This is a genomic window from Streptomyces sp. NPDC054849, from assembly GCF_053610945.1.
Map to the genome: position 1 here is coordinate 1 of NZ_JBSGZI010000013.1, position 110,306 is coordinate 110,306.

The window sequence follows — 110,306 nt, forward strand, 5'->3', positions numbered from 1 at the left end:
CCAGATGTGGAAGCCCGGTAACGGGTGAAGCTGACTGGTACTAATAGGCCGAGGGCTTGTCCTCAGTTGCTCGCGTCCACTGTGTTAGTTCTGAAATAACGAACAGCTGTGTTCATGCCAGCGTTCAAATTTCATAGTGTTTCGGTGGTCATAGCGTTAGGGAAACGCCCGGTTACATTCCGAACCCGGAAGCTAAGCCTTTCAGCGCCGATGGTACTGCAGGGGGGACCCTGTGGGAGAGTAGGACGCCGCCGAACAATCATTGCGGGAAGCCCCGCACCAGACCTTTACCGGTCCGGTGCGGGGCTTTTCTGCGTTCACCGGCAATCTCAGTGTTTCTCTCCCTGGGGGCGGTTTCCGAAGCGGGCCAGGTAGTGCCAGACCCGCTTGAGGGCTTGTTCTTCGTACCGTCCCGTTCGGGCCGCCTCGCCGAGGATGCGGGGCGTGAGCCGGCCCGAGACGGCGATTGCAGCGCCGAGTTCTACGTACTCCTGGCCGCGGTAGTCGGGGTGCCGGAGGAGTTCGGTGACGGTGAGCTCGTAGCCGGGGTGCCATTCGGTCGGGAAGGGGAGCTTGGCCGCTGCGGCCTCTACCTCCGTGTCTCGGTGGCTGGGGTCCAGTACGAGGGCGGCGACGTCGCGTTCGAGGAGGACCGGGGCGTGGACCTGGGCCTCGATGTAGTCGTCGAGGGCGTCCTGGTCGTCGGCCTCGGCCAGGGTGGAAGTTGAGGGTCACGCTGAGGCTTGGGTCCATGGGCGGGCCGGCGGAGAGCGACGTGACGTGGCGGTGGGCTCTGACGTGCGGATTCATGGGTGAAGTCTGCCTGCTCGCTGGCTAGGATCCGATCATGAACGACTTCCAGCACGTGATACGTCCGGTCCGCGGTGACGAGTGGGAGAAGGTCAAGGCCCTGCGGATCACCGCGCTGGAGGATCCGGCGGCGCCGGTGGCCTTCCTGGAGACGGCGGAGCAGGCCAAGCTCCACTCCGATGAGTTCTGGCAGGGGCGGGCCGAGGGAGCGTCGCACGGGCGGGCGGCTCGGCAGTTCATTGCGGAGGGGCCCGATGGGACGTGGGACGGTTCGGTGACCGTGCTCGTCGAGGAGGGCGGGACCACCGACTTCTTCGACCAGGCCGTCGAGCGAACGCAGGGGCACCTGGTCGGGGTGTTCGTACGGCCAGAGCAGCGGGGGACCGGGCTGACCGAAGCCCTGTTCGCTGCCGCGCTGGAGTGGGCATGGGCGCTGGAGGAGCCGGTGCTGGAGCGCGTACGGCTCGTCGTGCACGAGGACAACGCGCGGGCCGCTGCGTTCTACCGGCGGTTCGGCTTCGCGGCGAGCGGCACGGTCCTGGCGGTGCCCGGAAATACGGACGCCAAGGAGCTGGAGTACGTCATCGCGCGACCGGCCGCCGACTAGGACCCGCCAGAGGGGAGGTCGGCTTCCGGCCAGCGGGAGCGGGCCTGTTCGCGGCTGCGGCACAGGGCGAGGAGGGGCAGGGTCTCCTCGGTGAGGAGGTCCGGGAGCTGGGGGATCGGGGCCACGGCGGCCACGTCGTCCAGGACCAGGGAAAGTGGTGGGTCGAGCCGACCGTGGGATGACCGTGCGGCCATGCGGCGGCCGTGCTCGACCACGTGAGAGGCGAGTGCGGTCAGCAAGGGCATCGCACCCGGGTGGGTGCGCGGATCCTCCAGGGGTTCACCCACCACGTAGAGGCTGCCCCCTTCGCCCAGGAACGAAGCCAGGGTGAGGGAATCCGTTCGGTTCGGGTTGCAGGCTTCGCGGATGTGGATCGAGGTCAGGCAGGAGAGGGCTCGGGCCGTCAGGCTCTGGGCGAGTTCGCGGCGTTCCGGGTGCGCGGTGAGGGCGCTTTCCAGTTCGCCGGCCGCGCCGGGGGCGGCCTGGGGGTGGGTGCGCAGGATGCGGACGGGGTCCTGGGCGCTGTTGCCCTGGGTCCAGCGGTGCAGTTGTTTGAAGGGGCGGTCGTCCAGCGCGGCCGCTTGGAGCCAGCTGCGCAGGAGCGTTTCCGCGGTGTCGGCCACCGCTGCGTCCATCCGGGCCTGGGGCCGTACGGGGGCCAGCAGGGCGATCGCGCGGGCGGCGGCGGTGTCCCGTTCGGCGCAGCCCTCGGCCGGGTTCCAGTGCATGCGGGCCGGGGTGTCGCACAGGTGGGAGGGGTCGTAGAGGAGGACGGGGCCGAGTTTGGCGCGGGCGTCCTTGGTCTCGGCCCAGAGGGTGGGGGAGGAGGTCACGATCAGCGCTGCCCCCTCCGTTTCGCCGATGCGCTGCACGGCTGCGCGGAACCGGTCGTTCGGGCCGCCGTACGCGAGACGGGGTTGCGGGGCAGCGGTCGGGGAGCCCGGCCAGGCTGCTCCGTCGCCGCGGCTCCGCCCCTGACCATGCGCCTCGAACGCGGGCGTGGCGGGGTGTGCCGCGGGGGCGTAGCCGAAGCCGTAGCGGTAGGCGTCGTCCGTCGGCTGGTCCGATTGGCGGGCCGTCGGGTGCCGAGCGGGCTGGTGGGCGGCGACGGGTTCGGGGGTCTGGGCGGGGGCCGGCACCGGTGCAGGGACGGGCGCGGGGAGGTGGGGCTGCGCGGGCGCGGGGGCGGGATGCGGCTCGGCCTGCGGTACGGGGTCCAGGGCGGCCTGCTTGGCCAGGGCGCGGCGGGACTTGGTGCGGGCGATCACGCCGATGGCGAAGACGGTGAGTACGAACAGCACCAGGAGCTGGCTGACGAACAGGCCCCAGAACAGGCCCCAGCCCGAGAGGGCCGCCGGGTCGGTGTCGGGCCAGGCGGCCGGGATGTCGTGCGGCTGCGCTATCAGGGCGCGGACGGCATCCGGGGTCCGGGTGAAGGTGACGGTGGCGGGCCAGGCGCCCTTCGCGAAGAGGGCCGCCAGGCCGGTGGCCGACCAGACGAGAACGGCGAGGCCGAGGAGGAAGGCCAGGAGGCCGACCAGAAGGCCGTCCGGGATGCCGCCGCCGCGCGCGGGGGTCTCCGTACGTCGTGCGTCGTGCATGGTCAGGCCACCGTGGTGGCGGAGCCGGGGCCGTTGCCGTGGCTGCGTTCGATGGACAAGGCGCGTTCCTCCGCCTCGAGTTCGGCGGCGAGCAGGTCGTCGGGGAGTCGGCTCGGGACGGAGGACTCGGTCATGGCGCGGTCCGTGAAGACCAGGGGGCGTTCGGCTTCGGTGATCAGGTGTTTGACCACCTGGACGTTGCCGTTGACGTCCCAGACCGCGATGCCGGGGGTGAGGGTCGGGATGATCTCGACGGCCCAGCGGGGCAGGCCGAGGACGCGGCCGGTGGCGCGGGCCTCGTCGGCCTTCTGGGCGTAGATGGTGCGGGTGGAGGCCATCTTGAGGATGGCGGCGGCTTCACGTGCGGCCGCGCCGTCGACGACGTCGGAGAGGTGGTGGACGACGGCGACGAAGGACAGGCCGAGGCGGCGGCCGAACTTCAGCAGGCGCTGGAACAGCTGTGCGACGAAGGGGCTGTTGATGATGTGCCAGGCCTCTTCGACGAGGAAGATCCGCTTCTTCCGGTCGGGCCTGATCCAGGTGTGCTCCAGCCAGACGCCGACGATGGCCATGAGGATCGGCATCGCGATGGAGTTGCGGTCGATGTGGGAGAGGTCGAAGACGATCAGCGGGGCGTCGAGGTCGATGCCGACGGTCGTGGGGCCGTCGAACATGCCGCGCAGGTCGCCGTCGACGAGGCGGTCGAGGACCAGGGCCACGTCGAGGCCCCAGGCCCGGACATCGTCTATGTCGACGTTCATGGCGAGCGCCGATTCGGCCTCGGGGTGGCGCAGCTGTTCCACGATGTCGGTCAGGACGGGCTGTCGGTCCCGGATGGCGTCGACGACGTAGGCGTGCGCGACCTTCAGGGCGAAGCCGGCGCGCTCGTCGAGGCCGTGGCCCATGGCGACTTCGATGATGGTGCGGAGCAGCGCGAGCTGCCCGGTCGTGGTGATCGACGGGTCGAGCGGGTTGAGGCGGATGCCGTCGTCGTTTGCGGCGATCGGATCCAGGCGGATGGGGGTTATTCCCAGCTGCTGGGCGATCAGGTTCCACTCGCCGACACCGTCCTCGCCTTGGGCGTCGAGGACGACGACCTGGCGGTCCTTGAAGCGGAGCTGGCGCAGGACGTAGGTCTTCTCCAGGGCGGACTTGCCGTTGCCGGATTCGCCGAGGACCAGCCAGTGGGGGGCCGGGAGCTGCTGTCCGTAGAGCTGGAAGGGGTCGTAGATGTAGCCCTTGCCGCTGTAGACCTCGCGGCCGATGATGACGCCGGAGTCGCCGAGTCCGGGGGCGGCGGTGGGCAGGTAGACGGCTTGCGCCTGCCCGGTCGAGGTGCGGACGGGCAGGCGCGTGGTTTCGACTTTGCCGAAGAGGAAGCTGGTGAAGGCGTCCGTCAGCGCGGTCATGGGATCTCGCATGGGCGGCACTTCCCTCCAGCTAACGTCGGATGCCGGTGGCGAACGGCAGGGTGTTGACGAACGCGCGGTGGTGCTCGCGGTCGCACCATTCCAGCTTCAGGTAGGACTTGCCGGCCGAGGCGCGGATCGTCCGCTTGTCGCGGGCGAGTGCCTCCGGCGAACGCGAGGACACCGTGATGTACCCGACCAGGTTGACTCCCGCCGCACCGCTCGCGAGATCTTCACCTCTTTGGTCGAGCCGGCCGTGGGCGGCGATGTCGCGGGGGTCGACGGTGCGGTTCATCTTGGCGGCGCGGGAGGCGTCCGCCTCGTCGTTGGTCTTCTCGGTGAGCATGCGCTCGATGGCCACCTCGGTGGGCTCCAGGTCCATGGTGACGGCGACGGTTCGGATGACGTCGGGGGTGTGGACGAGGAGCGGGGCGAGGAAGTTGACGCCGACGGGCGTCATCGGCCACTCCTTGACCCAGGCGGTGGCGTGGCACCAGGGCGCGCGGGTGGAGGACTCGCGGGTCTTGGCCTGGAGGAAGGTGGGCTCGACCGCGTCGAGCTCGGCCGGCCAGGCGTTGCGCTTGGTCATGGCCTGGATGTGGTCGATGGGGTGGTCCGGGTCGTACATGGAGTGCACGAGGGAGGAGAGGCGGCCCTGGCCGAGGGGCTGGCGGACGCGGATGTCGGCTTCGGCGAGGCGGGCGCAGATGTCGGTGAGCTCGCGGGCCATGACGATGGCGAGGCCGGCGTCGCGGTCGAGCTTGCGACCCTTGTGGGGGGTGGAGGCGCGGGCGATGGTGTGGGCCTCGGCAGCGAGTTCGCGCGTGTAGTGCATACAGGCGACGAGGTACGCGCGGTGCTGTTCGGAGGAGGTGGACACCATCGACTGGAGCTGGTCGTAGGACTCGCGCAGCCAGCCGGGGGCCTGGGTGTCGCCGCGCTGGGCCACGTCCTTGGCGTGCGCGTCGGGGTCGGCGGGCAGGGTGCGGGCGAGCATCTGGAGGCGGGTGACGAAGCCGTCGCCGTTGGCCACGTGCTTGAGGAGGGTGCCGAAGCGGTCGACGAGGGCCTCCTGGTCCTCGCTGTCGCGCAGGCCGACGCCGGGGCCCTCGATCTCGATGGCGGCGGTGACGGTGCGGCGGTCCGCGTGGAGGAGTACGGCGATCTCGTCGGGGCCGAAGGGCGCGGCGAGCCAGTTGATCCGGCCGATGCCGGGGGGCGGGCCGACTTCGACCTCGCGGCCGTCGGAGCCGCGGATGCCGGCTTCCATGGCGCCGGAGCGGTACGTCGTGCCGCGCCGCAGGGTCCGCTTGTAGCTGCGGCTGATCTCGAACCAGCGGTAGAAGGTGCGGCCCTTGTAGGGGACGTATACGGCGGCGAGCGCGAGCATGGGGAAGCCGGCGAGGCTGACGATGCGCAGGGTGAGGTCGGGGACGAGCAGTCCGCTCATCATGCCGAAGAACGCCCCGGCGATGATCAGGGCGATTTCGCCGGTCTCGCGGTTCTTGCCGACGATCGCGTTCGGCCGGGCCCGGCCGATGAGATACGTGCGGCGGGGCGCGACCGGGTGCAGCTGGTGGGACTGGGTCGTCAACGCCCGTCACCTCCTGTGTTCCTCGTGCTCGTGCTCTGGCGGGGCGGGGGTGCGGCGGAGGGGACAGATCCGCCGCCGGACCCGCCGCCGGAGGTGGGGCGGCTGCTGTGGGCGGCCACGCCTCCGGAGAGGGGATTGGCGGGGCGGGGCGCGCTGCCGCCGCCGTCGCCTCCGCGGTGGGCGCCGCGGCTGCTGTGCGTCTTGATGCCCTGCGAGACGAGGGAGGCCGGGGAGCTGATGACGGCGGCCGCCTGGGCGCCGTCGGTGGCCTTGCTGCGGTTGGAGCGGGCGGAGGCGATCTCGTCGCCGAAGCCGGGGACGAAGCGGTAGATCATCGCGGAGGCGAAGATCGCCAGCAGGATGATGGCGAGGCCGGTGACGACGGCGGAGAAGGCGTTCGGGCCCTTTTCGCCGGTCAGGGCTCCGGCGAGGCCGAGGACGATGACGATGACCGGCTTCACGAGGATGACGGCGATCATGATGCCGGCCCAGCGGCGGACGTGGCCCCAGAGGTTGCGGTCGACGAGCCCCGCGTAGACGACGACGCCGAGGAGGGCGCCGACGTAGAGGAGGGCGGCCCGGATGAACAGCTCCAGGTAGAGCACGCCGGCGGCGAGGACGGTGACGAGCGCGACGACGATCAGCATGATCGGGCCGCCGCCGATGTCGTCGCCCTTCTTGAGGGCTTCGGAGAAGGAGCCGAAGAAGACGTCGGTCTGGCCGCCGGTGGCGGAGGCGATGACCTCGGTGACGCCGTCGGTGGCGGAGACGACGGTGTAGAGGACGACGGGGGTGAAGGCGGAGGCGAGGACCGTGAGCCAGAGGAAGCCGATGGCTTCGGACATGGCGGTGGTCAGGGGGACGCCGCGGACGGCTCGCTTGGCGACGGCGAAGAGCCACAGGACGAGCGTGAGGATGGTGGAGGCGGCGAAGACGACGGAGTACTGCTTGAGGAAGGTCGGGTTGGTGAAGTCGACGTCCGCCGGCCCCTTGACCGCTTCGCTGAGCTTGGTGACGATCCATGCGGCGGCGTCTGCGCAGCCGCGGGCGAGGGAGGCGAGGGGGTTGAGGGCGTCGGCGGGGTCGCTGGGCGCCAGGCCGGTGCGGGGGGCTCCGCTGCCGGGTTCGCCGCGCTCGCAGTATTCCTTGGCGGGCCCGCGGATAAGGTCGCAGGGGTTGTTGCTCGGCTGAGGGGTCGGGGTGGCTCCCGGTGCTGGCGGGGGAGCGGCCACTGCCCGGCCGGCGAGAAGCACGGCAGCGGTCTGCACGGCTGCCAGGACGGCCGCGAGGGACAGGCCACGACGGTCAGCGCGCATAGGTGAGTCCCCCGAACTGTGACACCGCGGCGGCCATTTCCTCGGCCGAGGCAGCGGACTGGTCCCGGCCAACCGGAGCGGGGCCGTCCTTCTGCGTGAAGTCGGAGACACGCCAGTCGCCGTTGAGCCACCTGAGCTCGAAGGTGTTGGTGTACCAGCCCTCCGAGACCGGGTTCTTCGAACCTTCGCCCGCGAGGCCGAACAGGGCGGAGTACCAGACGGAGACACTTGCCGTGTCGGCGCTGTACTTCTCCACCTTCGTACCCACCGGGTTCGTGCGGGAGATGAACGTGAGTCCCTTGGGTGCCTTGCCGCCTGGTTCGAGACCGATGCGGGCGAGGAACTCCTGGTCCGCATAGACCTTGTCGAGATCGCTCTGGCGCGCCGCGGCCACGTCGGGCAAGTAGACGGCCTGGACGATCGCGCGCCTGCGCGTGGTGTCGAACATGCCGTCAGAGCCGAGGGCCACGGCGTAGTTGGCGGCGGCCGACTGGGCGCCCTGTTCGTCGTGGGCGAAGCCTCTGGGGATGGTGCCGTTCTTGCCGGTGACCGGGGTGGTGCCCGTGGCCGTCGTGGAGGAGGCGGCCGGGGCGTCGTCCGCCGGCTTGTCCTCGGGGGTGTCCGGGGACTGGTTCGCGAAGGCGATGGCGGCGATGAGGAGGATGACCACGCCGACCACCGTGACCAGGCTGCGGGCGGTGCGAGGGGGGCGGCGGGTGGGGCCGTACGGGTCGGTGGGGGAGTCCGGGAGGCGGGTGCGGGTCTGGCCCGTGCCGCCGACCTCGCCGTGGCCGCCGCCGTACTGGTCGTCGTTGCTCATTCCGTGTCGGCCCCCTCCGCGTCGTACAACGGTAGTGCTGGTTCCCGCGTAGGTGCGGTGTGGTGAGTCCTCATCAGGTACGGCCGCGGTGGCCCGGCTAGACGGCCATTCCGTAGACGATCGTGAAGAGGGTGCCGAGGGAGCCGATGATGAAGACGCCCGTGAGGCCGGCCACGATCAGGCCCTTGCCCTGTTCCGCGCTGAACGTGTCGCGCAGGGCGGTCGCGCCGATGCGCTGTTTGGCCGCGCCCCAGATGGCGATGCCGAGGCAGAGGAGGATCGCCACGGCCATGACCACTTCGATCATGACCTTCGCTTCGTTGCCGAGACTGCCGAAAGGCCCCCAGTTTGGGGCGATTCCGCCGATGATGGTGGTGATGTCGCCCTTTTCGGCTGCCAGGATCATGTAACTCACCGCCCCTGTATGGGTAGTTCCGAAAGCCCGCTGCCCGGCGGCAGGGGTCACGCACTATCTTCGCTGATGAAACCGCCGCCGTCGTCGACTTGACGGCTCTCTTTACCCGATCTCGCGGCCCGCGCTCCGACTCCGCGCTCTGACCTGGGCAGGGTCGGTGAGTATGCGCAAGAACATACGGTCACTCTGTGTATCACGGGGTGTGACGCCGGGCAATGATTGTCGTCTCGGCGTACGGGGGGCGGGGTGAGGGGCCGCCGTTCGGAGCAGTGGGATCGCGTGTCGTTGGGCCGGGTCGCCGACATGTGTCCGATGGGCGCTGCCCCCGGGCCCCCGCGCCACAAACGCCGACGGGGCTGGAGGGGCGGTGGGGCTGGAGGGTCAGGTCCAGTGGGTGGGGCGGGTGAGGGATGGGGGGATGTGCGTGGTGGGGTCGCCCTGGGCCGCGTTCAGTTGGGGCTGGGTGAGGAAGATGGCGTTGCGGAGGTCTGCGCCGCGGAGGTTGGCGTCGCGGAAGTCCGCGCCGATCAGGTCGGCCGTACGGAGGTCGGCGCGGGTGAGGTCGGCTGCGATCAGGTAGGCGCCGCGGAGGTTCGCGCCGCGGAGGTTCGCGCCGGAGAGGCGGGCGCCCATCAGGTCGGCGCCGCGGTGGTTCTTCTTGCGGCCCGGCACCTTGGCCCGTACGAGTTCGCTGGTCTTCAGCAGCAGGGTGTTGATGCCCTGGCGGAGGGTGTCGACGTCCAGATCCGTGAGGGCCTGAGCCTCGGCGCGCGTCCACTCCTCCGTCTTCGCGAGGACGCGCCGCAGCTCCGCGTGGACCGGGGAGGCGTCCGGGAGGGTCAGGGCCTCGCTGATGTAGAAGAGCAGCTCGTGCAGCTGCCGCACCACCGGGAAGACGTCGTACATCGTGCGGGCCGTGCCCGGGTGGGTGCGCCAGTCGCGGCCGCCGAAGGTGACCTGGGAGACCTGCTGGCCCGCGCCGAAGCAGTCGAAGACGGTGCAGCCCTGGAAGCCCTTGTCGCGCAGCCGGGTGTGGATGCCGCAGCGGAAGTCCTGCTGGAGGTTCTTGCAGGGGGTTCCGGCGGGCTTGTTCACGGCGAAGTCGTTGGACTTGGCGAAGGGGAGGGCGACGCAGCAGAGCGCGAAGCAGTTCGCGCAGTCGGCCTGCAGGACGGGCAGGGCGGGCAGGGAGGCAGAGCCGGCAGGGCCGGCCTGGGAGGCAGACCCGGCAGACCCGGCTGGGGTGGCAGGGGTGGCAGGGGTGGCTGGGGTACTCGGCACGTTGTCCATTGTCACCGGTCGGTCGGGGTGAGCCGCATGTCGAGGACCTTCGCGCTGCGGAGACCGAGGTCTCGTCGATACGGGTGGCACGCGGTCGGCAGGTGGGGGATCACCCGGCAGGTTCCGCACCGTGCGGGGGCGTTCGAGGCGGGCGGGTGGGCGGTCGGGGCTTGATCCGGAAGGGGGGCGCGGCGAGCATCGCCGTATGACAGAAGTGATCGCAGTCGCCGTCATCACCCTGCTCGCCGTGATCAGTCCGGGTGCGGACTTCGCCATGGTGGTGCGCAACAGCTATCTCTACGGGCGGCCCACCGGGCTGTTCGCCGCCGCCGGGGTCGCGGCCGGCGTCCTGGTGCACGTCTCCTACACGATGCTCGGGGTCGGTCTGCTGATCGCCTCCTCCACCACGCTCTTCACCGTGATCAAGCTGGCGGGTGCCGCCTATCTGGTGTGGATCGGGATACGGACCTTCCGGGCGCGGGCCGAGGTGACCGTGGACCTGGAGTCGAAGCCGGAGCTGACCCGGCTGGGGGCGATGCGGTCGGGGTTCCTGACCAATGTGCTCAACCCGAAGACGACGCTCTTCGTGGTGTCGACCTTTACGCAGGTGGTCGACCCGGACACGCCGCTGTGGCAGCAGGCGGGCTACGGGCTGTTCATGTCGGCGGCGCACCTGGGCTGGTTCGCGGCCGTGGCGCTGTTCTTCTCCGTCTCCCGGCTGCGCGACCGGATGCTGAAGGCGCAGAAGACGCTGAACCGGGCCATCGGGTCGGTGCTGGTGGGGCTGGGGGTGGGTCTGGGGTTCGCCCGCTGATGGTCGGCGCGGGGCTGGTGCCCCCGGTTACCTGTCGGTAGCGTGCGGGGCATGGGCGCTGGTGAGGGATTCTTCGAACGACTGGATGCCGGGCGGTTCACCGCCACCGAGTACACGCGCGGGCCGTGGGACCCGGGCTCGCAGCACGCCGGGCCGCCGGCCGCGCTGCTCGGGCGGGCCGTCGAGGAGCGGCCGGGTGCGCGCACGGACATGCGGATCGCCCGGATCACGTACGAGATCCTGCGCCCGGTCCCGATCGGCGACCTGGAGATCACCACCAGCGTGCTCCGTGCCGGGCGCAGCACCGAGGTGGTCGAGGCCGCCCTCGCCCCGGCGGGCGCCGCGCCCGTGATGCTGGCGCGGGCCCTGCGGATCCGCGTCGCCGAGGAGTCCGTGCCGGCCGTTGCCCCGGGCCCGCGGCTGCCGACGCCCGGGGAGGTGGGCGTGACGCCGTTCTTCCCGGTGCCGTGGGAGACCGGCTACCACTCGGCCATGGAGACCCGCTTCACCGAGGGCGCCTTCGTCGAGCCGGGTCCGGGCACCTGCTGGATGCGGATGAAGGTGCCGCTCGTCGCCGGGGAGGACATCAGGCCGCTGGACCGGGTGCTGATCGCCGCCGACTCGGGCAACGGCATCAGTGCGGTGATGGACTTCGGGCGCTACGTCTTCATCAACGGTGACCTGACCGTGCACCTCCACCGCCATCCGGTGGGCGAGTGGGCGTGCGTGGAGGCCCGTACGAGTGTGGACGCCGCCGGGATCGGACTCGCGGACGCGCTGCTGCACGACGAGAAGGGGCCGATCGGGCGGAGCGCGCAGAGCCTCTTCGTCGCCCCGCGGTAGCGGCGCCGGGCACGGGGGGCCACGCCGCGGACCAACCCCCTTTCCCGGGGCGGAAGATGGATGTGGCAGGCTCGGAGGGATGGAGCCGCTCAGAGAGATCGACCCGACTCACATAGGTGCCCACGCGCTGCTCACCCGGCTGGGAGCCGGCGGTATGGGGCAGGTGTACCTCGGGCGCTCCCCCGGCGGGCGCCTGGTGGCCGTCAAGGTGATCCGCGACGAGATCACCGGTCACCCGGAGGCGCTGGCGCGCTTCCGCCGGGAGGCCGAGACGGTGCGTGCGGTGCGGTCGGCGTACACGGCGAACCTGATCGACGCCTCGCTGGAGGCGGCGCCGTACTGGCTGGCGACCGAGTACGTGGCGGGCCCCACCCTCGGACATGCGGTGGGCCGGCGCGGGGCGTTTCCCGCCGAGACCTGCCGCCGGCTGTTCGCGGCGCTCGCGGAGGGCCTGGCGAGCGTGCACGCCTACGGGGTGACGCACCGGGATCTCAAGCCGCAGAACGTCATCCTGGGCGCGCAGGGTCCGCAGCTCATCGACTTCGGCATCGCGCGCGGGGTCGGCGCGACCGAGCTGACGCAGGACGGCCAGGCGCCGGGAACGCCCGGCTACACCGCGCCCGAGGTGCTGTTGGGTGCCGAGGCGGGGCCGGCCGCGGACGTCTTCGCGCTCGGGGCGACGCTCGCGTACGCGGCGACGGGACGGCCGCCGTTCGGCACGGGCGTGGCGGCGACGGTGAGCTACCGCGCGGTGCACGAGCCGATCGACGTCGCCGGGGTGGAGCCGGCGCTCGCGGCGCTGATCGAGGCCTGTGTGGCGAAGGACCCGGCGGCCCGCCCGGACCCGGCCGGGGTCATCCGGCGGTGCGGGGTGCGGGACGCGCTGGTGGACGACCCCGTGTACGTGGGCCTGGGGGCGCTGGGCGAGGCCGTTCCGGTGCACGAGATGCGCACGCAGGGGCCGGGGATGCCGTACGGCTACACCCCGACCGGGCGGGTGGCCGCGGTCCCGGCGCGGCGCAGGCGGACCGGGCTGGTCGCGGCGTGTGCGGCGCTGGCCGTGGTGGGGGGCGTGGCGGTGTGGAACCTGCCGCTGGGGGACCGAGGGGGCGAGGGCGACCGGGCCGACGGGGGCGGCCGGAGCCAGAGCCCTGCCGGGCAGACGCCCGTCGGTCAGTCCCCTGTCGGGCAGACGCCCGTGGGCCAGACCCCTGCCGGCCAGGCGTCTCCTGCTGGTGGGCCGAGTCCGAGCGGTCCCGCGGCGGCGTCCCCGGCCGGCCCGCCCACGTACATCAAGCAGACCGCGCCCAATCTGGACGACTACCACCCCGTCCACCGGACCTGCACGCGGGGCGTGGACGAAGTGGGCATTCTGGATTTCCAGGACTCGATGCCCAGGGACACCGACGACCCCACGCTGAAGTCGGGGAAGGCCGAGATCGGTTACCGGGTCAAGAACCCGCTCCCCGACGTTCCTCCGTACTACGTGGTCGTGGTCGTGAAGCCGCAGCACGAGGTGGACGAGAACGGCCGCTCGACGGGTGTGAGCGACAACCGCCAGCTCGGCTTCGTTGCCAAAGCCCGGGACCTGTACGAGGGTGACGAGTTGGAGTGGAAGACGGTCACCTACCCGGACGACTTCTCCATGCAGCTGAACGGCAAGACGGTCAAGGCGCCTCCGCTGTCGCAGGATCCAGGGGGCTGGACGGTGGTGTTCCGGCACGCCGTTTCGGATACGGAGCACAAGAGCTTCGCGTGCGGAGGCTTCGACAGCGGGCCACAAACGGGATGAATCCGACACGTAGCGGCGAATCCCGGTGAAAGAACGGTCGATGGGGGAGGGTTGACGGGTGCGCAGATTCTGGGTGATCGGCGGGATCAGCTTCGGGGCGTGTCTGTGCTTCGTCGCTCTCCTGGTGATCGGCACGTACTCCGCCGCCGCCGGAATCGCCTCCGGCGGGGGCCGGCCCGTCGGACTCGCCAAGGGCGCCGTTCCCGGCAAGTACCAGGCTCTGGTGCAGAAGTGGGGCGTGCTGTGCCCGACACTGACCCCGGCCGTCCTCGCCGCCCAGCTCTACTCGGAGAGCGGCTGGGACCCCGACATCGTCAGTCCGGCGGACGCGCGGGGCATCGCCCAGTTCATCCCCGGAACGTGGGCCACCCACGGGATCGACGGGGACGGCGACGGTGACCGGGACATCTGGGACCCGAACGACGCCATTCCCTCGGCGGCTTCGTACGACTGCGAGCTCGCGCGCTACGTGAGCAAGGTTCCCGGAGACGCCGTCACGAACATGCTGGCCGCCTACAACGCCGGTCCCGGTGCGGTGCTCAAGTACCAGGGTGTGCCTCCGTTCCGCGAGACCCAGGGGTATGTAAAGACGATCACCACTCTGGCGAAGAGCTTCGCGCGGCCCGTCGGGCGGGTGGCGCCCTCCCAACAGGCGGCCGGGGCCATCTACTTCGCGCAGAAGCAGCTCGGTACGCCGTACCTGTGGGGCGGCAACGGGACGCCCGACCAGGACGGCCGGTTCGACTGCTCCGGGCTGACCAAGGCCGCGTACGAGACGGTGGGGATCCAGCTGCCGCGCGTGGCCAACGACCAGTACAACGCCGGGCCGCACCCCGCGCGCGATGAACTCCTGCCCGGTGATCTGGTCTTCTTCTCCGACGATCTGACGAACTCTCGCGAGATCCGGCACGTCGGGCTGTACGTCGGCGGCGGATACATGATCAACGCCCCGTTCACCGGTGCCGTGATCCGCTTCGACAAGATCGACACTCCCGACTACTTCGGTGCGACGCGTGTGACCAAGGATGGCGCGGAGGCCCTTCCGGAGCGTGCGGGGCAGGCCGGGCGCCCCAGTAACTCTCCGTGAAGCCAAGGCCCTGAGCTGCGACGATGAGTCACTCTTCGATAACGTTGGAGTGATCATTCCGTGGAGAGTGGAACGTAGACGTCAGAACGGGCGTTCCATGAAGCGGGGGTTGATCAAGCGGGGGCCAAGGGGTGCACACCGGGGTGCGCCCGCAGGGGAACCACGGCAAGGGCAAGGGGCCGCATCACCATGGCTGGACTCACAACGGGTGGGCCGAACGTGGATGTCAGCCTGCTGTACGAGATCAACGGCGCCGCCCGGCAAGCCCCGTGGTGGCTGGACCGGACTGTGAGCCTGGCCGGTGAATACGGGATCCTGCTGGCCCTGGTGCTCCTGGTCCTGTGGTGCTGGCGCGGAGCCCGCCGCCAGGACGAGGCCTCGGCCGTCGAGTCCTTCGCCGCGCTGGTGTGGGCCCCGCTGGCCGCCGGGCTGGCCCTGCTCGTGAACGTGCCCCTGCGCGCATTCGTCGGGCGGGCGAGGCCGTTCCGGCAGCACGAGGGCCTGCAGGTGCTCGATCCCGGCATCGGCCCGGATATCGGGAACGGCGCGTTCTCCTTCGTCAGCGGCCACACCACACTCGCGATGGCCCTGGGCGTAGGCCTGTTCGTCGCGCACCGCCGGCTCGGTTACCTCGGGATCGGGCTGGCCCTCGCCGAGGGCTTCTGCCGCGTGTACATGGGCGTCTCGTACCCCACCGACGTGATCGGCGGGCTCGCGCTCGGCACCGCCGTGGTCCTGGTGCTCGCGCCGCTCGCGATGGCGCTGCTGACGCCGGTGGTGCGGGCGGTGGCAGCCTCCCGGCGCGTCGGCCGCCTCGTACGCTCCCGCGGCCGTGCATGGCCGCGGCCGGTAGGCCTCCCGCAGGCGCAGACCCCGCCGGCGGGACAGCGCACGCACGAGAGCGACCTCGCCGCCTGACGGTCGTACGGGCTCGGGTACGGGCCCGGGCTCGGGTACGGGCTCGAACTCGGTTACGGGGCCTGCGCGCTCAGGCCGGCGCGTACGACTCCCATACGGCGAGCAGCGCTGCCGCCAGCAGGCACAGCCCCGACGCCCCGAAGCACACGCGGACCGCAGGTGGTCGCGGCCGGGACGTCACCGGTCACCGCTGTCGGCCTCGGCGTCGGCGCCACGGCGGTACCGGGAGCGCAGCCACCATGCGGTGGCCGCGGCCGCGGCGGAGGTGAGCCCGATGGCCAGGACCACGTCGGCCGGGCTGTCCGCCGAGCCCATGGGTCTGGCCATCACCGCGGCCGCCGCAGCAGGGGCGAACGCGACGAGCAGGGCCCAGAGAAGGGCGGTGAGGCGGGCTGCGGATCCTGGCATGAGTCAAGGGCATCCGCTCCGGCGCACCCCGGCCAGCCGGGCCGTCCGAACGGGCTAGGACATGCCTGCGCCGGGGCTTTCAGGTCGTCGTGTGGCGGGCGGCGTCCTTGCGGGCCAGGTCGCGGGAGCGGCGGGCCGGGCCGCTCCAGCCGCAGGTGCAGACGGCCAGGCAGAAGGATCCGCGCTCCGTGGTGGAAGTGGTGTGGCCGGTCGGTGGCTGGGGCTGGGGCTGGGGATGCGACTGCGGCCGCGGGAGCGGGACGGAGCCGAGCGGAGGGACCAGGGTCGCGTCGATGTGCGGTTCCACGCCTCTCACGGTACCGGGCGGGCGGCGGGCGGGGAGGGCGCGCCCCCGTGACGGGAAACCCCGGACCTCGTTAAACGGAGCGGGTGGGGGCCTCGGGCAAGCAGCGGTCATGCGTTGGGGGTTGGCAGGCGATGGTGGTGCACCAGCACAGGCGGCGGCGCGGACGTGCGCGTGAGGCGGTGCTCGCCGCCGGCGTCACCCTGGCGGTCACGGCGATGAGCGGGTGCGCGGGCGGCGGCGGCAGCGACGACCGCCCCCCGGCCGACGCGGCGGCGGTGGTCCGCGGGGCCGCCGACGTCCTGGCGAAGACCGGCAGCGCCCGGGCCCGTACGGCCATGGAGATGGCCACGGGCGGGACCCGGGTCACGATCCGCGGCGAGGGCGGAGTCGACTTCAAGAACCGGATGGGGCAGCTGCTGGTGATGCTCCCCGCCGACGTGAAGGGCGAGGACGAGCACCGGCCCATCACCGAGCTGCTGGTGCCCGGCGCCCTCTATATGAAGAACCGCGGAGCGGGCGTCCCCGCCGACAAGTGGGTCCGCGTCGACACCACGACCCTCGCCGACGGAAACCTGGTCACGGGCGGTGCCACCGACCCGTTGGTCGCGGCCGAGCTGCTGCGGGGCGCGCAGGAGGTGACGTACGTAGGGGAGACCGAGGTGGCGGGTACGAAGGTGCGGCACTACCGGGGGACCACCGACATCGGGCGGGCCGCGGCGAAGGCGTCGCCGGAGGCCCGGGGGGTGCTGGAGGCGGCGGCGAAAGGGTTCAGCATGGACACGGTGCCGTTCGACGCCTACCTGGACGAGGAGGGGCGGCTGCGGAAGATCAGGCACCGCTTCACCTACGTCAACAATGGCGTGATCGATGTCTCGTCGACGACGCTGCTGTATGGATTCGGGACGCCGGTGACCGTCGTATTGCCCGCAAGCGGGGACATTTACGCCGGGAAGATCGCCGAGTAGCGGCGTGGGCGGGAAGCGGGCGGCGCGTTCGGGCCATGGCCGGGTATCCGGAAATGGTCCATCCGTGTCATGTGCCGCGTGCCGTGCCCTCCCTACCCTGGGAAGCCGAGCACCGACGACCGATTACGGCAGATTGAGGTGACACGCGTGACTCCCGCAGGCGGTACGACGGTGCAGGATCATGTGGCGCTCGCCGAGATCGAGCTGTGTGGTGAGCTGATCATCGCCGCTTCGGCGGCTGCCGAGGATCGGCTCAGCCAGGATCGGATCGACGAGGTGCTGATGGGGATCTGGTCGGGCTGACGCGCCGGTGCGCCGCCGGGCCGTGCCGGGCCGGGTGCCCGCGCCTGGAGCGTCGGCGGGGCTCAGGCCGGGGCTCCGCCCAAGACCCCGCGCCGTGCCTGACACGCCGGCGAGGCCCGGGTCGGTCAGGTGCGCAGGAGGCGGGCGATGGCCTTCGTGGCTTCTTCCACCTTGGCGTCGATCTCGGTGCCGCCCTTGACCGCGGCGTCGGCGACGCAGTGGCGCAGGTGTTCCTCCAGCAGCTGGAGCGCGAAGGACTGGAGGGCCTTCGTGCTCGCCGAGACCTGGGTGAGTATGTCGATGCAGTAGACGTCCTCGTCGACGAGCCGCTGCAGGCCGCGGATCTGGCCCTCGATCCGGCGCAGCCGCTTGAGGTGCTCGTCCTTCTGGTGGTGGTAGCCGTGGACGGCCCCGGAGCCCTCCGCCTCGATGGTCGTCATGCGTCCTCCCATGGTCCGGAACGAGGGACATATACCCCTCGTGGGTATAGGGTACCGGGCCCCGCCCGAAGGGGCAGGGGCCCGTGGTCCTCACTCTGCCTGATGGAGGACACTGGGGAACCGCCGGTTAGCCGTGGCAGGGGGATGCGCCTAGCATCAGCCTGACCGAATCCAATGCACCCCGAGGACCTCACGTGCGATTTCGTCTGACCCCCAGGGAGACGAGCTTCTACGACATGTTCGCCGCATCCGCGGACAACATCGTCACGGGCTCCAAGCTCCTGATGGAACTGCTCGGAGCGGACTCCTCCGCCCGGGCCGAGATCGCGGAGCGGATGCGGGCAGCGGAGCACGCCGGGGACGACGCGACGCACGCGATCTTCCACCAGCTGAACTCCTCCTTCATCACGCCGTTCGACCGCGAGGACATCTACAAGCTCGCCTCGTCGCTCGACGACATCATGGACTTCATGGAGGAGGCCGTCGACCTCGTCGTCCTCTACAACGTGGAGGAGCTCCCCAAGGGGGTCGAGCAGCAGATCGAGGTGCTGGCGCGCGCGGCCGAGCTGACGGCCGAGGCCATGCCGCACCTGCGGACGATGGACAACCTCACCGAGTACTGGATCGAGGTCAACCGTCTTGAGAACCAGGCCGACCAGATCCACCGCAAGCTGCTCGCCCAGCTCTTCAACGGCAAGTACGACGCCATCGAGGTGCTGAAGCTCAAGCAGATCGTCGACGTGCTCGAAGAGGCGGCCGACGCGTTCGAGCACGTCGCGAACACGGTGGAGACCATCGCGGTCAAGGAGTCCTGAACCTCGTGGACACCTTTGCTCTGGTCGTGACCATCGGTGTCGCGCTCGGCTTCACGTATACGAATGGTTTTCACGACTCCGCGAACGCGATCGCCACGTCCGTCTCCACGCGGGCGCTGACCCCGCGTGCGGCGCTGGCGATGGCCGCGGTGATGAACCTCGCCGGTGCCTTCCTGGGCAGCGGCGTGGCCAAGACCGTCAGCCAGGGCCTGATCGAGACGCCCCACGGCAAGACGGGCATGTGGATCCTCTTCGCGGCGCTGGTCGGCGCGATCGTCTGGAACCTGGTCACCTGGTACTTCGGCCTGCCCTCGTCCTCGTCGCACGCCCTCTTCGGCGGCATGGTGGGTGCGGCGCTGGCCGGGGGTACGGAAGTGATCTGGTCGGGTGTGATCGACAAGGTCGTCATCCCGATGTTCATCTCGCCGGTCGTCGGCCTGGTCGCCGGTTACCTGGTGATGGTGGTCATCCTGTGGATGTTCCGCCGGGCCAACCCGCACAAGGCGAAGCGCGGCTTCCGTATCGCACAGACCGTTTCGGCGGCCGGGATGGCCCTCGGCCACGGCCTCCAGGACGCGCAGAAGACGATGGGCATCGTCGTGCTGGCCCTGGTCATCGCCGACGTGCAGACCGCCGATGACGCGATCCCGATCTGGGTCAAGGTCGCGTGCGCCGTGATGCTGTCGCTGGGTACGTACGCGGGTGGCTGGCGCATCATGCGTACGCTCGGCCGCAAGATCATCGAGTTGGACCCGCCGCAGGGTTTCGCGGCGGAGACCACCGGTGCGTCGATCATGTTCGGCTCGGCGTTCCTCTTCCACGCGCCGATCTCCACCACCCACGTGATCACCTCGGCGATCATGGGTGTGGGCGCGACGAAGCGGGTGAACGCGGTCCGCTGGGGCGTCGCCAAGAACATCGTCCTCGGCTGGTTCATCACGATGCCGGCCGCGGCCCTGGTCGCCGCGGTGAGCTTCTGGATCGTGGACCTGGCCTTCGGCTAGCGGGATCCGGCCCCGATGCGGGGCCGTGAACCCGGCCTCGGCCGGCGGCGTGGCAGGCGTACGAAAGCGGGCCGGCTCCCCCCACCCAGGGGGAGCCGGCCCTCTTTCTTTTCTTCGCCTTGCGGTGGCACCGCCATGCAGCACCGCAGGACGTCACACATCCCGGTCTAGCCGAAGCGACCCGAGATGTAGTCCTCGGTCGCCTGCACGGACGGGTTCGAGAAGATCCGGTCCGTGTCGTCGAGCTCGATGAGCTTGCCGGGCTGGCCGACGGCCGAGAGGTTGAAGAAGGCGGTGCGGTCCGAGACGCGGGCCGCCTGCTGCATGTTGTGCGTCACGATGACGATCGTGAAGCGCTCCTTGAGCTCGCCGATCAGGTCCTCGATCGCCAGGGTGGAGATCGGGTCGAGGGCCGAGCAGGGCTCGTCCATCAGCAGGACCTGCGGCTCGACCGCGATGGCGCGGGCGATGCACAGGCGCTGCTGCTGGCCGCCGGAGAGGCCGGAGCCGGGCTTGTTCAGGCGGTCCTTGACCTCGTTCCAGAGGTTGGCGCCCTGGAGGGACTTCTCGACGATGTCGGTCAGCTCGGACTTCTTGAAGCTGCCGTTGAGCCGCAGGCCCGCCGCCACGTTGTCGAAGATCGACATGGTGGGGAAGGGGTTCGGGCGCTGGAAGACCATGCCGATCGTGCGGCGGACCGCGACGGGGTCCACCCCGGCGCCGTACAGGTTCTCGTCGTCCAGGAGCACCTTGCCCTCGACGCGGCCGCCGGGGGTGACCTCGTGCATGCGGTTCAGGGTGCGCAGGAAGGTCGACTTGCCGCAGCCGGAGGGCCCGATGAAGGCCGTCACCGAGCGGGGCTCCACGGTCATCGAGATGTCGTCGATGGCCTTGTGGCTGCCGTAGAAGGCGGACAGTCCGCTGACGTCGATTCGCTTGGCCATGAGGGTCACTTCGCTTTCATACGGTCGCGTCAGCGACCGGTCTTGGGGGCCTTCCAGCGGGCGATGCCGCGGGCCACCAGATTGAGGATCATGACGAAGGCGATCAGGACGAGCGCTGCGGCCCATGCCCGGTCGTAGGAGGCTTCACTGCCGACCTTGTACTGCTCCCAGATGTACAGGGGGAGCGAGGACTGGGCGCCTTCGAAGGGGTTGCCGTTGATCAGCTGGGAGCCGAAGACCAGCAGCATGATCGGCGCGGTCTCGCCGGCGATGCGGGCGACGGCGAGCATCAGACCGGTGGAGATGCCGCCGATGGCGGTGGGGAGCACGACCTTGAGGATCATGCGCCACTTCGGCACGCCGAGGGCCAGGGCGGCCTCGCGCAGCTCGTTCGGGACGAGCTTGAGCATCTCCTCGGTGGAGCGGACCACGACGGGCATCATCAGGATCGACAGGGCCATCGCGCCGGCGAAGCCGGAGGGGCCGAAGCCCAGCATCAGGTTCCAGGTCGTCAGGATGAACAGGCCCGCGACGATGGAGGGGATGCCGGTCATGACGTCGACGAAGAAGGTGACGGCCCTGGCCAGCGCGCCCCGGCCGTATTCGACCAGGTAGACGGCGGTGAGCAGGCCGACGGGCGCGGCGATCAGGGTGGCCAGGGCGACCTGCTCGATGGTGCCGAGCAGTGCGTGGTAGACGCCGCCGCCCGCCTCGAAGCTGGTGACGCCGTTCATGGAGTGGGTGAGGAAGTCGCCGGTGAGGACCTCCATGCCGCGGCTGATCGTGGTCCACATCAGCGAGAGCAGCGGGACGACGGCCAGGACGAAGCAGACCCACACGACGGAGGTCGCGACCCGGTCCTTGGCCTGGCGGCGGTTCTCGATCAGCGCGCTGGCGGTGTATGTGATGCCGACGAACAGCAGGGACGCGATCAGACCCCACTGGATCTTGCTGTGGAGGCCGAAGGCGAGGCCGGTGCCGGAGCCGAGGGCGATCGAGGCGACCGCGATGCCGGCCGGGGCCCAGCGGGGCAGGCCGCGCCGGGTGAGACTGGCGGGGGCGGCGGACTTGCGGGCCCGGGTGGGCCGCTGGTCCTGCAGTGCGTGGCTCATCAGGCGTTCGCCCCCGAGAAGTCCTTGCGGCGAGCGATGATCAGGCGAGCTGCACCGTTGACCAGCAGGGTGAGCAGGAAGAGGACCAGACCGGAGGCGATCAGCGCGTCCCGCCCGAACTCGTTGGCCTCGTCGAACTTCGCGGCGATGTTCTGCGCGAACGTGCCGCCGCCCGGGTCGAGGATGTGCAGCGAGATCAGGAAGCTCGGGGAGAGGACGGTGGCGACGGCCATGGTCTCGCCGAGTGCGCGGCCGAGGCCGAGCATCGAGGCGGAGATGACGCCGGAGCGGCCGAAGGGCAGCACCGACATCCGGATGACCTCCCAGCGGGTCGCGCCGAGGGCCAGGGCGGCCTCCTCGTTCATGCGCGGGACCTGGAGGAAGACCTCGCGGCTGACGCTGGTCACGATCGGCAGGATCATGATCGCGAGCAGGATGCCGACGGTGAACAGCGAACGGGCGACGCTGACCTGGGTCTTGTCGAAGACGTAGGTCCAGCCCAGGTACTCGTCGAGCCAGAGGTTCAGCCCGTTCAGGTGCGGGACGAGGAAGAGCGCTCCCCAGATGCCGTAGATGATCGACGGCACGGCGGCCAGCAGGTCGACCACGTAGGCGAGGGGCGCGGCCAGCCTGCGCGGCGCGTAGTGGGAGATGAAGAGGGCGATGCCGACGGCGATCGGAACCGCGATGACCATCGCGATGATCGAGCTGACGACGGTGCCGAAGAGCAGGACGGCGATGCCGAAGACGGGGGGGTTGGCCGACGCGTTCCAGTCGAAGGTGGTGAGGAAGTTGCCCTCGTTCTCCGACAGGGCGAGGGTCGCCCGGTAGGTGAGGAAGACGGCGATCGACGCCATGATCACCAGGAGCAGGATGCCGGAGCCCTTGGAGAGCGCCGCGAAGATCTTGTCACCGGCGCGGCCGGTGGAAGTTCCGCTCCTGGAGATGCCCGGCGGAGCCGTGTCTATCTGGGTGGGTGTGGTGGAAGCCATGGTCTTTCCGGTCTGTGTGGGGGGCAGGCCCCCTGGCGGCGGTGCACCGGATGTCCCCCTGGGTGGAGGGGGAGGTCCCCGAGGTGTCGATTGCCCGGACGGGGGCGGCCGACACCTCGGGGAGGAGGTCAGCTCAGCGAGGCGATGACTTCGCGGACCTTGGCGTTGATCTCGGCCGGGATCGGCGCGTAGCCGTTCTCGAGGAGGACCTTCTGGCCCGCGTCCGAGGCGGTGTAGTTCAGGAAGGCCTTCACGGTCGGGAGGGTCTCGGCCTTGTTGCCCTTGTCGCAGACGACCTCGTACGTCACCAGGACGATCGGGTACGCGCTCTCGGCCTTGGTGGTGTAGTCGAGCTTCAGCGCCAGGTCGGAGCCGGTACCGGAGATCTTGGCGGCGGCGATGGCCTTGGAGGCGTTCTCACCGGTGGCCTTGACCGGGGCGGTGGCGCCCGTGTTCACGTCGACGGTCTTGATGTTCTGCGAGCTGGCGTAGGAGAGCTCGAAGTAGCCGATCGAGCCGTCGACGGCCTTGACCTGGGTGGCGACACCCGCGGAGCCGGAGGCGCCGAGACCGCCCGGGGCGGCCCACTTCTTCGCGGCCTCGTGCGGCCAGGCGTCGGGCGCGGCGGCCTTGAGGTACTTGGTGAGGTTCTCGGTGGTGCCCGAGTCCTCGGAGCGGTGGAAGTGCTGGATGGCGGTGGAGGGAAGCGTGACGCCGGGGTTCAGCTTCTTGATCGCCTCGTCGTCCCACTTCTTGATCTTGTCGTTGAAGATGTTGGCGATCGTGGCGGCGTCGAGGTTCAGCTTTTCCACGCCGGCGACGTTGAAGCCGAGCGCGATCGGGCCGCCGACCATGGGCAGGTCGATGCCCTGGCCGCCGGTGCACTGCTTCTTCGACTCCTCGACCTGCTCGGGCTTCAGCGCCGAGTCCGAGCCGGCGAAACCGACGGTGCCCTGGTTGAAGGCGACGATGCCCTCACCGGAGGAGGAGGACTTGTAGTTCACCTCGACGCCGGGGCAGGCGGCCATGAAGTTCTTCACCCACAGGTCGACCGCGTTCTTCTGGGCGGACGAGCCCGAGGCCAGGAGCTTGCCCTTGGCGCCTTCGCACTTGATGTCGGCCGCGGCGGCCGCCGAGGGCTTGCCCGTCCCGTCGGTGGTCTTGGTGTTGTCGTCCGAGCCGCACGCCGTGAGGACCAGGGCGCCGGACACGACAAGCGCCCCGAGGGCGGAGGCACGAAGCATGTTCTTGCGCTGAAGCTTCACTTTCGGGTGTTCCTTCCAGAAGCCGCCGGCCGCTTTCTGTATCGGGGCGGCGTGCGAAGAGGACTACGTGGGTTGCCCGGCTGAGCTGCTCGACCTCTGAGCGACCCGCTCCGTGCACTACCGAAATTAGGCAGAACAGGTGAAGCAGCCGACCGGGGCAAGTGAACGGACGGTGAACCGTGGCGGACGACCCGGTGCGATCCCGGCAGGGCGCACACAGCGGCCATCATCCGTTACGCGGCCGTTATCACGGCGTGACCGCGGGCTCCCGGAGCCAGAGGCGCCGGAAATCGAGCCGGGCCGCCTCGACCTCGTGGCGCTGATCGGCGTGCAGGACGCCGAGCGCGTACGCCGTCGCCGGGGCGATCCGCGGCGTGCGGGCCGCCGTCGCCGAGGCGGCGGCCGCCTCGGCCGCGTCGCGGTGGCGGTCCAGGGCCTCGCCCGCGGCCGCCGGCCCGGCCACGTCCCCGCCCAGCGCCTCCCGCGCGTACCGGTGGACCCGCATCAGGCGGCGTACCTCGTGCCAGAGCCCGTCGTGGTCCGCGTTGTACGGGTGGGCGCAGTCGACCGGCGGCAGCGCCTCGACCGCCGCCGACAGACGGTTTTCGGCCACCGCCGCCAGCGGGACCAGCACCTCCTGCACCCGCCCCCGGGCCGAGACCCCGTCCAGCGGGACCTCCGAGGCCAGCACCGCCACCGCGTCCGCCACCGCGTGGAAGCGGGACGAGCCGAGCGCCTGCAGCGTCGCCGAATGGGCGCGGGTACGGGCCAGGGTCAGCTGGCGCTCCAACAGGGCGCCCGCCCGCGCCGAGCCCACCGTCAGCGCGCCCGCCGAGCCGCGCGGCGCCGGCAGCAGCTCCGGAGAGCCCGACAGCCGGTGCAGCGCGTCCATCAGCCGGGCCAGCCGGGCGGCGTACGCGTGCTCGCCGGCCAGCGTCGAGGACAGCCACACCAGCTCGGTGCGCAGCCCGTCGGCCCAGGAGGGCTCGGTCACCGCCCGGAAGGTGGCCAGGGATCCGCTGATGCGGCGCGCAGCCCCCCGCAGGCTGCGCGCCGCATCGCCTCCTGCGACGGCGTCGGCCCCGCTCGCCGCGCTTTCGTCGTGCAGGCGCAGCCCGCGGAGGAAAGCGGTGGCCTGGGCGCGCAGGTACGCGCCGAGCACGGCACCTGCGTCCGCCGTCGCCGTAATCGGGTCATGGTTTTGCTGAGCCACGCCGGCGCCTCCGGGCGTCTATGAGCGTCTCCTGTACGTGCCGCAGCGGCTGGCCTTCCGCGTCCGTGCTGTGCCGGGTCCACTCGCCGTCCGGGCCCAGGTGCCAGGAGGAGGTGGCATCGGACATGCCCGTTTCCAGCATCAGGTCCAGTGCCGCGCGGTGGGCCGGGTCGGCGACCCTGACCAGTGCCTCGATACGGCGGTCGAGGTTGCGGTGCATCATGTCGGCGCTGCCGATCCACACCTCGGGCTCGCCGCCGTTGCCGAAGGCGAAGACCCGGGAGTGCTCCAGGAAGCGGCCGAGGATCGAGCGGACCCGGATGTTCTCCGAGAGCCCGGGGACTCCGGGGCGCACCGCGCAGATGCCGCGCACCCAGATGTCGACGGGCACGCCCGCCTGGGCGGCCCGGTAGAGCGAGTCGATGAGGGCCTCGTCGACGATCGAGTTCATCTTGAGGCGCACGTACGCGGGGCGGCCGGCCTTGTGGTGGGCGGCCTCCTTGTCGATCCGAGCGATCAGTCCGTCACGCAGCGAGCGGGGCGCCACCATCAGCCGGCGGTAGGTCTCGCGGCGCGAGTAGCCGGACAGCCGGTTGAAGAGGTCGGAGAGGTCCGCGCCGACCTGGGGGTCGGCGGTGAGCAGGCCGAGGTCCTCGTAGAGCCGGGCGGTCTTGGGGTGGTAGTTGCCGGTGCCGACGTGCGAGTAGCGGCGCAGCTGGTCGCCCTCCTGGCGGACGACGAGCGACAGCTTGCAGTGGGTCTTGAGGCCGACGAGCCCGTAGACGACGTGGCAGCCGGACTCCTCCAGCTTGCGCGCCCACTTGATGTTGGCCTGCTCGTCGAAGCGGGCCTTGATCTCGACGAGGACGAGGACCTGCTTGCCGGACTCGGCGGCGTCGATCAGGGCGTCCACGATCGGGGAGTCGCCCGAGGTCCGGTAGAGCGTCTGCTTGATGGCGAGGACGTCCGGGTCGGCGGCGGCCTGCTCCAGGAAGGCCTGCACCGAGGTGGAGAAGGAGTCGTACGGGTGGTGGAGCAGGACGTCCCGCTCACGCAGGGCGGCGAAGATGTCGGGGGCCGACGCGGACTCGACCTCCGCGAGGTCCCGGTGGGTGCCGGCGATGAACCTGCGGTACTTCAGCTCGGGCCGGTCCAGCGAGGCGATGCCGAAGAGGGCGGTCAGGTCGAGGGGCCCGGGCAGCGGGTACACCTCGGAGGCGTTGACGTTCAGCTCCTGCACCAGGAGGTCCAGTACGCCGGGGTCGATGGACTCCTCGACCTCCAGCCGCACGGGCGGGCCGAAGCGGCGCCGCATGAGCTCCTTCTCCAGGGCCTGGAGGAGGTTCTCGGCGTCGTCCTCCTCCACTTCCAGGTCCTCGTTGCGGGTCACGCGGAACATGTGGTGCGCGAGCACCTCCATGCCCGGGAACAGCTCCTCCAGGTGCGCGGCGATGACGTCCTCCAGCGGGACGTAGCGCTGAGGCGAGGCCTCCAGGAAGCGGGAGAGGAGCGGCGGGACCTTGACCCGGGCGAAGTGGCGGTGGCCGCTGACCGGGTTGCGCACGACCACGGCCAGGTTGAGGGAGAGGCCGGAGATGTACGGGAACGGGTGCGCGGGGTCCACGGCCAGCGGGGTCAGCACCGGGAAGATCTGGTTGCGGAACAGCGTGAAGAGGCGGGCCTGCTCCTTCTCGGTGAGGTCCGGCCAGCGGATCAGGTGGACGCCCTCTTCGCCGAGCGCAGGGGAGATGTCCTGCTGGAAGCAGGCGGCGTGGCGGGCCATGAGCTCGCGCGAGCGCGTCCAGATCAGGTCCAGCACCTCGCGGGGCTGCAGGCCTGAGGCCGAACGGGTGGCGACACCCGTCGCGATGCGCCGCTTGAGGCCGGCCACGCGCACCATGAAGAACTCGTCGAGGTTGCTCGCGAAGATCGCCAGGAAGTTGGCGCGCTCCAGCAGCGGGGTCGTCGGGTCCTCGGCGAGCTCCAGCACGCGCTCGTTGAAGGCGAGCCAGCTGCGCTCCCGGTCGAGGAAGCGTCCCGGGGGGAGTTCCCCGCCGTCCTTGTCGTCGTAGGCGTCCAGGTCGGCGTCGATGTCGGGCTCGAGGTCGACGTGCGGGCGGTGCGCGGAGATGGAACCTATCCGGGCGTGGGCGCCGGTGACGGCGTTGCCCGGGCCGGGCGCCTTGGCGGCGGGGTCGGCCGCGCCGGTGCCGGTGCCGGTGCCCTTGCCTGTGCGGCTGCCTGCGCCGGTGGCCGCGCCGGCGGCGAGCGTGTGAGACGGGTGCTGGGCGGGGACCTCGGTGGGGCCTGCGCTGGGCTGGTGGCTCATGACTCCATTCTTCCGCGCACGCGGCAGGACAGGCGCGTCGGAAGTGTCGGCTGTCAGTCGGAGGCGGGGCTGCATTCCGGGAGAGTCGCAAGCGTGTCTGAATGCCCGGTTAATGGCGTGTGGCTTCCCGGCTCCGGCTGGTGCACGAGTCGTGGGGGCGGCGGCGGATGGCGGCTGCCGGCGGGCGGGCGGGTGCGGTTTCAGTGTGGGGTGCCGGGTGCGGCGCCGTTGCCTGGGGCGCCGCCCCCGGACCCCCGCGCCTCAAACGCCGGCGGGGCTGAAAGACCGCCTCAATCGCCGGCGGGGCTGAGGGGTCGCCTCAATCGCCGGCGGGGCTGAGGGGTCGCCTCAATCGCCGGCGGGGCTGAAGGGCCGCCTCAATCGCCGGCGGGGCTGAAGGGCCGCCTCAAACGCCGGCGGGGCTGAGGGGTCGCTCCGGCGGGCTGGATGGTGGCCGGGGCGGGTCCCCGGGGCTGGGCGGCGGGGCCCGGCCCGTCAGCTTTCCGTGCGGTACATCAGGTCGACCTCGTGGGTGGTGAAGCCGAGGCCCTGGTAGACGGAGAGGGCCGCCGGGTTGTCGGCGTCCACGTAGAGCATCGCCGTCGGCAGACCCTGGGCCGACAGGTGCCGCAGGCCGATCGCGGTGAGGGCCTTGCCGAGGCCGCCGCCCTGGGCGCCCGGGCGGACGCCGACCACGTAGACCTCGCCCAGCTGCTCCGCCGCGTGGACCTTCGTCCAGTGGAAGCCGACGATCTCCCCCTCGCGCTCCGCGAGGAAGAAGCCCTTGGCGTCGAACCACGGCTGTGCGATCCGGTCGTTGAGGTCGCGCTGGGTCAGGGACCCCTGCTCGGGGTGGTGGGCGAAGGCGGCGGCGTTCGCCGCGAGCCAGGCCTCGTCGTCGGTGCCGGGCACGAAGGTCCGTACGGTCACGCCGGGCGGGAGCACCGGTTCCGGCAGCGGGTCGCCGTCGGCCAGCGGCCGGCGCAGCTGGCGCAGCTCGCGGAACAGGGTCAGGCCGAGTACCTGCGCGAGGTGCCGGGCGGCCGACTTGCCGCCGTGGGCCCATACCCGCAGCCGCTTGCCGGAGGCGGCCAGCAGGGCCATGCCCATCGCCCGCCCGTGCCCGCGCCCCCGCAGGGCCGGGTGTACGACGAGCTCGGCGGCCGGGGCCTCCACCGGGTCGGTGTCCTCCAGTTGCCCGTATCCGGCGAGCCGGCCGCCCTCGGTCAGCAGGAAGTGCCGGATCCCCTCGCGCGGCCCGCCGCGCAGCTGGAGCCGTCCCTGCTCGGACACGGCGGTGGTGCCGTCGGTCCGCGCCGCGTCCTCGATCAGGTCGAGTACGTCGCCGGCCTGTTCCTCCGTCAGCTCGTCGAGGGTCTGAATCTGCCGTCCGGGCTCCAGGGCCGCTGCTGCGTCAGTCATGACACGAGCCTACGACCGCCACGGGCGCCGGACGGATCGCGGGCGCGGGGTCGGTCCGTCTTCTGCACGTAACCAACGCGATACCCGTTACCCCCTGGTAGAGCTACGCGCGTTGACCATAGGCTTCGGCGGACCTCCCACGCAGTATCGCTGTCCACAAAGGGGACTAAATGTCAGCGACGCCACAACGGCACCGCCGAAACCGCCGGTTGACCTTCACCGCCCTCGCCGTCACGGCCGGGGCCGGCGCGATGGTCGCTGCCGCACTGCCGGCCGGAGCCGCGAGTGGTGGCGGTGCGGCCAAGAGCCGGACCGTCGATGTGCAGATGCTGTCGTTCAACGACTTCCACGGCACCCTGGAGCCCCCGCAGGGCTCCTCCGGCACCGTGACCGAACGTCAGGCCGACGGCACCACCAAGGCCATACCCGCAGGCGGGGTCGAGTACCTCGCGACCAGCCTGCGCGAGGCCCGCAAGGGCCACGAGTACTCCGTCACCGCCGCCGCCGGCGACATGATCGGCGGCAGCCCGATGCTGTCCGGGCTCTTCCACGACGAGCCGAGCATCGAGGCGCTGAACAAGCTCGGCCTGGACGTCAGCAGCGTCGGCAACCACGAGTTCGACGAGGGCAAGGCCGAGCTGCGCCGCATGGCGTACGGCGGCTGCCACCCGGTCGAGGGCTGCTTCGAGTACGGCAAGGAGTTCAAGGGCTCCGAGTTCCAGTACCTCGCCGCGAACGTCACGGACGAGAAGACCAAGCGCCCGCTGATGTCGCCCACCTATGTGTGGAAGAAGGGCGACGTGAAGATCGGCTTCATCGGCGTCACCCTGGAGGGCACTCCGGACATCGTGACCGCCGAGGGCGTCAAGGGCCTCAAGTTCAACGACGAGATCGAGACGATCAACAAGTACGCCGCCGAGCTGAACAAGCAGGGCGTGAAGTCGATCGTCGCGCTGATCCACGAGGGCGGTCTGCCCGCCAGCGGCGCGTACAACTACGACTGCAACGTCCCGGGCGCCGGCGCCGGCATCTCGGGCGCGATCGTGGACATCGCCAAGAACGTGGACGCCAAGGTCGACGCGCTGGTCACCGGCCACACGCACCAGGCCTACGCCTGCAACATCCCCGACCCGGCGGGCAACCCGCGCACGGTGACCTCGGCCGCCTCCATCGGCCGCCTGTACACGGACACCACCCTCACGTACGACCGGCAGACCAAGGACATCGTCCGCACGCCGATCGCCTCGCCGAAGCCGGTCAACAAGGTCGTCCACCGCGACCAGCCCAAGGCCGCGGACATGACCGAGCTGATCCAGCGCTGGAACGAGCTGGCGGCCCCGGTCGCCAACCGCCCGCAGGGCTTCATCGCGGCGGACATCCCGGGCCGCGGCTCGGCGGAGCCCGAGAAGCCGCTCGGCGACCTGATCGCCGACGCGCAGCTCGAGGCGCTGTCCCCGGCGGACAAGGGCGGTGCGCAGCTGGCCATCATGAACCCGGGCGGCATCCGCTCGGACCTCGCCTACAAGGCCTCGGGCGCCGAGGGCGACGGCGTGGTGACGTACGGCGAGTCCTTCACGGTCCAGCCGTTCACCAACATGATGAACATCGTGGACCTGACCGGCACGCAGCTGATCACCGCGCTCCAGCAGCAGGTCAGCGGTCCGGTCAACGGGGCGAGCCCGAAGATCCTGCAGGTGTCGAAGGGCTTCACGTACACCCTGGACATGACGAAGGCGGGCGCGGACCGCATCGTCGTGGACTCCGTGAAGCTGAACGGCGAGGCGATCGACCCGGCCAAGACCTACCGGGTCGCGATGAACGAGTTCCTCGCGGGCGGCGGTGACGGCTTCACCGTCCTGAAGGAGCACAAGAACAAGCTGGTGGGCGCGTCCGACCTGGACTGCTTCAACGCCTACCTGACGAAGAACTCCTCGGCGGCGAACCCGATCGTGCCGCCGGCGGCGGACCGCATCACCGTCGTCAAGTAGGACGCGCAGGACCCTTGAGGGGGCGGTGGGCCGGTCGGCCCGCCGCCCCCTCGGCCTTTTCCCGGACGGGGGAGGGTCAGAGCGCCGCCAGGAACGTGCCGACGGCCTTGTGGAATCCCTCCGGGTCCGTGAACGGCACGAAGTGGTCGCCGTCGAGGGCCGCGTACGCCGTTCCCGGACGCCGGGCCGTCATCGCGTCGGCCGCGGCCTGCGTGAGGGCCCGGCTTCGGGTGCCGTGGATCAGCAGGGCCGGGCAGGTGCTCGCGAGCCAGGTGTCCCAGTGGTCGCCCTCGCACGCCCGGATGGAGTCGAGCATGTCCCGGGGGTGGTAGGGCAGCCGCCAGCCGCTGCCGTCGGCCAGGGGGCGCAGCCCGTCGGCGACGAACGGTGCGGCGGCCGGCCCGGCGGCGGCGAGGAGTCCCTCGCGGGTGGGGGCGGTGTAGGGGAGGCCGTCGAGGAAGTCGAACCAGTGCGGCCCGGCGGGGATGCGGATCTCGACGGTGGCGTCCACGCCGATGAGCGCGGAGATCCGGCCGGGGTGGGCCGCGGCCAGGTGGTAGGCGTTGAGCCCGCCGAGGGAGTACCCGAGGACCGGTACGGGGGCGTCCTGGCCGAGGTGGTCGAGGAGGGCGAGGGCGTCGGCGACGTAGCCGGCCCGGCCGTAGTCGGCGGCCCGGTCGGAGTCGCCGTGGCCGCGCTGGTCGGGGGCGATGACCCGCCATGCGTCGCCGAGTGCGGCGGCCAGGCCGGTGAAGGCCGCGGCCTCGGACATGCCGCCGTGCAGGGCCAGCAGCGGGCGGCCGGGGCCGCCGGAGTCCAGGTAGGACAGCGTGCGGTCGTCGATCTTCAGCTTGTGACGCATGGCGTGGCTCTCCCCTGTTCGGCGATGTCTCCCCCAGAAGGCTGCCAGGATTTGGGCAAGCGCGCAATACGACTGTGTAGGGCGCTTGCCCAAATGCGGCGCGGATACGATCCCGGCATGGGAAATCGCGAGGACCTGCTGGCCGGAGCGCGCCGCTGCCTGGAGGAGAAGGGGTACCTGCGCACGACCGTGCGCGACATCGCCTCGGCGGCGCAGGTGAGCATGGCCGCGATCGGCTACCACTTCGGATCGCGGGAGGTGCTGCTCAATCAGGCGCTGTTCGCCGCCCTGGACGAGTGGGCCGCGGGGTCCGGCCGGCTCGCCGGCCAGGGTGACACCGCCGAGGAGCGGTACGCCGACACGTGGGACCGCAAGATCCGGGATTTCGCCGACATGCGCTGGCTCTGGACCGCCAACGTCGAGGCGTTCGTGCACGCGCAGTCCTCGCCCGAGCTGCTCGCGATCCTGGCCGAGGGTCAGCGCCGGTCCCGCCGCATGGTCGCCGCGCAGTTGCGCGGGGTGCCGGAGGATGCGGTCACCGAGGAGGACGTACGGGCCCTCGGGTCGTTGCACATCGCTCTGCTGAGCGGGGTGATGGTGCAGTGCCTGACCGATCCGGAGAGCGCGCCGAACGGCCGGGAGATCGCCCAAGGGCTGCGCTCCATGGCGGAGTTGCTCGAAAGCTGAGCCCTGCCGCTGGGTGGTATACGTGAGGTGTCCACGCCATAATCCCGTCCCATCACCGGGTCGGCGAAGGGGTGGGCATGGGCATGGGCATCGACCGGCGGGCGTTTCTGGCCGGAGCACTGGCGGCGGGCACGGCCCTGGGGCTGGGCACCGCGGGGACGGCGTCGGGCACCGCCCTCGGCACCCGGGACTGGATGGCCGGTCTCGGCGACTCCACCGCCCTGCAGCGGATGACCATCCCCGGCACGCACGACTCCGGCGCCCGCCACGGCGGCCTCTACGTCGCCTGCCAGAACACCTCCATCGGCGAACAGCTCGACGCCGGCATCCGGTTCCTGGACGTCCGCTGCCGCGTCACCGGCGGATCGTTCGCGATCCACCACGGGTCCGTCTACCAGAACCTGATGTTCGGGGACGTCCTCGTCGCCTGCTGGAACTTCCTCGCCGCCCACCCGTCCGAGACCGTCCTGATGCGGGTCAAACAGGAGTACTCCGGGGAGAGCGACGCCACCTTCCGCGCCGTCTTCGACGACTACCTCGACCACCGCGGCTGGCGCCCGCTGTTCCGGATCGCCGACACCCTGCCCTCGCTCGGGCAGGCCCGCGGCAAGGTGGTCCTGCTCGCCGACAACGGCGGCCTGCCGGGCCTGCGCTACGGCGACGGCAACGTCTTCGACATCCAGGACGACTGGAACGCCGAGCCCTTCGCCAAGCGAGGCAAGATCGAGAACCACTTCCGCAAGGCCGTCCAGCAGCCCGGCAGGCTCTTCGTGAACTACGTCAGCACCTCCGCCTACATGCCGCCGCGCTGGAACTCCGACCGCCTGAACCCGCAGGTGCACTCGTTCGTCGACGGAGGCGAGATGGCCGGACGGACCGGGCTCGGCATCGTCCCGATGGACTTCCCGAACACCCGCTCCGGCCTGGTCGCCTCACTGATCCGGCACAACTGACGGATCGGACGGCGGCGGGGTGGGCGCCCCCGGGATGCGCAGCACCGCCTCCGTGCCCGGACCGCCGTCCGCCGCCGCCCGCAGCTCGGCGCTGCCGCCCGCCCGCGCCGCCGTACGGGCCACGATCGACAGGCCCAGCCCGCTGCCCGGCAGCGCCCGGGCCGACGGGGACCGCCAGAACCGCTCGAAGACGTGCGGCAGGTCCTCGGCCGGGATGCCCGGCCCGTGGTCCCGTACGGTCAGTTCGCCCGCCCGCAGCGTCACCTCGACTGCGCCGCCCGGCGGGCTGAACTTCACCGCGTTGTCCAGGACGTTGACCACCGCCCGCTCCAGCGCGGCCGCCTCGCCCCGTACGTACCAGGGCCGCAGGTCCGAGTCGAAGCGGAGCTCCGGACCGCGCAGCCGGGCCCGGGACAGCGCCGCCCCGGCGATCTCGTGCAGGGCGACCACCCCGAGCGGGCCGGGGGAGGCCGCGTCCGGCCGGGACAGCTCCTGCAGATCGCCGATCAGCGAGGCCAGTTCCGTCATCTGCGCCTTGACCGAGGCCAGCAGCTCCCGACGGTCGCCGGGCGGGATCGCCCGGCCGGTCTCCTCGCTGCGCGCGAGGAGCTCGATGTTGGTGCGCAGCGAGGTCAGCGGGGTGCGCAGCTCGTGCCCGGCGTCCGCGATCAGCTGGGCCTGCCGCTCCTGGGAGGAGGCGAGGGCCGCCGTCATCGAGTTGAAGGACCGCGACAGACGGGCGATCTCGTCGTCGCCCTCGTCGGGGATCCGTACGGTCAGGTCCTCGGTCCGGGCGATGTGCTCGACGGCGTCGGTCAGCTCGTCGACGGGCTGCAGCCCCGTACGGGCCACCCACAGGCCGGCCGCGCCCGCTCCGACGACCCCGATCCCGCAGACCAGGAGCAGCACCCAGGCCAGGGTGGACAGGGGCTTGTCGACGTCGGCGAGCGGCTTGGCGACGGACAGCGCGGCGGGCTGGGTGCCCACGTGGGCGGGCTGGGTGTAGACGCGGACGGGCACGCCCTCGGTGGTGGTCGTGTCGTAGAGCACGGGGCCGCGCCGGCGCTGGGCGACCTCCAGGTCGATGGCGGTGACCTTCAGGGTGTTGTTGCCGTCGACCCAGCAGTGGCCGCCGTCCGGCAGCACGATCTGCACCTGGGCGCTGAGGTTGTTGGCCGACTGGTCCGGCAGGGCCGGATCCGCGACACAGCGCAGCTTGGCGTAGACCTGGTTGGCCTGGGCGGCAGCGTCGGTGGCGCGCAGCGAACTGTCCAACTGTTCGCGGAGTTGGGTGCGCACCATCACCCACGACACCGCGGCCACGGCCGCGACGGCGAGGGCCACCGCCACCGTGACCAGCAGGGCCAGCCGGGAGCGCAGCGGCAGCGCGCGGAACCGGGCGACCGGGCTCACTCGGGCCCGCTCTCGCCGGCGCGCAGGACGTAGCCCACCCCGCGCACGGTGTGGACGAGGCGGGGCTCGCCTCCGGCCTCGGTCTTGCGGCGCAGGTACATCACGTACACGTCCAGGGAGTTGGAGCTGGGCTCGAAGTCGAAGCCCCAGACGGTCTTGAGGATCTGCTCGCGGGTCAGAACCTGGCGCGGGTGCGCGAGGAACATCTCCAGCAGCGTGAACTCGGTACGGGTCAGCTCCACCGGGCGCCCGGCCCGGGTGACCTCGCGGGTCGCGAGGTCCATGCGCAGGTCGCCGAAGGTCAGGGCGTCCTCGTGGCTCTCGCCGCCGGCCCGCGGGGCGGCGTACGAACTGCGGCGCAGCAGGGCGCGGACGCGTGCGAAGAGCTCGTCCAGCTCGAACGGCTTGACGAGGTAGTCGTCGGCGCCCGCGTCCAGGCCGGTGACGCGGTCGCCGACGGTGTCGCGGGCGGTGAGCATCAGGATCGGCGTGACGCTGCCGGCGCCGCGCAGTCGGCGGGCCGCCGTGAGCCCGTCCATCCGGGGCATCTGGATGTCCAGGACGATCAGGTCGGGGGAGTACGAGCCCGCCCGGTCGAGGGCGTCGAGCCCGTCGACGGCGGTCTGCACGGCATACCCCTCGAAGGCGAGGCTGCGGCGCAGGGCCTCCCGGACGGCCGGTTCGTCGTCGACGACGAGGATCCGCGCTTCGCCTTCGGCGGCATTCATGGATGGGTCTCCCAGGAGTGGTGTTCGGCCGTGGCATGCGGCACGTGGCGGCGCCTCCAGCCTCGCACGGCCCCAGGGGTGTCTTTCGGATCTTGCCGGGCCCGCGCTGCCCGGCACCGCACCTCGCGGCGTTGTCGGGGCTCCCGAGTACGTCCGGCCTTGCGATGCACGGCACCGGACACCGCGGGCTCGGCCGACGAGATCCGAAGGACCCGCCCTAGAGGGAAGTGCCGAAGCCGTCGGCCGTGGAGCCGCTGCCGCCGGTGGAGGAGGAACCCGTTCCGCCGGGGCCGCCCTTGCGCAGGGAGTCCAGGTCGGCCTTGATCGTGTTGACCGGGATGGCGAAGCCGAGGCCGACGCTGCCGGCCGTGGCGCTGCTGGAGGCGGGGGAGTAGATCGCGGAGGGCATGCCCACGATCTCGCCGTTCATGTTGACCAGGGCGCCGCCGGAGTTGCCGGGGTTGAGGGAGGCGTCCGTCTGGAGCGCCTTGTACGAGGTGGTGTCCGAGCCGGTGTCCCCGTTGAACTGCCGTCCGCCGAAGGAGAAGGGCCAGCCGTCGCCGTCCTGCTGCCGGCTCTGCGGGGACTGCCGCTCCGACTTCGGCACCTTCACCTCGCGGTCCAGCGCGGAGACGATGCCGCTGGTCACGGTGCCGGTGAGGCCGTCGGGCGAGCCGATGGCGACGACCTGGTCGCCGACCTTCACGTGGCCGGAGTCGCCGAGCTTGGCGGGCTTGAGGCCGGTGGCGCCCTGAAGCTTGATCAGGGCCAGGTCCTTGTCGGGGTCGGCGCCGACGAGGGTGGCCTTGTACGTCTTGCCGTCGCTCATCGTCACCTGGATCTCGGCGGCGCCGCTCACGACGTGGTTGTTGGTGACGATCTCGCCGTCGGCGGTGATGACGATGCCGGAGCCGGTGCCCTGGCCGGACGCGGTGCGGGTGTCGATGCGGACGACCGAGGGGCTGACCTGTTCGGCTACGCCGGTGACGGTGCCGGTGTACGACTGCGAGACGTTGGTGCCGTTGACACCGCCGCCGCCGACGCTCTGCCGGTCCACCAGCTGCTGGACGGCGGCCGCCGTGCCGCCACCGACCAGGGCCGCGGTGAGGGCGACGGCGGTCAGCAGCGCGAGGGGCCGCTTGGCGCGGGGGGCGGGGGCGGCGGCGTGGGCCGGGCCCTGGGGGGCGCCGGTGCGGGCGCCTCCTGCGTCGGCGGCCGGTGCCGCGGCCGGGACCGTCTCGCCGCGGATGACCGGGGACCGGTGTGCCTCGTGCCAGCCGGGGGCCGCGGGCGGGTACGAGGGCGGCGGCGGGTACGCCCCGGCCGCGGCCTCCTGCGCCGGCTGCTCACGGCCCCGCTGCCAGTCCTCGCCGAACGGCGCGTGCGGGGTGGGGCGGTCCTGTCGCGGGTACTCGCCTTCGCGGCGGAAGCTGTCGGTCATGGTGACGACTCTGGTAGCCGATCATGAGAGCTTCCTGAGCCTGGCCTGAGAAGCCCGACAGAACCTCGTAGGCCCGATGTAAGCCGTGCTGCGGAACTGCGGAACTGCGGAACTGCGGAACTGCGGAACGCGGACGGCGGGGCCGGCGTCAGCGGCAGCCGCAGGAGCGGCGGATCACCAGGGCCGACGGGAACTGCTTCAGGCGTTCACGGCGGGAGCCGGCCACGCGGAGCGAGTCGTCCAGCACGAGGTCCACCGCCGCGCGGGCCATCGCCGGACGGTCCGACGCGATGGTGGTCAGGGGCGGGTCCGTGAGGGCCGCCTCCTTGACGTCGTCGAAGCCCGCCACGGCCAGTTCCCCGGGCACGTCGATCCGGAGCTCCCGCGCCGCGCGCAGCAGACCGATCGCCTGGTCGTCCGTGGCGCAGAAGATGGCCGGCGGGCGGTCCGGGCCGGACAGCACCTCCAGGGCCACCCGGTACGCGTCGTAGCGGTTGTACGGGGCCTGGAAGAGCCGCCCCTCGGTCGAGCGGCCGGATTCCAGCATCGCCCGGCGCCAGCCCTCGACGTGGTCGGCAACCGGGTCGCCGACCTCCGGGGTGGTCTCGACGCCGCCGAGGCAGGCCACGTACTCGTGCCCGTGTTCCAGAAGGTGGCGGGTGGCGAGCTGCGCGCCGCCGATGTCGTCCGTGACGACGGCGACGTCGTCGATCGCCTCCGGGCGCTCGTGCAGCAGCACGACCCGTGCGTCCCAGGCCTCGATCTCCGAGGCCGCGCGCTCGCTCATGCCCTGGCTGACCAGGATCAGGCCCGAGACGCGCATGCCGAGGAAGGCGCGCAGGTAGTGGACCTCGCGCTCGTCCCGGTAGTCGGAGTTGCCGACCAGCACCATTTTCCCGCGCTCGGCGGCGGCCTGTTCGACCGCATGCGCCATCTCCGCGAAGAACGGCTGACGGGCGTCGGGGACGATCATGCCTATGAGGTCGGTGCGCCGCGATGCCATCGCCTGGGCGACCCGGTCCGGGCGGTAGCCCAGATCCTTGATCGCGGCGAGGACACGCTCGCGCGTGGCCGGGGCAACCGGCCGGGGTCCGTTGTTGATGACATAGCTCACGACGGCGGTAGAAGTACCCGCAAGTCGCGCCACGTCATCCCGCGTCACCTTGGCCACGCGCGGCAGTCTACGCGGGGTGACCTACCTCTGGGCAGGGCGTCCCGCGGAGTTGATGCTCACAGGCTCTTCCGCCGATCGGGTGACGGTAGCCGCGTCCTGCGCGGCGGTCTGCGCGGAGGCCTGGGCCGCCACCGCCTGGGCTTTGGCCTCCGCCGCCGCCTGGGCCTTGGCCTCCGCCGCCGCCCGCTCGACCTTCTCCGGCGTGACGAAGCGGTAGCCGACGTTGCGGACCGTACCGATCAGCGACTCGTGCTCGGGACCCAGCTTGGCGCGCAGACGCCGTACGTGGACGTCGACGGTCCGGGTGCCGCCGAAGTAGTCGTAGCCCCAGACCTCCTGCAGCAGCTGGGCGCGGGTGAAGACGCGGCCCGGGTGCTGCGCGAGGTACTTGAGCAGCTCGAACTCCTTGAAGGTGAGGTCCAGCACCCGCCCCTTGAGCTTGGCGGAGTACGTGGCCTCGTCCACCGAGAGATCGCCGTTGCGGATCTCCATCGGGGAATCGTCCGAGCCCATCTGCTGGCGGCCCGTGGCGAGCCGCAGCCGCGCCTCGACCTCGGCGGGGCCGGCGGTGTCCAGGAGGACGTCGTCGATGCCCCAGTCGGCGGTGACGGCCGCCAGGCCGCCCTCGGTGACGACGAGGATCAGCGGACAGCCGGGCCCGGTGGAGCGGAGCAGCTGGCACAGCGACCGCACCTGCGGCAGGTCGCGGCGCCCGTCCACGAGGATGACGTCGGCACCCGGGGTGTCCACGAGGGCCGGGCCCTCGGCCGGGGCCACCCGGACGTTGTGCAGCAGCAGGCCGAGCGCGGGCAGCACCTCGGTGGAAGGCTGTAGGGCGTTGGTGAGCAGAAGGAGTGAGCTCATGTCCGACCACCTGCCCGGGTCGGACGGTGGTACACGGATCGCTGGTCCATCACGTCGGTTCCTCCTCGGTCCCGTCGAGGACGTGCGCGGTACTGCTTCGTACGGCTTGCCCGGTGCCCCGGCGGTCCCCGCGCCCTGGGGTCCGCATGGATACCGCTGTTCTCGGTTCGTTCAACGCGCTGAAAGCACAAAAGGACCCGGGGGCAACGTTGCCCGGATCCTCTCGCCAAGCAGAATAGCCCACCCGTCGTTTCGCGGCCGAGCTCTTCCGTTTCCTCTTCTGTGGTTCCTGCCACGCTCGTGCCCTGCGTATGCCCCGGTTTCACCGGATCGGGGGGCGGCCGAGCGGTACGGCCCGGCCGGCCGGGCGCACACCCGGCGCGTCGGGGCACGCCGGGGCGAGCGGTGGGAGGGGCCATCATGGAGGCCGACGGTAGAGAGCCGACGATAGGAGCTGCAGTGGCAACCGGAACCATCCGCTACTGGGCGGCGGCCAAGGCCGCGGCCGAGACGGCGGAGGAGCCGTACTCGGCGCGCACACTGGCCGAGGCGCTCGACGCCGTGCGGGAACGCCATCCCGGGGAGCTGAGCCGGGTCCTGCTGCGCTGCTCCTTCCTGGTGAACGACGAGCCTGTGGGCAAGCGCCCGCACGATGCCGTCCTGCTGACCGAGGGAGGCACCGTCGAGGTGCTTCCGCCGTTCGCGGGCGGGTGAGCGGGAGCCCATGAGCACGCCCGAGGAACAGCAGCGACAGCAGCGTCAGCAGTACTACGCGCAGCAGGAGCAGCAGCAACAGCAGCAACAGCAGCAACAGCAGCAGCAGCAGCAAGACCAGCAGCACCAGCAGCAGGATCCGTACGGGACCCAGACCTGGCAGTCCGACACCTGGGACACCAGCCACCAGCCGCTGCATCCGCCGCTGGGCGCGGTGCCTGGGCAGCCGGTGGCGCCGGAGGGCTGGTTCCGCGACGAGGCCCCCGCCCCGGCCCCGGCCGGCGGTACGGGTGTGCCCTGGCCCGACGGCTCCGGCCAGGGCCCCGCCGACCCCTACGCGCCGTACTCCTATCCGGCGCCGGTCGAGGAGGCCGCGTACCGGCCGCCGGTCTCGGAGTCCGGACAGCAGGCCGTGGCCCCGGAGGGCTGGTTCCGGGACGAGTTCCAGGCCCCGGCCCCCGATGCCGCTCCCGCCCCGGCCCCCGTCCAGGACTGGTCCCAGGGCGGCCCGGGCGCGGGGATGCCCGTCTCGGCCGCCGAGACGGCCTATCCGCCGCCGTATCCGAATCCCGCGCAGCAGTCGGCTCCGGCGGAGGAGACCGCCTATCTGCCGCCGTACCCCGGTCCGGCGCAGCAGCCGGCCGTACCGGAGGGCTGGTTCCGCGACGAGGCACCGGCTCCGGCTCCGGCCGCCGCCCAGGACTGGTCCCAGCGAGGCCAGGGCGGGGCGGTCCCGTCCCCGGCCGACGAGACGGCCTACCTGCCGCCCTACCCCGGCCCCGCGGAGCAGTCGGCCCCGGCCGGCGAGACGGCCTACCTGCCGCCGGTGCCCGGCCCCGCGCGGGAGGCGGCCGGCGCCGAGCAGACCGCGTACCTCCCGCCGCAGGCGGCCGCGCCGGCCGCCGAAACGCCCGCAGCACCCGAGGCGCCGGAGGCCACCGCCTGGTCCCCGCCCACCCTCGCAGGGAACACCGTGCGCGCCGTCGACCCGGCCCAGGCCCGCGCCGAGGGCAGGTCGCCGATCATCGATCCCGGCCCGCAGCCGGCCATACTGACCGCCGCCCTCGGCCTCCTGCTCGCCGCGGCCGCCGCCCTCGGGCAGTTCGCACTGCTCGTGCCGCTGATCGCCCTCCAGGGGCTCACCGCGGCCGGCTGGTTCCGCCTCAACGGCATGTGGCCGGCTCGCCAGGGCATCGCCCTCGCCTTCGCCGGGGCGGTGGTCGCCGACGTGGCCGTGCTCGCGGTGGACCGTACGTACGGCCCCGGCGCGATCGTCGGCACCCTCGGCGCCTGGGTGCTGCTCACCCTCGTGCTCCAGCTGCGCAGCCACGCCGACCCCGACGAGCGGATGTACGGGCTGATGGCCTCGGTGGCCTCGGCCGCCCTCGCCATCGTCTGCGCCGGCTACCTGGCGGCCGATTCCGCCGCCGTCACCGTCGGTGCGGCCGCCGTCGCGGTCGCCGTCTTCGCCCGTGCGCTGCCGCTGCCCACGGCTGCCTCGGTCGGCGTTTCGCTGGCCGCGGCCGCCGGTGCGGGCGTCGCGGTCGGCGGGCTGACCTCCGTCGGAGTGGGCGGGGCGCTGCTCGGCCTGGTCGCCGGCGTGTGCGCGCTGATCGGGCTGCGCGTGGCGGCGTACGACTACCCGTCGAAGTTCGTGCACATGACGGCCGGCGTCGCGCTGCCGCTTGCGGTGGCCGCTCCCGCGGTGTACCTGATCGGCCGGGTGGTGGGCTGACCTGCGAGGGAGCCACAGGGGCTGCTGACCGCCTCCTGTGCGCTTCCGACCTCTCCTGACGGCCTCCTGACGGCCTCCTGACGGCCCGACATGGTCCACTAGAACGCACGTACCAACTAGTAGGGGGAGGGCACGTGCGTGCTCTGCGCGTCATCGTGATCATCGGAGTGGTGCTGGGCGCCCTGTTCGCCGGGGTGGACCGCTGGGCGGTCGGCTACGTCGAGAACCGGCTGGCCGACCGCATACAGGCCCGGCAGGGCCTGGCCGGCACCTCGGAGGTGGAGATCCGCGGATTCCCCTTCCTGACCCAGGCGCTCAGCCATGACCTGGACCGGGTCGACCTCAAGCTCAGGGGCGTGGAGGTCACCGCCGAGGGCCGTAAGACGCGGCTCTCGCAGCTCGACGCGAGCTTCCACCGGGTGAAGCTCGACGACGACTACAGCGGCGGCACCGCGCAGCGTGCCGAGGGCACCGGGCTCATCACGTACGCGGATCTGACCGAGGCCTCCCAGACCGGCGCGACCCTTTCCTACGGCGGGGCGCCGGGCAAGGTGAAGGTCACCGCGGCGGTGGACGTCCTCGGCAGGACCTTGACGCGCAGCGTGGTGTCGACCATCACCCTCGAGGACGCGAAGGACGGAAAGGGCGGCAAGATCGTCCGGGTGCGGGCCGACGAGGTGCCGGGTGAGGGGATCCCCGGCGTCGAGAAGCTGATCCGCAAGAAGACGGACTTCGACCGAAATCTGGGGAGCGGCCTGCCGGCCGGGCTGCACCTCTCGGCCCTGACCTCGGACGAGGCCGGTGTGCACCTCACCCTGGGCGGCTCGAACGTGGTGGTGGCCGGATCGTGAGACGGCGCGGTCCGATCCGCAGAAGGGCGGGCCTGCGGCGGGCCCCGGGAGCGGCCGCGGGGACCGCCGGGCCGGTTGGCATCCCACTATTCGGACGATCCTGTCTCGACATATGACACGCCGGTGACAGGGCGGCTGATTCGTCCCTACGATCCATGGCTATGAAGCATCAGCAGGCGGACCTCACGAAGCGACGGGCAGTTGACCTGTGTCGCGTCGCCGCCATGCTCTGTCGATCCATGTGACCTGTGAGCGCATCCGCTCCATCAGCCGGACGACGGCCCCACGGCCCTTCCCGCGTGACCGCACCCGCCTCCTGATCCCCCTGTCGCCTCCCCGCGCAGGACCTCGAGCGCACCTGCAGGCACGCAGCCATCGCGACACCAGCACCGCCCCGCCGCACACTGCCCCGGAGGAGAACACCATGAGCCGCAGCGACGTCCTCGTAGACGCCGACTGGGTCGAGGCCCACCTGAACGACGCGAACGTCGTCATCGTCGAGGTGGACGAGGACACGTCCGCGTACGACAAGAACCACATCACCAACGCCGTCCGGATCGACTGGAAGAGCGACCTCCAGGACCCGGTCCGCCGCGACTTCGTGGACCAGGAGGGCTTCGAGAAGCTCCTCTCCGCCAAGGGCATCTCCAATGACGACACCGTCGTCCTCTACGGCGGCAACAACAACTGGTTCGCGTCCTACGCCTACTGGTACTTCAAGCTCTACGGCCACCAGGACGTGAAGCTCCTCGACGGCGGCCGCAAGAAGTGGGAGCTCGACTCCCGCGACCTGGTCGACGGCAAGGACGTCCCGAACCGCCCGGCCACCGCGTACAAGGCCAAGGCCCAGGACACCTCGATCCGCGCCTTCCGCGACGACGTCGTGGCCGCGATCGGCTCCCTGAACCTGGTCGACGTCCGTTCGCCCGACGAGTTCTCGGGCAAGCTGCTCGCCCCGGCGCACCTTCCGCAGGAGCAGTCGCAGCGTCCCGGCCACGTGCCGAGCGCCCGCAACATCCCGTGGTCGAAGAACGCCAACGACGACGGCACCTTCAAGTCGGACGACGAGCTCAAGGCTCTCTACGAGACCGAGCAGGTCGACCTGGCGAAGGACACCATCGCCTACTGCCGCATCGGTGAGCGCTCCGCGCTCACGTGGTTCGTGCTGCACGAGCTCCTGGGCCAGGAGAACGTCAAGAACTACGACGGTTCCTGGACCGAGTACGGCTCGCTCGTCGGCGTGCCGATCGAGCTCGGCCCCAACAAGTAATCCCGGGCACGCGACGCCCTCGTAGACGACCTCTCCAGGACAGGACAGAGAACATGTGTGGAGCACAGATCGGCGGGCCCGACCTCGCGACGCTCAAGCCCGGTGAGACGGCGATCCAGGGCCAGGTGACCAAGGACGGCGAGCCCGTCAGCGGTTACGTGCGGCTGCTGGACTCGACCGGCGAGTTCACGGCCGAGGTCCCGACCTCGGCGACCGGCCAGTTCCGCTTCTACGCCGCCACCGGCTCCTGGACGCTGCGCGCGCTCGTCCCGGGTGGCCAGGCGGACCGTGCCGTCGTGGTCGCCGAGGCCGGCGGCGTGACGGACGTGGCGATCGCGGTCTGAGCACCGCTCTCGCCGCTCTTGCGATCGCCTGATTGATCGGCCGAAGGGCCGCACCCCCGGGGGTTGGACGCCACTGGAACGGGGTGCGGCCCTTCGTGCCGTCCGCCTTGTGTTCGCGGGGCCCCGCTCTACGCTGGAACCATGTACGCCCGGCGCCGACGTGCCTACTTCCTGCTGATGGGCGGATGCCTCGTCCTCTTCGTCTCCGCCTGGTCCTTCGTGCGCCTGCTGTCGGTGGAGGCGGCGGTGGCCATGTGCGTGGTCGCCATGGTCATCCCTCCGGTCGCCGCGATGATCGCCAACCGGCGCGGCCCGGACGACCGCTGGTGGGACGATCCCTCGGGCGATCCGAAGTCCGACGAGTGGTGGGACGAACTGGACGGAAAGCGGCGCCACGAGGACTGAGGCGGGCGCGAGATAAGAATGTAATAAGCATTCATACAACTGCTCCCCCCTGGGGCGGGTCATGGGTACGCGCGGGTAACCGACTCGCGCCTCCAGTCCTGCGGGGGGACTCCCTTGGAACATGAACAGACCATCTCTGAGCAGCGGAAAGAGGCGGAGACCACACCGGAATCGGACACTCCGGACCCGGTCTCCGAGGCGCCCGTCGCCGCCTCACCGAGCCGCCGCCGGAGCCGTACGACCCTGCTGATCGCAGGCGCGGCCGTACTCGGCGTCCTCGCCGGGACGATCACCGGTTACGCGGTCCAGTACCACCGCGAACCCACCCCGCTGCCGCCGCTGGCCCAGCAGACGCTGGTGACGCCGAAGGCGCTCGCGCCGAACGACACCACGACGAACCGGACGATCAACGCCAACCGCTGGCACAAGACCGACGACGACCTCGGCAAGCTGCTGATCGAGGCGCCGAGCGGGGCGAAGGTCGACGGGGCCGGCTACATGTCGCTCGACTCCTTCTCGACGTACTTCGAGGAACCGGACGCGGCCTTCGGCAACCTCGCGACGGACGGCGTCCGACGGCTCGCCTCGACGTCGTGGGCGCAGGGCGACCGCGTCTTCGTCGAAGTCCACCTGCTGCAGTTCAACGACCTCTCGGGCGCGGACAACTACCAGAAGGACCAGTCCGCCTACATGCCCGAGAAGAAGTACGCGGGCAACGAGGGCGTGACCATTCCGGGCCTCTCCGGGGAGCTCGGGCACGTCTGGGTGAACTCGGAGGCGATGCAGGAGCCGGGTTACCACCCGATCCGCGGAGGGCGCGCCATCGCGCGTCGCGGCGACATCGTCCTGGACATCTACTACTTCGACAACCGCGGAAAGGTCTCGGAGAAGGACATCCTCGACCTGGCCAAGCGACAGCTGGAGCGACTGTGACCGAGCCGCAGAACGAGACGACCCCGGCTACGGCTACGGCTACGGTTCCGGTTCCGGCCACGGCGCCGGATGACTTGTCGGCCTGGGCGGCTCCGGCCGAGGCCGGGCCGGAGCCGGCCGCGCAGGCCGAGCCCGCGCGCACGGTCGACCGCAGGAAGGCCGGCCTGATCGCCGCCGCAACGGCCGCGGCCCTGCTCGTGGGCGGCGGTGCATGGGCCGCCTCCGCGATCGGGGACGCCGACCGGACCGCGCCCACCCGCTACTGGTCCGCCGCGGGCGAGCTCCCCGCCGAGGCCGAGACGCCGGCTCCCGTTCCTCCGAACGACCTGTCGGGCAAGCTGCTGCCGATACCGAACGCCTTCACCCTGGGTCCCGACCTCGCCGACGACGGCAACAACTTCTTCGTCTCCGGCGAGAGCGCCGTCCAGGGCTTCAAGGACTCCCGCAAGGGTCTGTCCAGCACCGAGCGCAAGAAGCGCGACGAGGCGATGGCCGAGCTGAAGCTCAAGGGCCTCGCCGGGCGCAGCTACACCAGGTCGGACGGGGAGGTGGTGCTGGAGGTCCGCATCATGCAGGCCGACCCGCAGGCCCTCGGCAAGTTCTCCGAGGTCTCCAAGAAGATCCTCGGCCTGACCGGCGACGGCCGCGACGCGCCTGCGGTGGACGGATTCCCGGACGCCAAGTGCTCGCTCCTCGCCATCGGTGAGGAGAAGAAGGAGAAGATCGACTCGCTCGACTGCGTGGCGGTCCAGGGCGATGTGCTGGTCAACTTCCGCGCCTATGGTCCCAAGCCCTTCTCCAGCGCTGAGGCCGTCGCGCTCTTCAAGAACCAGCTGAACCACCTGAAGTCCCCCGGGGAGTCCGTGTGATCGAGCAGAACACCACAGGAGCCGCCTCGGAGGCCGTCGAGGCGACCGACGGCGCCGAAGTCGTCGAGGCGACCGACGGCGCCGAGGTCGTCGAGGCGGCTGCGGGCGCCGAAGCCGGCGCCGTCGCCCCGCCGGAGGCGGTGTCCGTCCAGCCGGAGGCTCCGGGGGACGCCACGGCGCCGCAGGCCCCCGTGCCCCCGCCCGCGCCGAAGGACCGCCGCAAGCTGTTCTCCCTCCTGCGCTGGACCGCCGCCGTCGCCGTCTTCGCCGTCGCCGGCACGGGCGTCGCGTACGGGATCACGCGGCCCGAGCGCACCGACGTCCCCGGCCTGTCCACCCAGGACGACGGCCGCTGGGTCTACCCGGCGCTGGCCAAGCCCACGCTGCCGCCCGGCGCCGCCCTGCCCTTCGCCCCGGACAACAAGGACGGCATCCACTACGCGTCCACCGCGCAGCTCCTCCTCCCGGCCCCGAAGGGGTCCGCGCAGGACCCGGCGTTGAAGCTGGAGAAGGATCAGGCGGTGTCCCAGGACACCTTCCTGGAGGAGTACGACACGACCGTTCGCGAGGAGATGAAGCAGGCCTTCGCAGACGACGGCCTGCGCCAGATCGTGGCCCGCGGCTGGGTGATGCCGGACGGTACCCGTACCCGGATCTACCTGCTGCGTTTCCACTCCTCCGGCTTCGTTGACGCCTTCGGGGGCTGCGGCCTCAGCATGAAGCCCCACGGTGTCGGCGGGATGGAGGCGGACCCTGCGTGGACGCAGGCCAAGGAGGACCAGCGCCCGCCGGACCTTCGCGGCACCACCCTCTTCGCGGAGGCCGGCGACCCCGGTGACGAGCAGGTCCGGGCCGGGTGCGTCCGGTCAGGTGACCTTCAGGCCGTCGTCTTCCAGACCCGCAGGGGAAAGGTGGCCACCGTCCCCCTCCACCAGACGGTGATCCTTCAGGGCCAGCTGCTGGGCTGACCGCCGGGGGCGACGGGCTACGGCCCACCTCACACCGTGCGCCGGTCCCCGGGCCAGTAGGCTTGGGAACCGGCCCGTACCCCCCGAACGAATTCCGAGGAGCACCCCGTGCTTGAGGCAGTCTTCACCTCCCTGCTGGTCCTGGTCTGCGTCGGCGTCATGGCTTTCACCGGCCTGGCCGTCAAGAAGCTGTATCAGGGTCAGCGCTGAGCTTGCGCCCAGCAGACCGCCCCGGAACCCCTCCCACAGATCGCCTGAGCAGCCATTCATGATCCAGATCCCGTCCGACCTGAACCCGGGCCTCGTCCCCCTCGCCTTCCTCCTCGGCAACTGGGAGGGTGCGGGAGTCTTCGACTTCCCCGGTGAGGAGAAGTGCAACTTCGGCCAGGAGGTCGTCTTCAGCCACGACGGCCGGGACTTCCTGGAGTACACCTCCCACACCTGGGTCCTCGACGCCGAGGGCAAGAAGGTGCGGCCGCTGGAGTCCGAGTCGGGTTACTGGCGCATCGACAAGGACCGCAAGGTCGAGATCGTCATGGTCCGCGACCAGGGCGTCGTCGAGGTCTGGTACGGCGAGCTCGCCGACCAGAAGCCCCAGATCGACCTGGTCACCGACGCGGTCGCCCGCACCGCCGCCTCCGGCCCGTACAGCGGGGGCAAGCGGCTCTACGGCTACGTGAAGAGCGACCTCATGTGGGTCGGCGAGAAGGCCACCCCGGACGTCGAGCTGCGTCCGTACATGTCGGCCCAGCTCAAGAAGGTCGTCACGCCGGAGGAGGTCGCCGAGATGGCGCGCAACCTTCCGGACATGCCGGACGACGGCATCGCCTTCTTCCGCTGACCGATCCGCTGACCGATCCGTCCACAGGCTGTGCAGAAGGGGACCACGGGGCCGACCCGCGGTCCCCTTCCCGCGCTTACACTGGCCGGGTGGTGAGCACCGAGAGCAGCGAAGGCACCGACTGGAAGGCCGATCTGCGGCAGCGCGGCTACCGGCTGACCCCGCAGCGCCAGCTCGTGCTGGAGGCGGTCGACACGCTGGAGCACGCCACCCCGGACGAGATCCTCGCCCACGTGCGCAAGACCGCCTCCGGGGTCAACATCTCCACCGTCTACCGGACGCTGGAGCTCCTGGAGGAGCTCGGCCTCGTCTCGCACGCCCACCTCGGACACGGGGCCCCCACCTACCACCTCGCCGACCGGCACCACCACATGCACCTGGTGTGCCGCGACTGCGCCGACGTCATCGAGGCGGACGTGGACGTCGCCGCCGAGTTCACGGCGAAGCTCCGCAGCGCCTTCGGCTTCGAGACCGACATGAAGCACTTCGCGATCTTCGGGCTGTGCCGCACATGCGCGGCGAAACAGCGTGCCGGTCAGGCGTAGCCGGGTCGTACGCTTGGTCCCATGACCAGCAGCCCCTTGCTCCATCTCCCCGGCGCCGTGCAGGCCGAAGGCCGCGACGAGGGCGTCGCCGCCCACTACGGCGAGTTGTACGGCGAACAGCGCGCGCTCGCAGAGGGGCGCGGCTTCGTCGACCTCTCGCACCGCGGAGTCGTCACCGTCTCCGGGCCGGAGCGGCTGAGCTGGCTGCACCTGCTGCTCACCCAGCACCTCACCGAGCTGCTGGCCGGCCAGGCCACCGAGGCGCTGATCCTCTCCGCGAACGGTCACATCGAGCACGCGCTCTACCTCGTCGACGACGGCGAGACCACCTGGGCGCACGTGGAGCCCGGCACGCAGGGGGAGCTGATCGCCTACCTGGAGTCGATGAAGTTCTTCTACCGCGTCGAAGTCGCCGACCGCACCGAGGAGTTCGCGGTCGTGCACCTGCCGGCCGGCTCCATCGCCGAGGTCGCCAAGGAGCACGTCGTACGGGAGACCGCGCACGGCCGCGACGTCTTCCTGCCCCGCGCCGAACTGGAGTCGTTCGCCGCCTCGCACGGCCCGGCCGCGGGGCTCATCGCCTACGAGGCCCTGCGCGTCGAGGCGCACCGGCCGCGGCTCGGCCTGGAGACCGACCACCGCACCATCCCGCACGAGCTGGGCTGGATCGGCACCGCCGTGCACCTGCAGAAGGGGTGCTACCGCGGCCAGGAGACGGTGGCCCGCGTCCACAACCTGGGCAAGCCCCCGCGCCGCCTGGTCTTCCTGCACCTGGACGGCTCGGAGGTGGTGCTTCCGGCGCACGGCGCCCCGGTCCGGCTCGCCGCGGACGGCGAGGACGGCCGCCAGCTCGGCTTCGTGACCACGGCCGTCCGCCATCACGAGCTGGGCCCGATCGCGCTCGCGCTGGTCAAGCGGAACGTGCCGGTCGACGCGCCGCTGCTGGTCGGGAAGACGGCCGCCGCGCAGGAGGTCGTCGTAGCGCCCTAAGGACCGTCCCGGCGGATCACGGAAGGGAGACCCGGGCCGCCCGGGTCTCCCGAGTGGTCCGGGCCGCCCCGGTCGCCCGGGCCGGCGCACGCCGGGGGCAGGTACGCGTGCAGGGAACGGGTTCCCGGGAGCGGGCTCAGACCGTGGGGACGCCATGCGCGGGCGAACGCCGGAGGCGGTGCTCCGCCGGACGTCAGCAGCACCACCGGCCGGCCGCAGGCCATCGCCCCGAGCCCGTCGGCGTCGATGCTCCCGTCGTGGCCGCCGACCTGCCGCGAGGAGCAGCCCAGCGCGTAGGCCACGCGGACCGCCTCGTGGCCGCTGACCGTGCAGGGCGGGTGTACGCCGTGCCGGTGCAGCTCCGCGGCGGTGCGCGCGTACGCCGTGCGCACGACCCGGTAGCGGTCCGCCGCCCGGTGGAGCACCGCGTACTGCACGGCGAGGTGCCCGGCCAGGGCGACGGCGAGAACGGCCACGGCGGGCCGCCGCCAGGTCCGGGCGGCGTGCACGAGCGCCTGCGCCGCGGGCAGGGCGAGCAGCGCGTACGCCGGCAGCAGGAAGCGGGGCGCCGCGTACCCGATGAGGAACAGGTACGGCACCGATACGGAGACGGCCGCCGCGGTGGCCAGCACCAGCGGGCGGCGCCGCCCCCGTGCGACGGCGATCCCGGCCGCGACGGCCACCGGCAGCGCGAACCACCACAGGGCGAGCTCGGGACGGCCCCACGCCACGTCGCTGCACGGGCGGCACAGCGTACGGCCGGACATGGCCCGCAGCTGGGCGCCGAAGGCGAACTGCCCGCTGAAGCCGCCCTGGATCTCCCCGGCCCGGTGCAGCCGGGCCGCGAGCCCGCCGTAGCGCAGGTACGCCTCCACCACCCACGGGAGCGCGCCCAGCCCGACTCCGGCCGCGAGCGGGAGCAGCCGGACCGGTGTGCGGGCGGCGAGCGCGGCCACCGCGAGGGGCAGGGCGAGCCACACCGCGTCGGAGGGGCGCATGAGCGCGACCAGGGCCAGGGCGGCGGCGAGGCCCGCGTGCGCGCGGCGCGAGGGCGGCAGCAGGAAGCAGGCGACCGCCACGACGGACCCGTAGGCCACCCACAGGTTGGGCATGACCTGCGGACCGTAGAGCAGAGTGATCCACAGACTCGCGAACAGCGCGGCCGCCGTCACCACGACCGCGGGCCGCAGGATCGTCAGCCAGACCCGGAACGACCCGAAGAGCGCGCTCCCGGAGAGCAGCGCGAACCACACCCGAAGGGCGATCGGGTCCTGGCTGAGGGCGGCGGCCGGGGCGGCCAGGAAGGTGATGCCGCGGGCACGCGGGGCGCTGAAGAAGGCGGCCGGCACGTACGGGCTGACCTGGCTGGCGTAGACAGCCTCGTCCCACCCGATACCGGACCCGGGGGCCACGAGCAGGAGTTGCACCGCCGTGAAGAGGCAGGCCACCACGGCGAGAGGACGCGTTCCGGAAGCCATGCGCCCACGCTGCCCCACCCGGCCCCCGTCGGCCCGCCGACGGTCCGGCGAGGGGACGTCACGTCCCGCGCGCGGAGCAACGGGGCATCGGACGGGGGAGCGGACGCCTCAGACGTCGACGACGATGGTGAACGGACCGTGGTTCGTCAGCGAGACCCGCATGTCCGCCCCGAACCGGCCCGTCGCCACCGTCGCACCCAGCGCCCGCAGCTGCGCGACCACCTCGTCGACCAGCGGCTCGGCCACCGGGCCCGGCGCCGCCGCGTTCCACGTGGGACGCCGGCCCTTGCGGGCGTCGCCGTAGAGCGTGAACTGCGAGATCACCAGCAGCGGTGCGCCGTTGTCACTGCAGGACTTCTCGCTCTCCAGGATCCGTACGGACCACAGCTTGCGCGCCAGCAGCGCGGCCTTCTCCGGCGTGTCGTCGTGGGTCACCCCGACCAGCACGCACAGCCCTTCGCCGACGATCTCGCCCACGGTCTCGCCGCCCACGACGACGCTCGCGCCGTCCACCCTCTGCACCACTGCTCGCATACCACCTGTGTACCAGGCGTGCATCCATCCGGGGCCGATCGGGTGGAGTGGGACTGCATGGGGGCCACGGAGAGTGGCACCATGCACGCAGGCGGTGCGGGTGCGCCGCACCGGTCGAGGGGACGGACTCGTTCGTATGAATACTTCTGGTACCTCCGTACCTGCATCACCCGCTTCCGTCGCAGCTGCCGCGGTACGACCGCCCGCGCAGCGCACGGCCGAGACCCAGGGGGCGCCGGCCCCGACCACCGCGCTCGGGCTGCCGGAGCTGCGGGCGCTGCGTCGTGACGCGCAGCGCGACGAGGCCGATCTGAGCTATGTGCGCAGACTCCTCCAGGGCCGCATCGACATCCTGCGGGCCGAACTCGCCCGGCGGACCGACCCCGAGACGCCGGTGGTGGACCGGCTCTCGGTGATCCTCGCCGACGCGCCCTCCAGCCGCAGCGCCTCGGCCCGGCACGTCACGCTCGGCACCCCCCACAGCGAGGAGTACCGGCTGCTGGCGGCGGAGATGCTGGCCGACGTGGAGCTCTCGGACCTCGGTGCGCGCACGGACGGCGAACTGCACGACGGGTTGGGGCGGCTGGTGGGGTACGAGCAGCAGGTCTCGCGGCGACGGCAGCAGCTGCAGCGCACAGTGGACGACTGCACTGCGGAGATCACCCGGCGGTACCGGGAGGGCGAGGCGCAGGTGGACGACCTGCTGGCGTAGGAAATTGGGGCGACCGGGCGCAGGCCGGCAGATTAGCGTGGGCGGCTATGAGTGCTGACGTCCGGCCGATCGCCGAATCCGAACTCCCCGACTGGCTGCGAACCGTGAACACCGGTTTCCTGACCGCATCCGGAGTGACGGACTCCGATGTGGCCCAGAAGGCCAAGTACAGCGACCTCTCCCGCATCCAGGGCGCGTTCGACTCCGACACCGGCCGTTGCGTGGCGGCCTTGCGCTCTTTCACGCAGGAGCTGACCGTGCCCGGCGGGGCGGCCGTCGCCTCCACCGCGATCTCCAATGTGGGCGTGCTGCCCACCCACCGCCGCCAGGGCCTGCTGACCCGGATGATGGCCGCCGAGTTCGCGGCCGCCGAGGCGCGCGGCGACGTGCTGTCGACGCTGATCGCCGCCGAGTACCCGATCTACGGAAGGTACGGGTTCGGGCCCGCCACCTCTCTTGCGGAATGGGAGGTCGACGTACCGCGGACCGGACTGGACCGGCGGCTGTCGGCGCCCGTGGACGGCGGGCGGATCGATCTGGTGGACGGGGCCGAGGTGCGGCGGGTCGGCCCGGAGCTGCACGAGCGGCTGCGGGCGGGCACGCCCGGCGCGGTGAACCGGGACGCGCGCTGGTGGAGCCTGTTGACCGGCCTGGAGGAGATCTCGTACCGCCCGTACCGGGAGAAGTTCTTCGCGGTGTACCGCACGGCGGCCGGTGAGGTGGCCGGGCTGGTCGCGTACCGGGCCGACGACCACTGGACGGACGGCAAGGTCCCGCAGAACACGGTGCAGGTCCAGGACCTGCTGGCGCTCACCCCGCAGGCGGAGCGGGCACTGTGGCAGTTCCTCTGCTCCATCGACTGGGTGGCGAAGGTCCGTACCGGCTACCGCGCCCCCGACGACCTCGTCGCGCAGCTGCTGCCCGACCCGCGGTCGGCCCGGATCGTCACCGCCGCGGACTTCCTGTGGGTGCGGGTGCTGGACGTCGTACGGGCGCTGGGCGCGCGGACGTACGAGGTGCCCGGGGTGCTCGTACTGGAGGTCGCGGACGAGGCGGGTCCGGCGGCCGGCCGCTACCGGCTGGATGCGGGCGCCGGCACGTGCGAGCGGACCGGGGAGGCGGCCGGACTGCGACTGGACGTGTCCGCGTTGGGCTCTCTGTACCTCGGCGACGCGTCGGCCGTGCGGCTGGCCGCGCTCGGGCGGGTCGTGGAGGAGCGGCCGGGGGCGGTCGCGCTCGCGGACGCGGTGTTCCGTACCGCGCGCCGCCCTTGGTGCCCGGACATTTTCTGATCCGGCCCGTCGGCCTCCCTTCCGGGCACGCGACGGGCACGGTTTCGCGGTCGGCGGCGACCGTATCGTCGCCACAAACGTCCTTGCGGATCCACGGCATGGCCGGAACGCGACGACGTGATCGTTTTGGACGACTGAGGACTGAGGTTTTGACGTCACTTGTGGAATCCCTGCGCACGGCCGGCTGCGTCTTCGCGGAGGAGGAGGCGGAGCTCCTGACCGGGGCAGCCCGGGACGCCACCCATCTGGCGGAGCTGCTGGCCCGCCGGGTGGGCGGTGAGCCGCTGGAGCACGTGGTGGGCTGGGCGGAGTTCTGCGGCCTGCGCATGGAGGTGGGCGCGGGGGCGTTCGTACCGCGCCGGCGCACCGAGTTCCTGGTGCAGGAGGCGGTGTCATTGGCCCGGCCCGGCGCGGTGGTGCTGGACCTGTGCTGCGGGGTCGGCGCCCTGGGCGCGGCGGTGGCGGCGCGGCTCCCCGGCGGGGTGGAGCTGCACGTGGCGGACATCGACCCGGCGGCGCTGGCGTACGCCCGGCGCAACGTGGCCCCGTACGGCGGCCGGGTGTGGGAGGGCGACCTGTACTCCGCGCTCCCGTCGTCGCTGCGCGGCCGGGTGGACGTGCTGGTGGTCAACGCCCCGTACGTGCCGACGGAGGAGATCGGCCTCATGCCGTCGGAGGCGCGTGACCACGAGCCGTTGGTCTCCCTGGACGGCGGAGCCGACGGCCTGGACATCCACCGCCGGGTCGCGGCGGGCGCGCTGCCCTGGCTGGCCCCGGGGGGTCACCTGCTGATCGAGACGAGCGCCCGCCAGTCGCCGTCGACGGCCTCCGCCCTGATGTCGGCGGGCCTCGCGGTGCGGGCGGTCACCTCGGAGGAGCTGTACGCGACGGTGGTGATCGGCGCGGCCTGAGCCCCGGGGGCGGAACGGTGAGGCATGCCGTTGGTGTCCGTCGGCCGGTCGCCCAGGCGTCGTGTCGCGTTGAGGGCGCATGGCGCGTGGGCGGCGGGGAAAGAAAATGTCCTCCGGCTGTCACACCCTCGTTCTGCGGCGGGTCAGAGGAGTGAAGCAGGCGGGAACCCCGTCCGGAGCGAATCCGCACCGGCGCCCGCCCGAGGGGAGCTCGGATGTCCACCACCGCCGTTGTTTTCGCCCTGGTCGGCGCGTTCATGGTCGCTTTCTCGGCCGCCTCGGTCTTCTTCAAGGCCAAGTGGGTCGTGGAGCCGATGGTGGCCTACGGGGTTCCGCGTGCGTGGTGGAACCGGCTCGGGCTCGCCAAGGCGGCCGGGGCGGCGGGCCTGGTGGCCGGTGTCTTCGTACCGGCCGTAGGCGTCGCCGCGGCGATCGGGATCGCCCTGTACTTCACCGGCGCCGTGATCACGGTGCTGCGCGCGAAGTCCTACGCCCACGTCGTCTTCCCGATCGTCTACGCGGCGCCCGCGGTCGTCGCCCTGGCACTGGGCTTCAGCGGCTGAGCTCGACCTCGGCGGCGCGACGGTGGGAGCTGTTGCAAGCAGGTCGCTTGCAAAAGTTAGCAGGGTGCGGCAGGATCACAGCATGGCATCGCTCAACGTCGGAAATCTCGGCGAGTACCTCCGTGAGCAGCGTCGGCAGGCCCAGCTTTCGCTGCGGCAGCTGGCCGAGGCTGCGGGGGTGTCGAATCCGTACCTGAGCCAGATCGAGCGCGGGCTGCGCAAGCCGAGCGCGGACATTCTGCAGCAGCTGGCCAAGGCCCTGCGGATCTCCGCGGAGACGCTGTACGTGCAGGCCGGAATCCTGGATGAGCGGGACCCGGACGAGGTGGAGACGCGAGCCGTCATCCTCGCCGACCCGTCCATAAACGAGCGGCAGAAGCAGGTGCTGCTCCAGATCTACGAGTCGTTCCGCAAGGAGAACGCGCTCGACGCGCCCGCCGACGAGATGCCGTCGAAAACGAACTGAAGTTGATCCGGGAGGACCAGCACATGGCCATCGCCGATGACCTGAAGAAGACCCTCACCGACCCCACCCCCCTCTACTTCGCCGCCGGCACCGCCGACCTGGCCGTGCAGCAGGCCAAGAAGGTTCCGGACCTGATCGACCAGCTGCGCGCCGAGGCCCCCGCGCGCATCGAGGCCGTGAAGAACACGGACCCGAAGGCCGTGCAGGAGGCGGTTACCGCCAAGTTCGCCGAGGTGCTCGGCGCGATCGACGCCAAGAAGCTCGGCGAGACCGCCCAGGACCTGGCGCTGCGCGGCGTCGGCGTCGCCGCGGAGTACGCGGTGCGCGCCAAGGAGACGTACGACAAGGTCGCCGAGCACGGCGAGCAGGCCGTGCGGGCCTGGCGCGGCGAGGTCTCCGAGGAGATCGTCGACATCGCCGTGGTCGTCGAGCCCGAGCCCGCGGCGAAGGCCGCGCCGGCTTCGGAGCCGGCGGCCGAGGCCGCCGACGAGGAGAAGCCCGCCGCCAGGAAGGCCACCGCCCGCAAGAGCCCGGCCAAGAAGGCCCCCGCCACGGCGGACGACGCGAGCTGAACCGCGACCGCATGAGCGATGGCGGGCCGGGCACCCTTGAGGTGCCCGGCCCGTTGCGGTTCATGGGGACGTCTGTGCCGGTAGCGTGGAGGCAGGCGGCATCCGAAGCGCGCGGCAGAAGCAGCAGAAGCAGCAGCAGAAGCATGAGAAGGCGGTCGAAGCGATGTTGATGGACGGGTTCGATCGAGGGGTGATCCCGTTGCTCGGGCTCGCCATGCTCGTGCTCGCGGTCGTGGCCTTCGTGTTCGCGGTGGTGGCCAGGGAGGACGCGTACCGGGCGGCCGGGAAGCAGACCAAGACCTTCTGGCTGGTCATCCTCGGCATCACCGTGATCGTGGACTTCTTCCTGCCGATGCTGTTCCTGCAGATCGCCGGCCTGGTCGCGACCATCGTGTTCTTCGTGGACGTACGCCCGGCCCTCAAGCAGATCTCGGGCGGCGGCGGACGGCGCGGCGGCAGCAGCAGTGACGGGCCGTACGGGCCCTACAACGGCGGGCGGTAGCAGCTTCCCGGGCCGGCCAGACCTGGCCGGCCAGATCCGGCTCGGTCAGTTCCGGCCCGGCCGATCCGGCCGAACCTTGCCGAATCCCGCCCGGGTGGCCCATGGCCCCGTGGCCCGGCCCCGGCCCTTGACGGGCGCGGCCCTCGCGGCCCGGCGGCGTCTTCGGTTTCCTGGGGTGCCGGTTCCGATTCCGTCCGATGCCTGGTCCCGGTTCCCGTTCCCGGTTCCGGCCCCGCGGTCAGCCCTCGACGCGGGAGAGCAGGACCACGGCCACGTCGTCGGTGAGCTCGCCGCCGTTGAGGCGGCGCGCCTCCGTCACGGAGGCCTCCAGCAGAGCCTCGCCGCTCAGCCCTCGTCCCAGGTGGCGGTTGATCATCTCCACCATGCCGTCCTGACCCAGGCGCTCCTTGCCCTCGCCGATCCTGCCCTCGATCAGGCCGTCGGTGTACAGCATCAGGCTCCAGCTGCCGCCGAGCTCGACCTGACGGCGCGGCCAGCGGGCCCGCGGCAGCAGTCCCAGGGCCGGCCCGCTGTTCTCGTACGGCAGGAGCCGCGCGGGGCGGCCCGGCCGGGAGATCAGTGGGGCCGGATGGCCGGCCAGGCACAGGCCGGCGCGGCGGCCGTCCGGGGCGATGTCGACCGTGCACAGCGTCGCGAAGATCTCCTCGCAGGGGCGCTCCACCTCCAGCACCTCCTGGAGGGTGGCCAGCAGGTCGTCACCGCACAGGCCGGCCAGGGTCAGGGCGCGCCAGGCGATGCGGAGCTCGACGCCGAGAGCGGCTTCGTCGGGGCCGTGGCCGCAGACGTCGCCGATCATGGCGTGGACGGTGCCGTCGGGGGTGCGGACGGTGTCGTAGAAGTCACCGCCGAGGAGGGCGCGGCTGCGGCCGGGGCGGTAGCGGGCGGCGAAGCGGAGGTCGGAGCCCTCCAGGAGCGGCGTGGGGAGCAGGCCGCGTTCCAGACGGGCGTTCTCCTGGGCGCGCAGTTTCGATTCTGCAAGCTTGTACTGGGCGATGTCCGCCCGTTTTCTCTCCACCGCGTAGCGGATGGCGCGGCTCAGAAGGCGGCCGTCCAGCTCGTCCCGGAAGAGGTAGTCCTGGGCGCCGACCCGGACGGCCTCGGCGGCGCGCTCGACGTCGTCCTCGCCGGTGAGGACCAGGACGGCGTGGCGCGGGGCGATGCGCAGCACCTGGCGCAGGGCGGCCAGCTGGTCCGTGGCGGTGGCCGCGGCGGCGGGCGCGGCTCCCGGCGTACGGGCGCCGGCGTCGGGGAGGGCCAGGTCGAGGAGGATGCAGTGCACGTCGGGCGTGAGCAGCCGCTCGGCCTCGGTGAGGTTGCGGGCGGTGCGGAGCCGGATGCGGTGGCCGTCGGCGTCGAGGATCTCGGGGACGGTGAGGCCGCCGGCGGGGTCGTCCTCGATTACCAGGAGGGTCAGCGGGGTCGCGTGCGGGGTGGCCTGGGGGGCGGTGGTGTGAGAGGTCGGGTGAGGGGTCGCTTGCGCGACGCCGACGGCGACTGCTGCCGGGGCGGCGGTGTGCAGAACGGCCTGACCGCTCTCCGTGGCCGGGGTGTCCCTCTGCCGCGGTACGGGTACGGGCATCGTCTCCGGTTCCTTCCCTCCCCCCGAGGGTGCGCTCGTCCGGCAGACCCTAGCGGTCCCGCCCCGGCAAACGGAATGCCGTTCGGGGACGAGGCCTCCGTCATATGCCGTTATCGCGGGGGAAAATCGGCCTCACTGATGACAAAGGTCACGGCGGGGCCGTGTTCCGTCCCGCCTACCGAGACGTCGAGCGCGCCCTACCGGTTGCCTGCCGACGGCGAGCACCTGGGAGGCGCCATCCCCGGAACGCCGCCGAGGCCGAAAGCTTTGGGGCTCCGTCTCGGACCTGCTCCTCGAACACCGGCCGCCGGCGTTCCCGGAGCGGGGTCGGGGCGGCGCCCCAAGGGCGGCGCCACCGCCCGGACAGGGCCGTACCCGGGCGGTGGCGCCGCCGTTACGTGGAGTAACCCCGCAGGGGCTACGCGTCGGGCCGGACCACCGCCTTGATAGGCATCGAGCCCGCTCCCGCCATCGTGACGTTCCGGCCGGGGCGCGGGGCGTGGACCATCGCGCCGTCGCCGACGTACATCCCGACGTGGCTCGCGTCGTCGAAATAGATGATCAGGTCGCCCGGGCGCATGTCCTTGAGCGCGACCTTCGGCAGCAGCCGCAGCTGCTCCTGTGAGGTGCGCGGGATGCCCCGGCCGGCCGCCAGCCAGGCCTGGGAGGTCAGCCCGGAGCAGTCGAAGGAGCCCGGACCCTCGGCGCCCCAGACGTACGGCTTTCCTATCTGGGCGGTGGCGAACTGCACGGCCCGCCTGCCCGCGTCCGTCGCCTTGCCGTTGACGTCCTTCATCGCGCCGGTCGACAGCCACGCCGACTGCGCCTTGTACTGGGCTTCCTGCTCCAGCTGGATCAGCCGGGCCTTCTCCTCGGCCTCCAGCTTGCTCTCCAGCTCCTCCGCGGCCTTGATCTTCTCCTCGATCTGCTTCTTGGAGTCCTCCTGCTTGACCCGGTTGGCCTCCAGTGTCTTCCAGCGCTCGCTCGCCTCCTCCGCGTAGCGCTGCAAGTCGGCCTGGGTGCGGTCCAGTTCGGAGAGCAGGCCCGAGGTGGCCTTCTCGCCCTGGCGCAGCCGGCCCGCCCCGTCGAGGAACTGGTCGGGATCGTCGCTCAACGCCAGCTGCGCACCCGCGGGCATGCCGCCCGCGCGGTACTGGGCGCGGGCGGCGGCGCCCGCGCGGCTCTTCAGCGTGGCGATCCGCTCCTTGCCGGCGACGACCAGGTTGGCGATCTCGACGATCTTGTCGGACTGGGCCTTGGTCTCGGCCTCGGCGAGGTTGTAGGCGTCCGTGGCCGTGCCCGCCTGCCGGTAGAGCTCGTCGATCTCCTTGCGGACCTGCTCCAGGGACTTCACGCCCGGTTCGGGCAGCGGCGCCGCCGGAGCCGCGGGCGCGGCGGGGGCCGCCGGGGCCGCGTGGGCCATGCCCGTCGCGAGACCCGGCGCCGTCAGTATCGCCATTGCGCACATCAGCACGAGCGAGCTTGCGCCTCGTCGTCGCCTTACGGCCCCCATGGTCCCCCCAGGCACCCGAGCCAGACCCGTATCAGATCTGACTATTCATCAGTAACTTCCCACTGCCATCGGGATGGTGCCACGAGTCGGTGAATTCCGACACCCTTGTGGATGGCTTTCGGATCTTGTCCGTCCCAACGGACGCCCGCCGTCCACCCGCAGCACGCCCACCAGTTCACCCGCAGCCCGCCCCCACCCTGCCCCTGACGACCCAACGGGCCGCCCGTACCACCAGTTCCCTGCCGTGGTGCACTCACCCCAGAGGGCGCAACGCCTCCCAGCGCAGGGTCAGTTCCCCCTGCCGCCACCGCCCGGGCCCGTCCGCCAGCGGCCAGTCACCGGACAGGGCCCGCGCCGTGCGGATCCAGCGCTGCCGCGCCCCGTACGAGGCGTACGGAGCCGCCGCCGCCCACGCCCGGTCGAAGTCGCGCAGGAACGCGTGCACCGGCTCGCCCGGCACGTTCCGGTGGATCAGCGCCTTCGGCAGCCGCTCCGCCAGGTCCGAGGGGCGCTCCAGGGAGCCCAGCCGGGTCGCGAACGTCACCGTGCGCGCCCCCTCCGGCCCCAGCGCCACCCACACGTGCCGCCGCCCGATCTCGTCGCAGGTCCCCTCCACGAGCAGCCCGTCCGGGGCCAGCCGCGAGCACAGCCGCGCCCAGACCTCCGCGACCTGCTCCTCGTCGTACTGGCGCAGCACGTTCGCCGCGCGGATCAGCGTCGGGCGGGCCCCGCCCTCCAGCGGCACCTCGAAGCCGCCGTGCCGGAAGCTCAGCCCGTCCCGTTCGTACGGCTTCGCGCCCGCGACCCGCGCCGGCTCGATCTCGATGCCGACCACCCGTACCCGCGGCGCCGCCTCCCGCAGCCGCGCCAGCAGCTCGACCGCCGTCCAGGGCGCGGCCCCGTAACCGAGGTCCACCGCGACGGGCGCCTCCGCACGGCGCAGCGCGGCCCCGTGCGTGGCGGCGATCCAGCGGTCCATCCGGCGCAACCGGTTCGGATTGGTCGTCCCGCGGGTCACCGAGCCCACAGGGCGGCCGGGGGCGCGGCCGGAGGACGGGGCACTGCGGGAAACCATGAGCCGAGGGTAAGCGGAGGGCCCGTGTCCCGTGAAAATGCGGCGGCGGCCTGATGGAGACGAGGAAACCTCCAGGAAAACCGGGCTTCCCGGAATGCGGGGGACGGCCATCCGGGTTGCACTCCTTGCAGGGCGCCTTCCGCGCCCCCGCCGTCATGCCGTCCGTCAGATCGTCCGAGCGTTGTGCGCGCCGTCCTAGCCGAGAGGAACTGCTCCCTTGAGCCAGTACGTGTCCCGCCTCGGCGGCAGTCTCGGCAGCCGCCGCGCCGCCGCCCGCGCCGCCCGCCACGAGTCGCCCCGGCTGCGCCTGCCGGCCGTCGGCCACCACCGCAAGCCGCGCCGCGTCGCCATGCTCAGCGTGCACACCTCACCGCTGCACCAGCCCGGCACCGGCGACGCGGGCGGGATGAACGTCTACATCGTGGAGCTGGCCAAGCGGCTCGCGGCCATCAACATCGAGGTCGAGATCTTCACCCGGGCCACCACCGGCGGGCTGCCGCCCGTGGTCGAGCTGGCTCCCGGAGTCCTCGTCCGGCACGTGGACGCGGGCCCCTACGAGGGCCTCGCCAAGGAGGAGCTCCCGGCCCAGCTGTGCGCCTTCACCCACGGCGTGATGCGGGCCTGGGCCGGCCACCGGCCCGGCTACTACGACCTCGTCCACTCCCACTACTGGCTCTCCGGCCACGTCGGCTGGCTCGCCGCCGAACGCTGGGGCGTGCCGCTCGTCCACGCCATGCACACCATGGCCAAGGTCAAGAACGCGGCGCTGGCCGAGGGGGACACGCCCGAGCCCGCCGCCCGCGTCATCGGCGAGACCCAGATCGTCTCCGCCGCCGACCGGCTCATCGCGAACACCGCCGAGGAGGCCGACGAACTCGTCCGGCACTACGACGCGGACCCCGCGAAGGTGGCCGTCGTCCACCCCGGCGTGAACCTCGACCGCTTCACGGTCGGTGACGGCCGGGCCGCCGCCCGCGCCCGCCTCGGCCTGCCGGCGGACGCCGTCATCCCGCTCTTCGCCGGGCGGATCCAGCCGCTGAAGGCCCCCGACATCCTGCTGCGCGCCGTCGCCGTCCTCGTCGACCAGGACCCCTCGCTGCGCCGGCGCCTGTTCGTCCCCGTCGTCGGCGGCCCCAGCGGCAGCGGGCTGGCCAAGCCGGAAGGCCTGCAGAAGCTCGCCGCGAGGCTCGGCATCGCCGAGCTCGTGCACTTCCACCCGCCGGTCGCGCAGGACGGGCTCGCGGACTGGTTCCGCGCGGCGTCCGTGCTGGTCATGCCCTCGTACAGCGAGTCCTTCGGGCTGGTCGCGATCGAGGCCCAGGCCGCCGGTACGCCGGTTCTGGCCGCCGAGGTCGGCGGGCTGCCCGTCGCCGTCAACGACGGGACCACGGGGATCCTCGTACCGGGGCACGACCCGGCGGACTACGCACGGCAGCTGCGGCGCTTCGTCGACGACGCCGGGCTCGCGGACCGGATGGGGGCCGAGGCGGCGCGGCACGCGCAGTTCTTCGGCTGGGACACCGCGGCGAGCGGCACGGCCGACGTCTACACGGCAGCCATGCACGATCACCGCCGTCGCGTACGCTCCCACCATGGCTGACACCGCCGAGATCATCGAAAGCGCGCTCAACGGCGCCGAGCTGAGCTGGGAGAGCCCCGAACCGGGCTCCTACGTCGTCCAGCTCCCGGGCACCCGCAAGCTCAGCACCACCTGCTCGATCCGGGCCGGCCGGCATTCGCTGTCGGTCAACGCCTTCGTCATCCGGCACCCCGACGAGAACGAGGCGGGCGTCCACCGCTGGCTGCTGGAGCGCAACCTGAAGCTGTACGGCATGGCGTACGCCGTGGACCGCCTCGGCGACATCTACCTGACGGCCAGGCTCCCGCTGGCGGTCGTCACCCCGGAGGAGCTGGACCGGCTGCTGGGCACGGTCCTGGAGGCGGCGGACGGCTCCTTCAACACCCTGCTGGAACTGGGCTTCGCGAGCGCCATCCGCCGCGAGTACGAGTGGCGCGTCTCCCGCGGCGAGCCGACCTTCAACCTCGACGCCTTCAAACACCTGACGCAGCCGTCGTAGCGGCCCGGCGAGGGCCGGCAATCCGGGCCCGGCCGGCCGCAGCGGCCGGCGAGGCCGAAAAGCGGCTCCCGCCGACGTGTGAGGCGCGGGGTCCGGGGGCGGCGCCCCGCTACGGCGCCCCGCCACGGCGCCCGCCTTCGCCACCGGCCGGTGGTTACGCCCCGGCGGCAGCCGGAAGCGGCTCGGCCACCGGTGCGGCGCCGCCGGCCGCGGCCTCGACCACGCCACCCTCGGGGAGCCTTCGCATCAGCAGCCAGTAGCCGGCCGCCGCCACCGTGCCCAGCACCCCCGTGGCCCCCCACAGCCAATGCGCCCCGTACCGGTCGATCACGAAGCCCGCCATCAGCGGCGCCACCAGCGAGGCCACCGACCAGGACATCGAGTACATCCCCTGGTAGCGCCCGCGCCCGTGCACCGGCGAGAGCCGCACGACCAGACCCATCTGCGTCGGCGAGTTCACGATCTCCGCCAGCGTCCACACGCACACCGTCAGCGCGTATGCCCACAGCGGCCCGGCGAAGGCCGTCAGCGCGAACCCGTACCCCGCAAGCAGCGCCGAGACCACCAGCAGCTTCTGCGGGTCGCGGTGCTCGATGAACGCCGTGACCGGAATCTGCAGCAGCACGATCAGCAACCCGTTGACGGCGATGACCAGCCCGTAGTCCCCCGGCGAGAAGCCGGCGGCGCCCATCGCGACCGGCAGGCCGACCGACCCCTGCGTGAAGACCAGCGAGATCAGGAACGACAGCCCGACCACGCCCATGAACCGCCCGTCCCGCAACACCGTCCCGAGCCCGATCGCCGGCTCCGCTCCGGCGGCCTCGCCCGTGATGGACGGCGCGCCCGCCTGCCGTGACCCGGGCCGCGGTTCGGGCCGGGACTCGGGCAGCTTGACGAACACCAGCACCGCGCAGGTCAGCGTCAGCGCCGCCTCGCCCAGGAAGCCCGCCAGGTAGCTGTACTCCGCGATCAGCCCCGCCGCCATCGCACTGACGCCGAAGCCGAGGTTGATGGCCCAGTAGTTGAGCGCGTAGGCCCGTACGCGGTCCTCCGGGCGGACGATGTCCGCCATCATGGCCGCGACCGCCGGCCGGGACGCGTTCGAGGTCATGCCGACCAGCAGGGCCACCGCTGCGATCGCCGCCGGATGCTCCATGAAGCCGAGCAGCGCCACCGAGAAGGCCGTCGAGGCCTGGGCCGCGAGCAGGGTGGGCCGCCGTCCCAGCCGGTCGGTCATCACACCCGCGACGAGCGAGGAGACCACGCCGCCGAGCCCGTGCAGGGCGACCACCAGGCCCGCGAACGAGGCCGAATAGCCCCGGTCCAGGGTCAGGTACAAGGTCATGAACGTGGCGACGAAGGCCCCGAGCCGGTTCACCAGCGTGCTCGTCCACAGCCACCAGAAGGCGCGGGGCAGACCCGAGACGCTCTCCCGGGCGGCCCGTCTCAGACTGGCAGCGGACATATCGGATCCCCCCGGCGGTGTAAGCATCACTCTGGCGCAATGCACATTACGATCGGGGGCCTCTCGCGTGCCACTCGATTGACGGGCGCCGTCAATCGGCGGGGCCCGGCACCGCGCGCGAGCGCGCCCGCGCGTCCATTAGGCTCGTACGCATGGCCGACGCACCGTACAAGCTGATCCTCCTCCGCCACGGCGAGAGCGACTGGAACGCGAAGAACCTGTTCACCGGCTGGGTGGACGTCAACCTCACCGAGAAGGGCGAGAAGGAGGCGGTCCGCGGCGGTGAGCTGCTGAAGGACGCCGGCCTGCTGCCCGACGTTCTGCACACCTCCCTCCAGAAGCGCGCCATCCGCACCGCGCAGCTCGCGCTCGAGGCCGCGGACCGCCACTGGATCCCGGTGCACCGCTCCTGGCGCCTGAACGAGCGCCACTACGGTGCGCTCCAGGGCAAGGACAAGGCGCAGACCCTGGCCGAGTTCGGCGAGGAGCAGTTCATGCTGTGGCGCCGCTCGTACGACACCCCGCCGCCGGTCCTCGAGGACGGCACGGAGTTCTCGCAGTCCGAGGACCCGCGCTACGCCTCGATCCCGAACGAGCTGCGTCCGCGCACCGAGTGCCTCAAGGACGTCGTCGAGCGCATGCTGCCGTACTGGTACGACGGCATCGTCCCTGACCTGCTCGCGGGCCGCACGGTCCTGGTCGCCGCCCACGGCAACTCCCTGCGCGGCCTGGTCAAGCACCTCGACGGCATCTCCGACGCCGACATCACGGGCCTGAACATCCCGACCGGCATCCCGCTCGTCTACGAACTGGACGCCGACTTCAAGCCCCTGAACCCGGGCGGCACCTACCTCGACCCGGACGCCGCCGCGGCCGCCATCGAGGCCGTCAAGAACCAGGGCAAGAAGAAGTAAGAAGAGCGATCAGTCTCTGACAGCCCCTGACCTGCGCGTACGTTGCGGGTCAGGGGCTTTCGTCTGCTCCGGGTCCACTGCGGGCCCTCAGCGCGAGGAAGCGTCACCGAGGAAGCGGCAGGCCGAACAGGGCCTTGCTGCCGACGGGCCGGTCCCGGGACGCCTCAAAGCAGTGCCCGGCTACTCGTTGTCGTAGTAGCCGAAGATGTCGACGACCAGGTCGGCGCGGTCCCAGCCCTGGTTCCAGAAGTCGACGATGCCGTTGTCTCCGGCGCTCGCCTGAACCAGGTTGGCGACGGTCTTGCCCGCCGTCCAGTTCAGGGTGGAGGACACCGGACGCTCCGGGGTGACGGCGGTCTTGTCGGCATAGCCACCGGTGGAGTTGGGGTCCGGTGCCACCGACAGGAAGCCCGCGCCGTGCGTGTTGGTGACCGTGGTGTTCAGCACCCAGGCCTCCTGCTCCAGCGAGAAGGCCTGCCAGAGGTACCCGCGCGTGGGCCACGGCCCCTTGGACCAGCTCTCGCGTGTGTCGATCTGCCGGACGGGCGCGACCGGCACGTAGGCACCGGCGCTCGCGGTGCTGTACGTGCCGACCAGCTCCACGATGACGTCGGCAGGGGCCCAGGCGCCGTTGCGGACGGTGATCTCGCCGTCCTTGCCGACCGGCACGATCACCGAGTTGGCGACCGTCTGTCCGGCGGTGAAGTTCACGTTCGACGTGGTCGGCGCCGCCTGCCCGGCCGGGTGGACGGTCAGGTGACCGGCCTCCTGCGGGTTGGTGACCGTCACGTTCAGCGCGACGGCGGTGGCGCCCGGTTGGGCCACCTTGACGCTGAAGGACCCCTGGCCGGCGACCGGACCGCGCTGCGTGCCGGTCCCGTTGCGGGTGTCGACGACCCGGGCCGGCGCCTGTGGGTCGTACCCGCCGGCTTCCTGCCGGCCGAAGTAGCCGGTCACGTCCGCGATCAGATCGACCGGCTCCCAGCCGCCGTTGTACAGCTCGACGTAGCCGTCCGCGCCGACCTGCGCGATCACCAGGTTCGGGACGGTCTGACCGGCCTCGAAGTTGATGTTCGATGCGGTCGGCCGCGTGTTACCGGAGGCGAAGACGCTGATGTGCCCGCCACTGGTGGTGTTGGCGGCGGTCACGTTGAGCGCGACGGCGGTGACCCCGGTGGGGATGCCGCCGTTGCCCGCGACCTTCAGGCGGGTCGAGGAGTACCCGTTGACCTTGCCCAGGACGGCGCCCGTGCCGCTGCGGGTGTCCAGCAGGCGGGTGGGACCGTACGGGGTGAACTCCGAGCCCGCCGTCTTGACCCGGACCTCGGTGGTGGCCTGCGTCCCGAGCGCCGGATCGACGACCGTGGCCTTGATCGTGTACTCGCCGAGCTCCTTGTAGGTGTGCTTGGTCCGCGTCTCCCAGGCACCGGCGGACGTCACCGTTTCCGTGGTCCCGTCACCCCAGTCGATGGTGGTGTCCAGCGGCGGGGCGGCCCTGTTGAGCGAAGTCGTCAGCTCGAAGCCGTGCGCCGACGACATCCGGGCGCTCAGAAAGAGACTCAGCTGCGTGCTGCCGGCGGCGGCGCTGGTGAAGGTCCCGAACCCTGCCGCCACACCCCCTGTCGGGTCGGCGGCAGGTGCTCCCGCCGCCTGCGCGGCGGGGTTGACCGGATCGGCGGCCTGAGCCGTGCCGGGTATGAAACCGATGCTCGCCGCCACGATGGCGGCAGCGGACCTTACGAGTCGGCGATTGCGCACCGAACCCCCCGTTTTCAGCATTTTGAACGCGCTCAGCGTGAGCTCGCGCACAGCCTACAGAGCAGCGCACGGCGGTGATCACCGGGGGACGGGGGCCGGGCGGGGGGAATCGGCCCCGCCCGGTCCCGGCCTCAAACGCCCGTGCCCGCAGCGGCGTTCGCCTGCCAGTCGCGGCCGATCGAGCGGATCAGCGCCGGGTAGACCCCCAGGTACCGGAAGGGCTTGATGCCCAGCATGTAGACGGCGCCGAGCAGCCCGTTGGGCTTCACCAGGACGGCCATCTGGCCGCGGTGGCCGCCGTTCCCGTCCGGAACCCAGCTGATGTGCATCACCCCGTGCATGGTCCGGTTGGCCGTCTCCGCCGCCCACTCGTCGTGCGTCTGGTAGACGGACGTGAACGGGGCCGATGCGAGGTCCGGACCACGTGGGCCCTCGCGGAGGTCCGCCGGCAGGCGGTCCCGCAGGGTCGGAACCCGGCTGCCGAGGCCGTCGGCGGGCTTGTCCCAGCCGAGCAGCGACCCGAGCTTCCAGCGGAGTGCGAAGAGCATGCGCCCCACGGGGGACGGGACGGGGTCCCCCGTGCCCTCGGCGAACTGGCGCACCAGCCGCGCGAGGTCGTCGGGACCGCCCGGTGTCGGGAGTGCCCACACGTCCTCGACCTGGAAGTCTCCGGCGATCTCGTGGATCCGCCACGGACGCGAGGTGTGCGCGGTTCTGGGGAGTCTCATGAGCAAGCCCCTATCTATACGATGCCGTATAGATCGAGGTTAGCACCCGTCTATACGGCACCGTATAGACGGGTGCGCGTGAGGAGGGACACACCATGGGCGCGACCCGCACGCCGCGCGGCAAGTGGATCGAGGAGGGGTTGCGGGCGCTCGCCGCCGGTGGCCCCGAGGCCGTCCGGATCGAGTCGCTTGCACAGACCCTCGGCGTCAGCAAGGGCGGCTTCTACGGGTACTTCGGCAACCGCGGCGCGCTGCTCGCCGAGATGCTCGACACGTGGGAACGCGAGGTCACCGAGGCGGTGATCGAGCTGGTCGAGAAGGGTGGCGGCGACGCCAGGGCCCGACTGGAGAGGCTGTTCACGATCGTCGCCTCGTACGAGGAGGGCCCCGTGGTGGGCGTCGCGGCCGACCTCGCGATCCGCGACTGGGCCCGGCGCGACGAGACCGTTGCGGAGCGGCTGAGGCACGCGGACAACCGGCGCATGGAGTACCTGCGCTCACTGTTCCGTTCCTTCTGTACCGACGAGGACGATGTCGAGGTCCGCAGCCTGATCACCTTCTCCCTGCGGATCGGCTCCCACTTCATCGCCGCCGACCATGGCGGCCGCAGCCGCGCCGAGGTCATGGATCTGACCAGGAAGTGGCTCCTGAGGTAGGCGCCCCGGGGCTCTCGACCGTGGAAAGCCCCCCGCCTGCGGACATCCGCGGGCAGGGGGCTTCTCATGTGCGCGTGCGCAGAGCCGGCGACGGCTGCGGTCAGCCGCCGCACTGGCAGGGGGCGCCGGACTGGCAGCCGCAGCCGCAGCCGGAGCCGCAGCCGCAGGCCGCGAGCAGCGGGAGCCGCAGCGGCTCCGGCCTCGGCGGCTGCTCCTGCTCCGGGGTGATGGGGACGGGGGAATCGGGCATGGTTCCTCCTCGCGGGCGGCATACGGGACTTCGTACGTCGGACCGCCCTCTGCCTCATTCATGCCCAGCGGCACCGGCGCGTCAACGGCGCATTGGGGCTCGGCGCCCGCCGCCCGTCAGGCGCCCTCGATCTGGGTCGGCTGCTGGAGGTCGTCCGCGTGCTCACCCGTCACCAGGTAGACCACGCGCTTGGCCACCGACACCGCGTGGTCCGCGAAGCGCTCGTAGTAGCGGCCCAGCAGCGTCACGTCCACCGCCGTCTCGATGCCGTGCTTCCAGCGGTCGTCCATCAGGTGCTGGAACAGCGTGCGGTGCAGCTGGTCCATCTCGTCGTCGTCCGTCTCCAGCTGGAGGGCGAGGTCGACGTCCTTCGTGATGATGACCTCGGCAGCCTTCGCCATCAGGCGCTGCGCCAGCTGACCCATCTCCAGGATGGTGGCGTGCAGGTCCCGCGGCACGGCCGTGTCCGGGAAGCGCAGCCGGGCCAGCTTCGCCACGTGCTGGGCCAGGTCGCCGCTGCGCTCCAGGTCGGCGCTCATCCGCAGCGAGGTCACGACGATGCGGAGGTCGGTGGCGACCGGCTGCTGGCGGGCCAGCAGGGCGATGGCGCGGGCCTCCAGGTCGTGCTGGAGGTCGTCGACCTTCTGGTCGGCGGCGATGACGCTCTCGGCGAGCTTCAGGTCGGCGTCGAGCATGGACGTCGTGGCCCGCCCGATCGCGGAACCGACGAGCCGGGCCATCTCGACCAGGCTTTCTCCGATCGAGTCCAGTTCCTCGTGGTACGCGTCGCGCATGTCTCGTGTCCCTCTCTCGACCTACTACTGCGGTACTGCCCGGGGGCGGGCCGGGGCGGCCATCGGCCCCACGTTGACACGGTGAGCCGCAAACGCGTCCGACTCCGGCACCACAAGTGAATCAACCCCGTCGCCAGGGTGAACTCTGGGCGACGACTGTTCGAGGTGCCACCCGAACGGCTGTGGAAGTGTCGTCGGGCCTGCTTAACCTGGATCCATGGACGTGAACGCGGCGGTCGCCGCAGCTGCAGCGATCGCCGGGCTGTGCACCGGCGTCATCGCGATGCTGGCGTTCCGCTGGAGCGAGCGCGACCAGGCCCGCCCCACCCGGAGCTCCATGCGCCCCGACATCAATGCGGTGCTCCCGCCCGGCGTGGACACCGTCCTCTCCGTGCTGCGCTCCTCCGCCGTCGTACTGGACGAGGGTGACGCGGTGGTCAAGGCCAGCTCGGCTGCGTACGCCCTCGGCCTGGTCCGCGGTGGGAAGCTCGCCGTCGAACCCATGCTCCACATGGCCCGCGACACCCGCCGCGACGGGGAGATACGCCAGGTCGAACTGGACCTGCCCCGGCGCGGCACCGGCCGCGGCGAGGCCCTCGCCGTCTCGGCGCGCGTCGCCCCGCTCGGCTCCCGGCTGGTGCTCCTCCTGGTCGAGGACCTCACGGAGGCCCGCCGCATCGAGGCCGTACGGCGCGACTTCGTGGCCAACGTGTCGCACGAGCTGAAAACCCCGGTCGGGGCGATCTCCCTGCTGTCCGAGGCCGTCATGGACGCCGCGGACGACCCCGAGGCGGTCAGCCGCTTCGCCGGCCGCATGCAGATCGAGTCCACCCGGCTGATCAACCTCGTGCAGGAGCTCATCGACCTCTCCCGGGTACAGAACGACGACCCGCTGGAGGACGCCGAGCCGGTACGCGTGGACACGCTGGTCGCCGAGGCCATCGACCGCTGCCGCCACACGGCGTCCTCGAAGCAGATCACCATGGCCTCGGGCGGCACCGCCGACCTGCGCGTCTGGGGCAACCGCGGACAGCTCGCGGCCGCCCTCGGAAATCTGGTCGAGAACGCCGTCAACTACAGCCCCGCCCGTACCCGCGTCGGCATAGCCGGACGCAGGGTGACGGCACCTGGGGGAGACTTGATCGAGATCGCCGTGACCGATCAGGGCATCGGCATCCCGGAAAAGGACCGCGAGCGCATCTTCGAGCGCTTCTACCGCGTGGACCCGGCCCGCTCCCGCGCCACGGGGGGAACGGGCCTCGGCCTTGCGATCGTGAAGCACGTGGCGGCCTCGCACGGCGGGGAGGTGTCGGTATGGAGCTCGGAGGGCCAGGGTTCCACGTTCACCCTGCGACTCCCTGAAGCAGCCGCGCCGGCCCCGGCGGCGGCCCCCCGCACCCACCCGACCCCTGCCTGAACCAGAACCGCTCCAGCCATTCCTGCCCCGGAGGTCCTTCCGTGACCCGAGTGCTCGTCGTCGAGGATGAGGAATCCTTCAGCGACGCCCTGTCCTACATGCTCCGCAAGGAGGGCTTCGAGGTCGCCATCGCCGCGACCGGGCCCGACGGGCTCGACGAGTTCGAGCGTAACGGCGCCGACCTCGTCCTCCTCGACCTGATGCTTCCCGGCCTGCCCGGTACGGAGGTCTGCCGGCAGCTGCGCGGCCGCTCCAACGTCCCCGTGATCATGGTGACCGCCAAGGACAGCGAGATCGACAAGGTGGTCGGGCTGGAGATAGGAGCGGACGACTACGTCACGAAGCCCTTCTCCTCGCGCGAGCTGGTCGCCCGCATCCGCGCGGTCCTGCGCCGCCGCGGCGAGCCGGAGGAGGTCACCCCGGCGGCCCTGGAGGCGGGCCCCGTACGGATGGACGTCGACCGCCACGTGGTCACCGTCGCCGGGGGCAAGGTGGACCTCCCGCTGAAGGAGTTCGACCTGCTGGAGATGCTGCTGCGCAACGCGGGGCGGGTACTGACCCGCATGCAGCTGATCGACCGGGTGTGGGGCGCGGATTACGTCGGCGACACCAAGACGCTGGACGTCCACGTCAAACGCCTGCGCGCCAAGATCGAGCCGGACCCGGGCGCGCCGCGCTACCTGGTCACGGTGCGCGGCCTGGGCTACAAGTTCGAGCCGTAGGCCGCACAGGGCCCCGCAGGGCCGTACGGGAAGGGCCCCCCTCCGCCGATGCGGAGGGGGGCCCTTCCCGTATGTGTATGTCGCCGGCGCTGTGCGGCCGGCTGCGTCAGTGGCCCGCGCCGTGCGAGGGGGAACCCGACGGCTTGCCGGCGGCGCTGCCCGAGGGGGACCCGGACGGGCTGCCCGAGGCGCCGCCGGTGGCCGCCCCCGAGGGCGAGCCGGACGGAGAGCCCGAGGCGGCGCCCGACGGGGAGCCCGAGGGGGAGGCGGCGGGGCCGGCGGCCGGGGCCGCGGTCGGGCCGAAGCCCGCGTACATGCCGACGGCCGGGACCACGAAGGCCTCCAGCTCGACGCCGCCCGTGCTGCTCAGCTGGAAGACGACCTTCTGCACGTCGCCGTTCTTGGCGGCCTCGGAGCCGTTCTCGATCACGGCGGAGGCGTTGCCCTTGCCGCCGAGGACCACGGACCCGCCGGCCGGCACGGTGATCTTGCCGCTGCCGCCCTCGGCCGCCTTCAGAGCGACCGTGCCCTTGCCACCCGGGAGGGTGATGCCGTCAAGGGTCTGCGCCTCGGTGCCGTTGTTGAAGACCGTCGCGGAGACGACTGCCGGGCCCTTCTTGTCCTTCTCGCCCTGGGTGATCACCAGTGCGTTCTGGATCTCGATCGCGCCCTTGGTGGCGGCGGCGTTGTCCGGCTTGATCTGGAGGGTCTGCGCGTCGTTGCCCGCACCGCATGCGGCCAGCGAGGCGATGGAGAACACGACGGCAGTGGCGGCGAGGGCGCCGCGTCGAAGGCTGCGGCTCACGGCGGCGGCAACTCCTTGGACGAACGGAAGGGGAGGGTGGGCGCTCGGAACGGCCGAGGTGAAGCCGCTCTAAGGGTGTGTCAGCGCGCTTAGGTTACCGAGCCGCCGCCCCGCCCCCGCACCCGACCCTCCGCAGCCAGGCCGCCACCCTGAGGGCGTCCCGCGATCTTGCATTCCGACGCCGTTCGCGACGGTGCCCCCGTGCCGTTCACCGCGCCGATCATGTGCCGCCCGCATATCGTGCGCCGGACGTCCGTTGATCAATTTCCGGATTCCCGCGAACGGCACTCCGTGATCAATTCCGGATTGGGCCGGAACCCGCTCGGTGAGGGCGGCCGCCAGTCGGACGGAGTAGTTCGGTTTCGCGACTCGGAAACCGGCAAAACGGGACGTACGTCACACGGATGGGGGTGCCGGGCAGGTGTAGCGTGACCCTTTCGCCTGATCCGCGCAGTGCCCCCGACCTGCGAATACCCCCTTCCGGAAGCCCTCCGCAGCACGTTCCTGTCGCTGTTGTCAAGCCCCGAGATGTGCCCTGACCTGCGAAAACGCCATTCATAACAGTCAGTTCTCGTGTTACCCTGGATAGCCACGGAAGGGGTACCTGTCACATGACGTTCAAGGTTGGCGACACCGTGGTCTATCCCCATCACGGGGCCGCGCTGATCGAGGCCATTGAGACTCGTCAGATCAAAGGCGTGGACAAGACCTACTTGGTGCTCAAGGTCGCCCAGGGCGACCTGACGGTTCGTGTGCCTGCGGACAATGCGGAGTTCGTCGGCGTTCGCGACGTAGTCGGCCAGGACGGGCTGGACCGGGTCTTCGAGGTGCTTCGTGCACCGTATGCAGAAGAGCCGACGAACTGGTCCCGGCGCTACAAGGCAAATCTGGAGAAGCTCGCTTCTGGCGATGTCATCAAGGTCGCCGAAGTGGTGCGTGACCTGTGGCGTCGTGAGCGTGAGCGCGGGCTTTCCGCGGGTGAGAAGCGCATGCTCGCGAAGGCGCGCCAGATTCTGGTGAGCGAGCTCGCGCTCGCTGAGAACACGAACGAGGACAAGGCCGAGGCCCTCCTCGACGAGGTGCTCGCGTCCTGACGCGAGGCCCCGTGCACCGTTTGCGTGCACAGCTTGCCGCGGTGCCCGATGACAAGGTCTCTCCTCCACGAGGGACCTGTTGCCGGGCGCTGCGGCATGTCTGTATCCATACCCTTGCGGTCACTCCCCCACTGGCAGCCTCCCGACGGCGTGCCGGGCCCGGGCAGCCTGCTCGACCGGTCGTCACGGAAGGGGCGAGGGCGTCGCACCCGGCACCCTTGAGGCCATACCCATGTCGGCCGAAGTCACAAACCTGGCTCGGAGCTACTGATGTCTGACGTAACGCGTCCCCACCGCACCGCCGCGGTGATCCCGGCCGCCGGCCGCGGGGTACGCCTCGGCCCCGGCGCCCCCAAGGCCCTGCGGGCCCTCGGCGGCACGCCGATGCTCGTCCACGCCGTCCGCGCGATGGCCCGCTCCCGCGCGGTCTCCCTCGTGGTCGTCGTCGCCCCGCCCGCCGAGACCGCCGAGGTGCGGCTCCTGCTGGGCGAGCACACGCTGCCCGAGCGCACCGAGGTCCTGGTCGTCGCCGGCGGGGCAACCCGCCAGGAGTCCGTACGCGCCGGCCTGGACGCGCTGCCGCAGGACGTCACCTCCGTACTCATCCACGACGCGGCCCGCCCGCTCGTCCCCGTGGACACCGTGGACTCCGTCGTCGAAGCCGTACGCGACGGAGCCGGCGCCGTGGTGCCCGCGCTGCCCCTGGCCGACACCGTCAAGGAGGTCGAGCCCGGCAGGCCCGGCGAGCCCGAGCCGGTCGTCGCCACGCCCGAACGGGCCCGGCTGCGCGCCGTCCAGACCCCGCAGGGCTTCGACCTCGCCACCCTCCTGCGCGCGCACGCCGCGATCGCCGTGGACGGCGAGGGCGCCACCGACGACGCCGGAATGGTGGAACGGCTCGGCGTCCCCGTCCTGGTGATCCCGGGCCACGAAGAGGCCTTCAAGGTCACCCGCCCGCTCGACCTGGTCCTCGCAGAGGCCGTACTCGCCCGCAGGAGGGCCACCGATGGGTTCTAGTCCGCAGAGTCAGCAGGGTCCGCAGAGTCCGCAAGGTCATCAGGCCCCGCTGATCCCGCTCGTCGGCATCGGCACCGACGTGCACGCCTTCGAGACCGGCCGCGAGCTGTGGTGCGCCGGCCTGCTGTGGGAGGGCGAGGACGGCCTCGCAGGGCACTCCGACGGCGACGTCGCCGCCCACGCCGCCTGCGACGCCCTCTTCTCCGCCGCCGGCGTCGGCGACCTCGGCGCGCACTTCGGCACCTCCCGCCCCGAGTGGTCCGGCGCCGCAGGCGTCACCCTCCTGGCGGAGGCCGCCCGCATCGTCCGCGCCGAGGGCTTCGAGATCGGCAACATCGCGATCCAGGTGATCGGCGTACGCCCGAAGATCGGCAAGCGGCGCGAAGAGGCGCAGAAGGCGCTCGCGACCGCGGCGGGCGCCCCCGTCTCCGTGTCCGGCACCACCACCGACGGCCTGGGCCTCACCGGCCGGGCCGAGGGACTCGCCGCGATCGCCACAGCCCTCGTGTACCGGACGAACCGGGCCTGAATACCCGTAGCGACGGCACATCTTCGACAACAAAGGCGCCCCGCGTGCCCAAAGGGTCGCGGGGCACTGCTACAGGCGCACTACCCTGGATGCCGTGACTATTCGCCTGTACGACACCAGCGCCCGGCAGATCCGCGACTTCACCCCGCTCACCGCGGGCTGTGTCTCGATCTACCTGTGCGGCGCCACGGTGCAGGCCGCCCCGCACATCGGGCACATCCGGTCGGGCCTCAACTTCGACATGATGCGCCGCTGGTTCGAGTACCGCGGTTACGTAGTCACCTTCATCCGCAACGTCACGGACATCGACGACAAGATCATCGCGAAGTCCGCCGAGCAGCGCCGCCCGTGGTGGTCCATCGGGTACGAGAACGAGCGCGCCTTCAACGACGGTTACAGCGCCCTCGGCTGCCTCCCGCCCACCTACGAGCCCCGCGCCACCGGCCACGTCACCGAGATGGTCGAGATGATGCGCGGGCTCATCGAGCGCGGCCACGCCTACGTGTCCGAGGGCAACGTCTACTTCGACGTGAAGTCGTACCCCGGCTACCTCGCGCTGTCCCGCCAGGAGCTCGACAACATCCGCCAGCCGGAGAGCACCGGCGAGACGGGCAAGCGCGACGCCCGCGACTTCGCCATGTGGAAGTCCGTCAAGCCCGGCGAGCCCTCCTGGGAGACCCCCTGGGGCCGGGGGCGCCCCGGCTGGCACCTCGAATGCTCCGCCATGGCGCACAAGTACCTCGGTGAGGCCTTCGACATCCACGGCGGCGGGCTCGACCTGATCTTCCCGCACCACGAGAACGAGATCGCCCAGGCCAAGGCCTTCGGCGACGCGTTCGCCAACTACTGGGTCCACAACGCCTGGGTCACCATGTCCGGCGAGAAGATGTCCAAGTCGCTGGGCAACTCGGTGCTCGTCTCCGAGATGGTCAAGCAGTGGCGCCCGATCGTCCTGCGCTACTACCTCGGCACCCCGCACTACCGGTCGATGATCGAGTACAGCGAGGAGGCCCTGCGCGAGGCCGAGTCGGCCTTCGCCCGGATCGAGGGCTTCTACCAGCGCGTCATCGAGAAGGCAGGCGGCCCCGTCGAGGCCGCGGCCGAGGTGCCGCCCGCCTTCGCCGAGGTCATGGACGACGACCTGGGCGTCCCGCAGGCGCTCGCCATCGTCCACACCACCGTCCGCCAGGGCAACAGCGCGCTCGCCGCCGACGACAAGGACGAGGCCATCGCGCGCCTGTCCGAGGTGCGGGCCATGCTGGGCGTCCTCGGCCTGGACCCGCTCGACCCGCACTGGGCCGGCGAGGCGGACCGGGGCGAAGACCTCCACGGCGCCGTCGACACCCTCGTGCGCCTCGTCCTCGAACAGCGCGAGTCCGCCCGGGCCCGCAAGGACTGGGCGACCGCCGACGCCATCCGCGACCAGCTCCAGCAGTCCGGCCTGGTCATCGAGGACAGCCCGACGGGCCCGCGCTGGACGCTCGGCCCCCGCTGAGCCCAGGCAGCTGAGCTTGGTGTGCTGCCCGGCGTCCCGGGCGGCACACTCTTCATACGTACATATCGCAGCATCAACGAAAACAGGTAGAAGTCATGGCCGGGAACAGCCAGCGCAGGAACCGCCGCACGTCCAACAAGAAGGGCGCGACGGTCGGCAGCGGTGGCCAGCGGCGCAAGGGCCTGGAGGGCAAGGGCCCCACGCCCAAGGCCGAGGACCGCAAGAAGCACAAGGCGAACCGCATCAGCAACGCGATGGCCCGGCAGGCCGCCAAGCGCCGCCCGGCCCCGCGCCGCGGCGGTCCCAAGGGCACCAGCGAGATGGTCGTCGGCCGCAACCCGGTCTTCGAGGCGCTGCGTGACGGGGTCCCGGCCACCACGCTCTACGTCCAGCAGTTCATCGACAACGACGAGCGCGTACGCGAGGCCCTCCAGCTCGCGGCCGAGCGCGGCAACATCAACCTGATGGAAGCCCCGCGCCCCGAGCTCGACCGCATGACCAACGGGCTCAACCACCAGGGCATGGTCCTCCAGGTCCCGCCGTACGAGTACGCGCACCCCGAGGACCTCACCGCGGCCGCGTACGACGACGGCGACGACCCGCTGATCGTCGCCCTCGACGGCGTCACCGACCCGCGCAACCTCGGCGCGATCGTGCGCTCCGTCTCCGCCTTCGGCGGCCACGGCGTCGTCATCCCCGAGCGCCGCGCCGCCGGCATGACCGCCGGTGCCTGGAAGACCTCGGCCGGCACCGCCGCCCGCACCCCGGTCTCCCGCGTCACCAACCTGACCCGCGCCCTCCAGGACTACAAGAAGGCTGGCATCACCATCGTCGGTCTCGCCGCCGAGGGCGAGCACACGGTCAACGACCTGGAGGTGCTCGGCGGCCCGGTCGTCATCGTCGTCGGCTCCGAGGGCAAGGGCCTCGGCCGGCTCGTCGGCGAGAACTGCGACTACCTCGTGCGCATCCCCATGCCGGGCGGCGCGGAGTCCCTCAACGCCGGTGTCGCCGCGGGCGTCGTGCTGTACGAGGCGGCTCGCCGCCGCGCCGACCGCGGCCGGGTCTGATCCCTCGGCCCTTGATCCACTTGGCTCACGGAAAGTGACCCGTGAGCGTGTCACCCCGCCCGTTTCGGGCGGGGTGGCTTGATCTTGACGGGTCTCGGACACATCGCTGGCGTCAAGGCAGTGTCCTAAACACTGATCACTCGGTTAGATGAGTGTGGACACCAGAACGTCAGGGTTCGATGACCAGCCCGCGCTGAGCATGGTCAAGGTGCCGTGCGACCCCGCACAGGTCATCGTCAACCACGCCAGCTTCCGCGTGCGGCTCGCACCGAGCCCGAGCGCGCGTTCCAAGCCCGCGAAGGCCCCCGGCCGCGCACCCGTCCTGGGTGGCGCCGTGGTGGCGGCCGCCGGGGCCACCCGCCGCCGCGCCCCCGTGGTCTGGAGCGGAAAGTCCGACGCCGGCGACGCCGCGGCCATGGGCGGACTGCTCCAGGCCGTACGCGAGTCCGGGCGCGGCCACGACGAGTACGACGGCGGCGCCACCCAGGTCATCCCGCGCATCGACCTGGCCCACGACCTCGCCGAGGGGACCCTCGCCACGCCGACCGTCATCGGTCAGCGCACCTACGGGGACCCGTCCGAGACCCGCCCGCTGGCCGCCGTACGGGACCTCCCGTACGAGCAGCCGCACGGCGGCGGACCCGGCCAGGACTCCCGACGGGCCGGCACCGACACCCGCGGACAGGCCTCCTACTATCCCGGCCGCCGGATGAACCTCGGCGTCGTGCTGCTTCCGCTGCGCGTCTTCCTCGGCTTCATCTCCATCTACGCCGGCATGGGCAAGCTGTGCGACCCCGTCTACTTCGACGGGGGCGAACGCGGCTCCATGGTCACCTGGCTGCACACCCTCAACCCCTGGGCGCTCGCCGAGCCGCTGCGCGACTTCGCCCTCGCGCACCCGGTCGGCGCGGGCCTCAGCGTGGCCTTCCTCCAGGTCATCGTGGGCGTGCTGACGGTCTTCGGCCTGTGGCAGCGGTTCGCCGCCTGCTTCGGGGCGCTGCTGTCGGCCGCACTGCTGATGACGGTGAGCTGGAAGACCGTCCCCGCCTACGACGCGCCCGACATCATCTACCTCGCCGCCTGGAGCCCGCTGATCATCGCCGGCGCCCCCGTCTACTCCCTCGACGGACGCCTCGCCGGCGAAGCCTGGCGCACCCTCGGGCCGCGCTCGGAGATGTGGCGGCTGCGCCGGCGCGTCCTGCGCCGCGGAGCCATCATGGCCAGTGTCATCTGCGGACTCACCCTGCTCGTCGGCTCCCTCCTCGGCGGCGCGGTCCGCTCCACCACCGTCGTCACCGTTCCCGGGCCGGGCGAAGCCCCCAGCAACTACCTGCCGGGCCGCCCGCTGCCGCAGACCCCGGCCAGGCAGCAGCCCACGCAGCAGCAGCAGCCGAGCAAGGCGCCGTCGCCCACGGCCACCGCCTCCGAGCCCGCCGCGAAGACAGGGAAGGGCGCATCGGGTGCCCCCACCCGCGAGTCCGCGCGCAGCGGCTCCGAGTCGCCCACCGCGACGCGGGGCACCATCGGCAAGCAGCAGACCCCGCGCAGCACCCCGCGGCAGTCCACCTCCCCGAAGGCGCCGTCCACCTCGGGCAGCACCAGCGGCGGGACCCCGACGAAGCAGCCCGGCCTGATCGGCGGACTCATCGGCTGACGCCCACCGGCAGGACCGAGTACACCGGGGCCCCGGGCGCACCAGCGCGCCGGGCCCCACCGCGTGTGCCGGGGGCGCGCGAAGCACCGTAGGGGTGTGGGCGGGTGGGGAGTGTGCCTGCCTGCCTTGCCGGCAACCGGCGCCGGCGCCGGTGCCTGCGGCGGTGGCGTGGGGCCGGGGCGCCGCCCTCGGAGCGTCAGGGCGGGTCTGTGGTGGGTGACGTAGTCCCGGGAAGGGGCCTAGGAGCCCCTCTGCGCCGCCAACTCCCGTGCTGCCTCGGTGAGGTCCTTCGCCGTGTCGATCGCCCGCCAGTAGGCCCCCTGCGGCAGCGGGTAGCCCGCCAGCCGCCGCTCGCGCGCCAGCCGCGGGAAGGTGCTGCGCTCGTGGTCCCCGAAGTCCGGGAGCAGCGCGGCGAATTCGGGCCCGAAGACGTACACCCCGGCATTGACCGGATACGGCGACTGCGGTGCCTCGATGAAGTCCAGTACGTGGCCGAACTCGTTGGTCTCCACGACCCCCCACGGGATCCGCGGCCGGGCCAGCGCGAGCGTAGCGACCGCACCGCGCTCCGCATGGAAGGCGGCCATCTCGCGCAGTGAGAAACGCGTCCAGACGTCACCGTTCGTCGCATACCAGGCCCGGTCGGGGTGCGGGAGGTGCCGCGCGGCGTACTTGAGGCCGCCGCCCCGCCCCAGCGGCTGCTCCTCGACCACCGTGGTCACGCGCAGCGGCAACCGGGCCCCGGCCAGCCACTCCTGGAGCACCTCGGCGAGATGGCCGCAGGAGACCACGGCGTCCGTGACCCCCTCCTCGGCCAGCCAGGCCAGCTGGTGCCCGATGATCGGCAGCCCCGTCCCCGGGATCTCGACCATCGGCTTCGGACGGTCGTCCGTGTACGGACGCAGCCGCGAACCCTGGCCGCCCGCCAGGATGACGGCCTGGGTGGGGGCGGCGGGGAACGCGGCTGCGGAAGGGACGGAAGGGGCCGGAGAGGTGGAACGTGCGGATCGGTGGTCGTCGGTCATGGCGGCCAGCGTAGGGACGCGGCGCGCCTCAGCCCATGGAGGCGACGCCGGACGCGTACGCGGTGTCGCACACGGGACGGGCGAAGGACTGGGCCTTCGTCGGGCCGTAGGCGTCGACCGCGGCCCGGCCCAGCGCACGGGCGATCCCCACGCAGTGCCCGGCCAGCGACGGCCGCTTGTTCACCTCCTGCTGAAGCTGAGTGAGGACGTCACCCGGCTCCTGACCCTGCTGGATCTTGCCGACGAGCTGGTCGCGCAGCACCTCGTGCGCGGCGGCGGCAGGCTTCGCGGGGACGGAGACGCCCTCGGCGGACGCGGTCAGGATCTGGGAGGACGACGTGTCCGCCCAGGGGACCATGGTGACCGCGAGGGTCCCGGACAGGACCAGGACGACGGGCAGGACCAGGGCGAGGGAACGGCCGATACGGCGGGCAGTGTGGGTCACGAGGGCGAGAGTAGCGCTCGGTGAAGAATTGGCGACATTTAGTCACCCTGTCGAGGGATGGTTCGACGTGGCTTTTCGAATTACGGGTTGACGCGCGGGGCTGAATGGCCCGGTCTGCCGGGGTTCCCGCAGGGGCGGCACGGCACACCGGAGAGGGCGATTCGGGCGCGATGAGGGGGCGATTGGGGGGCGAATCGGTGGCCGACCGGTTGCGGGCGGGGCCAACGGACGGCGAAGGGGCGCCCCTTGGCGGGACGCCCCTTCAAACCTGCGAGTCCTGCGGACGTCGCTAGTCGGACAGCCGCTCGCCGGAGGAGGTCGAGAACACGTGGATCTCGCCCGCCCGCGGCACCACGTGCAGGCTGGAGCCCTTGTCCGGCACCTGACGGCCGCCCACGCGCACCACGAGGTCCTGCGAACCCTCGGAGGGCGAGGTGGAGCCGTAGACGTAGCCGTCGGCGCCGAGTTCCTCGACGACGTTCACGACGATGGTCAGGCCACCGCTCTCGGCGATGTCGAAGTGCTCCGGGCGGACGCCGACCGTGACGGTGCGGTCGCCCGCGTCGGCCGCGGCCGACAGCGCCTCGCGCGACACGGGGACGACGCTGTCGCCGAACTTCACCCCGCCGTCGGTGATCGGGACCTCGACCAGGTTCATGGCCGGGGAGCCGATGAAGCCGGCGACGAAGAGGTTCGCGGGACGGTCGTACATGTTGCGCGGGGAGTCGACCTGCTGCAGCAGTCCGTCCTTCAGCACGGCCACGCGGTCGCCCATCGTCATGGCCTCGACCTGGTCGTGGGTGACGTAGACGGTGGTGATGCCGAGGTCGCGCTGGAGCGCCGCGATCTGCGTACGGGTGGAGACGCGGAGCTTGGCGTCCAGGTTCGACAGCGGCTCGTCCATGAGGAACACCTGCGGCTTGCGCACGATGGCGCGGCCCATGGCGACGCGCTGGCGCTGACCGCCGGAGAGCGCCTTCGGCTTCCGGTCGAGGTACTGGGTGAGGTCGAGCATCTTCGCCGCGTCCTCCACCTTCTTGCGGATGGTGGCCTTGTCCTCGCCGGCGATCTTGAGCGCGAAGCCCATGTTGTCCGCGACGGACATGTGCGGGTAGAGCGCGTAGTTCTGGAACACCATCGCGATGTCCCGGTCCTTGGGCGGCAGGTGCGTGACGTCGCGGTCACCGATGCGGATGGCGCCGCCGTTGACGTCCTCCAGGCCGGCGAGCATGCGCAGCGAGGTGGACTTGCCGCAGCCGGACGGGCCGACGAGGACGAGGAATTCGCCGTCCTCGATCTCCAGCTCAAGCTGGTCGACGGCGGGCTTGTCGCCGCCGGGGTACAGCCGGGTCGCCTTGTCGAAAGTGACAGAAGCCATGGTGATGAATCCCTTCTACCGGCAGGAACGTGCCGGACGATCCGAGTGGAAGGAAGAATGGGTCTAGTCCACCAAATGGACTCCGCCCGACGCTACCCGCCGATCCGCCTCCTGTCAGCACCCGCACCGGCGTGACTTCGGACTCTGTGCGATCTGTCGGACCCGGGTGCTTGGATGGCGTGCATGAACGGCATACGGCGCCCCCGCGACGTCCACGAACTGATTCGCGTTCTCCCCGACGTCTCGGTCCTGCGGGACCGCTGCCGGGCGCTGGCAGCCATGGACGTGCTGATGGGCGGACGGGGCGGGAGCTACTTCGGTTACGACGCCGCGTGGGGTCCGGGGGTCGAGGCCGCGCTGATGGACAACGGTGCGGGGGACGAGTACGCGATCCTCTTCACGTCCGACAGGGTCCTCGGCCGCGGCTTCGACCACGAGTCCTGGATGAGCCCTTACACGAACGAGGACATGGCCCTGTGGCCCGGGCTCGTGGAGGACCTGCCGGAGGTCTTCCGGCCGCTGCTCGCGGAGCCGGCCTTCTGCGACGAGGACGTGCAGGTGGCCACGGTGGTCTTCTGGCGGGAGACGTCCGACACCGCCTGGCGGGCGGGGCCGGTGGAGATCCCCGCGGACACGGACGACGGCACGGGCCATCTCTTCCACGTGCTGGCGGCCGGCACCCCGGAGGCGTACGCGTACTTCGCCGAGGGCTACTACGAGCGGGACGTCGACCTCGACGCGGTCCGCCACGTCTTCGCCCTCCGACCCCTCACGGAGGCGGTGGTCAAGGCACTGAACCCGCAGGTGGACCTCATCGCGGCGGCGAAGGCGGCGGCGGGGATCGGGTACCCGGGGGCACCTTGATCGTGCGAGTGGGTGGTTACGGGTGCTTGCTCCAACGTGATGGCTAGGGGAATCGGCTGCTGTGTAGAGTGATGGCGGCTCCACGCGTGGTGGATCAGCGCGTGGTTTTGTGCCGCCTTAGCTCAGTTGGTAGAGCAGTTCACTTGTAATGATCAGGTCATCGGTTCGATTCCGATAGGCGGCTCCAACTCAGGTCAGAGACTGCTGGCCGGGGGAATGCGTACAGAAACGGAAGGCCCCGGGCGATCGCCCGGGGCCTTCCGGCGTCTGGTGCGGCGGGGTCAGTGGCGGCCCGAGATGCGGTCCGCCAGGCGGGCGAGCGGGGTGGTCGTCGGGCGGTGGGTGGCCGTTTCGTGGCGGTCGGCCTCGCGGTAGGCGGCGTAGAGGGCCTGGACGCCGAGCCAGCGGAAGGGTTCCGGTTCCCAGCGGCGGACGCGGTGGTCGACCCACGGCAGGGCGGTCAGCTCGGTGGCTTCGCCGAGGACCAGGTCGCGCAGGGTGCGGGCGGCGAGGTTGGCGGTGGCGACGCCCGAGCCGACGTAGCCGCCCGCCCAGCCCAGGCCCGTGGTGCGGTCCAGGGTGACGGTGGCGCACCAGTCGCGGGGGACGCCCAGGACGCCCGACCAGGCGTGCGTGATCTCCGTTCCGGTGAGGATCGGGAAGAACGAGGTGAGGAGGTCCGTCAGGGCCTCGATCGTGGCCGGCTGGGTGCGGCCGTCGTTGTCGGTGCGGGAGCCGAAGCGGTACGGGACACCGCGGCCGCCGATCGCGATGCGGTCGTCGGCGGTGCGCTGGGCGTACATGTACGCATGGGCCATGTCGCCCAGGACCTCCCGGCCCGACCAGCCCAGCCGCGCCCAGGTCTCGGCGGGGAGCGGGGCCGTCACGATCATGGAGGAGTTCATCGGGAGCCATGAGCGCTTCTGGCCCTTGAGGGCGGCGGTGAAGCCCTCGGTGCAGCGCAGCACGTGGGGGGCGCGGACGGTCCCGTAAGGGGTGACCGCTTTTCCGGCGGAGATCTCCGTGACCGGGGTGGATTCGTGGATCACCACGCCCAGGCGTTCGCAGGCCTCGGCCAGGCCCTTGACGAGCTTGAGGGGGTGGATGCGGGCGCCGTGCGGGCTCCAGCTGGAGCCGACGGCGTCGGCGATGTGGATGCGGGCGCGGGTGGCGGAGGCGTCGTACAGCTCGCGGTCGGTCTCGCCGAACGCGACTTCGGCGGTGTGGAAGGTCTTGAGGCGGCTGAGCTGGGCGGGGGTGCGGGCGACTTCGAGGACGCCGCCGCGGTGGATGTCGGCGTCGATGCCTTCCTCGGCGGTGACGTCGATGACCTCGGTGACCGTCTCGTTCATGGCCTGCTGGAGGCGGAGGGCGGCCTGCCGGCCGTGGAGAGCGGCGTAGCGGTCGCGGCCGGCGACGCCGTTGTAGAGCCAGCCGCCGTTGCGGCCTGAGGCGCCGTAGCCACAGAACTTCTGTTCGAGGACGGTGATGCGCAGGTCGGGGGCGGCCCGCTTCAGGTAGTAGGCGGTCCACAGGCCGGTGTAGCCGCCGCCGACGATGACGACGTCGGCCGTGGCGGCGGCGGTGAGGGGTGCGCGGGGTGGGGTGGGCGCGGGGCTGTGGTCGGTCGCGTACCAGAAGGAAATGCCGCCGTTGATCGTCATGGGGGAGTTGCTACACCTCGTTTCGCGGAGGTGTCCAGGGACGGGATGTCGCGCCTTGGGGCGGGACGGGTGGCCGGATGGCCGATGTGGGAGGAGTGGGCAGGGCCGTAGGGTGGGGGTGATTTGTGCTGTTACGGGTGGCTCCGAGGGTACGCCTCGGGGACGTGCCGGACGGCGCTACCGTTCTGCTCATGGTGGACATCGGGGAGATTCCGGACGAGCTCGTCCGGGCGCAGATCGGGTTCAACGGCGATGCGGGGCGGACGTTCATCGCGGAGCTGCCCGCGCGGGCCGCGCGTTTCCTGGAGCGGTGGGAGCTGCGCCGTGCCGGGACGGTGATGCACGGGGTGACGGCGCTGGTGCTGCCGGTGGAACGGGCCGACGGGAGTGCGGCCGTGCTGAAGCTGGGGTCGTTGGACGAGGAGTCCGCGGGGGAGCCGGTCGCGCTGCGCGCGTGGGGCGGGGAGGGCTGCGTACGGCTGCTGGAGCACGACGAGCGGACGGGCACGCTGCTGCTGGAGCGGCTGGACGGGGAGCGGGACCTGTCGGTGCTCGCGCGGCGGGAGTCGCGGCAGGCGGTGACGGTGGTGGGGGAGCTGTTGGCGCGGCTGACGGCGGTCGCGGCGCCGGCCGGGCTGCGGGGGCTGGGGGAGATGGCCGCCGGGATGCTGGAGGAGGTGCCGCGGGCGTCGGCGCAGCTGGTGGACGAGCGGGACCGGCGGATGCTGCGGAACTGTGCGGCGGCGGTGGCGGAGGTCGCGGGGGAGCCGGGGGACCGGCTGCTGCACTGGGACCTGCACTACGGCAACGTGCTGGCGGGGGACCGGGAGCCGTGGCTGGCGATCGATCCGAAGCCGCTCGCGGGCGATCCGGGTTTCGAGTTGCTGCCGGCGATCATCGACAACTTCCGGGCGGAGGAGGTGCGGTGGCGCTTCGACCTGCTGGCGGAGGCGGTCGGGGTGGACCGGGAGCGGGCGCGGGCCTGGACGCTGGGGAGGGTGCTGCAGAACTGCCTGTGGGACGTGGAGGACGGCGAAGGGCGGCTGGACGAGGAGCAGTTGACGATCGCGCATCTGCTGTCGGGGCGGTGATGTACGGGACGGCACGACCTAGGCTGCGGCCATGATCCGTAGTGCTGAAGTCGCCGATGCCCCTGTCATTCACGCGATGGTCCGCGAGCTCGCGGAGTACGAGAAGGTGCCGCACGAGGCGCGGGCAACCGAAGCGCAGTTGCGGGAGGCGCTGTTCGGGGAACGGCCGGCGGTGTTCGCGCACATCGCGGAGACGGACGACGGGGAGGTGGTCGGCTTCTCGGTGTGGTTCCTCTCCTTCTCGACGTGGCGCGGGGAGCACGGGATCTATCTGGAGGACCTGTACGTACGGCCGGGCGTGCGCGGGGGCGGCTACGGCAAGGCGCTGCTGCGGGAGTTGGCGCGGACGTGCGTGGAGCGGGGCTACGAGAGGCTGGAGTGGTCGGTCCTGAGGTGGAACACGCCGTCGATCGACTTCTACGAGGCCATGGGTGCGCGGCCGCAGGAGGAGTGGTCGGTGTACCGGCTGACGGACGGGGCGCTGGCGGAGCTGGGGGCTTCGTAGGGCGGGGCAGGGGGCAGGGGGCAGGGGGCGCGGCAGCGGCGGGGCAGGGGACGGGGGCGCGGCGGGGCCGGGCGGTCAGGGTTCCAGGACGACCTTGCCGGTGGTGGCGCGGGTTTCCAGGGCGTGATGGGCCGCGGCCGCTTCGGCGAGCGGGTAGCGGGTCAGGGCCGGGCGCATGCGGCCGGCGGCGGCTTCGGCGAGGGCGCGGGTCTCCAGGACGCGCAGCGGGTCGGGGGCGCCGACCTGCTGGAGCATGGCGGGGCCGAGGACGCCACGGGTCGTGATGCGGCGGGCGGCCAGGTCGGCGCGTTCGGGTTCGGTGAGGTCGAGGGGACCGCCGGACCAGCCGAAGACGAGGTGCCGGGCGCCCGGGGCGAGCAGGCCGAGGGCGGTGCGGGCGGTGTCGCCGCCGACGGAGTCGAAGAGGACGGTGGCGCCGCCGGGGTACTGGGCGCGTACGGCGTCGGGCCAGGCGGGGTCGGTGTAGTCGAGGGCGAGGTGGGCGCCGTTGGCGGCGGCGCGGGCGGTCTTGGCGGCGCCGCCGGCGAGGGCGACGACGGTGGCGCCGGCGTTCACGGCGTACTGGACGAGCAGGGTGCCGATGCCGCCCGCGGCGGCGGGGACCAGAGCGACGGAGTCCGGGCCGAGGTCGGCGAACTGGAGGATCCCGAGGGTGGTGCGGCCGGTGCCGATCATGGCGACGGCCTCGGCGGGGTCGAGGCCGGGCGGTACGGGGTGCAGGCTGTCGGCGTCGGCGACGGCGTACTCGGCGTAGCCGCCGGGAGAGAAACCGAGGTGGACGACGACGCTGCGGCCGAGCCAGGCGGGGTCGGTGCCGGGGCCGAGGGCGTCGACGGTGCCGGCGACCTCGCGGCCGGGGATGGTGGGGAGGTCCGGGAGGGCGGGGGCGGGGCCCTGGACGCCCTGGCGCAGGGCGGTGTCCAGGAGGTGGACGCCGGCGGCGGCCACGGCGATGCGGACCTGGCCGGGGGCCGGGGTGGGGGCCGCGGTGCGCTCGTAGGAGAGGTTCTCGGCGGGGCCGAAGGTGTGGAGGCGGATGGCGTTCATGCCGGTGTTCCTGCCGCCGGTGTTCGGGGTTCCGGTGTTCGTGACGTCGGTGTTCGTGGTGTCGGTGGCCATGGGGTCAGGTTGCGACCTCCAGTTCGGTTGAGGTCAAGAGCGGCCGCTGTCAGTGGCGTCGGCCACGATGGGGGCATGGTGCGAAAAGGGCAGCAGCAGACGGTGAAGGCGGCGCGGAGGCCGGAGCTGCGGCTGCCGGACCTGGTGGTCTGGGAGGGGGGCGGGCTGGAGCCGGACGGGGATTACGACGGGCTGGAGTTCGCGGATCTGGACCTGGCGGGGCAGGAGGGGGTCGGGTCCCGGTTCATGGACTGCGCGGTGCGGCGCTGCGTGCTCGACGAGGCGGGGCTGGCGAAGGCGCGGTTCATGGACTCGGTGCTGGAGGGGGTCCGGGGCGTGGGGACCGACCTGTCGGGGGCGTTGCTGCGGGACGTGGAGCTGGTGGACGCGCGGCTGGGCGGGGTGCAGCTGCACGGGGCGGCGATGGAGCGGGTGGTGGTCCGCGGGGGCAAGGTCGACTACCTGAACCTGCGGACGGCGCGGCTCAAGGACGTCGTCTTCGAGGGGTGCGTGCTGGTGGAGCCGGACTTCGGGGGTGCGGTGCTGGAGCGGGTGGAGTTCCGGGACTGCGTGCTGAGGGGGGTGGACTTCAGCGGCGTGCGGATGGCGGATGTGGATCTGCGGGGCGCGGTGGAGTTGGGGATTGCGCGGGGGGTGGATGCGTTGGCCGGGGCGGTGATCAGTTCTGGGCAGCTGTTCGAGCTGGCCCCGGCGATGGCTGCGCAGCTGGGGGTGCGGGTGGTTTCGTAGCGGGGTGGGGTGGGCGCGGCGCCGTTGCCCGGGCGCGGCGCCGTTGCCGGGGCTCCGCCCCGGGCCCCGCGCCTCGAACGCCGGCGGGGCTGGGATTGCGCGGCCTCGCTGGGATTGCCTTGCCCGGGCTGGATGTGCGGTGGAGGTGGAGGTCAGGCGGGGACGCGGGGGAAGCGGGACTGGAGGGTCCAGATGACCGGGTTGTCGGCGAGGCCGTCGTGCATGTCGATGAGGTCCGCGATGAGGTCGTGCAGGAAGTCGCGGGCCTCGCGGCGCAGCAGGCGGTGGCTGAAGGTCAGCGGGGCCTCTTCCGCCGGCATCCAGTCGGCCTCGACGTCGACCCAGCCGAAGCGGCGCTCGAAGAGCATCCGGTCCGTGGACTCGGTGAAGTCCAGTTCGGCGTACTGGGAGTGGGCGGAGCGGTTGCCGCGGGGGTCCTGGTCGAGCTGCTCGACGATGTCGCACAGGGCCCAGGCGAAGTCCAGTACGGGTACCCATCCCCAGGCTGTGGACACTTCCCGGTCCGCGTTGGTGTCGGCGAGGTAGACGTCCCCGCAGAACAGGTCGTGCCGCAGGGAGCGGACGTCCGCCGAGCGGTAGTCGGTCTGCGGGGGGTCGGGGAAGCGACGGGAGAGGGAGTAGCCGATGTCGAGCACGTACCCGATGGTGTCACGGGTCCCGCGGCGTCCCCACCGCGGACGGAGTCCGGGGCGGCGGCGTCAGGAGGGGAGGAGGCGCTGTTCCTTCGCCACCGAGACCGCGCCCGCGCGGGTGTCGACGCCGAGTTTGTCGTAGATGCGGCCCAGGTGGGTCTTGACCGTGGCTTCGCTGATGAACAGGGCGCGGGCGATGTCGCGGTTGCCGAGGCCGCGTGCCAGCTGGCCGAGGATGTCCAGTTCGCGGTCGGTCAGGGAGGGGCGGGTGCCGCGCATGTGGGCCATCACCCGGCTGGCGACCGGCGCGGAGAGAGTGGTGCGGCCCTGGGCGGCGGAGTGGATGGCGGTGAAGAGCTCCTCGGGGCGTTCGGCCTTGAGGAGGTAGCCGGTGGCGCCCGCGCCGATCGCCCGGGTGATGTCCGCGTCGGTGTCGTAGGTGGTGAGGACCAGGACGTGCGGGGGCTGCGGCAGCGCGGTGATGCGGCGGGTGGCCTCGACGCCGTCGATGCCCTCGCCGAGCTGGAGGTCCATGAGGACCACGTCGGGGCGGAGCTTGGCGGCCAGGGCGACGGCCTCCTCGCCGCTGCCCGCCTCGCCGAGGACCTCGATGTCCGGTTCGCTGCCGAGGAGGGCCAGGAGTCCGGCGCGGACCACCACGTGGTCGTCGCAGAGCAGGATCGTCGTCATGGGGCCGGCTCCAGGGGGATGGCCGCGGAGAGGACGGTGCCCTCGCCCGGCGTGGATTCGATCGTCAGGGTGCCGCCGAGCTGGCGGACGCGGGCCCGCATCGCCGGCAGGCCGTGTCCGCGTTCGGCTACGTCGGTGCGGGGCTCGGCGAATCCGTGGCCGTCGTCGGCGATGTCCAGCACGACCTGGTCTCCGAGGAAGCTCAGGGTGAGTGCGGCCGTACGGGCGCCGGAGTGTTCGCGGACGTTCGCCAGTGCGCCCTGGGCTATGCGCAGCAGCGCGGACTGGACACGGTCCGGGAGCGGGGCCGGGGTGCCTTCGAGGTGGAATCGGACCTCGATGTGCGGGCCGGCGTCCAGGGAGCGCAGGGCGTCGGCGAGGCCGGCGCCGTCCGCGAGTTCGGGCGGGGCGAGGTCGTGTACGAGCCGGCGGGCCTCGGCGAGGCCGTGGGCGGCGATGCCGGTGGCGGTACGGACGTGCGCGCGGGCGGTGGCCGGGTCGGTGTCCCAGGTGCGGTCCGCGGCCTGGAGCAGCATCTGCTGGCTGGACAGGTTCTGGGCGAGGGTGTCGTGGATCTCCATGGACAGCCGCTGCCGCTCGGCGAGGGTGCCTTCGCGGCGCTCGGTGGCGGCCAGCTCCCGGCGCGTGCGGATCAGGTCGTCGATCAGGGTCCGCTGGGCCTGGGCCTGGCGCTCCATGTGGACGAAGACGGCGGTGGCGAGGGCGGCGACGGCGGGCGGGGCCAAGAGCAGATTGGGGTCGAAGGACTTGGCCAGCTTGAGCTGGGCGACCACCACGAGGCCGGTGAGGAGGGCCACCAGGACGATCGCCGCGCGTGGCGGGAGGGTGCGCAGGGCGGTGAAGAAGAGCGGTACGGCGCACCAGGCGAAGCTCGGCGCGAGGACGACCAGGACCACCCAGGTGGTGACGACCAGGCCGAGCCACAGGAGGCGCCGCCGGGTGGGGGCTGCGCCGAGGGCGGGGCCGAGTACGTAGAGCAGGGCCAGGGTGACGCTGAGGGCGATGATCCACGGGGTACGGGGTTCGCCGGGGTGGCGCATGAGGAAGCGGATCAGGGAGGCGCCGAGGAGGAGGAAGAACGCGGTGTGGGCGACCGTGGCCAGGGTGCGGGTGTCGCGCGGCGGTGCGGGGGTCACGGGGTGCTCCTCGGTGGGGGGCATGCGTCCATTGTCGGCTGCGGCGGCGTAGCCGGGGCGCCGCTCCGGACTCCGCCCCTCGATCACCGGCGAGGCTGGATCACCCGGCGGTGGCGCGGGCGCCGAACCGCTTGGTCCCGGGCGCGGCGTCCGCCTGCGAAGGCGTGATCAGCCAATACCCCGGCGCAGTCGGCCCGCATCGACCGATCGGATGACCCCCGGGTCAACCGGTGCGGTGGGCGGGGCGAGCCGGTACGGGGACGGGGCGGCGGGGGGTTCGGGGACAGGCTTGGAGCAGTGAAGGAGCCGGTCCGACCGGCCCGGACCGAACCCAACCAAGCCGATGCCGTCACCGTGTCACCGTTCTCAGGAGCAGAGATGAACACCCGTACCCGCGTTCTCACCGGTACCGCCCTCGCCGTCGCTCTGGGCGCCGGAGCCTTCGGTGCCGTGAGCGCCAGCGCGAGCCCGGCCGCCGAGGCCGCTCCGGCCGCCGTCTCCGCGAAGAAGGACGGGCCGGGCGACAAGGACTTCACCACGACGACGCACCTCACCGTCGACGCCGCCACCCGCGCCGCCCAGGCCTCGCTCAAGGCTGCCCAGGCCGAGAACCAGCGGGTGACGGTCGCGGTCGTCGACCGCAACGGCAACACCATCGTCACCCTGCGCGGCGACGGCGCGGGCCCGCAGTCCTACGACTCGGCGCAGCGCAAGGCCTTCACCGCCGTGTCCTGGAACGCGCCGACCTCGGTGCTCGCGGGCCGCCTCGCCCAGACCCCGAACCTGAAGGACATCCCCGGCACCCTCTTCCTCGGCGGCGGCACCCCGGTGCAGGTGAACGGCGCCCCCGTCGCGGGCATCGGAGTGGCCGGCGCGCCGAGCGGCGAGCTGGACGAGAAGTTCGCCAAGGCCGGCGTCGACGCGCTCGACAAGTAGTCCGTTGGGCCGGGCCGCCTAGGATCGAGCGCGTGGAACACCGCGCACTCTCCCGCCTCGCCGTCCCTGCCGCCGCCGCCCTGCTCGCCCTCACCACGGCGTGTACGGGGGAGACGGTGCAGGGGCGGCCGGGTGCGGCGGGGCTGCGCGATCCGTACTTCCCGAAGGCCGGCAACGGCGGCTACCAGGTGGAGCACTACGCGCTGGACCTGGACTACGACCCCGCCGACGGGGAGTTGCACGGTAAGGCCGTCATCACCGCCCGCGCCGAACAGGGGCTCAGTTCCTTCAACCTCGACCTGAGCGGCCTGAACGTCGAGGGCGTGACCGTTCGGGGAGAGGGCGCCCGGTACAACCGGACCGGCAACGAGCTGACGGTGCGTCCGGCCGAGGACCTGAAGAAGGGCGAGGTCTTCCGTACGGAGGTCGAGTACGGCGGGAGGCCGAAGGCCCTGGTGGATGCGGACGGCTCCAAGGAGGGCTGGATCACCACCGAGGGCGGCGCGGTCGCCGTCGGTGAGCCGGTCGGTTCGATGACCTGGTTCCCCGGCAACCACCACCCCAGTGACAAGGCCGCGTACGACATCACCCTGACCGTTCCGCACGGCTACGAGGCCGTGTCGAACGGCGAGTTGCGTTCCCGTACGGAAGGCGCGGACGGGCGGACCGAGTTCGCGTGGCACAGCCCGGAGCCGATGGCGAGCTACCTGGCCACGGCGGTCGTCGGCCCGTACAAGGTGACGACCGGGCGGACCGCCTCGGGGATCGCGCTCTACAACGCCGTGACGCCGGAGCAGGCGGCCGCGAGCACGGGTGCGCTCGCGCGGCTGCCGGAGATGGTGGAGTGGGGCAGCGGCCGGTTCGGCGCGTACCCCTTCGGCACGGCGGGCGCGATCGTGCTGCCCGCCGAGACCCTCGGGTACGCGCTGGAGACGCAGACCAAGCCCGTCTTCCCCGGTGCGCCGGTGGAGGAGGACCTCCTGCTGCACGAGCTCGCCCACCAGTGGTTCGGCAACTCGGTGTCGCCGAAGTCCTGGAAGGACATGTGGCTCAACGAGGGTTTCGCGACCTACGCCGAGTGGCTCTGGGCGGAGGACCACGGCGGGCCCACGGCGCAGAAGCGCTTCGAGGCCTTCCTGGCCGGTGACACGGACGTCGACCTGGCCGCCGACTCCGACTGGGACGCCTTCCCGCCGGCTTCTCCGCCCGGCCCCGAGGACATCTCCGGGAATCCGGTGTACCACCGCGGCGCGATGGTCCTGCACCGGATCCGGCAGGAGGTGGGCGACGAGAAGTTCTTCGCCCTGGTGCGCGGCTGGGCCGCCGACCACCGGTACGGGAACGCGAGTACGGCCGACTTCACCGCCTACGCGCAGGAGAAGACGGGACACGACCTGAAGAAGGTCTGGGACGTCTGGCTGTACGGCAAGGCCCGGCCGAAGTAGGCAGCCCGGCGCGCAGCGCCCAGCGCCCGGGGCCCGCCACCCGCCACCCGGCGCCCGCAAGGCGTACCCCGCCGCCCGCCACCCGCCGCCCGAACGGGCTCCGGTTCTACGGGGCTTCGAGCGGCTTGCGCAGCACCGTGCAGGCGCGGCCCAGCTCCCGGTCCCTGGCCTGGCGCACGGCGACGTACCCCTGGGCCTGCCAGAAGGCGAGGGCCGTGGGGTTGTTGTCCAGTACGGCGATCTGCACGCCCGTGTGTCCCGCGGCGCGGAAGCGGTCCTCGACCAGCGTGGCCACGGCGCGGCCGTATCCCTGACGGTGCGCGGTGGCGTCGATGAGCAGCAGGCCGATCCACGGGTCCGAGTCCGGGGCCGGGTCCGGGCTGGCGGCGGGCTCGGCGGCGGCCGGGTCGTCCGGGTCGTCCGGGGCGGGGGCGGGCGTGTGGTCCAGGGTGGCTGCCAGGCCGACGAGGCGGCCCGCGGAACGGGCGAGGAGGACCTCGGAGCCGTCATGGGCGAGTTCGTCGGCGAGGGCGGCCGCGACCTGTTCGACCGTGATGCGGTCCGGGTCGGGGAAGTCGCCGCTGAGTTCGAAGAACGCGTGGTTCGTCGAGTAGAGGGCGGCGATCTCGGTGAGGACCGGGCCGGGCAGGGCGCCGTCCACCGGGACGAGCGGTTGGATGATCACCTGCCGAACGGTAGCGAAGCCCCCTCCCCGGACGGCCGGGAGGGGGCTTCACCAGCGCCTGGGTCCGGCGGGTGCCGGACCGGGTGGAGCGCGTGGAGCGGGTGGAGCTGGAGGAGCCGGTGGACTCAGACGTTGACGCCGAAGTCCTGGGCGATGCCGGTGAGGCCGGAGGCGTAGCCCTGGCCGACCGCGCGGAACTTCCACTCGGCGCCGTTGCGGTACAGCTCGCCGAAGACCATGGCGGTCTCGGTCGCCGCGTCCTCGGAGAGGTCGTAGCGGGCGATCTCGGCGCCGCCGGCCTGGTTCACGACGCGGATGTACGCGTTGCGGACCTGGCCGAAGTTCTGGCTGCGGGCCTCGGCGTCGTAGATCGAGACCGGGAAGACGATCTTGTCGACGTCGGCCGGCAGGCCGGCGAGGTTGACGTTGATGGCCTCGTCGTCGCCCGCGCCCTCGCCGGTGCGGTTGTCACCGGTGTGGACGATGGTCTGGTCCGGGGTGGACTTGTTGTTGAAGAAGACGAAGTGGCCGTCGGAGACGACCTTGCCCGTCGGGTTGACCGCGATCGCCGAGGCATCGAGGTCGAAGTCGACGCCGGTCGTCGTACGGACGTCCCAGCCGAGGCCGACCGTGACGGCAGCGAGGCCGGGGGCCTCCTTCGTGAGCGAGACGTTGCCGCCCTTGGACAGGCTGACAGCCATGGGAATGTCCCTTTCCTCATCCAACATGCACGTACAGGCGGTCAAACTACCGCTGACCCTTATAACGCGGCGATAGGCCTCTCGGGTTCCCGTCGTGAAATGTGGATGACGGTAAATGCGGTGACGGGGGCGGGGCGGGGACGGGATCATAGGTGCCATGCCTGGTCCCTATGTCATCCGCGGTTCGGTCGTGCTCCCCGAGGGCGAGCTCGCCTGGCGCTTTTCGCGTTCCTCCGGGCCGGGCGGGCAGCACGTGAACACCTCGGACTCGCGCGTGGAGCTGATGTTCGACCTGGCGGCCACGAAGGCGCTGCCCGAGGTCTGGAAGGAGCGGGCGCTGGAGCGGCTGGCGTCCCGCCTGGTGGACGGGGTGGTGACCGTACGGGCCTCAGAGCACCGCTCGCAGTTCCGCAATCGGGAGATGGCGCTGGTCCGGATGGCTTCGCTGCTGGCGGAGGCGACGGCGCCGCCCCCGAAGCAGAGGCGGGCGACGAAGATTCCGCGCGGGATCAACGAGCGGCGGCTGCGGGAGAAGAAGGCGCGGGCCGAGACGAAGCGGGGGCGGACCGGGCGGGACTGGTAGTGACCGGCGGGCCTGGAGTGGAGCGTCGGGCTGGAGTGGGCTACTGGCCCAGGTGGCGGTAGCGGCCGCGGAAGTAGGTCAGTGGGGGTGAGTCCGGGGAGGGGAGGGCCGCCGTCAGGACGCGGCCGATGACCAGGGTGTGGTCGCCCGCCTCGACGCGGTTCTCCGTGCGGCACTCCAGGGTGGCCAGGGCGCCGGTCAGCAGGGGCGCGCCGGAGGCCTCGCCGCGTACGTACGGCAGGTCCGCGAAGAGGAGCCGGTCGCTGATGCGGCCCTTCATCGCGAAGCGGCCCGCGACCTGGAGCTGATGGTCGGCGAGGACCGAGACCGCCCACAGCGGCTGCTCCGCCAGCAGGTCGTCCATCCGGGAGCCCTCGCGCAGGCTCACCAGCACCAGGGGCGGGTCCAGGGACACGGACATGAAGGCGGTCGCCGTCATGCCGACGTCCTCGCCGCGCGGGCCGTCCGCCGTCAGGGGGGTCTCGTGTGCCGTGATCAGGCACACGCCGGCCGCCAGCCGGGACATCGCGGCCCGGAACTCGTCATTGCTCACTCCCTCAGCATGGGGGCTTCCCTGGAGCGGGGCGGGCACGGGGGTCGGTACGGGGGTCGGTACAGGGGTCGTGTTCAGCACGCTGAAACGCTAATCTCACCCTCCCGCCACGCACATCGGGCCCTGGTCCGAGTCGCGTCCCCGCCCCTCGGCCTAGGCCCGGGCGTATCGTTTGCTCTCGGGAAGGTGAGGGAGCGCTCCCAGTCGGCACGAGCTCCAGCGCGCACTCATATTCATCTCATGTGACTTGAGTCACAGAGAGCAAGATTTGTTGACCCTGTGTACCTGCCGCACAGCTCACTGTGATTCAGTGGACGGGACACCGCAACGAAACGCCGATGACAAACCTGGAGTTGCTGTCGAGGTCTCGGGGAGAGCGAGCAATGGAGACCGAGTCGGAGCCGTACGTCCGTCTTGCGACCCTGCGGCAGCTGCACCGGGTGGTGGCCGATCTCAATACGGCCCGGAGCCTGGCGGACACTCTGCAGACCGTCGTGGACGGCATCGTCGTGGGCCTCGGCTACGAACTCGCCTGTGTCAACCTCGTTCGCCCGGACGGTGATCTCGTCGTCGCCGCCTTCGCCGGCGACCCCGCCGCGGAAGCCCTCATCACCGGCCGCGTCGGCTCCCGCACCTCCTGGGAACGCCGGCTGACGATGGGTGAGAACTGGGACGGACTGCGGTTCATCCCGCACACCGAGGGCTGGATCCTCATGGAGGACGACGTCCCCCAGTGGCACACCGACGGCCCCGATCCGCGGTTCGAGGACGAGTGGCACCCCGAGGACCGGCTCTATGCGCCGATGTATGCGTCCGGCGGGGAACTTCTGGGTGTCATTTCGGTGGACAGACCGCGCAACGGGCGCCGGCCCGGCGCGTGGGGCCGCGAAGCGCTCCAGATGTACGCCTTCCAGGCGGCGATTGCGATCAGCAATGCGAGGCTCCGGGCGAACATGCAGCGGGCCCTCGTCAGGCTGGAACGCGAGCAGCAGGCGCTGCGCGCCAGCGAGGAGTCCTTCCGCCAGGCCTTCGAGTACGCGCCCAGCGGCATGGCCATCGCCGAGATGGGCGGGGACCAGCACGGCCGGCTGCTGCGGACCAACGACGCGCTGTGCCGGCTGCTCGGGCGCCCGGCCTCCGTACTGCGCCGCTACTCCTTCTCCGACCTGGTCCACCCCGAGGACATCGGCACGCTGCTGCGCACCTCCGCCGAGGGCGGTCGCGCCGAGCTGCGCCTCGGCCGGCGCGACGGCACGTATGTATGGGTCTCGCTGCGCAATTCGGTGGTCGCCGACACCGCCGACGGTCCGCGGTTCCTGCTCACGCACGTCGAGGACATCGAGGAGCGCAAGCGGCACGAACTCCAGCTCGCCCACCGGGCCAGCCACGACTCGCTGACCGGCCTGCCCAACAGCGCCGAGCTGCGGTCGCGGCTCGGCGCGCGGCTGTGCCGCAGACCGCAGTCCGTACGGGCCACCGCGGTCGAGGCGCTGGACGCGGCCTTCGAGGGGCGCGACGGGCACACCGCGCACGCGGGGCACGTGGGTCACGACGGTTACGAGGTGCGGGTGGAGGCGGGTGGTGCGGGTGAGCACGGCTTTCAAGCCGACGGTCCGGACCGGTTCACCGGACCCGACCCCTTCGAGTTCTCCGGCGCGCAGGCGGCCCCCGCGGACGGACCGTACGACCACCACGTCCACACGGTGGCGCCCTCGACCGACGTCGACGACGGGACGAAGGGGCTCGCGGTGCTGTTCTGCGACCTCGACGGCTTCAAGTCGATCAACGACCGGTTCGGGCACCACACGGGCGACGCGGTCCTGATCGAGGTCGCCCGCAGGCTGACGACGGGCGTCAGGGACGGTGACACCGTCGCTCGGCTGGGTGGTGATGAATTCGTCGTCCTCGCCGACGGTCTGGGTGCCGCGGACGCCGCCGATCTCGCGGTGCGGCTGCGGAACGCGATCATCCCGCCCATCCGGGTCGACGGCCGTGCGGTGCGTGTCGGGGCCAGTTTCGGCATCGGCTGGGCCAGCTGCGGGATGTCGGCCGACGAGGTGCTGCGCTCCGCCGACCAGCGGATGTACATCGAGAAGAGGTCCCGTTCCAAGGCGCACCGCAGGGCCGGCTGAGGCGATCCGTCGCTCGTGGGTGCACGTGTTCGGGGTAGGCTCCCGGGGGTCGAAAGGAGTGACCTGCGATGACGACGCCCGCGAACAACGGCCCGCACGGTGGGGCGAACAAGCCCGAGGACGACGATCCGTTCGGCTACCTCTACGAGGACGGCCAGGCGGCCGGAGCCACCCCGCCCTCGTCGGGCGGCGGATACGGCTACCCCGGGACGTCGGCGGGCGGTCACCACGGAGCACAGCCGGGCGTCCCCCGTACCTCGCACCACCAGGTGCGGACCGTCGGAGACCGGCGGAACGGCGGCCAGCGCGGAGCGGTTCCGCAGCAGCAGAATCCTGCGCAGCAGCCCCCGTACCCCCAGTACCAGGCCCCGGAAGCCCTCCAGGCGGGCGGCTACGGCGTTCCGCAGCAGCCGCACACCCACACCGCGGTGAGCGCGCAGCCCGGCGGCCACGGCGGCGGCTCCAGTCGCAGGAGCCTGATCATCGCGGCGGTCGCGGTGGTCGGAGCGGTCGTGATCGGCATCGGCGCGGCCATGGCCTTCACCAAGGACGACGACAAGGGCAAGGACAAGGCGAACGGCGGCCAGCAGTCGGCGGCCCCGCAGAACCCCGCGTCCCCGACGCCGAGCGGCTCTCCCAAGCCCTCCCAGGCCCCGCTGCCCAAGGGCGAGGCGGCCGGTGCGGGCATGGTGCTGAGCGGTGGCGCCCAGCTGGAGAACTCGGTGCCGGGTTCGAAGAGCTCGGGCGGCCAGTACGTCGGCGGCTTCAACCAGACCGGTGCGGCGCTCACCTGGACGGTGGACATGCCAGAGGCTGGGGAGTACACGCTCTACGTGAACTACGGGGTGCCCGGCAAGGACGCGAAGGCGACCCTGACGGTCAACGGGCAGAACCCGACGCAGTCCTTGAACCTGGCGAACTTCGCCAAGGCCGAGGCGGGCGCCTGGGACAAGGGCTGGACCCGCACGTACGCGTACGTCACCCTCAAGAAGGGCACCAACACGATGAAGATCTCGTGCGAGCCCGGCAACCAGTGCGAGGCGGTCTTCGACCAGCTCGACATGGCGCGGGGTCACGTCAAACGCTGACACTCGAAACGAGCCTGGCTCCACCGCATGCGCGGCAGAGCCAGGCTAGGCGTTCACATCGGACTTTTAGCCGCAGTGGACCCAGCGGCTGCCGCCGTCCCACGTCTTCTCCAGGTGAGTGGAGTTGCTCCCCATCCAGTAGCCCGTGAGCTGGCCGTAGACCTGGACGCACCTGCCCGGTGCCTTTAGGTAGACCGGTCCCGCGTACTGCGTGTATGCGCGCTGGCCGTCGGTGGCGGTGTTGCCGGCGCTGTCCTTCAGAGTGACGCCCATGCCGTAGGTGACCTTGAAGTTGGCATCGCGGCGCAGGATCGCGCAGTTTGTGCCGGTGGAGCTGTTGTAGTAGAGGAAGACGACGCCGGCGCCGACCTCACCGGATTCGCTGCCGAGCGGGTAGGCGTCCTGCTGGTAGTACCCGGCGCCGCAGGAGCCGCTGTTTATGGTCTGGGCCTGAGCGGGGACCGCAGCCAGCGCGGAGATGGCCACTACCCCGGTGGTGGTGGCAAGCAGGTTGCGGAGAAATCGGTTCATGGATCAGCCTCGTGAATTCGAAGATCAAATAATCTTGTTGATCTTAGGCGCGTCCAGCCGGGGCTCGCGTCACGTGGCGAACCGTCAATCACTGGGTAGTAGAAGGCGTGCTGACGGGCGTTCAACTTTCAGTGTCCCCCCGTGACCGAGACCGCGAGCCGCAACTCCTCGTAGAGGCCGGGGTCGAACTCGCCCGCCACCGGGGCGAGGACCGTGGCCGCCGACAGGGCGACCGCGCGGGTCAGGCGGTCCGGCCAGTCCAGGCCCTCCGTCAGGGCGGAGAGCAGGCCCGCGACGGCGGAGTCGCCGGCTCCGGTGGGGTTGCCGGACAGCGGGCGGGGCGGCGCCGCCTGCCAGGTGCCCTCGGGGGTGGCGGCCAGCAGGCCGTCCGGGCCGAGTGAGGTGACCACCGCATGGGCGCCCCGGCGGCGGGCGTCGCGGGTGGCGGGGTGCGGGTCGCGCGAGCCGGTGAGTTCGGCCAGTTCGGCGGCGTTCGGCTTGATGATCTCGGGGCGGGCGGCGACCCCGCGGCGCAGGGCCTCGCCGCTGGTGTCCAGGAGGACCGGGACGCCGGCCGCGCGGGCCGTCCGTACGAGCACCGCGTACGCGCCCACCGGAACCCCGGGCGGGAGGCTGCCGCACAGGGCCACGGCCCGGGCCGTGCGGACGAGCTCCTCGTACCGGGCGAGGAACAGCGACCACTCCCCGGGCGTGATCAGCGGGCCCGGCTCGTTGAACTGGGTGGTGTCGCCGCAGGCTCCGTCCGCCACGGCCACGGTGCGGCGCGTGGTGCCCGCGCAGGGGACCAGGGCGTCCACCACCCCCGGGGACCGCGCCAGCAGTTCGCGTACGACGGCGCCGACCGGGCCGCCCGCGAAGCCGGTCGCCGTCACCTCGTGGCCTAGCGCGGCCAGGACGCGGGCGACGTTGATCCCCTTGCCGCCGGGGCGTTCGGTGACGGCGGTGACCCGGTGGGAGGCGTGCGGAAGCAGCCTCGGCACGCGGTACGTGACGTCGAGTGCGGTGTTGAGCGTCACGGTCAGGATCATGGGCACTCCCGGGTCTGTTGCTGCCGGGATCATGCCAAAGACGGGGCGGTCGGCCCAGCCCCGGGGCCCACCGCCGTCGCGCGTACCGCCGCTTGGCCGTCGGATACCCCCTCAGCCGAGGGGGCTGACGACCCATTCGCCACGCCGCATGACGCCCTTGACGTCGAACCCGGCGTCCAGGACCACGAGGTCCGCGTACTTTCCGGGCTCCAGCGAGCCGATCTCGTCGTAGAGGCCGATCAGCTTGGCCGGGTTGGCGGAGATCGCCTGGACCACGGCCTCCACCGGCAGCCGGTCGAGGGTCACCGAGCGCTTGAAGGCGGTGTCCAGGGTGAGCGTCGAGCCGGCGATGGAGCCGCCCTCGACGAGCCGGGCCACGCCCTGCCTGACCTCGACCTCCAGCGGGCCCAGGTGGTAGGTGCCGTCGCCGAAGCCGGCCGCGTCCATCGCGTCGGTGATCAGCGCGACGCGGTGCGCGCCCGCGTGGTGGAAGGCCAGTTCCAGCGCCGCGGGGTGCAGGTGGGTGCCGTCGTTGATGAGCTCGACGGTGATCCGCTCGTCCTCCAGCAGCGCGGCGATCGGGCCGGGTTCGCGGTGCGCGAGGGGCGGCATCGCGTTGAAGAGGTGGGTGGCGACGGTCGCTCCCGCGTCGATGGCGGCGCGCGTCTGCTCGTACGTGGCGTCCGTGTGCCCGATCGCGGCGATGACCCCGTGCTCGGACAGCAGCCGTACGGAGTCCAGGCCGCCCGGGAGTTCGGTGGCGAGGGTGAACATGCGGGCGGCGCCGTGGGCGGCGTCGATCAGCTTGCGGACCTCGGCCGGGTCGGGGTCGCGGAGCAGGTCCTCCTTGTGCGCGCCCTTGCGGCAGGGGTTGATGAACGGCCCCTCGAAGTGGATGCCGGCGATCTCGCCCTGCTGGGTGAGCTCGGCGAGCAGCCCCGCGCGCCGGGCCAGTTCGGCCAGGTCGCCGGTGACGGTGGAGGTGACGAGGGTGGTGGTTCCGTGTTCGCGGTGGGTGCGCACGCCCTTGAGGACGTCCTCGGCGCTGCCGGAGGTGAACGAGGCGCCGCCGCCCCCGTGGTTGTGCATGTCGACGAAGCCGGGGACGATCCAGTGCCCGGACAGGTCGACGATCCGGGAGCCCTCGTGGGCGCTGCCGGCGATGCGGTCGCCGTCGACGATGACCCGGCCGCCCGCCACGGTTCCGGTGGGCAGCACCACCCTGGCGCCGGAGAGAACGGTGCTGTGTGCGCTTCCGGACATCAGGCAGGTACCTCCGTGGCGAGTAGGTCCCAGGCGAGCAGCCCTGCGCCCAGGCATCCGGCGGTGTCCCCGAGGGCCGCCGGCACGATGTGGGGGAGCCGCTGGAACGTCACGCGCTCCTCCACGGCCTTCCGTAGTGGTGTGAACAAGGTTTCCCCCGCCTCGGCGAGGCCGCCACCGATGATCAGCGTGTGCGGGTCCAGCAGGGTGATCGCGGTGACCAGCCCGTCGGCGAGGGCGCCGACGGCGGCCAGCCAGACCTCCCGGGCGCGGGCGTCGCCGGATTCGACGGCCTTGGCGCAGTCCGCGGCGTCGGCCTCGGGGTCGCCGGAGGCGGCCGCCCAGGCGCGGCTGACGGCGGAGGCGGAGGCGAGGGTCTCCAGGCAGCCGTGCTGGCCGCAGCCGCAGGCGGGGCCGCCCGGGCGTACCACGATGTGCCCGATCTCGCCCGCGTAGCCGTGGGCGCCCGCCTCGATGCGGCCGACGATGCCGATGGCGCCGGCGATGCCGGTGCCGAGGGGGACGAAGAGGAAGCGGTCGGCACCCCGGCCGGCGCCGATGCGGCCCTCGGCCAGTCCGCCCGTGCGCACGTCGTGGCCGAGGGCCACCGGGATGCCGCCGAGGCGTCTGCTGAGCAGGGCGCGCATCGGTACGTCCCGCCAGCCGAGGTTCGCCGCGTAGACGGCGATCCCGTTGTCGGCGTCGACGATGCCGGGAACGGCCACTCCGGCGGCCGAGGCGGCCCGCCCGAAGCGTTGCCGGCCGGTGTCGAGCAGCTCGGCGGCGAAGTCCTGGATCGTCTCGACGACGGCGTCGGGGCCCCGTTCGCGGCCGGTGGCGCGGCGCGCTTCGTGGAGCAGAGTGCCGTCGCCGGCGACGAGGGCGGCCTTCATCCCGGTGCCGCCCACATCGAGGGCGATGACGTGTTTCACGGGTTTCACAGAGACAGTCTCGCGTGCTCGGCGGGGAAAGGTCTAGTCCATTGAGGGGGATTGTTGAGTGGCCATACAAATTGGGGGCCCTGGTCGGGAGCCCGATGTGGACGAGCTGCCAAAGTGGTGTAGACCTTACGTGGATCGTACGTACAACAAGGGGTGGATCGAGAACTGTGAAGGGTCGTTACCTGAGGCTGGCCGCGTCCGGTGCCGCGCTGTGTCTGACCGGCGTGACGCTGACGGGCTGCGGAGCCGTCGGCGGACTCACCGGGAACAACGAGGTGACCCTGCGGGTCGTGGCGGCCGACTACGGGGACAATCCGCAGAACTCCTCGGTGGCCTACTGGAAGGACCTGGCCACGGCCTTCGAGCAGGCCAACCCGGGGATCGACGTCGAGGTCAGCGTCTACTCCTGGTCCGAGGTCGACGCCAAGGTCGCGGAGATGGTCAAGGCGGGCAAGGCCCCCGACATCGCGCAGATCGGCGCCTACGCCGACTACGCGGCCGCCGGCAGGCTGCACTCGGCCGCAGAGCTGCTCTCCGTGAAGACCGAGGCCGACTTCCTCGCACCGCTCGCCGACGCCGGCAAGGTCAAGCAGGTCCAGTACGGGCTGCCCTTCGTGGCCAGCACCCGGCTGCTCTTCTACAACGAGAAGCTGCTGACCGACGCCGGCGTGATCGCGAAGGACGCCAAGGCCGGCAGCTGGCAGCCCAAGAGCTGGGCGGACCTGGAGGCCGCGGCGAAGAAGCTCAAGACCGCGGGCGTGCCCACCCCCCTCGCGCTGCCGCTGGGCCGCGAGGAGGCGCAGGCCGAGACGATGATGTGGATGCTCGCGGGCGGTGGCGGCTACACCGACAACGAAGAGGCGTACTCCATCGACTCGGCCGACAACGTCCGGACGCTGGAGTTCCTGCGGGACAAGATGGTCGGGCAGGGGCTGACCGGACCGGTCGAGCCGGGCAAGCTGGACCGGCAGGCCGCCTTCGAGGCCTTCACCAAGGGCGAGGTCGGCATGCTCAACGGGCACCCGACCCTGCTGAAGCAGGCCGACTCCAAGGGCGTGAAGTACGGCATGGTGCCGCTGCCGACGTCCGACGGCAGCGAGCAGTCGGCCATGGGCGTCGCCGACTGGATCATGGCCTTCAAGACCGGCCACCGCCAGGAGTCCGGGAAGTTCCTGGACTTCCTGTACCAGCCGAAGAACGTGACGGCCTTCACCGAGATGTACGACCTGCTGCCGGCCACCACCAGCGGCTACCAGGCCAAGCAGGCCGCCACGGGCGGCTCGGCGCCGCAGCTGAAGACCTTCCTGGCGGCGCTGCCCAGCTCGCGGCTGTACCCGGTCGGCAAGAAGTCATGGGCAGGCGTCAGCGAGGACATCAAGCAGAACATCGGCAAGACCGTCCAGCCGGGCGGACAGCCGGCGAAGGTGCTGGAGGAGATCGCCACGACCGCCCGGGCGGCGGACCCGCGGTAGCGGGGGCCGCGCCCAGGGGCCGAGGTGGTGTCGGGCCGGGCCGGGGGCTGGGCTGGGGCGGGGCGGGGCTGGGCTCGGCGGCCTGGTGGGGAGGCCCGGTGCGGAGGGCCGGATGCGGCGGGGCTGCTGTCGGAGGTCGGCGTTAATCTGGCGGTATGACGGACGAGGGGCAGCTGACGGCCACGGAGGCCGCGGTGCTCGCGTACGAGGGACGCACCTGGCCCGGGCCCGGAGCCAAGGAGCGGGCCATCCGCGAAGGGCTGGGGATGACCCCCGTCCGCTACTACCAGCTCCTCAACGCGCTGATGGACGACCCCCGGGCGCTGGCCCACGCACCGGGCACGGTCAACCGGCTGCGCCGGATCCGAGAGGCCCAGCGGGCCCGGCGATAGCCGTAGCCGTCGCTGCGCCGGGCCGTTAGGGTCGTGCGTATGGGGAGCCTTCCGCACGACTTGCCGACGCCCGTCACCGCAGCCGGACGCGAGGGACTGGAAGCCCTGCTCCGTGCACCCCGCCGGTCCGTGGTCGCCTTGGACTTCGACGGCACGCTCGCCGACATCGTCCCCGACCCCGACCAGGCCCGAGCCCACGCCGGAGCCGTCCCGGCTCTCTCCGCACTCGCCCCCGAGGTCGACTCGGTCGCCGTGATCACCGGCCGGCCGGCGAGCGTCGCCGTCCGCTACGGGGGCTTCGCGGGGGTCCCCGGACTGGAACACCTCGTCGTCCTCGGCCACTACGGGGCCGAACGGTGGGACGCCGTCACCGGCCTCGTCCACGCCCCCGCCGAGCACCCCGGGGTGGCGGCGGTCCGGGCGGAGCTGCCGGGATTCCTCGAATCGATCGGGGCCTGGCGGGGCACCTGGATCGAGGAGAAGGGCCGCGCGCTGGCGGTGCACACCCGGCGGGCCTCGGACCCCGCGGCGGCCTTCGCGGCGCTGCGCGAACCCCTGGCCGAGCTGGCCGCCCGCCACGGGCTCATGGTGGAGCCGGGCCGGGCGGTCCTGGAACTGCGCCCGCCGGGCATGGACAAGGGCGTCGCCCTGGCGGAGTTCCTGGCGGAGCGGGACGCAGAGGCGGTGCTGTACGCCGGGGACGACCTGGGTGACCTGGCGGCGTACTCGGCGGTCGAGAAGCGCAGGGCCGAGGGCCTGCCGGGGCTGCTGGTGTGCAGTGGCTCGGCCGAGGTTCCCGAGCTGGCCTCCCGGGCGGACCTCGTCCTGCCCGGACCCGGTGCGGTGGCCGCCTTCCTGGCCGAGCTGGCCGTGGCCGTGCGCGCCTGACCGCTCCGCTGCGGGGTGCGGCGCCGCTGCCCGGGGGCCCGCCCCCGGACCCCCGCGCCTCAAACGCCGGCGGCGCTTGAAAGATCGCCTCAAACGCCGGCGGGGCTGGAATCGCGGAGCCCCAGGGGGTGGGCGGTCAGCCTCGCAAAGCGGACAGCTGGGCCTCGAACCATTGGGTCGGCGGGAGGGCCGTCGCCGCCGCGGCCAGGCGCTTCGTGCGCTCCGCCCGCTCATCCGCCGGCATGGACAGCGCCGCGTGCAACGCCTCCGCCGTCTGCGTGACGTCGTACGGATTCACCGTCAGCGCGTCCTGCATCAGTTCCTCGTATGCCCCGGCCCCGGTGGACAGCACCAGCACGCACCCCGCCTCCGACACCACCGGGATCTCCTTCGCCACCAGGTTCATCCCGTCCCGCACCGGGTTCACCAGCGCCACGTCCGCCATCCGGTAGACCGCCAGTGAGCGCGCGAAGTCGTCTTGCACCGACACCAGCACCGGCTGCCAGTCCGCCGTCCCGAACTCCGCGTTGATCTCCGCCGCCAGCTCCCGCACCGACTCCGTGTACGTCCGGTACACCGCGAGGTCCTGCCGTGACGGGTACGCCGAGGCCAGGTGCACCACCCGGCCGCGCCATTCGGGGTGGACCGTCAGCAGCTCCCGGTACGCGAGCAGGCCCCGCAGGATGTTCTTCGACAGCTCCGTCCGGTCCACCCGCGCGATCGTCTTCAGGTCGCCGACCTCCGACCGCAGCTGCGCCAGCTTCTCGTCCACCTCCGGCCGGTGCGCCAGCGCCCGCAGCTCGTCCGCGTCGACCCCGAGCGGGTACCGGGTCACCGCGGTGAACCGCTTCTCCCCGTACCGGCTCCCGTCCGCGGTCATCCTGCGGTGGTGCACCCCGCTCTGGCCGTCCCGGGGGAAGAACGGGTCCGCGACGCCGCGCGCGTCGTCGATGGCGGCGCCGCTGATGAAATTGGCCGCCCATCCCTCCGTGTGGAACCCCAGCCGGTCCGCGCCGAGCATCCCCCACACCAGCTGGCTCCGGATGTCGTCCGGGAGCATGAGCAGGAACTCGTGCGAGGCCCACGGCGTGTGCGTGAAGTGCCCGATCCGCAGGTCCGGCCGCAGTTCCCGCAACCGACCCGGCACCAGCGCCAGGTGGTAGTCCTGCACGAGGACGGCCGCGCCCTGCGCCGCCTCCTCGGCCAGGGCCTCGGCGAAGGCGCGGTTGTAGGCCACGTACGAGGCCCACTGCCGGCGGAACTCCGCGCCGAAGACCGGCTCGCGCGGGATGTCGTAGAGGTGGTGGTGGGTGAACCACAGCACGGAGTTGGCGATGCCGTTGTACGCGTCGTCGTACATCGTGGGATCGATGTCCAGCATCCGGACGCCCGGCTCGGCGACACCCCGGCGGACCGCCTCACGGTCCGCCTCCGACAGGGCCGCGCAGATCCACAGCGCCTCCGGCTGCTCCGCGAGCGCCGCGGAGAGTCCGGAGACGAGACCGCCGCCCCCGCGCCGGGCACTGAGCGTGCCGTCGTCGGAGAGGGCGTAGGAAAGCGGGCCGCGGTTCGCTGCAACGAGTACCTGAGAAGCCATGCGGCCAACCTAGCCCGGCCCGTGCTCGCTCAAACGTCCGCAATCGTCACGCCACGCGGCGTCGCGCGTACTCCGTGATGCCCGCCATCGGCGGCCGCTCCTCGACGTCCACCGGGTACGTCCGCGGTATGAAGCCGTCCGGGCCGCGCTCGAACTGCGTCAGCTCCGGCCGTACGAGGTGCCCGCGCGAGAGCCGCACCAGGGCGGTGCGGTAGATCGCCGCGGCCATCCGGCCCAGCGCCTGTCCGCCCTGATGGCGGTGGAGCCGTACGCCCACGTCCACCTGGGCCAGCGCGTCCAGCCCGACCGTGTGCAGTGCGTCGACGAGCAGGCCGAGCTCGACGCCGTACCCGACGGGGAACGGCAGCCGTTCCAGCAGGGAGCGGCGTACGGCGTACTCGCCCCCCAGCGGCTGGACGAAGCCGGCGAGCTGAGGCCAGTGGAGGTTGAGGAGCGGGCGGGCGACCAGCTCCGTCACCCGTCCGCCCTGGCCGGGGGCGTCACCCAGCGGGCGGTCGTACATCGCCTTGACGAACTGCACGTCCGGCTCGGTGAGCAGCGGACCCACGATCCCGGAGACGAAGTCGGCCGAGAAGTCGCGCAGATCGGCGTCGACGAAGCAGACGACGTCCCCGCTGGTGGCCAGCAGCGAGCGCCACAGCACCTCGCCCTTGCCGGGCAGGGCCGGGATCCTCGGCAGGATCTCGTCGCGGTGCACCACCCGGGCTCCGGCCTTCGCCGCGACCTCGGCGGTACGGTCGGCCGAGCCGGAGTCGACCACGATCAACTCGTCGACCAGCGGGACGGGCAGTCCCTCGATCAGATCACGCCGGATCACCTCGACGATCGCGCCGACCGTCGCCTCCTCGTCCAGCGCGGGCAGCACCACGCTGACCGTGGTCCCGGCCGCCCGTTTCCGGTCGAGCAGCTGGTCGAGCGGTCGGTCGGCGGCTGACCAGGAGCGGTCTGCCAGCCAGCGCTCCACCTCTTCCAGCACCCTCAGCACTCCCTGCGTGTCGGCAATATCTGCCGTTATGTGATCCATCTCGCGGTTCGGACGCCTGTCTCAACCGCCCGGGCCTTCGGTTACAGTCTTGAACAACGCGAAGGACCACCGCATGCCGGGGGTCCCCGCGTACAAACGCACCGGCGCGCCACAGAGCGCGTGTGCCGGTGCCATACCGCTCATCCAGAGGGGCAGAGGGACACGGCCCGTTGAAGCCCCGGCAACCCTCCAGTCGGTTCTCGCGATCGCTCGTCAAGCGACGTCAGCGAGGTCCCCGGCTAGGGAAGGTGCCAATTCCGTCTCATGGCGAAGTGCGCCATGGGGAAGATGAGGAGAAAGGGCCTCGCCATCATGGCTGCACAGACTGTCGCCACCTCTGTTGATCTCGGACCTGCCACCGGCCTTTCCTGTCGCGAGTGCGGTACCCGCTTCGAACTCGGCCCCATCTTCGCGTGCGCCGAGTGCTTCGGACCGCTGGAAGTCGCCTACGACCTTCCGACCGGTGACCCCGAGGCCCTGCGCGCCGCGATCGAGGCCGGCCCTCCCAACATCTGGCGCTACGCGCCGCTGCTGCCCGTCCCCTCGGACGTGGCCTCCAAGCCGAGCCTGAACCCGGGCTTCACCAAGCTCGTGGACGCGGAGAACCTGGCCAAGGAGCTCGGCGTCACCGGCAAGCTGTACGTCAAGGACGACTCGGGCAACCCGACGCACTCCTTCAAGGACCGTGTCGTGGCCATCGCCGTCGAGGCCGCCCGCGCCTTCGGCTTCACCACCCTGTCCTGCTCCTCCACCGGCAACCTGGCCGGCGCGGTCGGCGCCGCCGCCGCCCGGGCCGGCTTCCGCTCCTGCGTGTTCATCCCGCACGACCTGGAGCAGGGCAAGGTCGTCATGGCCGGTGTGTACGGCGGTGAGCTGGTCGGCATCGAGGGCAACTACGACGACGTCAACCGCTTCTGCTCCGAGCTCATCGGCGATCCGCTGGGCGAGGGCTGGGGGTTCGTCAACGTCAACCTGCGCCCGTACTACGGCGAGGGTTCCAAGACCCTGGCGTACGAGATCTGCGAGCAGCTCGGCTGGCGGCTGCCCGACCAGATCGTGATCCCGATCGCGTCCGGCTCACAGCTGACGAAGATCGACAAGGGTCTGCAGGAGCTGATCAAGCTGGGCCTGGTCGAGGACAAGCCGTACAAGATCTTCGGCGCCCAGGCCGAGGGCTGCTCCCCGGTGTCGACCGCCTTCAAGGCCGGTCACGACGTGGTCCGCCCGCAGAAGCCGAACACCATCGCCAAGTCGCTGGCCATCGGCAACCCGGCGGACGGCCCGTACGTCCTGGACATCGCGCGGCGCACCGGCGGCTTCGTCGAGGACGTCACCGACGAGCAGGTCGTCGAGGCGATCAAGATCCTCGCGCAGACCGAGGGCATCTTCGCCGAGACCGCGGGCGGCGTGACCGTCGGCGTGACGAAGAAGCTCATCGACAACGGGCAGCTCGACCCGACGCTGACCACCGTCGTCCTCAACACCGGCGACGGCCTCAAGACCCTGGAGGCGGTGGCCGCGGACAGCGGGCAGACCGCCACCATCCGCCCGAGCCTGGACGCGTTCCGCGCCGCCGGCCTGGCCTGACCCTCCCCCTGCTCTACCGGAAAGGCAGTAGCGCCATGAGCGTCAACGTCCGCATTCCCACCATCCTGCGCACCTACACCGGCGGTCAGGCCGAGGTCCCGGCCGAGGGCGCGACCCTCGCCGAGGTCATCGAGTCCCTGGAGAAGAGCCACCCGGGCATCGCCGCGCGCGTCCTGGACGACCAGGGCAGGCTGCGTCGCTTCGTGAACGTCTACGTGAACGACGACGACGTGCGTTTCGAGGGCGGGCTGCAGGCGGCGACGCCGGACGGCGCCGGCGTCTCGATCATCCCGGCCGTCGCGGGCGGCTGCTGATCCCCTGGATCGGTCTTTGATCGCCCGTCAGGCGACAGGCGTAAACCGAAATTGCCCCCTCCGCTAAAAGCGGAGGGGGCAATTCTGCTTGATTGGGCGCGGTAGGGTTGGGGAAGTCCCCTCCGCTGTTCTTGCCCGCCGCATATGAGCGGGCCGCGCGAGGGTCGACATCGGGCCAATGTGCAAGCGCGGTATGGGGCTTTGGCGAGATATGTCAGGCCCGAGTTGCCCTGCAAGATGCCAAATTTTCACTCTATTTCAATGTTTCTCGGTGTCCAGATTTCTCGTCGGATTGACCTGTTGCAGACAGCACTCGCGCAGATACATTCAGCCTCGGTCGACGCGTTCCGACGCAAGTTCTGACCCGGGAACGCGAAGTGCGTTCCCGCGCAAGGGCCAGTAATAGGGGAGTTAGGCATGGCTCAGGGCACCGTCAAGTGGTTCAACGCGGAGAAGGGCTACGGCTTCATCGCGGTCGACGGTGGTGCGGATGTGTTCGTCCACTACAGCGCCATCCAGATGGACGGATACCGCACCCTTGAAGAGGGTCAGCGGGTCGAGTTCGAGATCTCGCAGGGCCAGAAGGGTCCGCAGGCGGACATGGTCAAGCTCGCACTCGGCTAGTCCTGGAGCGATCGACCACCGACGCGACACGTACGCGCGCACCCGCGTACGCGCAC

111 protein-coding genes, 1 tRNA gene, 1 rRNA gene, 1 pseudogene and 1 riboswitch are annotated in these 110,306 nt (G+C 71.6%); of the genes and pseudogenes, 62 read left to right on the forward strand and 52 right to left on the reverse strand.

The genetic code is table 11. The features are described 5' to 3' along the window. Positions 1-140: 140 nt before the first annotated feature. A 5S ribosomal RNA gene (gene rrf / locus ACWGIF_RS08455) occupies positions 141-257 on the forward strand. A 72-nt stretch (positions 258-329) separates the two neighbouring features. On the opposite strand, the pseudogene ACWGIF_RS08460 reads toward rrf, so the two are convergent. Then, positions 330-716 (reverse strand): annotated as a pseudogene (locus ACWGIF_RS08460) (DUF3626 domain-containing protein); the annotation flags it as partial. A 131-nt stretch (positions 717-847) separates the two neighbouring features. Here ACWGIF_RS08460 and ACWGIF_RS08465 point away from each other — a divergent pair. Next, positions 848-1,417 carry a GNAT family N-acetyltransferase gene (locus tag ACWGIF_RS08465; protein ID WP_453492978.1) on the forward strand — a complete coding sequence of 190 codons (570 nt, stop codon included), beginning with the start codon at positions 848-850 and terminating at the stop codon, positions 1,415-1,417. Here ACWGIF_RS08465 and ACWGIF_RS08470 read toward each other — a convergent pair. From ACWGIF_RS08470 to ACWGIF_RS08500, 7 genes are all read right to left on the reverse strand, one after another. Beyond that, a complete protein-coding gene (locus ACWGIF_RS08470; protein ID WP_453492981.1) occupies positions 1,414-3,018 on the reverse strand; it encodes a type VI secretion protein in 1,605 nt (534 codons plus the stop codon). The two genes, ACWGIF_RS08465 and ACWGIF_RS08470, sit on opposite strands and share 4 nt — an antisense overlap. A 2-nt stretch (positions 3,019-3,020) precedes the next feature. Next, positions 3,021-4,439 (reverse strand): ATP-binding protein, encoded by a 1,419-nt coding sequence (locus ACWGIF_RS08475; protein ID WP_453492984.1) that lies wholly within the window; start codon positions 4,437-4,439, stop codon positions 3,021-3,023. Between the two features lie 19 nt (positions 4,440-4,458). Beyond that, the gene (locus ACWGIF_RS08480) at positions 4,459-6,021 is read right to left on the reverse strand and encodes an SCO6880 family protein (RefSeq protein WP_453492987.1); all 1,563 of its coding nucleotides are present in this window, start codon (positions 6,019-6,021) and stop codon (positions 4,459-4,461) included. Next, positions 6,018-7,337, reverse strand: a complete 1,320-nt coding sequence (locus ACWGIF_RS08485; RefSeq protein ID WP_453492990.1) for a hypothetical protein — start codon at positions 7,335-7,337, stop codon at positions 6,018-6,020. The genes ACWGIF_RS08480 and ACWGIF_RS08485 overlap by 4 nt, the downstream gene beginning before the upstream one ends. Next, on the reverse strand, positions 7,327-8,157 hold the full coding sequence (locus tag ACWGIF_RS08490) for a hypothetical protein (protein ID WP_453492992.1): 831 nt from the start codon (positions 8,155-8,157) through the stop codon (positions 7,327-7,329). Before ACWGIF_RS08490 ends, ACWGIF_RS08485 begins: the two co-directional genes overlap by 11 nt. Positions 8,158-8,254: 97 nt before the next feature. Continuing rightward, positions 8,255-8,563, reverse strand: coding sequence for a hypothetical protein (locus tag ACWGIF_RS08495; protein ID WP_008742356.1), 309 nt, complete (start codon positions 8,561-8,563; stop codon positions 8,255-8,257). A gap of 390 nt (positions 8,564-8,953) precedes the next feature. Continuing rightward, positions 8,954-9,862, reverse strand: a complete 909-nt coding sequence (locus tag ACWGIF_RS08500) for a pentapeptide repeat-containing protein (RefSeq protein ID WP_453493240.1) — start codon at positions 9,860-9,862, stop codon at positions 8,954-8,956. Positions 9,863-10,058: 196 nt separating this feature from the next. Here ACWGIF_RS08500 and ACWGIF_RS08505 point away from each other — a divergent pair, with 196 nt between their 5' ends. The 5 genes from ACWGIF_RS08505 to ACWGIF_RS08525 all read left to right on the forward strand — a co-directional run bounded on the left by ACWGIF_RS08505 (position 10,059) and on the right by ACWGIF_RS08525 (position 15,307). After that, positions 10,059-10,667, forward strand: a complete 609-nt coding sequence (locus tag ACWGIF_RS08505; RefSeq protein WP_453492995.1) for a LysE family translocator — start codon at positions 10,059-10,061, stop codon at positions 10,665-10,667. Positions 10,668-10,718: 51 nt separating this feature from the next. Continuing rightward, on the forward strand, positions 10,719-11,510 hold the full coding sequence (locus tag ACWGIF_RS08510; protein ID WP_453492998.1) for a thioesterase family protein: 792 nt from the start codon (positions 10,719-10,721) through the stop codon (positions 11,508-11,510). Positions 11,511-11,589: 79 nt separating this feature from the next. Next, positions 11,590-13,302, forward strand: coding sequence for a serine/threonine-protein kinase (locus ACWGIF_RS08515; protein ID WP_453493001.1), 1,713 nt, complete (start codon positions 11,590-11,592; stop codon positions 13,300-13,302). Positions 13,303-13,375: 73 nt separating this feature from the next. Further along, positions 13,376-14,389, forward strand: a complete 1,014-nt coding sequence (locus ACWGIF_RS08520) for a C40 family peptidase (RefSeq protein ID WP_453493243.1) — start codon at positions 13,376-13,378, stop codon at positions 14,387-14,389. A gap of 189 nt (positions 14,390-14,578) precedes the next feature. Beyond that, positions 14,579-15,307, forward strand: coding sequence for a phosphatase PAP2 family protein (locus tag ACWGIF_RS08525; protein ID WP_453493004.1), 729 nt, complete (start codon positions 14,579-14,581; stop codon positions 15,305-15,307). A 177-nt stretch (positions 15,308-15,484) separates the two neighbouring features. On the opposite strand, the gene ACWGIF_RS08530 is transcribed toward ACWGIF_RS08525, so the two are convergent. After that, positions 15,485-15,715, reverse strand: a complete 231-nt coding sequence (locus ACWGIF_RS08530; protein ID WP_453493007.1) for a hypothetical protein — start codon at positions 15,713-15,715, stop codon at positions 15,485-15,487. A gap of 79 nt (positions 15,716-15,794) precedes the next feature. Continuing rightward, the gene (locus tag ACWGIF_RS08535) at positions 15,795-16,022 is read right to left on the reverse strand and encodes a hypothetical protein (protein ID WP_453493010.1); all 228 of its coding nucleotides are present in this window, start codon (positions 16,020-16,022) and stop codon (positions 15,795-15,797) included. Positions 16,023-16,153: 131 nt separating this feature from the next. Between ACWGIF_RS08535 and ACWGIF_RS08540 the strand changes: the two genes are divergently transcribed. Together ACWGIF_RS08540 and ACWGIF_RS08545 are read left to right on the forward strand one after the other, a co-directional pair. After that, on the forward strand, positions 16,154-16,987 hold the full coding sequence (locus ACWGIF_RS08540) for a hypothetical protein (protein ID WP_453493012.1): 834 nt from the start codon (positions 16,154-16,156) through the stop codon (positions 16,985-16,987). Between the two features lie 147 nt (positions 16,988-17,134). Then, positions 17,135-17,290, forward strand: a complete 156-nt coding sequence (locus ACWGIF_RS08545; RefSeq protein ID WP_453493255.1) for a hypothetical protein — start codon at positions 17,135-17,137, stop codon at positions 17,288-17,290. Positions 17,291-17,415: 125 nt separating this feature from the next. On the opposite strand, the gene ACWGIF_RS08550 is transcribed toward ACWGIF_RS08545, so the two are convergent. Further along, the gene (locus ACWGIF_RS08550; RefSeq protein WP_453493015.1) at positions 17,416-17,742 is read right to left on the reverse strand and encodes a metal-sensitive transcriptional regulator; all 327 of its coding nucleotides are present in this window, start codon (positions 17,740-17,742) and stop codon (positions 17,416-17,418) included. A 182-nt stretch (positions 17,743-17,924) separates the two neighbouring features. On the opposite strand from ACWGIF_RS08550, the gene ACWGIF_RS08555 reads away from it, so the two are divergent. Continuing rightward, entirely contained in the window at positions 17,925-18,545 is a 621-nt protein-coding gene (locus ACWGIF_RS08555) for a DUF47 domain-containing protein (RefSeq protein ID WP_243631357.1), read from the forward strand. Positions 18,546-18,550: 5 nt separating this feature from the next. Next, positions 18,551-19,549, forward strand: coding sequence for an anion permease (locus ACWGIF_RS08560; RefSeq protein ID WP_453493018.1), 999 nt, complete (start codon positions 18,551-18,553; stop codon positions 19,547-19,549). A gap of 167 nt (positions 19,550-19,716) precedes the next feature. On the opposite strand, the gene pstB is transcribed toward ACWGIF_RS08560, so the two are convergent. The 7 genes from pstB to mshD all read right to left on the reverse strand — a co-directional run bounded on the left by pstB (position 19,717) and on the right by mshD (position 28,826). Further along, positions 19,717-20,493 carry a phosphate ABC transporter ATP-binding protein PstB gene (gene pstB / locus ACWGIF_RS08565; RefSeq protein WP_453493021.1) on the reverse strand — a complete coding sequence of 259 codons (777 nt, stop codon included), beginning with the start codon at positions 20,491-20,493 and terminating at the stop codon, positions 19,717-19,719. A 29-nt stretch (positions 20,494-20,522) separates the two neighbouring features. Continuing rightward, positions 20,523-21,605, reverse strand: coding sequence for a phosphate ABC transporter permease PstA (gene pstA / locus ACWGIF_RS08570; protein ID WP_453493024.1), 1,083 nt, complete (start codon positions 21,603-21,605; stop codon positions 20,523-20,525). Beyond that, complete coding sequence (gene pstC / locus ACWGIF_RS08575; RefSeq protein WP_453493027.1) at positions 21,605-22,597, reverse strand: phosphate ABC transporter permease subunit PstC; 993 nt, start codon at positions 22,595-22,597, stop codon at positions 21,605-21,607. The genes pstA and pstC overlap by 1 nt, the downstream gene beginning before the upstream one ends. A gap of 128 nt (positions 22,598-22,725) precedes the next feature. Beyond that, positions 22,726-23,862 carry a phosphate ABC transporter substrate-binding protein PstS gene (gene pstS, locus ACWGIF_RS08580; protein ID WP_453493029.1) on the reverse strand — a complete coding sequence of 379 codons (1,137 nt, stop codon included), beginning with the start codon at positions 23,860-23,862 and terminating at the stop codon, positions 22,726-22,728. A 247-nt stretch (positions 23,863-24,109) separates the two neighbouring features. Then, positions 24,110-25,075 (reverse strand): CHAD domain-containing protein, encoded by a 966-nt coding sequence (locus ACWGIF_RS08585; protein ID WP_453493032.1) that lies wholly within the window; start codon positions 25,073-25,075, stop codon positions 24,110-24,112. Beyond that, on the reverse strand, positions 25,056-27,404 hold the full coding sequence (locus ACWGIF_RS08590; protein ID WP_453493035.1) for an RNA degradosome polyphosphate kinase: 2,349 nt from the start codon (positions 27,402-27,404) through the stop codon (positions 25,056-25,058). Before ACWGIF_RS08590 ends, ACWGIF_RS08585 begins: the two co-directional genes overlap by 20 nt. Before the next feature lie 495 nt (positions 27,405-27,899). Beyond that, a complete protein-coding gene (gene mshD / locus ACWGIF_RS08595) occupies positions 27,900-28,826 on the reverse strand; it encodes a mycothiol synthase (protein ID WP_453493038.1) in 927 nt (308 codons plus the stop codon). Between the two features lie 170 nt (positions 28,827-28,996). Here mshD and ACWGIF_RS08600 point away from each other — a divergent pair, with 170 nt between their 5' ends. Continuing rightward, the gene (locus tag ACWGIF_RS08600; protein WP_453493041.1) at positions 28,997-30,814 is read left to right on the forward strand and encodes a bifunctional metallophosphatase/5'-nucleotidase; all 1,818 of its coding nucleotides are present in this window, start codon (positions 28,997-28,999) and stop codon (positions 30,812-30,814) included. A 76-nt stretch (positions 30,815-30,890) separates the two neighbouring features. Here ACWGIF_RS08600 and ACWGIF_RS08605 read toward each other — a convergent pair whose 3' ends face one another. After that, positions 30,891-31,676, reverse strand: a complete 786-nt coding sequence (locus ACWGIF_RS08605) for an alpha/beta fold hydrolase (protein WP_453493044.1) — start codon at positions 31,674-31,676, stop codon at positions 30,891-30,893. A 117-nt stretch (positions 31,677-31,793) separates the two neighbouring features. Here ACWGIF_RS08605 and ACWGIF_RS08610 point away from each other — a divergent pair, with 117 nt between their 5' ends. Both ACWGIF_RS08610 and ACWGIF_RS08615 read left to right on the forward strand, forming a co-directional pair. Beyond that, entirely contained in the window at positions 31,794-32,363 is a 570-nt protein-coding gene (locus ACWGIF_RS08610; RefSeq protein WP_453493047.1) for a TetR/AcrR family transcriptional regulator, read from the forward strand. Positions 32,364-32,440: 77 nt separating this feature from the next. Continuing rightward, complete coding sequence (locus ACWGIF_RS08615; RefSeq protein WP_453493050.1) at positions 32,441-33,316, forward strand: phosphatidylinositol-specific phospholipase C; 876 nt, start codon at positions 32,441-32,443, stop codon at positions 33,314-33,316. Here the strand turns inward: ACWGIF_RS08615 and ACWGIF_RS08620 are convergent. From ACWGIF_RS08620 to ACWGIF_RS08640, 5 genes are all read right to left on the reverse strand, one after another. Then, positions 33,296-34,729, reverse strand: a complete 1,434-nt coding sequence (locus tag ACWGIF_RS08620; protein ID WP_453493053.1) for a HAMP domain-containing sensor histidine kinase — start codon at positions 34,727-34,729, stop codon at positions 33,296-33,298. The genes ACWGIF_RS08615 and ACWGIF_RS08620 overlap by 21 nt on opposite strands. After that, positions 34,726-35,457 (reverse strand): response regulator transcription factor, encoded by a 732-nt coding sequence (locus ACWGIF_RS08625; protein ID WP_453493056.1) that lies wholly within the window; start codon positions 35,455-35,457, stop codon positions 34,726-34,728. The genes ACWGIF_RS08620 and ACWGIF_RS08625 overlap by 4 nt, the downstream gene beginning before the upstream one ends. A gap of 217 nt (positions 35,458-35,674) precedes the next feature. Then, on the reverse strand, positions 35,675-36,898 hold the full coding sequence (locus tag ACWGIF_RS08630) for a S1C family serine protease (RefSeq protein ID WP_453493059.1): 1,224 nt from the start codon (positions 36,896-36,898) through the stop codon (positions 35,675-35,677). 148 nt (positions 36,899-37,046) lie between these two features. Then, positions 37,047-38,069 (reverse strand): LacI family DNA-binding transcriptional regulator, encoded by a 1,023-nt coding sequence (locus ACWGIF_RS08635; RefSeq protein WP_453493062.1) that lies wholly within the window; start codon positions 38,067-38,069, stop codon positions 37,047-37,049. Between the two features lie 24 nt (positions 38,070-38,093). After that, complete coding sequence (locus tag ACWGIF_RS08640) at positions 38,094-38,936, reverse strand: response regulator transcription factor (RefSeq protein ID WP_453493064.1); 843 nt, start codon at positions 38,934-38,936, stop codon at positions 38,094-38,096. Between the two features lie 459 nt (positions 38,937-39,395). Here ACWGIF_RS08640 and ACWGIF_RS08645 point away from each other — a divergent pair, with 459 nt between their 5' ends. The 13 genes from ACWGIF_RS08645 to ygfZ all read left to right on the forward strand — a co-directional run bounded on the left by ACWGIF_RS08645 (position 39,396) and on the right by ygfZ (position 49,401). After that, positions 39,396-39,650, forward strand: a complete 255-nt coding sequence (locus ACWGIF_RS08645; RefSeq protein WP_401200534.1) for a MoaD/ThiS family protein — start codon at positions 39,396-39,398, stop codon at positions 39,648-39,650. A 10-nt stretch (positions 39,651-39,660) separates the two neighbouring features. Then, the gene (locus ACWGIF_RS08650) at positions 39,661-41,385 is read left to right on the forward strand and encodes a hypothetical protein (RefSeq protein WP_453493068.1); all 1,725 of its coding nucleotides are present in this window, start codon (positions 39,661-39,663) and stop codon (positions 41,383-41,385) included. A 134-nt stretch (positions 41,386-41,519) separates the two neighbouring features. After that, positions 41,520-42,236, forward strand: a complete 717-nt coding sequence (locus ACWGIF_RS08655; RefSeq protein ID WP_453493071.1) for an LmeA family phospholipid-binding protein — start codon at positions 41,520-41,522, stop codon at positions 42,234-42,236. 161 nt (positions 42,237-42,397) lie between these two features. Continuing rightward, entirely contained in the window at positions 42,398-42,481 is an 84-nt protein-coding gene (locus ACWGIF_RS08660; RefSeq protein ID WP_350206375.1) for a putative leader peptide, read from the forward strand. Between the two features lie 179 nt (positions 42,482-42,660). Beyond that, positions 42,661-43,506 carry a sulfurtransferase gene (locus ACWGIF_RS08665; RefSeq protein ID WP_453493074.1) on the forward strand — a complete coding sequence of 282 codons (846 nt, stop codon included), beginning with the start codon at positions 42,661-42,663 and terminating at the stop codon, positions 43,504-43,506. A gap of 53 nt (positions 43,507-43,559) precedes the next feature. Then, positions 43,560-43,850: a DUF1416 domain-containing protein gene (locus ACWGIF_RS08670; protein ID WP_045950396.1), complete on the forward strand. Its 291-nt coding sequence runs from the start codon at positions 43,560-43,562 to the stop codon at positions 43,848-43,850. A gap of 141 nt (positions 43,851-43,991) precedes the next feature. After that, positions 43,992-44,255: a DUF3099 domain-containing protein gene (locus ACWGIF_RS08675; RefSeq protein WP_453493077.1), complete on the forward strand. Its 264-nt coding sequence runs from the start codon at positions 43,992-43,994 to the stop codon at positions 44,253-44,255. A gap of 114 nt (positions 44,256-44,369) precedes the next feature. Beyond that, entirely contained in the window at positions 44,370-45,188 is an 819-nt protein-coding gene (locus ACWGIF_RS08680; protein WP_453493080.1) for a hypothetical protein, read from the forward strand. Next, positions 45,185-46,057 carry a hypothetical protein gene (locus tag ACWGIF_RS08685; protein WP_453493083.1) on the forward strand — a complete coding sequence of 291 codons (873 nt, stop codon included), beginning with the start codon at positions 45,185-45,187 and terminating at the stop codon, positions 46,055-46,057. Before ACWGIF_RS08680 ends, ACWGIF_RS08685 begins: the two co-directional genes overlap by 4 nt. Next, a complete protein-coding gene (locus ACWGIF_RS08690; RefSeq protein WP_453493086.1) occupies positions 46,054-47,025 on the forward strand; it encodes a hypothetical protein in 972 nt (323 codons plus the stop codon). Before ACWGIF_RS08685 ends, ACWGIF_RS08690 begins: the two co-directional genes overlap by 4 nt. Before the next feature lie 268 nt (positions 47,026-47,293). After that, positions 47,294-47,866, forward strand: coding sequence for an FABP family protein (locus ACWGIF_RS08695; protein WP_030011198.1), 573 nt, complete (start codon positions 47,294-47,296; stop codon positions 47,864-47,866). A gap of 89 nt (positions 47,867-47,955) precedes the next feature. Continuing rightward, complete coding sequence (locus ACWGIF_RS08700) at positions 47,956-48,411, forward strand: Fur family transcriptional regulator (protein ID WP_453493089.1); 456 nt, start codon at positions 47,956-47,958, stop codon at positions 48,409-48,411. 21 nt (positions 48,412-48,432) lie between these two features. Beyond that, positions 48,433-49,401 carry a CAF17-like 4Fe-4S cluster assembly/insertion protein YgfZ gene (gene ygfZ, locus ACWGIF_RS08705; RefSeq protein ID WP_453493092.1) on the forward strand — a complete coding sequence of 323 codons (969 nt, stop codon included), beginning with the start codon at positions 48,433-48,435 and terminating at the stop codon, positions 49,399-49,401. Here ygfZ and ACWGIF_RS08710 read toward each other — a convergent pair. Both ACWGIF_RS08710 and dtd read right to left on the reverse strand, forming a co-directional pair. Further along, a complete protein-coding gene (locus tag ACWGIF_RS08710) occupies positions 49,398-50,879 on the reverse strand; it encodes a hypothetical protein (RefSeq protein ID WP_453493094.1) in 1,482 nt (493 codons plus the stop codon). The genes ygfZ and ACWGIF_RS08710 overlap by 4 nt on opposite strands. A gap of 108 nt (positions 50,880-50,987) precedes the next feature. Then, complete coding sequence (dtd, locus tag ACWGIF_RS08715; RefSeq protein WP_453493097.1) at positions 50,988-51,413, reverse strand: D-aminoacyl-tRNA deacylase; 426 nt, start codon at positions 51,411-51,413, stop codon at positions 50,988-50,990. 136 nt (positions 51,414-51,549) lie between these two features. Here dtd and ACWGIF_RS08720 point away from each other — a divergent pair, with 136 nt between their 5' ends. From ACWGIF_RS08720 to ACWGIF_RS08750, 7 genes are all read left to right on the forward strand, one after another. Next, positions 51,550-52,125 (forward strand): RsiG family protein, encoded by a 576-nt coding sequence (locus ACWGIF_RS08720; protein ID WP_453493100.1) that lies wholly within the window; start codon positions 51,550-51,552, stop codon positions 52,123-52,125. A gap of 47 nt (positions 52,126-52,172) precedes the next feature. Continuing rightward, positions 52,173-53,417 (forward strand): GNAT family N-acetyltransferase, encoded by a 1,245-nt coding sequence (locus ACWGIF_RS08725; protein ID WP_453493103.1) that lies wholly within the window; start codon positions 52,173-52,175, stop codon positions 53,415-53,417. A gap of 98 nt (positions 53,418-53,515) precedes the next feature. After that, positions 53,516-54,328 (forward strand): putative protein N(5)-glutamine methyltransferase, encoded by an 813-nt coding sequence (locus ACWGIF_RS08730; protein ID WP_453493106.1) that lies wholly within the window; start codon positions 53,516-53,518, stop codon positions 54,326-54,328. Positions 54,329-54,543: 215 nt separating this feature from the next. After that, a complete protein-coding gene (locus tag ACWGIF_RS08735; protein ID WP_453493109.1) occupies positions 54,544-54,891 on the forward strand; it encodes a DoxX family protein in 348 nt (115 codons plus the stop codon). Positions 54,892-54,973: 82 nt separating this feature from the next. Then, complete coding sequence (locus ACWGIF_RS08740) at positions 54,974-55,357, forward strand: helix-turn-helix domain-containing protein (protein WP_326589420.1); 384 nt, start codon at positions 54,974-54,976, stop codon at positions 55,355-55,357. Positions 55,358-55,380: 23 nt separating this feature from the next. Further along, on the forward strand, positions 55,381-55,929 hold the full coding sequence (locus ACWGIF_RS08745; RefSeq protein ID WP_453493112.1) for a hypothetical protein: 549 nt from the start codon (positions 55,381-55,383) through the stop codon (positions 55,927-55,929). 163 nt (positions 55,930-56,092) lie between these two features. Continuing rightward, complete coding sequence (locus tag ACWGIF_RS08750) at positions 56,093-56,431, forward strand: DUF2516 family protein (protein WP_453493115.1); 339 nt, start codon at positions 56,093-56,095, stop codon at positions 56,429-56,431. A 238-nt stretch (positions 56,432-56,669) separates the two neighbouring features. Here ACWGIF_RS08750 and ACWGIF_RS08755 read toward each other — a convergent pair whose 3' ends face one another. The 3 genes from ACWGIF_RS08755 to ACWGIF_RS08765 form a co-directional block, all read right to left on the reverse strand. After that, entirely contained in the window at positions 56,670-58,031 is a 1,362-nt protein-coding gene (locus ACWGIF_RS08755) for a PP2C family protein-serine/threonine phosphatase (protein WP_453493118.1), read from the reverse strand. Positions 58,032-58,449: 418 nt separating this feature from the next. Further along, positions 58,450-59,544, reverse strand: coding sequence for an NlpC/P60 family protein (locus ACWGIF_RS08760; protein ID WP_453493121.1), 1,095 nt, complete (start codon positions 59,542-59,544; stop codon positions 58,450-58,452). Positions 59,545-59,797: 253 nt separating this feature from the next. Next, entirely contained in the window at positions 59,798-60,619 is an 822-nt protein-coding gene (locus ACWGIF_RS08765; RefSeq protein ID WP_453493124.1) for a class I SAM-dependent methyltransferase, read from the reverse strand. 217 nt (positions 60,620-60,836) lie between these two features. Here ACWGIF_RS08765 and mshA point away from each other — a divergent pair, with 217 nt between their 5' ends. Further along, positions 60,837-62,219 carry a D-inositol-3-phosphate glycosyltransferase gene (gene mshA / locus ACWGIF_RS08770; RefSeq protein WP_453493126.1) on the forward strand — a complete coding sequence of 461 codons (1,383 nt, stop codon included), beginning with the start codon at positions 60,837-60,839 and terminating at the stop codon, positions 62,217-62,219. Continuing rightward, on the forward strand, positions 62,212-62,697 hold the full coding sequence (locus tag ACWGIF_RS08775; protein WP_453493129.1) for a YbjN domain-containing protein: 486 nt from the start codon (positions 62,212-62,214) through the stop codon (positions 62,695-62,697). Before mshA ends, ACWGIF_RS08775 begins: the two co-directional genes overlap by 8 nt. A 154-nt stretch (positions 62,698-62,851) precedes the next feature. Here ACWGIF_RS08775 and ACWGIF_RS08780 read toward each other — a convergent pair whose 3' ends face one another. Next, complete coding sequence (locus ACWGIF_RS08780; protein ID WP_453493132.1) at positions 62,852-64,162, reverse strand: MDR family MFS transporter; 1,311 nt, start codon at positions 64,160-64,162, stop codon at positions 62,852-62,854. A gap of 152 nt (positions 64,163-64,314) precedes the next feature. Between ACWGIF_RS08780 and ACWGIF_RS08785 the strand changes: the two genes are divergently transcribed. Further along, complete coding sequence (locus ACWGIF_RS08785; protein WP_109780007.1) at positions 64,315-65,076, forward strand: phosphoglyceromutase; 762 nt, start codon at positions 64,315-64,317, stop codon at positions 65,074-65,076. Between the two features lie 180 nt (positions 65,077-65,256). Here the strand turns inward: ACWGIF_RS08785 and ACWGIF_RS08790 are convergent, their stop codons facing one another. Both ACWGIF_RS08790 and ACWGIF_RS08795 read right to left on the reverse strand, forming a co-directional pair. After that, the gene (locus tag ACWGIF_RS08790; protein WP_453493134.1) at positions 65,257-66,834 is read right to left on the reverse strand and encodes a PKD domain-containing protein; all 1,578 of its coding nucleotides are present in this window, start codon (positions 66,832-66,834) and stop codon (positions 65,257-65,259) included. A gap of 131 nt (positions 66,835-66,965) precedes the next feature. Continuing rightward, a complete protein-coding gene (locus ACWGIF_RS08795) occupies positions 66,966-67,562 on the reverse strand; it encodes a DUF2867 domain-containing protein (protein ID WP_453493136.1) in 597 nt (198 codons plus the stop codon). Positions 67,563-67,657: 95 nt separating this feature from the next. Between ACWGIF_RS08795 and ACWGIF_RS08800 the strand changes: the two genes are divergently transcribed. Continuing rightward, positions 67,658-68,218, forward strand: a complete 561-nt coding sequence (locus tag ACWGIF_RS08800; RefSeq protein ID WP_453493138.1) for a TetR/AcrR family transcriptional regulator — start codon at positions 67,658-67,660, stop codon at positions 68,216-68,218. A gap of 100 nt (positions 68,219-68,318) precedes the next feature. Here the strand turns inward: ACWGIF_RS08800 and ACWGIF_RS08805 are convergent, their stop codons facing one another. Together ACWGIF_RS08805 and phoU are read right to left on the reverse strand one after the other, a co-directional pair. Further along, positions 68,319-68,468 (reverse strand): hypothetical protein, encoded by a 150-nt coding sequence (locus tag ACWGIF_RS08805; protein WP_167344738.1) that lies wholly within the window; start codon positions 68,466-68,468, stop codon positions 68,319-68,321. A 116-nt stretch (positions 68,469-68,584) separates the two neighbouring features. Continuing rightward, complete coding sequence (phoU, locus tag ACWGIF_RS08810) at positions 68,585-69,262, reverse strand: phosphate signaling complex protein PhoU (protein WP_453493140.1); 678 nt, start codon at positions 69,260-69,262, stop codon at positions 68,585-68,587. A gap of 217 nt (positions 69,263-69,479) precedes the next feature. Here phoU and ACWGIF_RS08815 point away from each other — a divergent pair, with 217 nt between their 5' ends. Next, a complete protein-coding gene (locus tag ACWGIF_RS08815) occupies positions 69,480-70,679 on the forward strand; it encodes a sensor histidine kinase (RefSeq protein ID WP_453493143.1) in 1,200 nt (399 codons plus the stop codon). A 41-nt stretch (positions 70,680-70,720) separates the two neighbouring features. Beyond that, positions 70,721-71,401 (forward strand): response regulator transcription factor, encoded by a 681-nt coding sequence (locus ACWGIF_RS08820; RefSeq protein WP_030387286.1) that lies wholly within the window; start codon positions 70,721-70,723, stop codon positions 71,399-71,401. Between the two features lie 106 nt (positions 71,402-71,507). Here ACWGIF_RS08820 and ACWGIF_RS08825 read toward each other — a convergent pair whose 3' ends face one another. Then, a complete protein-coding gene (locus tag ACWGIF_RS08825; protein ID WP_453493146.1) occupies positions 71,508-72,206 on the reverse strand; it encodes a DUF461 domain-containing protein in 699 nt (232 codons plus the stop codon). 611 nt (positions 72,207-72,817) lie between these two features. On the opposite strand from ACWGIF_RS08825, the gene ACWGIF_RS08830 reads away from it, so the two are divergent. The 6 genes from ACWGIF_RS08830 (at position 72,818) to ACWGIF_RS08855 (ending at position 79,062) form a co-directional block, all read left to right on the forward strand. Continuing rightward, entirely contained in the window at positions 72,818-73,300 is a 483-nt protein-coding gene (locus ACWGIF_RS08830; protein ID WP_003953493.1) for a CarD family transcriptional regulator, read from the forward strand. A 270-nt stretch (positions 73,301-73,570) separates the two neighbouring features. After that, positions 73,571-74,317, forward strand: coding sequence for a 2-C-methyl-D-erythritol 4-phosphate cytidylyltransferase (ispD, locus tag ACWGIF_RS08835; protein ID WP_453493149.1), 747 nt, complete (start codon positions 73,571-73,573; stop codon positions 74,315-74,317). Further along, on the forward strand, positions 74,307-74,846 hold the full coding sequence (gene ispF, locus ACWGIF_RS08840; RefSeq protein WP_453493151.1) for a 2-C-methyl-D-erythritol 2,4-cyclodiphosphate synthase: 540 nt from the start codon (positions 74,307-74,309) through the stop codon (positions 74,844-74,846). Before ispD ends, ispF begins: the two co-directional genes overlap by 11 nt. A 94-nt stretch (positions 74,847-74,940) precedes the next feature. Next, a complete protein-coding gene (gene cysS, locus ACWGIF_RS08845) occupies positions 74,941-76,341 on the forward strand; it encodes a cysteine--tRNA ligase (protein WP_453493154.1) in 1,401 nt (466 codons plus the stop codon). A 95-nt stretch (positions 76,342-76,436) separates the two neighbouring features. After that, positions 76,437-77,408 carry a 23S rRNA (guanosine(2251)-2'-O)-methyltransferase RlmB gene (gene rlmB / locus ACWGIF_RS08850; protein ID WP_453493157.1) on the forward strand — a complete coding sequence of 324 codons (972 nt, stop codon included), beginning with the start codon at positions 76,437-76,439 and terminating at the stop codon, positions 77,406-77,408. A gap of 148 nt (positions 77,409-77,556) precedes the next feature. Continuing rightward, positions 77,557-79,062, forward strand: a complete 1,506-nt coding sequence (locus tag ACWGIF_RS08855) for a DoxX family protein (protein ID WP_453493160.1) — start codon at positions 77,557-77,559, stop codon at positions 79,060-79,062. 239 nt (positions 79,063-79,301) lie between these two features. Here the strand turns inward: ACWGIF_RS08855 and ACWGIF_RS08860 are convergent, their stop codons facing one another. From ACWGIF_RS08860 to ACWGIF_RS08870, 3 genes are all read right to left on the reverse strand, one after another. Continuing rightward, a complete protein-coding gene (locus ACWGIF_RS08860) occupies positions 79,302-80,087 on the reverse strand; it encodes a nucleotidyltransferase family protein (protein WP_453493163.1) in 786 nt (261 codons plus the stop codon). A 28-nt stretch (positions 80,088-80,115) separates the two neighbouring features. Next, on the reverse strand, positions 80,116-80,532 hold the full coding sequence (locus ACWGIF_RS08865) for a hypothetical protein (protein WP_453493166.1): 417 nt from the start codon (positions 80,530-80,532) through the stop codon (positions 80,116-80,118). Between the two features lie 289 nt (positions 80,533-80,821). After that, positions 80,822-81,910, reverse strand: coding sequence for an ABC transporter ATP-binding protein (locus tag ACWGIF_RS08870; RefSeq protein ID WP_453493169.1), 1,089 nt, complete (start codon positions 81,908-81,910; stop codon positions 80,822-80,824). Between the two features lie 183 nt (positions 81,911-82,093). Between ACWGIF_RS08870 and ACWGIF_RS08875 the strand changes: the two genes are divergently transcribed. Next, positions 82,094-82,774, forward strand: coding sequence for a hypothetical protein (locus ACWGIF_RS08875; RefSeq protein ID WP_453493172.1), 681 nt, complete (start codon positions 82,094-82,096; stop codon positions 82,772-82,774). Positions 82,775-82,885: 111 nt separating this feature from the next. Then, positions 82,886-82,961 (forward strand) — tRNA-Thr (locus ACWGIF_RS08880). A 94-nt stretch (positions 82,962-83,055) separates the two neighbouring features. Here the strand turns inward: ACWGIF_RS08880 and ACWGIF_RS08885 are convergent. Then, positions 83,056-84,438: an NAD(P)/FAD-dependent oxidoreductase gene (locus ACWGIF_RS08885; protein WP_453493175.1), complete on the reverse strand. Its 1,383-nt coding sequence runs from the start codon at positions 84,436-84,438 to the stop codon at positions 83,056-83,058. A gap of 191 nt (positions 84,439-84,629) precedes the next feature. Here ACWGIF_RS08885 and ACWGIF_RS08890 point away from each other — a divergent pair, with 191 nt between their 5' ends. Both ACWGIF_RS08890 and ACWGIF_RS08895 read left to right on the forward strand, forming a co-directional pair. Next, positions 84,630-85,529 (forward strand): aminoglycoside phosphotransferase family protein, encoded by a 900-nt coding sequence (locus ACWGIF_RS08890; RefSeq protein ID WP_453493178.1) that lies wholly within the window; start codon positions 84,630-84,632, stop codon positions 85,527-85,529. A 31-nt stretch (positions 85,530-85,560) separates the two neighbouring features. Further along, positions 85,561-86,034 (forward strand): N-acetyltransferase family protein, encoded by a 474-nt coding sequence (locus ACWGIF_RS08895; RefSeq protein WP_453493181.1) that lies wholly within the window; start codon positions 85,561-85,563, stop codon positions 86,032-86,034. A gap of 75 nt (positions 86,035-86,109) precedes the next feature. Here ACWGIF_RS08895 and ACWGIF_RS08900 read toward each other — a convergent pair whose 3' ends face one another. Next, positions 86,110-87,102: a zinc-binding dehydrogenase gene (locus ACWGIF_RS08900; RefSeq protein WP_453493246.1), complete on the reverse strand. Its 993-nt coding sequence runs from the start codon at positions 87,100-87,102 to the stop codon at positions 86,110-86,112. Positions 87,103-87,249: 147 nt separating this feature from the next. Between ACWGIF_RS08900 and ACWGIF_RS08905 the strand changes: the two genes are divergently transcribed. Continuing rightward, a complete protein-coding gene (locus ACWGIF_RS08905) occupies positions 87,250-87,924 on the forward strand; it encodes a pentapeptide repeat-containing protein (RefSeq protein WP_453493184.1) in 675 nt (224 codons plus the stop codon). Positions 87,925-88,076: 152 nt separating this feature from the next. Here ACWGIF_RS08905 and ACWGIF_RS08910 read toward each other — a convergent pair whose 3' ends face one another. The 3 genes from ACWGIF_RS08910 to ACWGIF_RS08920 all read right to left on the reverse strand — a co-directional run bounded on the left by ACWGIF_RS08910 (position 88,077) and on the right by ACWGIF_RS08920 (position 90,448). After that, positions 88,077-88,580, reverse strand: a complete 504-nt coding sequence (locus ACWGIF_RS08910) for a hypothetical protein (protein ID WP_453493187.1) — start codon at positions 88,578-88,580, stop codon at positions 88,077-88,079. A 63-nt stretch (positions 88,581-88,643) separates the two neighbouring features. Next, positions 88,644-89,267 carry a response regulator gene (locus ACWGIF_RS08915; protein ID WP_453493190.1) on the reverse strand — a complete coding sequence of 208 codons (624 nt, stop codon included), beginning with the start codon at positions 89,265-89,267 and terminating at the stop codon, positions 88,644-88,646. Further along, positions 89,264-90,448 (reverse strand): sensor histidine kinase, encoded by a 1,185-nt coding sequence (locus ACWGIF_RS08920; protein WP_453493193.1) that lies wholly within the window; start codon positions 90,446-90,448, stop codon positions 89,264-89,266. Before ACWGIF_RS08920 ends, ACWGIF_RS08915 begins: the two co-directional genes overlap by 4 nt. A gap of 354 nt (positions 90,449-90,802) precedes the next feature. On the opposite strand from ACWGIF_RS08920, the gene ACWGIF_RS08925 reads away from it, so the two are divergent. Together ACWGIF_RS08925 and ACWGIF_RS08930 are read left to right on the forward strand one after the other, a co-directional pair. After that, positions 90,803-91,360, forward strand: a complete 558-nt coding sequence (locus ACWGIF_RS08925) for a GlcG/HbpS family heme-binding protein (protein WP_453493195.1) — start codon at positions 90,803-90,805, stop codon at positions 91,358-91,360. 32 nt (positions 91,361-91,392) lie between these two features. After that, on the forward strand, positions 91,393-92,805 hold the full coding sequence (locus tag ACWGIF_RS08930; protein ID WP_453493198.1) for a M1 family metallopeptidase: 1,413 nt from the start codon (positions 91,393-91,395) through the stop codon (positions 92,803-92,805). Positions 92,806-92,911: 106 nt separating this feature from the next. On the opposite strand, the gene ACWGIF_RS08935 is transcribed toward ACWGIF_RS08930, so the two are convergent. Together ACWGIF_RS08935 and ACWGIF_RS08940 are read right to left on the reverse strand one after the other, a co-directional pair. After that, a complete protein-coding gene (locus ACWGIF_RS08935) occupies positions 92,912-93,490 on the reverse strand; it encodes a GNAT family N-acetyltransferase (RefSeq protein ID WP_453493201.1) in 579 nt (192 codons plus the stop codon). A gap of 125 nt (positions 93,491-93,615) precedes the next feature. Continuing rightward, positions 93,616-94,191, reverse strand: coding sequence for a TerD family protein (locus tag ACWGIF_RS08940; protein ID WP_030718836.1), 576 nt, complete (start codon positions 94,189-94,191; stop codon positions 93,616-93,618). Positions 94,192-94,348: 157 nt separating this feature from the next. Here ACWGIF_RS08940 and arfB point away from each other — a divergent pair, with 157 nt between their 5' ends. Further along, complete coding sequence (gene arfB / locus ACWGIF_RS08945) at positions 94,349-94,774, forward strand: alternative ribosome rescue aminoacyl-tRNA hydrolase ArfB (RefSeq protein WP_453493204.1); 426 nt, start codon at positions 94,349-94,351, stop codon at positions 94,772-94,774. 40 nt (positions 94,775-94,814) lie between these two features. On the opposite strand, the gene ACWGIF_RS08950 is transcribed toward arfB, so the two are convergent. After that, positions 94,815-95,408, reverse strand: coding sequence for a flavin reductase family protein (locus tag ACWGIF_RS08950; RefSeq protein ID WP_453493207.1), 594 nt, complete (start codon positions 95,406-95,408; stop codon positions 94,815-94,817). A gap of 302 nt (positions 95,409-95,710) precedes the next feature. Here ACWGIF_RS08950 and cdgB point away from each other — a divergent pair, with 302 nt between their 5' ends. After that, a complete protein-coding gene (gene cdgB, locus ACWGIF_RS08955) occupies positions 95,711-97,459 on the forward strand; it encodes a diguanylate cyclase CdgB (protein WP_453493209.1) in 1,749 nt (582 codons plus the stop codon). Positions 97,460-97,527: 68 nt separating this feature from the next. Beyond that, positions 97,528-98,547, forward strand: a complete 1,020-nt coding sequence (locus tag ACWGIF_RS08960; RefSeq protein WP_453493212.1) for a CBM35 domain-containing protein — start codon at positions 97,528-97,530, stop codon at positions 98,545-98,547. Between the two features lie 66 nt (positions 98,548-98,613). On the opposite strand, the gene ACWGIF_RS08965 is transcribed toward ACWGIF_RS08960, so the two are convergent. The 4 genes from ACWGIF_RS08965 to ACWGIF_RS08980 all read right to left on the reverse strand — a co-directional run bounded on the left by ACWGIF_RS08965 (position 98,614) and on the right by ACWGIF_RS08980 (position 102,322). Further along, positions 98,614-99,078, reverse strand: a complete 465-nt coding sequence (locus ACWGIF_RS08965; RefSeq protein ID WP_453493215.1) for a hypothetical protein — start codon at positions 99,076-99,078, stop codon at positions 98,614-98,616. Between the two features lie 128 nt (positions 99,079-99,206). Continuing rightward, positions 99,207-100,127 (reverse strand): 1-phosphofructokinase family hexose kinase, encoded by a 921-nt coding sequence (locus tag ACWGIF_RS08970; protein ID WP_453493218.1) that lies wholly within the window; start codon positions 100,125-100,127, stop codon positions 99,207-99,209. Positions 100,128-100,238: 111 nt separating this feature from the next. After that, positions 100,239-101,390 (reverse strand): N-acetylglucosamine-6-phosphate deacetylase, encoded by a 1,152-nt coding sequence (gene nagA / locus ACWGIF_RS08975; RefSeq protein ID WP_453493221.1) that lies wholly within the window; start codon positions 101,388-101,390, stop codon positions 100,239-100,241. Beyond that, entirely contained in the window at positions 101,390-102,322 is a 933-nt protein-coding gene (locus tag ACWGIF_RS08980) for an ROK family protein (RefSeq protein ID WP_453493249.1), read from the reverse strand. Before ACWGIF_RS08980 ends, nagA begins: the two co-directional genes overlap by 1 nt. A gap of 176 nt (positions 102,323-102,498) precedes the next feature. On the opposite strand from ACWGIF_RS08980, the gene ACWGIF_RS08985 reads away from it, so the two are divergent. The 3 genes from ACWGIF_RS08985 (at position 102,499) to otsB (ending at position 105,083) form a co-directional block, all read left to right on the forward strand. Then, positions 102,499-103,803 carry an ABC transporter substrate-binding protein gene (locus ACWGIF_RS08985; RefSeq protein ID WP_453493224.1) on the forward strand — a complete coding sequence of 435 codons (1,305 nt, stop codon included), beginning with the start codon at positions 102,499-102,501 and terminating at the stop codon, positions 103,801-103,803. A 155-nt stretch (positions 103,804-103,958) separates the two neighbouring features. Further along, entirely contained in the window at positions 103,959-104,195 is a 237-nt protein-coding gene (locus ACWGIF_RS08990; protein ID WP_030031449.1) for a DUF3263 domain-containing protein, read from the forward strand. Positions 104,196-104,234: 39 nt separating this feature from the next. Continuing rightward, on the forward strand, positions 104,235-105,083 hold the full coding sequence (otsB, locus tag ACWGIF_RS08995) for a trehalose-phosphatase (protein WP_453493228.1): 849 nt from the start codon (positions 104,235-104,237) through the stop codon (positions 105,081-105,083). 136 nt (positions 105,084-105,219) lie between these two features. On the opposite strand, the gene ACWGIF_RS09000 is transcribed toward otsB, so the two are convergent. Next, positions 105,220-106,680, reverse strand: coding sequence for an alpha,alpha-trehalose-phosphate synthase (UDP-forming) (locus tag ACWGIF_RS09000; protein ID WP_453493231.1), 1,461 nt, complete (start codon positions 106,678-106,680; stop codon positions 105,220-105,222). A gap of 46 nt (positions 106,681-106,726) precedes the next feature. After that, the gene (locus tag ACWGIF_RS09005) at positions 106,727-107,677 is read right to left on the reverse strand and encodes a glucosyl-3-phosphoglycerate synthase (protein WP_453493252.1); all 951 of its coding nucleotides are present in this window, start codon (positions 107,675-107,677) and stop codon (positions 106,727-106,729) included. A gap of 185 nt (positions 107,678-107,862) precedes the next feature. After that, a riboswitch (SAM riboswitch) is annotated at positions 107,863-108,020 on the forward strand. 17 nt (positions 108,021-108,037) lie between these two features. Between ACWGIF_RS09005 and thrC the strand changes: the two genes are divergently transcribed. The 3 genes from thrC to ACWGIF_RS09020 all read left to right on the forward strand — a co-directional run bounded on the left by thrC (position 108,038) and on the right by ACWGIF_RS09020 (position 110,250). After that, the gene (gene thrC / locus ACWGIF_RS09010; protein WP_453493234.1) at positions 108,038-109,312 is read left to right on the forward strand and encodes a threonine synthase; all 1,275 of its coding nucleotides are present in this window, start codon (positions 108,038-108,040) and stop codon (positions 109,310-109,312) included. Positions 109,313-109,347: 35 nt separating this feature from the next. Further along, positions 109,348-109,626: a MoaD/ThiS family protein gene (locus ACWGIF_RS09015; RefSeq protein WP_453493237.1), complete on the forward strand. Its 279-nt coding sequence runs from the start codon at positions 109,348-109,350 to the stop codon at positions 109,624-109,626. 417 nt (positions 109,627-110,043) lie between these two features. Beyond that, a complete protein-coding gene (locus ACWGIF_RS09020; protein WP_030009783.1) occupies positions 110,044-110,250 on the forward strand; it encodes a cold-shock protein in 207 nt (68 codons plus the stop codon). Positions 110,251-110,306: the final 56 nt, after the last annotated feature.

Bases quoted from the DNA above. Each gene is read 5' to 3' on its own strand.
- ACWGIF_RS08525 (WP_453493004.1), top strand. From the start codon at position 14,579: ATGGCTGGACTCACAACGGGTGGGCCGAACGTGGATGTCAGCCTGCTG.
- ACWGIF_RS08965 (WP_453493215.1), bottom strand. From the start codon at position 99,078: ATGAACCGATTTCTCCGCAACCTGCTTGCCACCACCACCGGGGTAGTG.
- ACWGIF_RS08540 (WP_453493012.1), top strand. From the start codon at position 16,154: ATGGTGGTGCACCAGCACAGGCGGCGGCGCGGACGTGCGCGTGAGGCG.
- ACWGIF_RS08465 (WP_453492978.1), top strand. From the start codon at position 848: ATGAACGACTTCCAGCACGTGATACGTCCGGTCCGCGGTGACGAGTGG.
- ispD (WP_453493149.1), top strand. From the start codon at position 73,571: ATGTCTGACGTAACGCGTCCCCACCGCACCGCCGCGGTGATCCCGGCC.
- cdgB (WP_453493209.1), top strand. From the start codon at position 95,711: ATGGAGACCGAGTCGGAGCCGTACGTCCGTCTTGCGACCCTGCGGCAG.
- ACWGIF_RS08730 (WP_453493106.1), top strand. From the start codon at position 53,516: ATGGCCGGAACGCGACGACGTGATCGTTTTGGACGACTGAGGACTGAG.
- ACWGIF_RS08815 (WP_453493143.1), top strand. From the start codon at position 69,480: ATGGACGTGAACGCGGCGGTCGCCGCAGCTGCAGCGATCGCCGGGCTG.
- ACWGIF_RS08510 (WP_453492998.1), top strand. From the start codon at position 10,719: ATGGGCGCTGGTGAGGGATTCTTCGAACGACTGGATGCCGGGCGGTTC.
- ACWGIF_RS08485 (WP_453492990.1), bottom strand. From the start codon at position 7,337: ATGCGCGCTGACCGTCGTGGCCTGTCCCTCGCGGCCGTCCTGGCAGCC.
- dtd (WP_453493097.1), bottom strand. From the start codon at position 51,413: ATGCGAGCAGTGGTGCAGAGGGTGGACGGCGCGAGCGTCGTCGTGGGC.
- ACWGIF_RS08895 (WP_453493181.1), top strand. From the start codon at position 85,561: ATGATCCGTAGTGCTGAAGTCGCCGATGCCCCTGTCATTCACGCGATG.
- ACWGIF_RS08890 (WP_453493178.1), top strand. From the start codon at position 84,630: ATGGTGGACATCGGGGAGATTCCGGACGAGCTCGTCCGGGCGCAGATC.
- ACWGIF_RS08475 (WP_453492984.1), bottom strand. From the start codon at position 4,439: ATGCGAGATCCCATGACCGCGCTGACGGACGCCTTCACCAGCTTCCTC.
- ACWGIF_RS08490 (WP_453492992.1), bottom strand. From the start codon at position 8,157: ATGAGCAACGACGACCAGTACGGCGGCGGCCACGGCGAGGTCGGCGGC.
- ACWGIF_RS08875 (WP_453493172.1), top strand. From the start codon at position 82,094: ATGAACGGCATACGGCGCCCCCGCGACGTCCACGAACTGATTCGCGTT.
- ACWGIF_RS08550 (WP_453493015.1), bottom strand. From the start codon at position 17,742: ATGGGAGGACGCATGACGACCATCGAGGCGGAGGGCTCCGGGGCCGTC.
- ACWGIF_RS08610 (WP_453493047.1), top strand. From the start codon at position 31,794: ATGGGAAATCGCGAGGACCTGCTGGCCGGAGCGCGCCGCTGCCTGGAG.
- ACWGIF_RS09015 (WP_453493237.1), top strand. From the start codon at position 109,348: ATGAGCGTCAACGTCCGCATTCCCACCATCCTGCGCACCTACACCGGC.
- phoU (WP_453493140.1), bottom strand. From the start codon at position 69,262: ATGCGCGACGCGTACCACGAGGAACTGGACTCGATCGGAGAAAGCCTG.
- ygfZ (WP_453493092.1), top strand. From the start codon at position 48,433: ATGACCAGCAGCCCCTTGCTCCATCTCCCCGGCGCCGTGCAGGCCGAA.
- thrC (WP_453493234.1), top strand. From the start codon at position 108,038: ATGGCTGCACAGACTGTCGCCACCTCTGTTGATCTCGGACCTGCCACC.
- arfB (WP_453493204.1), top strand. From the start codon at position 94,349: ATGCCTGGTCCCTATGTCATCCGCGGTTCGGTCGTGCTCCCCGAGGGC.
- ACWGIF_RS08670 (WP_045950396.1), top strand. From the start codon at position 43,560: ATGTGTGGAGCACAGATCGGCGGGCCCGACCTCGCGACGCTCAAGCCC.
- ACWGIF_RS08470 (WP_453492981.1), bottom strand. From the start codon at position 3,018: ATGCACGACGCACGACGTACGGAGACCCCCGCGCGCGGCGGCGGCATC.
- ACWGIF_RS08785 (WP_109780007.1), top strand. From the start codon at position 64,315: ATGGCCGACGCACCGTACAAGCTGATCCTCCTCCGCCACGGCGAGAGC.
- ACWGIF_RS08720 (WP_453493100.1), top strand. From the start codon at position 51,550: ATGAATACTTCTGGTACCTCCGTACCTGCATCACCCGCTTCCGTCGCA.
- ACWGIF_RS08495 (WP_008742356.1), bottom strand. From the start codon at position 8,563: ATGATCCTGGCAGCCGAAAAGGGCGACATCACCACCATCATCGGCGGA.
- ACWGIF_RS08615 (WP_453493050.1), top strand. From the start codon at position 32,441: ATGGGCATGGGCATCGACCGGCGGGCGTTTCTGGCCGGAGCACTGGCG.
- mshD (WP_453493038.1), bottom strand. From the start codon at position 28,826: ATGACTGACGCAGCAGCGGCCCTGGAGCCCGGACGGCAGATTCAGACC.
- ACWGIF_RS08860 (WP_453493163.1), bottom strand. From the start codon at position 80,087: ATGACCGACGACCACCGATCCGCACGTTCCACCTCTCCGGCCCCTTCC.
- ACWGIF_RS09000 (WP_453493231.1), bottom strand. From the start codon at position 106,680: ATGGCTTCTCAGGTACTCGTTGCAGCGAACCGCGGCCCGCTTTCCTAC.
- ACWGIF_RS08505 (WP_453492995.1), top strand. From the start codon at position 10,059: ATGACAGAAGTGATCGCAGTCGCCGTCATCACCCTGCTCGCCGTGATC.
- ACWGIF_RS08805 (WP_167344738.1), bottom strand. From the start codon at position 68,468: ATGCCCGATTCCCCCGTCCCCATCACCCCGGAGCAGGAGCAGCCGCCG.
- ACWGIF_RS08650 (WP_453493068.1), top strand. From the start codon at position 39,661: ATGAGCACGCCCGAGGAACAGCAGCGACAGCAGCGTCAGCAGTACTAC.
- ACWGIF_RS08925 (WP_453493195.1), top strand. From the start codon at position 90,803: ATGAACACCCGTACCCGCGTTCTCACCGGTACCGCCCTCGCCGTCGCT.
- ACWGIF_RS08675 (WP_453493077.1), top strand. From the start codon at position 43,992: ATGTACGCCCGGCGCCGACGTGCCTACTTCCTGCTGATGGGCGGATGC.
- ACWGIF_RS08590 (WP_453493035.1), bottom strand. From the start codon at position 27,404: ATGAGCCACCAGCCCAGCGCAGGCCCCACCGAGGTCCCCGCCCAGCAC.
- ACWGIF_RS08710 (WP_453493094.1), bottom strand. From the start codon at position 50,879: ATGGCTTCCGGAACGCGTCCTCTCGCCGTGGTGGCCTGCCTCTTCACG.
- ACWGIF_RS08500 (WP_453493240.1), bottom strand. From the start codon at position 9,862: ATGGACAACGTGCCGAGTACCCCAGCCACCCCTGCCACCCCTGCCACC.
- ACWGIF_RS08530 (WP_453493007.1), bottom strand. From the start codon at position 15,715: ATGCCAGGATCCGCAGCCCGCCTCACCGCCCTTCTCTGGGCCCTGCTC.
- ACWGIF_RS08970 (WP_453493218.1), bottom strand. From the start codon at position 100,127: ATGATCCTGACCGTGACGCTCAACACCGCACTCGACGTCACGTACCGC.
- ACWGIF_RS08630 (WP_453493059.1), bottom strand. From the start codon at position 36,898: ATGACCGACAGCTTCCGCCGCGAAGGCGAGTACCCGCGACAGGACCGC.
- ACWGIF_RS08760 (WP_453493121.1), bottom strand. From the start codon at position 59,544: ATGGGGGCCGTAAGGCGACGACGAGGCGCAAGCTCGCTCGTGCTGATG.
- ACWGIF_RS08750 (WP_453493115.1), top strand. From the start codon at position 56,093: ATGTTGATGGACGGGTTCGATCGAGGGGTGATCCCGTTGCTCGGGCTC.
- ACWGIF_RS08625 (WP_453493056.1), bottom strand. From the start codon at position 35,457: ATGAATGCCGCCGAAGGCGAAGCGCGGATCCTCGTCGTCGACGACGAA.
- ACWGIF_RS08665 (WP_453493074.1), top strand. From the start codon at position 42,661: ATGAGCCGCAGCGACGTCCTCGTAGACGCCGACTGGGTCGAGGCCCAC.
- ACWGIF_RS08795 (WP_453493136.1), bottom strand. From the start codon at position 67,562: ATGAGACTCCCCAGAACCGCGCACACCTCGCGTCCGTGGCGGATCCAC.
- ACWGIF_RS08695 (WP_030011198.1), top strand. From the start codon at position 47,294: ATGATCCAGATCCCGTCCGACCTGAACCCGGGCCTCGTCCCCCTCGCC.
- pstB (WP_453493021.1), bottom strand. From the start codon at position 20,493: ATGGCCAAGCGAATCGACGTCAGCGGACTGTCCGCCTTCTACGGCAGC.
- otsB (WP_453493228.1), top strand. From the start codon at position 104,235: ATGGGGAGCCTTCCGCACGACTTGCCGACGCCCGTCACCGCAGCCGGA.
- ACWGIF_RS08640 (WP_453493064.1), bottom strand. From the start codon at position 38,936: ATGAGCTCACTCCTTCTGCTCACCAACGCCCTACAGCCTTCCACCGAG.
- ispF (WP_453493151.1), top strand. From the start codon at position 74,307: ATGGGTTCTAGTCCGCAGAGTCAGCAGGGTCCGCAGAGTCCGCAAGGT.
- ACWGIF_RS08900 (WP_453493246.1), bottom strand. From the start codon at position 87,102: ATGAACGCCATCCGCCTCCACACCTTCGGCCCCGCCGAGAACCTCTCC.
- ACWGIF_RS08660 (WP_350206375.1), top strand. From the start codon at position 42,398: ATGAAGCATCAGCAGGCGGACCTCACGAAGCGACGGGCAGTTGACCTG.
- ACWGIF_RS08830 (WP_003953493.1), top strand. From the start codon at position 72,818: ATGACGTTCAAGGTTGGCGACACCGTGGTCTATCCCCATCACGGGGCC.
- ACWGIF_RS08515 (WP_453493001.1), top strand. From the start codon at position 11,590: ATGGAGCCGCTCAGAGAGATCGACCCGACTCACATAGGTGCCCACGCG.
- ACWGIF_RS08775 (WP_453493129.1), top strand. From the start codon at position 62,212: ATGGCTGACACCGCCGAGATCATCGAAAGCGCGCTCAACGGCGCCGAG.
- ACWGIF_RS08885 (WP_453493175.1), bottom strand. From the start codon at position 84,438: ATGACGATCAACGGCGGCATTTCCTTCTGGTACGCGACCGACCACAGC.
- ACWGIF_RS08735 (WP_453493109.1), top strand. From the start codon at position 54,544: ATGTCCACCACCGCCGTTGTTTTCGCCCTGGTCGGCGCGTTCATGGTC.
- ACWGIF_RS08600 (WP_453493041.1), top strand. From the start codon at position 28,997: ATGTCAGCGACGCCACAACGGCACCGCCGAAACCGCCGGTTGACCTTC.
- ACWGIF_RS08605 (WP_453493044.1), bottom strand. From the start codon at position 31,676: ATGCGTCACAAGCTGAAGATCGACGACCGCACGCTGTCCTACCTGGAC.
- ACWGIF_RS09020 (WP_030009783.1), top strand. From the start codon at position 110,044: ATGGCTCAGGGCACCGTCAAGTGGTTCAACGCGGAGAAGGGCTACGGC.
- ACWGIF_RS08870 (WP_453493169.1), bottom strand. From the start codon at position 81,910: ATGGCTTCTGTCACTTTCGACAAGGCGACCCGGCTGTACCCCGGCGGC.
- ACWGIF_RS08905 (WP_453493184.1), top strand. From the start codon at position 87,250: ATGGTGCGAAAAGGGCAGCAGCAGACGGTGAAGGCGGCGCGGAGGCCG.
- ACWGIF_RS08920 (WP_453493193.1), bottom strand. From the start codon at position 90,448: ATGCCCCCCACCGAGGAGCACCCCGTGACCCCCGCACCGCCGCGCGAC.
- ACWGIF_RS08940 (WP_030718836.1), bottom strand. From the start codon at position 94,191: ATGGCTGTCAGCCTGTCCAAGGGCGGCAACGTCTCGCTCACGAAGGAG.
- ACWGIF_RS08755 (WP_453493118.1), bottom strand. From the start codon at position 58,031: ATGCCCGTACCCGTACCGCGGCAGAGGGACACCCCGGCCACGGAGAGC.
- pstC (WP_453493027.1), bottom strand. From the start codon at position 22,597: ATGGCTTCCACCACACCCACCCAGATAGACACGGCTCCGCCGGGCATC.
- ACWGIF_RS08960 (WP_453493212.1), top strand. From the start codon at position 97,528: ATGACGACGCCCGCGAACAACGGCCCGCACGGTGGGGCGAACAAGCCC.
- nagA (WP_453493221.1), bottom strand. From the start codon at position 101,390: ATGTCCGGAAGCGCACACAGCACCGTTCTCTCCGGCGCCAGGGTGGTG.
- rlmB (WP_453493157.1), top strand. From the start codon at position 76,437: ATGGCCGGGAACAGCCAGCGCAGGAACCGCCGCACGTCCAACAAGAAG.
- ACWGIF_RS08780 (WP_453493132.1), bottom strand. From the start codon at position 64,162: ATGTCCGCTGCCAGTCTGAGACGGGCCGCCCGGGAGAGCGTCTCGGGT.
- ACWGIF_RS08915 (WP_453493190.1), bottom strand. From the start codon at position 89,267: ATGACGACGATCCTGCTCTGCGACGACCACGTGGTGGTCCGCGCCGGA.
- ACWGIF_RS08765 (WP_453493124.1), bottom strand. From the start codon at position 60,619: ATGGTTTCCCGCAGTGCCCCGTCCTCCGGCCGCGCCCCCGGCCGCCCT.
- ACWGIF_RS08740 (WP_326589420.1), top strand. From the start codon at position 54,974: ATGGCATCGCTCAACGTCGGAAATCTCGGCGAGTACCTCCGTGAGCAG.
- ACWGIF_RS08855 (WP_453493160.1), top strand. From the start codon at position 77,557: ATGAGTGTGGACACCAGAACGTCAGGGTTCGATGACCAGCCCGCGCTG.
- ACWGIF_RS08745 (WP_453493112.1), top strand. From the start codon at position 55,381: ATGGCCATCGCCGATGACCTGAAGAAGACCCTCACCGACCCCACCCCC.
- ACWGIF_RS08725 (WP_453493103.1), top strand. From the start codon at position 52,173: ATGAGTGCTGACGTCCGGCCGATCGCCGAATCCGAACTCCCCGACTGG.
- ACWGIF_RS08990 (WP_030031449.1), top strand. From the start codon at position 103,959: ATGACGGACGAGGGGCAGCTGACGGCCACGGAGGCCGCGGTGCTCGCG.
- ACWGIF_RS08800 (WP_453493138.1), top strand. From the start codon at position 67,658: ATGGGCGCGACCCGCACGCCGCGCGGCAAGTGGATCGAGGAGGGGTTG.
- pstA (WP_453493024.1), bottom strand. From the start codon at position 21,605: ATGAGCCACGCACTGCAGGACCAGCGGCCCACCCGGGCCCGCAAGTCC.